The organism is Bacillus sp. AFS040349, assembly GCF_002577655.1.
In the GTDB taxonomy this organism is placed as follows: Bacteria; Bacillota; Bacilli; order Bacillales; family Bacillaceae; genus Metabacillus.
In genome coordinates this window covers 57,672-173,014 of record NZ_NUMC01000007.1, presented here as the reverse complement: position 1 = coordinate 173,014, position 115,343 = coordinate 57,672, and the positions used below count along the sequence as shown (strand labels likewise).

The window sequence follows — 115,343 nt, the reverse complement described above, 5'->3', positions numbered from 1 at the left end:
AGAAAAATTTTATTTTAGGGATTTTTTCGTTAAAACTGCCTTACTAATATAACCATAACATATATTTGTTATATTAGTGTATAATTCATCTAAATTAATTGGCTTTTTAAAGTAAATGTATGTTTAAGAACTAAATAGTTTTACAATTTGCATGGCTAGATAAGCTATTCCTGCCCCTATTAAAGGACCTACAGCCACACCATTGAATAACGAAACTGCTAGAATTGTGCCAAATACCAGAGCTGTTGTAATATGAGGATCTTCAGCTAGCAACGTTAGCCCGTTTTTGGCAATTAAAGCGACAGCTATCCCCGCTCCTAAAGCAATCCAAGCATAAGAAGATTTTAAAGCGTCAATTAGTTGCTTAAATCCAATTTCTCCTGTTGCTATTGGCACTAAGACAGCAATTGTAATAACCGTAACTCCCCAGTTAATTCCCTTTGCCCCAATAGTTGGCAATAACTTTGATTCTAATCCAACCAATTTAATGACTAGCAAGCATCCAACAGCTATTAACAATGATTGATTTTTCGCTAAAAATCCAACTCCTAATAAGATTAATAAAAAGAGTACTGGTTGACTAAACACTGAGTAAAACCTCCAAATAGTAATAATATGGTTAAACCATGACAAAACATCGAAACTCAAAAGATTAATTCAAATAGTATAAACAAGCTTAATATGTAATAAACATGCTATATAGCCTTATTTAAAGATTTGAAAAGCCCATAGGAATTGAAAAATGGGGAGGAATTCATTAAGTGAATATGAATTATTTATATAGCATGTTAAGACTTTTACTTATTATCGCTGTTACATTTTTAGGAATATCAATATGTTATTATCTATCTACTTTGACTTATCCATTTTTAATTGCAATCTTAATTGCTATGATTATTAATCCTCTTGTAAATGGGTTGGAACGGATTCTCAGGATTCCGAGAGGATTTTCAGTGATTATCTCAATTATTTTACTGATTTGTTTAATAGCAGGTATTCTCATTCTTTTAGTAGCAGAAATTGTAACAGGAACCACCTATTTAGCAAGAGTTCTCCCTGGACATTTAGAGTTATTAGCTGTTTACATCGAAACATTCTTTGTTACAAAAATCATGCCACTATATAACCAATTAACATACCTTTTTAACAGTCTTGAATCAAATCAGCAACAATCCATTATCTCAAACATTCAAAATATCGGTGAATCAGTTGCATCCAGTGTTGGAAATTTCATCAAAGGCTTTTTAGAAAATATTCCAGTCATCATTAGTTGGCTCCCAAATGCCGCAACTGTCATCATCTTCTCTTTACTTGCAACTTTTTTCATTAGTAAAGATTGGTATAAATTTAAATCTGCTGTTTCAGGTTTACTACCACAGAGAGCAAAATCAAGTGGCAGGACAATTACTGATGAGCTAAAGAAAGCATTGATAGGTTTTATTCGTGCACAAGCAACCTTAATTTCCATTACCACCGCCATTGTTTTAATAGGACTTTTGATTTTACGGGTTGATTACGCGATCACAATCGCTTTATTAATTGGTTTAGTTGATATTCTCCCATATTTAGGTACGGGCTTAGTGTTCATTCCATGGATTATTTACTTATCGTTCAGTGGAGGAATACCGCTTGCTATCGGACTAGGAGTATTATACCTTATCGTCTTAATACAGCGTCAAATAATGGAACCAAAAGTACTTTCCTCCAATATCGGACTAGATCCACTCGCTACCCTCGTTTCACTTTTTATAGGTTATAAACTAATTGGCTTTTTAGGGCTGATTGCTGGGCCAGTTGCATTAGTCATATTAAAAACATTTAAAAGCGCGGGTTTATATGAGGACCTATGGAAATTCATCATAGGGAATAATAGATAATAGTAAAACAAACGGGGCTGATACTAAGATCAGCCCCGCAATTTCTTTGGTCAACTTCTACCTAATGATCGTTATCCGATTTTTATCAATCATTTTTCGAATAGTTGCTAATAAAATCGGTTTAAACTTATTTCTGCTAAATGGAAATAACAATAAAAACCCAACTGTATCTGTTATAAAGCCAGGAGTTAATAACAAAACTCCACCAATCAAGATACAAAGCCCGTCAATAATGGCCATTCCAGGAATTTGTCCAAATTGCATGTCTTGCTGAGCTTTTCTTAACGTTTCCAATCCTTGTTTCTTAGCAAGCCAAGCTCCTACAACACCCGTTAAAATAATAAGTAATACAGTTGGAATTGGACCAATTGCATTGCCTGATAGTATTAAAATTCCGATTTCTAGAGCAGGTATAACAATAATAAGAAACATTAATAATCGCATGTATTCACCTCTTAAACTCTACTAATAAAACGATAAGCCTCTATACCTCTCTATTCTATTCTAAAAATGCAAAAAAAAGAAGGGAATACCCCTTCTCTTAATGATAATTATAGTACACTTGCATGTCCTTGGTAAATAACTCCTCGAACAGCGTCTACTGTAATATCTTGACCATCTTTTAACAATGTTGTTGCGTTTTCTACACCTACAATAACAGGAATTCCAAGACTTAACCCCACAACAGCAGCATGACTTGTTAAGCCACCTTCTTCTGTTACAAGAGCAGATGCTTTCTCAAGAGCATCCATCATATCACGGTCAGTTCCTTGTGCAACAAGAATAGCACCTTGTGTCATTTTTTCTTGTGCATCCTTTGCAGTGCTTGCCACTACAACCTTACCAAAAGCTGATTTACGACCGATGCCTTGTCCTTTTGCAATAACATCTCCAATAACGTGAACTTTCATAAGGTTTGTTGTGCCTGCTTCACCAACAGGTACACCCGCTGTAATCACAATAAGATCACCATGTGTCACAAGTCCGCTATTAATTGCCTCTAATACAGAACGATCTAACATTTCATCCGTTGTTGTGGAATGATTTCCACTTCTTGGGTAAACACCCCATACTAATGCTAACTTGCGAGAATATGAATCAGAAACTGTTACAGCAATGATCGGCGCTTTAGGACGATATTTTGAAATCATTCTTGCAGTGTGTCCACTTTCAGTAGGAGTAACAATTGCTGATACACCTAAATTTAAAGCTGTATAAGCTGTAGATTGGCCAATAGCATCTGTGATTGTTGTGCCAACCTGTGCACTGCGTTTCGATAAAATTTGCTTATAATCTAAAGCTTCCTCTGCTCTTGAAGCAATATTGTGCATTGTTTTAACCGCTTCCACTGGATAAGTACCGGCCGCAGTCTCACCAGAAAGCATAATCGCATCCGTACCGTCAAAAATAGCATTGGCTACGTCACTTGCTTCCGCTCTAGTCGGTCTTGGATTACGTTGCATACTATCAAGCATTTGAGTAGCTGTGATAACAGGCTTTCCTAGAGCATTACATTTACGAATTAATTCTTTTTGAACTAATGGAACTTCCTCTGCAGGAATCTCAACACCTAAATCTCCACGAGCAACCATTAAACCGTCTGACACTTCAAGAATCTCATCGATGTTATCTACACCTTCTTGATTCTCAATTTTAGGGATAATTTGAATATGGCCTGCATTATGCTCTTCAAGCAGCTCGCGAATTTCAAGTACGTCTGAAGCACGACGAACGAATGAAGCAGCTATAAAGTCAACATCCTGTTCAATACCAAAAACAATATCTTTAGCATCTTTTTCTGTAATACCTGGAAGCTTCACACTAACACCTGGTACGTTAACACCTTTTTTATTTTTTAATGTACCAGTATTTTTAATTAATGTTTTGATCTCACCTTTTGTTTGATCAAGGCCGATTACTTCCAACTCAATGAGACCATCATCTAGTAAAATTGTTGATCCAATATGTACATCATCAATAAGTCCTTCATATGTAACAGAGAACTTTTCTGTTGTACCAACTACTTCTGTCATTGACACAATAATTTCTTTTCCTGCCTCAAGCTCAATAGCACCATTTTCCATTGTGTTTGTGCGGATTTCAGGGCCTTTCGTATCTAGAAGAATAGCTACAGTTTTGTTTAGATTGGCAGAAGCCTCTCTAATATTTTTAATTCTTGCACCATGCTCATCAAAATCACCGTGTGAAAAATTCAAGCGGGCTACATTCATTCCAGCCTGCATTAATTCTGATAATTTATCAATTGATTCACTTGCAGGACCAATTGTACATACAATTTTCGTTTTGCGCATTTCGTTTCCTCCTACCATTTAGAAGGGTAAAGGTTTCACTTATCCCCTATTAGATTCGTTTCTTCCTTTACCCATTTTTAGTATGGTTTTATTGTTTTATTTTTAGCTTTGTAAAATAATATGGTAACGATACCAACTAGTATTTATATAGATAATTCTTTAGATAATCGGTACATATTATCATCAATCGTATGTGGTTGATCTAGTATTTCAAGAATATCATGGTGAACAAGTTCATTTTTTTGAATACCAACACAACGTCCACCTTTTCCTTCTAACAATAATTCAACAGCATACGCACCTAGTCTGCTTGCTAATACACGATCAAATGCAGTTGGGGAACCTCCACGCTGAACATGACCTAGTACAGAAACACGAGTCTCAAATGAAGTAGCTTCTTCAATTTGCTTAGCAAATTCAACTCCACTACCTACACCTTCTGCAACTACAATAATACTATGTTTCTTCCCTCTCTCATGACCACGTTTTAAGCGGGCAACAACATTGTCCATGTCATAGTCAGCTTCCGGTATTAAGATTGTTTCAGCTCCTCCAGCCAAACCAGACCAAAGGGCAATATCACCAGCATGTCTTCCCATTACTTCAATAACATATGTACGTTCGTGTGATGTAGCTGTATCACGAATTTTATCAATTGCATCTATAACTGTATTAAGTGCTGTATCAAATCCAATAGTAAAATCAGTACCAGGAATGTCATTATCAATCGTTCCAGGAACACCTACACATGGAAAACCATGTTCAGTTAGTTTTTTCGCTCCCATGTAAGAACCGTCTCCGCCAATAACAACTAGGCCTTCAATCCCATGTTTCTTTAATTGTTCAATTCCTTTTTTCTGGCCTTCTATTGTTTTAAATTCAGGACATCTAGCAGAATATAATTTCGTTCCTCCGCGGTGAATAATATCTCCTACAGAGCCAAGTTCTAATTTTTCTATTCTTCCTTCAATTAAACCTGTATATCCATGGTAGATTCCATAAACCTCTACATCATGATAGATCGCTTTACGTACAACTGCTCTAACAGCAGCATTCATACCAGGGGAATCTCCACCACTGGTTAAGACGCCAATTTTTTTCAAAACTTTCACCCCACTATAGATAAGTAGCAATACTAAATTACTTCCAAAATAACATGATTATAATGTCAATACAACAAAGAGTCAACTTTTGTCGAATAACCTTTTTATGAGCCTTTTTCATTATACAATAAATTATCTGCTGTGTTTAATGAATTATGTAATTTTGCAAAATTATTGTCCTACTTTGCCAAAAAGTATAATCTGTAAATAAAATAGAATGAATTGTCTTTTCTTTCACATCCGCAAAAGAAAACGTGGACCAGTCGGCCACACGTTTTTCTATTTTACCCCAAGTAGATCGTTTGCAAACGATACTTGACCTATTCTTTTATATTTTTCATAACGATGCTGAATTAATTCTTCCCCTGTCATAGTTGAGAGAGTTTTTAAAGAGCTTGCGATTACCTCAGTAATATTGATTGCTTGCTGAGCTACATCTTTATGTGCTCCACCTTTTACTTCTGGAATAATTTCATCAACTACACCAAGTTCCTTTAAATCTGGGGCAGTTATTTTCATCGTTTCTGCAGCTTTCTTTGCTAATCCTGAGTCTTTCCAAAGTAATGCTGCTGCACCTTCAGGAGAAATAACAGAGTAGGTAGAGTTCTCCAGCATATGAATATAATTTCCTACACCTAATGCTAGTGCTCCACCACTTCCACCTTCTCCAATAACGATACAAATAACTGGTACAGATAAACCAGCCATCTCGAACAAGTTTTTAGCAATTGCTTCACTTTGTCCTCTTTCTTCAGCCGCTTTTCCTGGATAAGCTCCTTTTGTATCTATAAAACATATTATCGGACGATTGAATTTATCAGCTTGTTTCATCAACCGTAATGCTTTACGATAGCCTTCAGGATGTGGCATACCAAAATTTCTTCGTATATTTTCTTTTGTATCTTTACCACGCTGGTGACCAATTACAGTTACTGGTACATCTCTGAACTTAGCTATACCACTAACAATGGCATCATCATCACCATAATATCGGTCACCATGACATTCAAAGAAATTAGTAAAAATTTGTTCAATATAATCTAGAGTTGTAGGGCGACTAGGATGCCTTGCTATTTGAACTCGATCCCAAGGCTTTATATTTGTATAGATTTCATTTTCAAGCTTTTCTAATCTTGCTTCTAATTTTTCAATTTCAGATGATAAATCAACATCAGATTGAGCAGTAAACTCTTTCAGTTCTTTAATTTTCGCTCTAAGCTCGGTAACTGGCTTTTCAAACTCCATCTCACCTACCATGTTATTTCACCTCCTGTTTGATGGATATCAAGTATGTTCCCAAGAGTTTCCTTTAATTCTTGGCGATTAATAACATTGTCTAATTGCCCGTGCTTCAATAAAAATTCAGCTGTCTGGAAGTCTTCAGGAAGCTCTTCTCTAATCGTTTGCTCAATAATTCTTCTACCAGCAAACCCAATTAAAGCACCTGGCTCAGCAAAATTATAGTCACCTAGTGATGCAAAGCTTGCCGAAACTCCTCCAGTTGTTGGATGTGTCATAACAGAAATGATCAACCCACCATTATCACTAAAAAGCTTAAGGGCAGAACTTGTTTTAGCCATTTGCATAAGACTTAAAACGCCCTCTTGCATCCTAGCTCCACCAGAAGCAGTAAAAATAATAATCGGTAATCCTTTTTCATTCGCATTTTCTATTGCTCGGGTAATTTTTTCTCCTACAACAGAACCCATACTTCCCATTCTAAAACTAGCATCCATGATAGCCACAGCTGTCCTAAAGCCGTTTATCAGACCTTCTCCTGTTACTACAGCTTCATTTTGCTTTGTTTTAAGACGATCTTTTTCTAGTTTTTCCTCATAATCAGGGAAGTTTAGAGGATTTTCAGATATCATATTTTGATCATATTCAAGGAAGCTATTTTCATCAAATAAGCTCTCGATTCGCTCTCTAGCATTCATTTGATGATGATATCCACAATTCATACAAACTTTTAAATTTTTATTAAGTTCTTTCGTATACATGATTTTTTTACAATTCGGGCATTTTATGACAATCCCTTCCGGAACATCTTGCTTAGCTTGCTCAGAAGGAATTGAGGCATATTTCTTTTTCTTTGGTTTTGGCTTAGTAAATAAATCTTTTAACAAAACGGTACCTCCCCTTTTTCTAAGGCACTGTATAATTGGCCGAAAATTTCCTATTAGCTCAATTTATAGCCAAAAATAACAACGTGCTTAAACATAGCCTTTATTAAAGCTGCTTCTATTTAAATCAGATAATGATTACATAATCTAGTATTCACTTTCAGAAACTGTTTTCTAGAAAATTGTCAGTTATATTAACTGTAACGATTGCTGGACAAACATGTTGTAGAAAGTTGTCAATATCTATTCGACATTTTCTTTAAGGGATACCGCTTCATATTGAATAAACACTTCTAAATGATCCTTTTTTATTAAAGCATCAAGCAACATTTCTAAATGTTTTTTTGGAAAACTATGCGATTGATCACCCTTATATACAAAGTTGACATATTCATTTAAAACATTCCAAATTCGATATAAGAGAAAATTATTTGCTAATTTAACAAGTTCAGTCATTAATTCAAATCTTGTTATCTCTGTTTCCTGAACTATACTAGATAATTCTACTAATTGTTCATTTATGTCACTTTGTAAGATTAACTGCAGGGCATTCTTTTCTAATAGCTCGTTCATTTTAATGACATCCTTTATTGCTTTTGTATCATCAAGAATAAAGGTTCCCAACAGTTCAATTAAATTATGCTCTCTAAAATCCTTTAAAAAAGTTCCTTCGCCTCTTCTTGTTTCAATCATTCCTAATAATTCAAGAGCTCTTAATGCTTCACGAACAGAAGATCTTCCAACTTTTAAATTCTCAGCCAGCTCTCTTTCTGAAGGAATTTTATCTCCATAAGAAAGCTGTTTGTCTGCAATGATTGTGCGAATATGGCGAAGGATTTCAATATAAACTTTTGAATGCGGAGTTGTCAAAGAAGAATCACTCACTTTAATCAATGATGGCTAATTGCCTCGTTTTCTCAGCAACTTCCTCCGGATCGACTTTAATTCTTGCCACACCGGTTTCCATTGCTGCCTTAGCTACTGCTGAAGCAACAGCTGGTGCCACTCTTGGATCAAATGGTGCCGGAATCACATAATCTGGACTTAAATCCTTTTCAGATACAAGTGCTGCAATTGCCTCAACCGCCGCAATTTTCATTTTCTCATTAATGTGTGTAGCACGTACATCTAACGCACCTCTAAAAATTCCTGGGAAAGCCAATACATTGTTTACTTGGTTTGGAAAATCAGATCGACCTGTTCCAATAACCTTCGCACCAGCTTCTTTGGCCTCATTCGGCATAATTTCTGGAACAGGATTAGCCATAGCAAAAATAATTGGATTCTCATTCATTGATTGAACCATTTCTTTAGACAAGGCCCCTTCAACCGAAACTCCAATAAATACATCGGCACCTTTAATAACATCGGCTAAACTACCTTCTAGCTGATCTCTATTTGTGTATTTAGCTACTTCCGATTTCACGTTGTTCATACCGTGTGAACGATTTTCAAAGATCGCACCTTTCGTGTCACACATAATAATATCTCTTACACCATAGCTATATAAAAGCTTAATGATTGCAATACCAGCTGCTCCTGCACCGTTAGCTACAACCCGGATATTAGACATACTTTTTCCGACTAATTTAAGAGCATTAACAAGCCCTGCTACTGTTACAATCGCAGTACCATGTTGGTCATCGTGAAAAATAGGGATATTCGTTTCCTTTTTTAAACGTTCTTCAATAACAAAACAATTAGGAGCAGCTATGTCTTCTAAGTTTACTCCACCAAACGTTGGTTCAAGCAACTTAACTGTATTAACGATTTCATCAATATCTGTCGTGTTTAAGCAAATTGGAAATGCATCCACTCCAGCAAAACTTTTGAAAAGAACAGCTTTTCCTTCCATAACCGGTAATGCTGCTTCAGGACCAATATTCCCTAACCCGAGCACAGCCGTACCATCAGAAACTACTGCAACCATATTACCTTTCATCGTATAATCATAGACTTTGCTTTTATCATCATAAATGTCTTTACAAGGTTCAGCTACACCAGGTGAATAAGCAAGGCTTAAATCATAAGCATTTTTCACTGGAATCTTTGACTTTGATTCTAATTTCCCTTTGTTAACACGATGAATATGTAAGGCTTCTTCTCTTAATGACATCATGAACACTCCCCATGTAAAGTACTAGAACAAGTACCCTATTGTAAGAATCTAATTGTTTGGTTACCAGTTCAGCTGTATCTATTATTATTCTGCCTATCACTCTTTAAAAAAAGTGGTCAGACCACTTTAAATCATTATTAAATGATAACATAATTCATTTGATTGTAAAGCATCGTTTAGCATAAACATACTCATTTACGAAAATAGCCTTACAATTAAAGGCTACTCCTGTTTTAGCACAACATTATTTTGCCCAAGTAAATTAATTAAATCTGTTAAACACTCTTCTGTAGCTGAAACTGAGAACTCTTCAGGTAATTGAATGGTCCTCTTATCATGCTCATAATAGAGGTAGACAGGGATACTCCCATGAAAACGACTTAGTATCTCCTTTACATCTAGAAGCTTTTGTTGATCTGAGAACTGCTTCTCAATTTTCACAAATAGCTTTCCATGTTTTGAAACGGCTGGTAAGTGATCCAGTTCTTTTATTTGCTGAACAATAAACTGAATTTTATCCTGTCTTCTTTCAACTTTTCCCTCCAGATAGAAAATCATTCCGTCCTTCACCTTTTCACCAAACTTTGAATAAGTTTGTGGGAAAATAACCGCGTCAATATCTCCTGTTTCATCTCCAAGTAGTAAAAAAGCCATAACCTCACCTTTTTTAGTACGTATTGTTCGTACATTTGCTACCAAAGCCCCAATTGAAACCTTTCGATCTACATTTGAGGATAGATCATCAATAGTAACAGCACGGACTGCATGAAGGTTTGAACGGTACATTTCAACAGGATGAATCGAAAAGTATAAACCTAGAGATTCTTTTTCAAATCTAAGTTTTTCTTCAATTTTAAATGGCTCTACTTCAATATACTTTGGCTTTAGATTAAACTCTTCTTCCAAAAAGAGATCAAATTGACTTTCATCTGATGGAGTCATTAGCTCTGCATGCTCAATGGCAACATCCAGGCTTGCAAGCAAAGTTGCACGATCAATAGTAAACTCATCCATTGCACCAGCAAAAATAAGTTGCTCCATTGTTTTTCTAGTCACAATTTTCATTGACACCCTTATACAAAAATCAAATAAGTCAGTAAAAGGTCTTTTCTTTCTTGCATGAAAAATTTCCTTAATAGCCGCTACACCTACATTTTTAATAGATGTTAAATTATAGCGAATACTAGCACCTTCTACTAAAAATGCAAACTCACTTTTGTTTACAGAGGGTGGCAGCACTGCAAAACCTTTACGTTTCGCCTCTCGAACATATTGAGCAACTTTATCTTCATTTCCACTTACACTTGTTAATAAAGCTGTTAAAAAATGGAGAGGGTAATTTGCTTTTAAAAAGGCTAATTGGTAAGCAATCATACTATAGGCAACTGCATGACTACGGTTAAATCCATAGTTGGCAAACTTTACAATTAAATCATAAATTGAGTTTGCCACTTGTTGACTATAACCGTTTCTCATACAGCCCGAGACAAAATGTTCCCTCTGTTGATCTAGTATTTCTTTCTTTTTTTTCCCGACGGCTCTTCTTAATAAGTCTGCTTCCCCTAGAGTAAATCCTGCAATAGTAGAAGCCAATTCCATTATTTGCTCCTGATAGACAATAACACCATAGGTATTCTGTAAAATCGGTTCCAGTGAGGGATGTAAATATGTTGTGCTTTTTCTTTTATGTTTTCTGTCAATATAAAGTGGTATATTTTCCATCGGACCAGGTCTGTATAACGCATTTACAGCAACAATATCCTCAAGATTGCTAGGTTTAAGACGCTTTAAAACACTTCTCATCCCCTCGGATTCAAGCTGAAAAACTCCTGTTGTATCTCCCTGGGATAAAAGATCAAACGTTTTTTCGTCTTGATAGGATATGTTCGTCAAATCAACTCGTTTTCCTTCAACACGTTGTATAGATTTCATAATATTCTCGATTAAAGAAAGATTTCTTAAGCCTAAAAAATCCATTTTTAAAAGCCCGAGATCTTCTAAGTAATCCATAGAGTACTGTGTTAAGTACACATCCTGTTGCCCTTGCTGAATTGGGACAATATTTGTTAAAGGTTGATCACTTAAAACAACACCTGCTGCATGTGTAGAAGTATGCCTTGGGAGGCCTTCTAGTTTTAAAGCTGTTTCATAGATTTTTTTATTCAGCTCATTTTCAGTAATTAATTTCTGTAGTGCCTGAGATTCTTTAAATGCTTCTTGAAGGGTGATTCCAGGTCGAGATGGGATCAGCTTCGATAAGACATCTGTTTCCTTAGGCGAAGCTCCCATTACTCTCCCCACATCACGAATAGCTGCTTTTGCTGCTAACGTACCAAAGGTAATAATTTGAGCAACGTGTAACTTCCCATATTTGTTTGCTACATAAGCTATTACTTCATCACGTCTTGTATCTGGAAAGTCAATATCAATATCCGGCATAGTAATACGCTCTGGATTTAAAAACCTTTCAAAAAGTAGCCTATGTTTAATTGGATCTACATCCGTAATTCGTAGCACATATGAAACAAGAGAGCCGGCAGCAGAACCTCGTCCTGGACCTGTTAATATACCATGATCATGAGCGTACTTCATAAAGTCCCATACAATTAAAAAATAATCACTAAAATTCATTCTTTTTATAATATCTAACTCATAGCTTAGTCTTTGTAAATAGATAGAGTCAGGGTTTTCAAATCTTGTATTTAATCCTTTGTAACAAAGCTCCTCAAGATATTCATCAGCATGTTGGTTTTTGGGAGTAGGGTATTTTGGTAGATGCGTAACGCCCAGATTAAGATTCACTTTACACCGAGCAGCTATCTTTAATGTATTTTCTAATACATCAGGGGACTCCTCGAATAAAGATACCATTTCAGCTGGAGTCTTTAAGTAATTTTCATGTGTACCTTTTAGGTCAACATGAAAATCAGAAAGCTTTTCACCACGTTTTAATGCGATTAGACATTGCTGAGCAAGGTAATCTTCCTTTTCGATATAGCAAACATTATTCGTTGCCACCATAGGAATATTCACTTCATGACTAATATTCAGTAAATGTTTATGTAGAGACTCATCTTCTAAGGATACTCTCTGAGTTCCTAAGTAAATTGAGTTTTCACCAAATAGAGTTTGATATTTTTTTAATAAGACAATTGCTTGCTCAAACTGTTCTTTTTCAAAGCTTTCCATGAACATCTGTCCTGGAATAATGGCTATTAATCCAGAATGATAGCTTTTTAACCATCGGTCCGGAAGCCCTTCAGGTGATTTTGTTTGAAGAGCACTGCTTATTTTTAATAAATTCTGATACCCCTCGTTATTTTCAGCTAGTAGTACAGCTGTCATGTCAGTCTCATGTTGTTCATCTATGATTGTGACTGTCATACCTAAAATAGGCTTTATTCCATTTTCTTGACAAAGCTTATAAAAAGCTACAGCCCCATACATCACATGAAAATCAGTCAATGCTATAGCATTGAATTTATATTCTTTTGCCTTATTAACTAATTTATCTAATCTTGCTGCACTTGAGAGCAAGCTGTATGCACTTTTCACTTGAAGGTGAACAAACGGCATATATTCCCCTCCTTTCTACATTTGTTTTAAATTTTTATTCAAGGATCATTTATATATCCTTCATTATATTCCCGCGGTTATATAGTTACAAATAAGAGCGTTCACTGTTAGAGAATTTAGACCATTCCTACAACAATATTTTCTTTCATACTTAAAATAGGTCGTCCATATATATAGAGTAGGGGGTTGATAGTCATGGACAAAGAAGCCTTTATGCCGGCTTTTATTCATAGTTACTTTATAGCACTAGGAGTACTTTTAGGTGGCACGCTAATCGGTGCCATTGGTGCTTTTTTAGCAGGAGAACCACCATTAACCAAAATGTTTGAATTTGCTAATAGGCTAAAAATTTGGGCTCTTGTTGCAGCAATAGGTGGTACGTTTGATGCTTTTTACAGCTTTGAGCGTGGAATTTTTCAAGGTGAAACACGAGATATTGTTAAACAAGTATTGTTAATTGTATCAGCTATGGGTGGAGCTCAAACAGGTTGGTTACTTATCACTTGGTTAACACAGGAGCATCTTTCATGAGAATCCCGCCGCACTATCAGCAACCTTCATGGCAACGTTTTTTTGCAGGTGCAGCAATAGGGGCAGTTATTAGTTGGGGTGTTTTCCTTTTTATTTTTGGAGTTATTCAAGAAGAACATAGTACAATTATAAATAAACAAAAGCAAACAATTCAAGATTTAGAGAATGACAAGAAAATCTATCAAGAAGAGTATACAAAATTAAACAAAAAAGCTCAAGAAAAGCTGACTGTTCAAGAGATTAAGATTAAATTAACTAACGGTGATCGCTACCTTTTTAAGGATTTTAGGATAACGAATATTGAAAACAGTGTAAAGGAAGATTTAAAAGACGTAATGGCCAAGGATATTGAGAGTATCGTTTCTAATCATCTATTAATAGAACGAATTATTGAAAATAAACCATTAAAGTTTGATGGAAAAGAATACAAACTTGAAATGACAAAATTCATGTTAACCACCACACTATACATTGAAGTTAAAATATCCTTTGTAGACTAACAATACTCCTAAGGAATTTGAAATATTTGAGATTTTCATTAAAAATTAATCGCAAAACCTTCCCTTTTCCGATAAAATAGAAATAGGAAAAACAAGGAAAATACATTCACTTAAAAACAAGCTGGTTTGCTCTCTAACAAACTGGCTTTAACTTCCCCTTCCACTCTTCACAGAACATTTATTCCAACAATTATGACAATTGATTCCTTGTTTAACCAACTCACTTTATAACGATTTATCGGTTGTACCACTACTTAACGGAGGGATGGATATGTATATTTTAAGTTCAAAACAAGTTGTCCAGGAAAAGATTAACCATATCAAAAAAGGGTTCTCAGCATATGTAGAAACAGCTGAGCTTGCAAACATTATCAAAAAAGAATGTCAGATTCTACAATTGGATGTGTATGAGGATGCTACAGAGCTAGGTTATTGGTTTATTCCGACCAAAGAAAAGTAACCGCTATCATTATTTCTTCAATGTAAAACTCCATTATTAAAGTGGCGTTTTCAAAGAGCCTCATCACATGTTCTATTCAAACCACTAGAAACGTAATCCATAACTTTATTGTAAGCAAACTAACCTCTACACTATCATCCTTCTGGATCGTAAATTTTAAGGTAAGGAACTATGTCATCTTATGACTACAGACTAGGGTTAGAAAAGGGTTCGGCAGTTATTACCGAACCCTTTCTTATTTCTTAAGATCATTCATCCTGACATAGCACTTCTAGATCATGTAAAACCTGTTTCGCTTCTTCCCAGCTATATACAGAAGCTCCAGATGCGAGTGGATGTCCGCCACCATTATATTTTTTAGCTAATTTATTTATCACAAGTTTTTTTGCTCTAAGTCTAACACGAATCTGATTTTCTTCTTCCACAAAGAACACCCATGCTTTCACACCTTCAATATTACCTAAAATTCCAACAAGCTGAGAAGCTTCTGAAGGGGTCACATCAAATTTCTTTAATATATCTTTTGTTATACTCATTGATGCAGAACCTGACGATGTTAACGTAAAGTTTTGAAGAACATATCCACTAAGTTTAGCGACGTTTCTCTTTGTTTTGTAAAGTTCGTCGTAAATTGGTGTAGGGTTAATTCCTTTTGAGATTAATGCACTAGCATACTGAAAAGTTTTCTCCGTTGTACTCGGGAATAGAAACCTTCCTGTATCACCCACAATCCCAGTATAAAGAAGTTCTGCCGCTTTTTCAGATAATTTAAAGCCGTGATCTTTACCTTCTAAGTACAGTTCATAAATCATTTCACTTGTAGCACTTGCTTCAGTTTCCACCCACAAAAGATCTCCGTATTGATCCTCATTTGGATGGTGATCGATTTTAATCAATTTTTTACCTGTTTTATAACGTTGATCACTGATGCGGGCTTGGTTTGCTGTATCACATACAATAACAAGTGCTTCTTGGTATATCTCGTCTGAAATATGATCCATTTTATATAGAAACTCAAGCGATTGCTCAGATTCTCCTACAACATAGATTTTCTTATTTGGGTATGTAGCTTTTATCATTTCAGCCAAACCGCATTGAGAGCCATAGGCATCCGGATCTGGACGAACATGGCGATGAATGATAATTGTGTCATTTTGGCTAATTTCATCAAGTATTTGTTGTTTCATTTTGGTCTCCTTTTCTCTCTATATAGTTTATTAAATCATAAATACAAATTTTAAAAAAGAATGAATCTTCAGGATTTTCATTTCATCGTATTTAGTTAAAGACATGTTAAACTAAACATGCTATCTTTTATTATAGGTTGTTTAAGAAGATATTTCTTCTTTTTTACCTTACTAGATGCAAGAGTAGAAAAAATACTCATCTCAGTAGTGGAGGTTTTTATATGCCAGTTTTAGTTGTACTTATTATTTTTTCACTAGCTTTCTATTTGTACTATAGGGTCAAAGCATACCGATCAAATAAGCAAGCGGAGAAAAGTTGGATATCTGCGAAAGCTAGCATTGCATTAGGTCTGTTTGTTGCATTTTTTGGGCTTAATCAATTATTTATGTTTCGCTCAACCTTATCATTTGTTGTGGGAATTATTTTTCTGTTAATCGGTTTTGGCAGTGCTTGGGCAGGATACCGAGCTTACAAGCATTATCTTCCATATGTTCTAAAAGAAATAAAAGAGCAACAGTAACGAATCTCTCGAAAAAAATAGGGTTAACTGTTTTATAAAAACAGCTAACCCTATTTTTTCCTTGTTTTATCTCTCAATCAATTGAACCATCATCATCGCTTTTCCTACGACTATACCGTCGCTATATGCTTCTATATCAATTTTTCCAAACTTACGACCAACCTCTAATATTTTCGGGTGAATTTCAAGCACTGATTCCATTTGAACAGGTTTAATAAAGTATATTGTGATATTTTCAACAACAATGTCACCTTTTTTCTGTGCTCTTAGATAACGATTAACGGACTCTGTAACAAGTGTCGTAAAAACCCCATAAGAAATGGTGCCAAGGTGATTTGTCATTTGCGGAGTTACTTCACATCGAAAAATACTACTGCGTTTTGATTCATCATCAATAGTTATAAATTGATTTGTCACGATGTCATCAAGTTTTTCACCAATTTGTGGTTGACGTTGGATCATTTGAAGAGCTTTGAGAACATCTTGACGACTAATAATCCCTTGCAATCTATTCTGCTGGTCTACTACCGGCAAAATTTCGATCCCTTCCCAAACCATCATTTGTGCTGCTGATGCGACAGAAGTTTTACCAATTACTGTAATCGGACTTTTAGTCATTATTTTTTCGATTATGGTTGAATGGTCGTTCCCCATAATATCTTTAGAGGTAACAATTCCTTGCACTTTTAAGTTCTGATCTATCACTGGAAACCGACCATGCCCGGTTTCATAGTTATGTTGATACCAAGTTGCCACCGTATCAGACGTTGATAAACAGATTGTTTTATCAATCGGTGTAAGAATATCCTCCACCTGTACGATTTCTTTCTTAATTAACTGATCATAAATTGCTCGATTGATCATGGCACCAACCGTAAAAGTATCATAGCTTGTTGAAATAATTGGCAGCTCCAGCTCATCAGCTAATTTTTTCACGCTATCTTCTGTATCAAAACCACCTGTTATCAATACTGCTGCACCAGCTTCAAGCGCATATTGATGGGCAGTTGTACGATTCCCGACTATAAGTAAGTTCCCTGCACCTGTATATCGCATCATGGCATCAAGTTTCATCGCACCAATGACAAATTTATTTAATGTTTTATGTAAACCTGCCCGTCCACCTAAAACTTGCCCTTCAACAATATTAACAACCTCAGCATATGTTAATTTCTCAAAGTTCTCTTTCTTCTTTGTTTCAATTCTAATCGTTCCAACACGTTCTATCGTACTAACATATCCTTTGTTCTCTGCTTCTTTAATTGCACGATATGCTGTTCCTTCGCTAACATTTATATCCTTCGCAATTTGTCTGACAGAAATTTTTTCACCAACTGGCAGTGAAGTTATATACTGCAAAATTTGCTCGTGCTTTGTAGCCAAGCCGCATCACCCTTTTTATATTAGTGCATTTATCTAATAAGACCGCACAAATACGGTTTAAAAAACAAACTAATCCACTTTTATTATAAGGGTGAAGAAGGCTTATATCAACGCAGTGTTTGTCTTTGTCTCTTTTTCTGAATTTGCTTATATGATTTTAACTGCTTTGCTTGAACCTGTTGCTTTGGTCGGTACAAATAATGAGCAAAGTTTCCACCAATAACAAAAATCGCTAAGCACAACCAGCTCATAGCAAATACAGTTTGCGTTTGATTGCCCGAAAGTGAGATATGTTGAAGTCCAAAATAGAGCATCATTAATGCTATTAATGCGTACATTAGGTTTTTCATCTTGATTCATCCTTTCTATAAAAGCTTTGTTTCATTTTATGCATGTACACATAAAAAAAGAAGCAATGAATGAGATTCTTTGCTTCTTCTGATAGCATACTATCATTTTGCGCTATTTTTACTATTTTATTTCTAACACAGTAACCCCAATAAATTGTCCGTTTCATTACGCTCCAGACAATCGCTTTCCGCGGGGAGGAAGCTGAGCCTCCTCGGCTTTGCCTGCGGGGTCTCAGCCTTTCCTCTACCTCCCGCAGGAGTCATTTTCTTCCTCTTCATTCCACTAAGTTTATAAAAACAGGTTTAAAAGCAACACGTATAAACTTGGCTTGTGGTTTTCAACTCTAAACATTCTGTAAATCTTTTTTCCACATTATATGAACTATCCTATTAAAGCTCGTATTTTTCTCCCACTTTTAATGGCAGGCCAATGCCTTCTGGTAAGGATTGAGCGAATTTTTCTGGATCCTGCTTAATTGCTGGAAAAGTATCATAATGGATAGGAACGACTTTCTTTGCGTTTAGCCAAAGAGCTGCATCCTTTGCGTCTTCAGGACCCATTGTTAGATTATCTCCGATTGGTAAAAATGCAAGGTCTATTGAATTTCGTTCTCCAATCATTTTCATATCAGTAAAGAGTGCAGTATCACCTGCATGATAGATTGTTTTGCCTTCAGATGTTAATAAAATACCTGATGGCATACCAGTATAAATAATGGTACCATCCGGCTCTTGATAGCTTGACCCGTGAAAAGCCTGTGTTAGTTTTACTCTGCCAAAATCAAAATCATATGCTCCCCCAATATTCATTGGGTGAATATCAATTCCATTTTTCCCTATGTAAACCGCCAGCTCGTATGGGGCGATAACTAAAGCATTATTTTTCTTGGCAATTTCTATTGTGTCCCCAACATGATCATTATGACCGTGTGTAAGAATAATAACATCTGCTTCAACTGAATCAGCTGTCAAATCTGTTAATTCATTGCCAGTAATAAATGGATCTATAATGATTTTTTTATTGTGTGCTGCTACTTGTACAACTGCATGGCCGTGATATGAAACTTCCATTTTATTCAACTCCTTATATGTTAAATGGTTAAATGAATAAGATAGTCCACTAAAACTTTACCCATTTTTATTTCTAGCTAAACGTTTACATGAAAAACCTAGCTTTCACTAAGTTTTTCATGTGGTGTTATACTCGTGAATCCATTAATGAAGTAGCATCCTTAAAAAATAGTCCATGTGCCTCGGCAACTGCTTTATACGTTACAAATCCCTTCAACGTATTCAATCCTTTCAACAGCGCAGAATCTTCTAAACAAGCTTTTTGGTAACCTTTGGTTGCAATTATATTTGCATAGGGTACAGTGACATTTGTTAATGCCAATGTGGATGTTCTTGGAACTGCCCCTGGCATATTAGCTACAGCATAATGTAGAACACCATGTTTTTCATATGTTGGATTGTCATGGGTCGTTAACCTGTCAATTGTCTCAAAAATGCCGCCTTGATCAATGGCAATATCAACAATCACAGAGCCCTTACCCATTGCCTTTACATCCTCAGCAAAAACAAGATTTGGTGCTTTTGCCCCAGGAATTAACACAGCCCCAATAACTAGGTCTGCTCGTTGAACTGATTCTGATATTGTGAGGGGGCTAGACATGATTGTTGATACGTCTTTTCCAAATAAATCATCAAGCTGCCTTAGCCGGTCCGAGTTTGTATCAAGTATCGTAACCTCTGCCCCTAATCCACATGCAATTTTGGCGGCATTTGTACCAGCTACACCACCGCCTATAATTGTCACACGTCCTCTTTGTGTACCGGGGACTCCAGCTAGCAAAATTCCTTTACCACCTTTTGGCTTTTCTAATAGTTGAGCACCGATTTGCGAGGCCATTCTGCCGGCAACTTCACTCATTGGTGTTAATAGAGGAAGTGACCCATTTGAAAGCTGTACAGTTTCGTATGCAATCGATGTTACCTTTTGATTAATCAAAGCTTTTGTAAGCTCTGGTTCAGCCGCAAGATGTAAATAAGTAAATAAAATCAGATCATCACGAAAATAGGAAAATTCCTCTTTTAACGGCTCTTTCACTTTCATTACCATGTCCATTGACCAAGCCTCAGCAGCTGTTTTCACAATCGTTGCACCAGCATCTTTGTATTGCTCATCTGTAAAGCCGGATCCTAACCCTGCATTCGTTTCAATACAAACTTCATGTCCAGATTTTATTAACTGATTTGCTCCGGCTGGCGTCATCGCTACACGGTTTTCATTATTTTTCAATTCAGCTGGAATGCCGATTTTCATAAGTATTCACCCTTTAATTTGCGTTCTTATCAGTATGACCATATTTCATCATATGATGACGCAATAAGACAGGTTAGTGAATTTTTTATAAGAACAGATATTTTCTTGTTTTCAGACATGAAACCGGTGTATTACGTTTGCTCCACCAGTAACTTCAATAATGGAGCCTGTGATCATGTCCGAATTTTCATCACATATAAAAGCAACAGTTCTTGCAATATCTTCTCCTGTACCGGAACGGCCAATTGGTGTTTTCGATTCAACATCACTCATTATTCTAGACTGCTCAATCGTTGCTTCTTTCATTTCTCCGACAATGTTTCCTGGGCAGATCATATTAGCGGTGATCCCATGTTCTGCTTCTTCAATGCTTATTGATTTCGTTAGTGATACAAGACCTACCTTTGCAGCACTGAAAGCAGAGCGATGAAGCCAACCCGGAGAGGATTCGGCTCCTTGAAAACCATATGTAATAATTCTTCCATATCTTTGCTGCCTCATGATCGGAATAATCTTTTTGAACAAATGAAAGACTGAACTTAAATTTCCTTCTATCATTTGATACCATTCTTCGTCTGTATAATCAGCAAGCTTCTTTCTTTCAAATATGTGTGGACCAGCATTATTTATCAAACAATCTATTCTACCGAACCGTTCAATCGTTAAATCAATCATGTTTGTGAGATCTTCTTTTTTCGTAACATCACCTTGAACAAAAAGAATACGATCTGATAGATGTGAATAGGTATTTTTGAGGTTTTCTACTGCTTCTATGTCTTTTCGATAATTAATTGTTACTGAATACCCGCGTTGTAAAAACTCTTCAGTGACCTTTTTTCCTAACCCTTTAGATCCTGCAGTAATAAGGGCATGTCTCACGATATCTTCCTCCCCATTTAACTTGTCCTTAAAAGGATATCAATCATTAATACGCTTTATCTAAAGGAATATTCCTTTGTAAAACTGTTTATTTTTTATAATTGGAATGGATTACTTCGATATTATCACAATAACTGATAGATCTATCCATTACTACTTCTATTGTGCTGATAAATGAGAGATTTTACAATTATCTTGTTTTGAAAAGGATTTGAGGAAAATTAGTAGGGTTTTTGAGGATTAAAAAAGCTGACTCATCTTAAGCCAGCATGACATACTTTTAATCTTTTCTTATTGCTCGAAAATGTTCTTGTAAAAAGTTTGGATCATATTGCTGTTCGACAACCCCACTTGAATAAGAATCAGTTAATTGTTGCATTGTTTCTTGTTCGCCAAGGTGGTCGTAGTAATACGTTTGTCTCGTAACTCTTCTTTCTTTCACAGTTTTCAGCTCCTTATTTTCAAATGCTCGCGATTAGTTTATCTGAAAATAAGGAGCTTATACTGTTAATTACTGTTTTTTATTTTTTAGGAAATTGTTTTAGCTTAACGTTTTCTTTGCCTTTTCCAGTGCTTGTTTGACCATTTCAAAGCCAGTCCCACCAGCGCTCATACGTTTTCTTACTGCTTCGTAAGGATTGATCATTTCATATAAGTCTTCTTCAAATAAAGAGGAGGCTTTTTTATATTCTTCAAAAGGCAGATCCTTTAAATAAATTCCTGATTGAATGCATTGATAAACCAAAGTCCCAACAACTTCATGTGCGTCTCTAAATGGCATACCTTTTGTTGATAAATAATCTGCAAGTTCAGTAGCATTAGAGAAATCTTCTGATGTTGCTTTTTCCATCTTCTCTTTGTTTACTTTCAATGTATCAATCATACCGATAAAGATTTGAAGACTTCCTTCAATCGTTTTTACGGTATCAAACATTCCTTCTTTATCTTCTTGAAGGTCTTTGTTATAAGCAAGTGGAAGTCCTTTTAAAATAGTTAAAAGTGACATTAAGTTTCCATACACTCGACCTGTTTTCCCTCTAATTAGCTCAGCCATATCAGGATTTTTCTTTTGTGGCATAATACTGCTTCCTGTTGCGTAAGTGTCATCAAGTTCAATAAATTGAAATTCTTGCGAACACCAGAAAATAATTTCTTCACAGAAGCGTGATAAATGCATCATTAGCAATGAACTGTTGCTAAGAAATTCAATAATAAAGTCGCGGTCGCTTACCCCATCCAAGCTATTTTCATAGATGCCATCGAAATTCAGCTTTTCAGCAGTATATGCACGGTCAATCGGAAAGGTAGTTCCAGCAAGTGCAGCACTGCCAAGCGGCGAAATATTTATTCTTTTTAGTGATTCAGTAAATCTCTGTTTATCACGGTCAAGCATCCAAAAATAGGCCATTAAATGATGGGCAAATGAGATTGGTTGTGCACGTTGAAGATGAGTGTACCCAGGTAAAATTGTTTCAACATGTTCCTCAGCTTTGCCAATTAGCGATTGTTGCAAGCCCTCAATTAATTCAACAACCATTGCAACATGTTTACGCAAATAAAGATGCATGTCAGTGGCTACTTGATCGTTACGGCTTCTTCCTGTATGTAATTTCCCTCCAACAGGACCAATCTCATCAATTAATAGTTTTTCGATATTTAGATGAATATCTTCATAGTTTACAGAAAAAGTTAGTTCATTCTTTTTCGCTTTTTCTAACAGTGAAGTTAAACCTTTTGTGATTTGGTTTGCTTCGTCTTGAGTAATAATTCCGCACTTACCAAGCATTTCAACATGTGCGAGACTACCTGTGATGTCTTCCTCAACTAATTCCTGATCAAAATGGATGGATGCGCCGAACTCATCCACCCATTGTTCAGGGGTTTTTTGGAAGCGACCACCCCAAAGTTTTTTCATACTTCCACCTTCTTGTTGTTTTTCACCATGCTGTTTACTTTTGTTGGAAGTCCAAATAATTCGATAAAGCCAATTGCTGCATTGTGATCAAATGCATCATCTTTCGTATATGTTGCAAGTTTCTCATCATATAGAGAGTACTCAGATTTTCTTCCTTCAACAATCGCATGACCCTTGAATAATTTCACTCTTACAGTACCTGTTACATATGTTTGTGTTTCTTTTAAGAAAGCGTGTAAAGCAGATTTTAATGGTGAGAACCATAAGCCGTTATAAATAAGTTCTGCAAGCTTTTGTTCAATCACTGGTTTGAAATGAGCAACCTCTTTCACTAATGTTAAATCTTCTAACTCTTTATGAGCCTTAATTAGTGTCATTGCACCAGGACATTCGTAAACTTCACGAGATTTAATACCAACAAGACGATTTTCTACATGATCGATACGACCTACACCATGCTTACCAGCAATTTGATTTAATTCAAGAATTAATTCATGTAATGGATAAGCTTTATCATTAATCTTCACTGGTACACCTTGCTCAAATTGAATTTCGATCATTTCCGGTTGATCTGGTGTTTTTTCAATTGGTGTTGTTAAATCATATGCACCTTCAGGAGGAGCAGCCCATGGGTCTTCTAAAATACCGCACTCGTTACTTCTTCCCCAAAGATTTTGGTCAATTGAATATGGGCTATCTAAATTAATAGGAATCGGAATACCATGTTTAGACGCATATTCGATCTCCTCTTCACGAGACCATCCCCACTCCCTTACTGGAGCAAGAACTTCAAGATCAGGATTTAATGCTTTAATTGAAACTTCAAAACGTACTTGGTCATTTCCTTTTCCAGTACAGCCGTGTGCAATTGCAACCGCGTTTTCCTTTTCTGCAATTTCAACTAACTTCTTAGCAATTAATGGACGAGATAAAGCAGAAACTAACGGATATTTTCCTTCATAAAGTGTATGTGCTTGTAAAGCAACTAGCGCAAAATCTTTTGCGAATTCTTCTTTAGCGTCAATCATATATGATTCAACAGCACCTACTTGAAGAGCTTTTTGTTGTACAAATGCTGTATCTTTTCCTTCACCTACATCAAGGCAAACCGCAACAACAGCGTAACCTTGTTCTTGTAACCATTTAACTGCAACAGAGGTATCTAATCCTCCGGAATATGCTAAAACAACCTTTTTCATCTAATTGTTCCTCCTCAGTTGTATAAAAATTAATATATGTTTATAAAAATACATTTATTGTATAGATAACACTTTACCAACTGTTTCCCTGTTTCGTCAATAGAAAAATGTATATTTTCTTAATTCTTTGTATAAAAATAAATTTTTCTGTATTGCTCAAGTTAATATATACGGTTCATTTAAAAATGTTACGTACTTATAGATGATTTGATTCCACTATTGTAAAATAAGGAAAGATCATGAATGGAAGAAGGAGAAAAATTGAGCGAACACTTTACCTATGATCCTAGACTTAAAATAATGATTCCAACCCTGGATAAACCATGGACAACATATAGTATGCAAACTCAAAACCTCATATTAACAGAGTGGGAAAAAATCCGTGGTCATATTCCTGACAAAATTATAGAGGTAGAAAAAGAAATAAATAGGAAGCAGGAGCTACTTAACCATGAGGAAGATTTTGATACATCTTGTGAATTAAACGGGGAAATTGCGGAGCTTGCTTCTATCATAAATGATTTGTGGATATGGTTTAGAGCAACCCAACATGTGTCACCAGTTAAAACGCATAGCTAAAACAAAAGAAGGCTAATTCTAGCCTTCTTTAACTATTTCATATTAAGTCCTTCTTAACCTCTCTAACTACATGACCTAGTTCAGGAAGGATCAACTTCTCCATTGCCAGCTTAACAGCACCAGATGAACCTGGCATAGAAAAGATCGCAGTATTCATTGCTACTCCAGCTACAGCTCTACTTAAAATGGCGGCAGAGCCAATATCATCCCGGTAGCTAAGCATACGAAAGATCTCACCGAAGCCTGGTATTTCTTTTTCAATTAACGATTCAACTGCTTCAATCGTCACATCTCTTTTCGCTATCCCAGTACCCCCATTTGTTAAGACAACATCAATCTCTCTTGTTTCACACCCTTTTAAAACAGAACTGCGAATCAATGTTTTTTCATCACGGACGATTTCATAATCAACTATGATGTGGCCATTCTCCTCTAATAATTTCTTTATTAACTGACCACTTTTGTCAGTTCCTTTATCTCTTGTGTCACTAATTGTTACAACCTTGCACCTTATATGATCAGGAGCGTGTAACTTATGTTCTTCAGTACTCATGATACCCTCCTGCTACTGACTAGTTTTTTCAGAAATAAGTCTATATTGATAATAATTATTTGCAAATTCCGTTATCTGCCGTGTAAATTGATAATTTCCAGCAGCACCAATCATCATACTAACAAGTGGAATCCCTGCGACCAATTTTCTCTTAAATAAAGATAAGACAGAAAGCTTCGCAATTTGAGCAAGAATATACTTTATGCTATTTTGGTCAGCCATATCCTCGTTACCTTCATAAAAATAATTCATCCCATTATCCGATTGGAGTTCTTTCTTTAATTTAATCCATTGTTCGTATTGTAAATGTTTTGGCATTAAAGCGGCATGATACACTTTTAACGAAGTCATCATTTCATATGGATTATTTATCTCATAACCATAACACATAGAAATCATTTGAATGGCTCTTAGATTCATAACTGCCTGCAATGGAATATCAGCACTTGTGAGAAGCATTCCTCCTGTACCAGTGATACCTCCTTGAAAAAAGGAATAAAGCCGGTGTTTAGAACTCTGTAAATCAGCTAAGTAATGAAGCTGATCGATCGAAAGGAAATGTAAATCACTGATCTGCTGAATACGATTGTTCAATGCTCTTGCAGACAACAGTATTTGACTTTTCGCATCTTTCTGTATAAATGAATTTTGAATAACAGAGTGCAGGTTAAAAAGACTCGTATCCACTTTTTCATAAAACACCTTCTGCATTCGCTCAGGTATGTCATCAAGTTTCCGAGTAAGCCACCTGTCAAACGTTCTTTGAAAATCTGTACGACCATCATTTTGAAGGTCAATTTCCCATGTTTTAATTTCCTCTAATATAGCTTTCTCACGACTCAATTCATTCATCCTCATGATCTCCTTACTCTAAGCAAAGTAGGTATTATTTGGTGAACTTGTTATTTTTATCATAACATAAAAGCCCAGAATCAGAATAATAACAAAGGAACTGATTTTGTAAAGATCGTTGCATTTAAAAATTGTGAAAAGACATCAAATTTGAAGTTTTTGTTACATCTATTTTCTTTCGACAAGAAAAGCATGTAACGAAATATAACAATCCTATAGAATGATGTTGTACTCTAACATATGATTAACACAATCAAAATAAAGAAGGAGTGTTGAAGATGAAACATTTCGTGTTTACGATTGATTCAGATGAAATTATTATCAAAGCCAATGGAATGATTGATGCGGTCTCAAAGGTAAAACAATTGATCATAGACAGTGGAAATGATAAAAAAGAATTGAAGTTTGTAGGTGTTAAGTATTAATGATTTTATATAATTCCTGTAAAAATAATTCTAAACAATACCCCGGTATGCTGGTTAAATAAAACACTTTAACCCAGCATACCATTTTTAATCTTCATAGAAAAAGACAACCATTTAAGGTTGCCTTTAAGAAACATGATTATTTTGCCATTCTTACTACATCTCTTGCTATCATTACTTCTTCATTTGTAGGAATTACTAATACTTTTACTGGTGAATGTGGATAGCTAAGGTATGCCTCTTCTCCACGAACCTTATTAAGTGCAGGATCCCAATAAATCCCCATAAATTCAAGACCTTTTAATACACGTGCACGAATTTCTGTACTATTTTCACCAATACCGGCTGTGAAAATAATTGCATCAACACCTGACATTCTTGCAGCATAAGAACCAATATATTTATGAATACGACTAGCAAACACTTCTAATGCTGTTTCTGCTCTCTCGTTGCCTTCTTTAGCAGCTGATTCGATATCACGTAAATCACTTGAAAGACCAGAAATCCCTAAAATACCGCTTTTCTTATTTAAGATATCCAGCACTTCATCAGCTGTCTTTTCTGTTTTCTCCATAATAAATGGTATTAAAGCCGGATCAATATTCCCTGAACGTGTACCCATTGCTACACCTGCTAGTGGTGTGAAGCCCATAGATGTATCAATAGAGCGACCGCCTTCAATTGCAGCAATACTTGCTCCATTACCTAAGTGACATGAAATTAATCGTAAATGCTCTACAGGTCTTCCTAAGATTTCTGCTGCACGCTCTGATACATACTTATGGGAAGTTCCATGGAAACCATATTTACGAATTCCATATTTTTCGTAATATTCATAAGGCAGGCTATATAAGAAAGATTGTTCTGGCATGGTTTGGTGAAATGCTGTGTCAAATACTGCAACAGCCTCAACATTTGGAAGAACTTCTTTGAAAGCCTTGATTCCTACAACATTGGCTGGATTGTGAAGTGGTGCCAAATCAGAAAGCTCTTCAATCTTAGCAAGTGTTTCATCTGTAATTAAAACAGAGTCATTAAATACTTCTCCACCATGTACAACACGATGTCCAATTCCATCTATTTCATCTAAAGATTGAATAATCCCTAAACCTGTAAGCTTAGATAATAAAATTTTAACAGCTACAGCATGGTCTGGAATATCTGATACTTCTGTTTGTTTTTCATCATTTACAGTAATGCTGAAAACCGAATCGTTAATCCCAATTCTTTCAACTAATCCTTTTGTTAATACTTTCTCACTTGGCATATCAAAAAGTTGAAATTTTAGAGATGAACTACCTGCATTGATTGCAATAATTTTTGCCATTTAGTAACTCTCCTTTTTTGTTTATACAAGCTGCCGTTAACAAAAACTCTTTATATGTAAAACGATCAGCAAGACATCTTTCATTTAATCGTTAGTCTATATTGAAAAAATCATTTCACAGAGATTCATCATAATCTTTACTTTCTTATTCTCTACAAAATGCTACCGATTATTATCTGCCTTTTCCATTTAAACACTGACATTTCGACATTTCAAGAACTTGATAAAATTGCAATCGGTTACACCTAAAATTCGTATAATTCAAATAATTCAACTTATGGATTAGGTGCAGTAGATAATGAATTTACACTTGTTTTTATAAAAAATCTCTTATCAAATTGTACTGAATCATAAAACAAAAAAGAGACTCTTTTTGAGCCTCTTTCTTGTTTTTCATTACTTGTTTTCACTAAACCATTTATCAATTTGCTTCATAATGGAGTTCATTGCCTCTTTATTTGAAAATTTCGGAAGCTCAGCTAGTATTGCTTGTTTTGGCTGGGTAGCTTTTTCTCCTTTTTTCTGAAGAATTAAAATACTTTTTCCGTGTCTTTCATCTTTAAAGAGTGATAATGGTAATTTAATAAATCCTTGTATAATTGCGGCTTTCCGTAGATACTCATTTAACTTTGGTGCTTCTTTTGTTTCAAATAAAGAATTAGGAACAACAAAAAATAAATATCCATCTTCCTTAATATGCTTGATACTCTGTTCCATAAAAAGGTGATGTGAATAAGAATGACCTTCATCAGCTTTTAATTCATATTTTGCTGCTTCCAGATCATTAGGATAATACCCCACTGGAAGATCGCAAACAACAAGATCAACTGGATCTATAAACAATCGCTCTAAGCTATCTTGATTAAAAAATTGAACAGGATGCTCCTGAAGATTTGCGCTTATATAAGCTAATCTTATAAGCAAATCATCAACTTCAACCCCGTGACTATCCACTTCTTCGATCGTTAAATAATTTAGGATTGTTGTAAGTAAATTCCCCGTTCCTACTGCCGGATCTAGAATTGATAGTTTGTTTTGTTTTCCCACAAATTTACTAACAAGATATCCCAAGAACAAGCCAATTGTATCTGGTGTCATTTGATGATTAGGGTGTGCACCATCTTTTAATCCTTTTAAGATTGCTAATTGAAAAGCTTTTCGCAACTCTTCTCTATCATACGAACCTAACGTTACAGATTCATATTTTCTTTTTAAGCTTTTAGAAGTTATCTCACTTAAATCCTCTTGTAAGATAGATTGTTGGAATAAGTTTTCTCCTGTTTCAGCTAACGCCTCTATGTATGTAATATTACACTCCTGAGCGAGTAAATCTGCTGTTTCATTTATTACTGCAAACAAATTTTCAATCTTTGATATTGTTTTCATACATTTACTCCTCCTAGCACTTTACCTCTTTCCATTCTAGACATTGTTTTTCGTTTAGTCAAAGTAATCGTACTAGAATCAGTAAATAGAAAATGAAATAAAAATAGAAAAAGGACCGACATATTGTCAGTCCCACATGATTAAACTTATTGTGCCGCTTTAGCTGCTTCAATTGCCGCTTCATAATTTGGATGATTCGTTGCTTCACTAACATATTCCACATATGTTACTTTATCATTTGAATCTACAACAAATACTGATCTTGCTAATAAACGTAATTCCTTAATTAATACACCATAAGCTTCACCAAAAGAAGCATCACGGTGATCAGATAATGTTTTTACATTTTCAAGACCATTCGATGCACACCATCTTTTTTGTGCAAATGGTAAATCCATGCTAACTGTTAACACTTCAACATTTTCAAGCTTTGATGCATCTTCGTTAAAACGGCGGGTTTGTGCATCACAAACTCCTGTATCAATAGAAGGAACTACTGAAATAATACGTACTTTCCCTTTTGAATCAGCTAGTGAAACTGGTGATAAATCATTTGCTAGTACAGTAAAATCTGGTGCTTGATCACCAACATTAACTTCATTTCCTAGTAATGTAACTGGGTTATTTTTGAACGTAATAGATGCCATATCGAACTCCTCCTTTTAATTATGTACAGAGTAAATATAGCCTAGCTTTCCAAAATTATCAATTATTATGTTTTTAAAGTTCAGTTAACTTTACCTTCCGAAAAAATAACTGCCTAATAGTAGGCAGTTAAATGTCTAGATCTTGTTTTTGATTTTGACTTGATTGATTGTTATTAATATCTTCTAAAGGATCTGTCTTTTGGTCATTACTCTTATCCTTTTTAAATATACCTTGAATTTTTTCAACCGCTTGAGGTGCAGCCTCCAAAATTTTCTCGTATAAGTGGGTGCTCTCGTCTAAATGAAGCATCTTCACTCCATTTGAAGAAACGATTAAGAATGCGATAGGAGTGATTGAAACTCCACCACCACTTCCGCCGCCAAATGGAAGTTTTGGTGTTTTTTGACCTTGACCATCACCTTCTTCTTTGCTAGCTGAATTAAATTCACTACCTCCAGCTGCAAAACCAAAGCCAACCTTTGAAACAGTTAAAATTACACTTCCATCGGGTGTTTCAACAGGATCTCCTACAATGGTATTTACATCAATCATTTGTTTTAAATTTTCCATTGCAGTCTTCATTAACCCTTGAATTGGATGATCACTCATTATGTAGCCTCCTTTAGAAATTTTAACCGGTCATGCTCATCTCATCGAGAAGGGGTCATAGCCATCTTAGTTCATGCTAATTTGCAAAAAATGAAAATGGTTTGGTCTTAAGTTTAGGGCGACCACCTTTCCAATATTTGATAAGCTGAATACCTGCCAACATAGCTTGCCCGATTCGAAATTGAATCATACATTGTAATTTTGTTCTTGAACAATAAACATTAAATTCAGGTGTAATTGAAATAATAGGTGTTGTATGCAACTGCATATATTGACTAACGATGCCAACCACTCCACCTTTTATCGACCATACTAATCCTGTCAGCATTCCTGTATGGGCAGCATCTCCAATTCCGATTTGTGAATGCCACTCAAATTCTTTCACTTTTACTTTCTTTAAAAACCGTCGTACTATTTTATGTAATCCCACTACATGCTGCAGAATTTCTTTTACATCATGTATCGCTTTTACTTCCTCTTCAGGTGTAATCTTTTCTTTTCCCTTTTTCACCTTTTTGTTTGAATTCTCATCACCAAGCTTCTGTTCTTGCTTAACAATTACATTAGCTTCATCATCAACCTTTATTAAGGGAATGGATATCGTATAACGAATTATGCCAAGCCATGCCCGAAACTTTATTTTTATATGATCATCATCTCCGACGTGAAGTAAATCAATGATAACTGTTAGTCTTGTCAGCAAAATAAGAGAAAAAAGGAATAATAATATCAATATAATGACTATGATCCAAACCATTATGTCACACCCTTTCATTTTGCATTATCACCTCTTAAAAATTAAAATAAACCTGCTATTTTATATAACAGGTTAAAAAATAAGCTTGGTGTTAAACAACTATAAGAGAGATGAAGACTAAAACTGTTAGGATTACGAAGAGAGATGGTCTTCATAAGGGCGATAAAGAACAAAATTGCTGGGAATTCGAAGACTCTTTTCACCTCAAGCCAAAATAAAAAGCCTGTTGATTAAACAACAGACTCTTCTTTGATTGATTTTGAAAATACTTTTTCATGAATAACTAGGGTGTCAGCAAAAATATCATGTAAAGCTTGTTTTTTTGGAGTAAATGCTGCAATCACATAACCAACCCAAATCATTTTTGAAATATACCTTCCAATTAACTCTCTGAATAAGATTGTACCCCAATTTAAATTTTCTTCTCCCTTAGTAGAAACTACTTTTAATCCAAAAACCATTTTTCCTAAGGTTTGCTTCAACAGTTTTGTCATGATCACAAAATATGCAAAAAATGTAATGGCAGTAATAATTGAAACAACTGAAAAGATATATGAATCATTTGTATCTATGCCTATTAACTGTAACAGGGGGTAAACAACGATACGATTAATACTACCAATAACAATCAGGTCTATTAAATATGCCCAAAAACGAATCCAGAAGCCTGCTAGTAGATTTGTATAGTCTACAACTGTTTCTTTTTCTACAGGTTGATCCTTTTCATGATGATCTAACCCCTCATATGTAGCGTCCACATACAGCCCTCCTTATTCAGAATATAAATACATTAGCCTTGGTGAGTTTGTATTTGATAGAAGCTGATAAAGATTTGACAGTTCAATGTCTTCCTTAAATACTTTGCCAGCAGTCATTGTTAGAAAGCTTTCAAAACCTAAAGCTGTACCGTATTGAATCACTTGCGCATCCTCTATTTTCAAATCCTTTTTCATTGCTTTAACTGTATCGTCAAAATAACCTAATTCATCAATTAAGTTAATTTCCTTCGCTTGTCTTCCATCATAAACTCGACCATCTGCAACCTTTCGTACCTGATCTTCTGACAATGGTCTTCCTTCTGTGATAACATCTACAAATCCCGCATAAGCATTATCGACCATTGATTGTAGAATGTTTCTTTCATCCTCTGTCATTTCACGGGTTGGTGAAAAAATATCTTTGTATGGTCCGCTCTTAATCGTTTCAAACTTCACTCCATACTTTTCAGCCAATCCTCCATAGTTAATAGACTGCATAATTACACCTAAAGAACCAGTTAACGTATCGGGTGCAGCAAAGATTTTATCTCCTGCTGTAGAAATGTAATATCCTCCTGATGCTGCTTGTGTTCCCATCGATACATACAATGGTTTTTTGCTAGCTTCTTTTAACTCAAGAAGTTTTTTATGTATTTCTGCACTTTCCACAACTCCGCCACCAGGAGAATTTACCCTTAAAATGACTCCTTTTATCGTGTTATCCTCACCCGCAGCCTCTATCATATCTAAAAACGTTTGATGTTGATATCCCGCTGTACTAAAGAACGAGGTAACATCTTCGCCTGTGTCTTGGATCACTCCATTTACATTTAACACAAGAATTTTACTAAATTCTGAACCCTCATCAATGACTTCCTCGGAAAACTCTGAACCAGTAGAGAATGCTTCTGTGAACATCTCACTTTGATTTAGGAACATCATTGTTGAGCTGATAATAATGGAGAATACAAATAAAACAGCTGCAATTGCTAAAGCTCCCCAGCGCTTACCATTCATTGTTCTTACCTCCTCTATTTTTTTGCAGTATATTATGATTTATCTAGCATGTTGAAACATTTTCTTTTGTAAAAGTGGTAAACTAAACAACATAAAGTATTGTACCATCTTCAAGGAAAAATGTGGAGATTTACATATCTAAGGAGGAATCATTGTGACAGATCGTCGTAATATTTACTTTTTCTACAAAAAAGAGGAACATACACTTGAAAAAATTAACACATTAATTGAAGCTGCTAAAAATAGTGATTTTATAGTTGTAAATGATTATAAAAAGGCAAACATCATTGTCAGTATCGGAGGAGATGGTGCTTTCCTTCAAGCTGCACGAAAAACAAATTTCAGATCAGATTGTTTGTATGTTGGCATCGGCGTTGATGATACATTAAGTCTATACTGTGATTTTCATTTAGATGATATCGAGAAAATGATAGAAGCAATAAATGAATCACAAATTGAAGTTAGACGATATCCTGTTTTAGAAGTGAAAATTGATGATTCAACAACGTTTAAATGCTTAAACGAATGTTCCATTCGTTCAGGCATCATTAAAACATTTGTTATTGATGTTTTTATTGATAATCTCCATTTTGAAACATTCCGAGGAGATGGCATGTTGATTTCTACACCAACGGGAAGCACTGGGTATACCAAGTCTGTAAACGGAGCAGTCGTTGATCCTATGCTACCATGTATACAAGTGAGTGAATTAGCTTCATTAAACAATAACCTTTACCGTACTCTAGGCTCTTCCTTTATTCTTAGCGATAAAAGAAAATTAAAGCTTAAGGTTGTACAAGATGGTAACGACTATCCTGTTATTGGTATGGATAATGAAGCATTAAGTATTCGCCATGTCCAGGAATTAGAGTTCGGTTTAAGTGAACAACCAATTAAAACGGTTAAACTTAAAGATAATTCTTTTTGGGAAAAAGTGCAGAGAACCTTTTTATAATACAGTTAATAAACCGGGGAAGAATACCTTCCTCGGTTATGTTATTTGCAACGCATTCTTCTTATAAACAACTTCATTATCTACTACTGTCATCATGACATTGGTACTTAAGAGTTTATCAGGTTCAATTGTAAAAATATCTTGATCCAAAATTGTAAAATCTGCCGTATATCCTTTTTTAATCATGCCTCTATCGCGTTCATGATGAATAGCGTATGCACTGCCTTTTGTAAAAAGCTCAACAGCTTCGTACATAGATAATTTTTCTTCTGGCAGATAACTTTTTCCTGTTTCCTCATAATCGCTTGTTCTTGTCACAGCAGCATGAATTCCTAATAAGGGATCAACCGGTTCAATTGGTGCATCTGATCCTCCCGCACAGTGAATTCCTTCATTTAAAAGTGTTTTCCAAGCATAGCAGGATTCTAAATGCTCTTCCCCAATTCGGTCAATAACCCATGGGAAATCACTAGTTACAAAACGAGGCTGAATATCTAAAATAATGGGCAAATTCTTAGCTTTTTCAATTAAATCTTTTCTTAGAATTTGAGCATGAATAAGACGATCATGTTGTCCCTTCAGAGGTGGATTGTTTTTAATAATTTCAATTGTCCATTGAAATGCTAGGTCACCAATTACATGAACTGCAACTTCCATCTTATATTGTCTCGCCTTTTGGACCAATCCCTCTAACTCTTTCTTTGTGTGAATAGCAACCCCTGATGTTTCTGGTTCATCTTTATATGGAAAACTAAGTAGCGCTGTTCTTCCACCAAGTGCACCATCAGCAAAGATTTTCATAGCACCAAATTCACCAAACTCTCCAATCTCTCTCTTTTTCTGTTGAAATTCATCAACGATAAGATGATGAACAAGTAAATGACTTCGAAATTTTAAGCCATTGTTTAATACTCTTTGAAAAGCTTCTAACGTATTTTCCAAACTTCCATAATAAGAGAGATCTTCGGTATGAGCTCCTACCAGCCCTTTTTGATAGCAATCTTTAATAGATGTTTGAAGAGCAAACTCTAGTTCTTCTACTGTCGTGGACGGAGCGATATTAAGCACAAGCTCCTGTGCTTGATCTAACAAATATCCAGTTGGGTTACGCTCCTGATCTCTGACAATAACCCCACCTGCTGGATCCTCTAATTCTTTCGAAATATTTGCAAGTTCCAATGCTTTTGAATTGGCTATAATAGCATGCCGACATATACGTCTTAACATAACAGGATGATCTGGCGATACCTCATCTAAGTCTGAGCGATGAAGTATTCTTTGATCCTCCAATTGATTTTCGTTCCAACCCTCTCCAATAATCCAACTTCCCTTTTTTACTTCAGCTGCTCTTTTTTTTATACTTTGAATAATCTCACTGGAGTTAGTTGTTTTTGAAAAATCCAATCTTAGCAGCTTTTCTCCATGAGCAATTAAATGAAGATGGCTATCAACCAGCCCTGGAATCAATGTATGACCTTGTAGGTTCTGTTTCTCTATAATTTCATCAGAGTACTGAGTAGTAAGTGTTTCATAGCTACCTACGTCTACGATTCGTCCATTTTTTGTAAAAACAGCATCAACTTTACCTTTTTCCTGTTCTAACGTGTAGATGTTTCCACCAAACCATAACGTTCCCATATTATTCCTCCACCTAAAAGAGTCATTTACTGAATGGTACCACATTTCAACTTCCATAAAAAATAACCAGGAAGTAATTCCATCCTGGTTATTTTTGGACAATAGTATAGAAAAGTGTAAAACTTTCACCATTGAGACTTAGCAATAAGCCATGTTTTTTTATACTATGCCTGTTTAAGCTTTAATTCACGTTCTCTTAATACTACGCGTCGAATTTTTCCTGAAGTTGTTTTTGGTAAATCTTCAATAAATTCGATTTCTCTAGGATACTTATAAGGAGCTGTTAAATCTTTCACGTGCTGCTGAAGGGTCGATATAATCTCTGGTTCATTGGCTAATGAAGGATTTCTTAACACAACAAATGCTTTTACAACATTTCCTCTTACCTCGTCAGGACTTGCAACAACAGCACATTCTTTCACATATGGATGTTTCACGAGAGCGTCTTCTACCTCGAAAGGTCCAATGGTATATCCTGAACTAATAATAATATCATCACTTCTACCTTCGAACCAGAAATATCCATCTTCATCCATTCGGGCACGGTCACCAGTTACATAATAATCACCTCTGAACTGCATAGCTGTTCGTTCAAAATCCTTATAATATTCTTTAAATAAAGCTGGTGTGTCTCGGTGAACCGCAATGTCTCCGACTTCCCCTACAGCACAAACTTCACTTTCATCATTAATAATCTTCACATCATTACCTGGTGTTGGTTTCCCCATTGAACCAGGCTTAATTTCCATTCCTTTTAGGACACCAACAAGTAAAGTGTTCTCTGTTTGTCCATAACCATCGCGTACTTTAACATTAAAATATTTTTGGAATGTTTCAATAACCTCTCTATTTAAAGGCTCTCCAGCAGATACAGCACTATGTAAGTTTGTAAGTGAATATTGATCTAGTTTTTCAACCTTTGCCATTAAACGATATTCAGTTGGTGTACAGCATAAAACATTTACACTGTAATCGTCTAAAAGCTGTAAGTATTTTTCTGGATCAAACTTCCCGTGGTAGATCAATCCTGTTGCCCCGGAACCTAATACAGATAAAAACGGACTCCAAACCCACTTTTGCCAACCAGGACCTGCAGTTGCCCAAACAACGTCATTTTCATCAATGCTTAGCCAGTTTTTTGCGGCTGTTCTTAAATGAGCAAAAGCCCACCCATGTGTATGGACAACCCCTTTAGGGTTACCTGTTGTACCAGAAGTGTAAGATATAAAAGCCATACTATCTGACTTTGTTTGGACTGGTTCCATTGAGGTACTTTGCGAACATATCAATTCTTCTAACGAAGTCCAATCTTGTTTATTTCCCTCTACAACAAATTTTTTTAGGGTATGATATTCCTTTATCTCTTTAAATTCATCCGTATAAAGCCCATAGCTTATAACGGCCTTTACATCTCCATGTGTAATTCGGTATTGTAAATCTTTTGTTTTCAGCATTTCGGAGCTAGGAATAACAACTAACCCAGCCTTTAACGCTCCCAGATATACAGCATAGGCATCTATCACTCTAGGAATCACTACTAAAACTGTTTGTCCAGGCTTTAACCCCTGCTCTATTAAAGCGTTTCCAATCTGATTTACTCGATTTATTAATGAAAGGTAGGTAATTTCCTCTTTCTCACCTTGTTCGTTTTCCCATTTTAATGCAACTTTTGTGGAGTCTCCAGCATATTTCTCTATTTCTTCAACTAGATTATAAATTGGTGGTGCAAGAAGTTCTTCTCTTACCATATTTTCCCCTCCTTCATTTATACTTCATATTATACCTAATCGTCCAAAGTTTTTAAATGTTAATGAAACTTCATTATGACAGAATAAATGCGGAAATCCGACATGAAAAACTAGAAAAAAATGAAAAACAGACCCCAATAAGGCCTGTTAGAAATTTATCTTAGCTTTGCTCATTTGCTTGTTTAGCATTTTTGGGTTCATTTCTTCTTTTTCTTTGCTGTTTTCGGCTTTTTTGAAGTTTTTGTCGTTGTTCTCTTTCACCATCATATTCTTCTGCTATTTCTTCTCGATCATCTCTAGTCAAATGGAACACCCCTTTTTTCACATTGAAAAGAGTGGGGTTTCCCCCACCCTTCGTAGCCATTATTTATTTAATTATTGTTGGTAAGAACCGCTCATTTGTTGTTGAGCAAAAGAAACTAAACGTTTAGTGATTTCACCACCAACTGAACCGTTAGCGCGTGAAGTTGTTTCTGGTCCTAAGTTAACACCAAATTCAGAAGCGATTTCATACTTCATTTGATCGATAGCTTGTGCAGCACCAGGTACAACTAGTTGGTTTGAGCTATTAGATCCACTGTTTTGTGCCATGTGTATCACCTCCTTGTGAGTATAGAATGTGTAAATACACATGGCTTCATTCATTATTTCAGTTGGTAATTCTTCACAAATAAGTGAAGTTTACAACACTAAAACTATAGTCTAAATTTTAAAATAAAGATTCAAAATCAGCTTCTTTCTCTTTTGCAATAGTTAATACTTCTATGTTAGAAACGGCTTCATCTACAAGTTCATCAAAATCAACGAAGCTTTCAAATCTAGATACTTTTTCTACCTTAGGTCTTGTTTTAGGATTTGCTGGAGTGAAAATTGTACAACAATCCTCATATGGACGGATAGAGATATCATGTGTTCCAATTTCTTTTGCAATTGAAATGATTTCTGTCTTATCCATTGTAATCAATGGTCTTAAAATAGGTGTATTTGTTACATCGTTGATCGCAACCATGCTTTCCAATGTTTGACTAGCCACTTGTCCAAGACTTTCTCCAGTAATTAACGCCAAGCCCTGTTGTTTTTCGCGAAGCTTGTCAGCTATTTTTAGCATCATTCTTCTTGTTGACGTCATTGTATAATTTTCTGGTACCTGCTCTTGAATTTTTTCTTGAATCTTTGTAAACGGCACAATATGTAAAGTAATTTTCCCCCCAAAGGAAGTTAGCTCTCTTGTTAAATCAATTACTTTTTGTTTAGCACGGTCACTCGTGTATGGGGGACTGAAGAAGTGAATAACCTCAAGCTCAACCCCTCTTTTTAATGAAAGAAAACCAGCAACTGGACTATCTATACCTCCTGATAGCAAAAGGACCGCTTTTCCACCAGATCCAACTGGTAACCCCCCTGCTCCTTTATAGTCAAAACATGTTATATAGGTTGCTTCAGATCGTACTTCAACGCGAACATTAATCATTGGATTTTTAACATCAACGGTTAAGTCATTTGTATTAACTAAAATATGACTTCCTACTTGATAATTTAACTCATTAGTATCAAGAGGAAATTGCTTATCTGCCCGCTTAGCCGTTACTTTAAAAGTATCATTAGGCTGGTATAGACTTTCGATCGCTTTTAATGCCATTTCCTTAATATGTGATATCTCACTTTTACATTTAATTGCTAAACTAAATGATTGAATTCCGAATATAAGTTTAAGCTTTTCAACTATTTCCTCGTGTTTTTCTCCATTTAAATGCAGATAGAGTCGATCTCTTGTTGCTTCATATGTTAAGTTTGGAAAATCCATTAAAACTTCTCTAATATTTCTTTTTAATCGATCAACAAACTTTCTTCGATTTCTCCCTTTAGTAGATATTTCCCCAAAACGAATTAATATGTGATCAAATTCCATATATCCTACCTCATTACCTTGGTTAATTTTTCCTTACCTTTTAATAGCACTTTAATAAACGGTTCGATGATTTCTTCATTATCATCTAACGATAAACTGACTCTTATTGCAGATTTGGCAATACTGTCATGTTTTCCCATTACTAAAAGAGCCTTGCTCATCTTTTTATCTCTTGAAGAACATGCAGATGTAGTTGAAACATAAATATTGTTTTCTCCAAGAAAATGAATGAGTACTTCAGCTTTTAAGCCTGGTACTGAGAAATTTAGTATATGTGGTGCAGAATGATTTCGTGGAGTATTTATCTCAACACCATCTATTTTTGATAATTCAAGCATAAGTTTATCTCGTGTAATTTTTACTTGTTTTAGTTGTTTTCCTGCTTTTTCTGTTGACAGCCTTAGAGCCTTTGCCAAAGCTACATTTCCAGCAAGACTTTCCGTTCCAGATCTAACATTGAGTTCTTGTGCACCACCAGAAAAAAGTGGAGCAAGTTCTACACCTTTGCGTACAAATAAAACACCTGTTCCATTCAAGCTATGAAATTTATGTCCTGAGATTGTACATAAATCAATTTTAGCTTTATTAAAATCAAGTGGGACCTTTGTTATTCCTTGAACATGATCAACATGAAAAAGCGCATTTGAATATTCTTTTATCATATGACCAATTTCTTCAATTGGCTGAATGGTGCCAATTTCATTATGAACATGCATAATAGAAACCAAAATGGTATCTTTTCTTAACGCCTTCTTAACATCTTCGGAAGAAACTCTACCATTCTGATCAACAGGAAGGTATGTCACGTTAAAGTTATGTACCTCCTCTAGTTGTTTAAATGATTCCAACACTGACGGATGCTCGATAGCAGATGTTATAAGATGTTTTCCTTTATGATTAGTAGAAAAAGCTGCTCCTTTTATAGCAAGATTGTTTCCTTCTGTACCACCCGAAGTAAAAATTATCTCTTCCGGTAAAACTCCTAGCAGTCCGGCAACCTGTTGTCTGGATTGACTTAACAATCTTTCTGCTTCACTACCAAGCTTATGAATGGAAGAAGGATTTGCAAAGTAATCTTTGGCAACTTTCATATAAGTTGCCAAAACTTCATCATATGGTTTTGTTGTGGCACTGTTGTCTAAATACAACATTTTGCTTCCTCCAAATTGCTATGTTTATATGTTAATTTTATAAATGAGTTGAATTCATAATAAATGATTCAAGCAATTAGTTTTATCAATGTGTAATCATAACATATTGAGACTGCAAAGAAAAACAATTCAACAATTACGTAATCGTTCGCATTTCCTAAATAAAAAAATGATAGGAAGAACTAAGTTCCACTATTTCGAAACTTGGTTCCTCTTATCATTTTACTTATAGGATATTGTTTTATCTTGTTCATCTATTAGTTCCCGAATTTTTTCGAAGGAACCAGGTTCTACTTGCTCTAGTGCTGCAGCTGCAACGTTTAAAGCCTCATTGTAATCATTATGTCTAAACAATTCTTCAGCCTGCTTAAATTTTGTCGCAAGTTGCTGATTACGGCTTCGATATCTGTTTCCATACTGGATGATTTGCTCTACTAGGTATACCTCTTCAATGAGATCGTCCCCAGTTTCTTTTAAAGACTTAACTGATTGAATAGCCTCTGATAGTAACTCATTAACAATCACCATATTAAGTGGGATTTCATCCAATTTCGTTGTTACCTTTAGAACGTCCCGTTTAGCCTTTTCTATTAATTCAAGAAACTCAACAGGCAGACCAGGTACATTACTTTGTTGTACCGATCTTGTTGTATCAAGAAGCAGTCTTTTTAATTGATTTAAGCTATCTCTTGCTTGAAGCTCATCACTTCTAAGAGTTTGAAGCATTTCACGGTATTGATTATGTTCTTCTAATAACTGCTTTATTTGTTTATCAATGTCTTCAAGATCTTCTTTTACGATGGAATGAGCCACTTGGTCATTTAATAAGTTCTGTTGAATATGTGCAAATTTCTTCTCAACCTGTAATATCTGCTTTTCAATTAGCTTTTGTTTATCTAATTCAGTCGTTGAAAGTTGATAACTCTGTTTAACAAGCTCTGTTTCTTCAACAGTAGCTTCTTTTTGTTCTGATAGTTCAACTAATTGATCATGTATTTGATCTTTCACTTTTTTAACAAACTGATTAGCCTCAACTTCTTTTTCTAATAAATCATATAAGTTATCAATAGATTCCTGAATGAATTGCAAGCCATCCTGTACATCATCAAGATCAGCTTCTTCTAGTTTCTTTTTGAACTTTTCTAGCTGATTGTTTATCTTCTCAATTTCTAAATCTAATTGAATATGCTCTAAATAGTAGCCTGATGCTACCATTTCCTTGTATCCTTCTTTTAGTTCATTTACTAAGTTTGGAATTGTCACTGAGCATTCCGTCAATAATTTAGGAAGTTCATTCATTTTTTCTTGTAGAACATCAAGGTCCATTTTTAGCTTAACTAACACTTCTCTAGCTACTAAATAATTTCCCTGTTCAGTTTCAGTATCAAATTGTTTAAGTGAATCTGTTATTTCAGTTAAGGCGTCATCTAATTTACGATGTGCTTTACCAAACTGATGACTATGAGCTAATAAGGTCTTTTTAACTCGTTTATACTGGTCTTTTACTTCTTCACCTTCAACTGTATTTTTCTCTTCACTCGTAACAAGCTCATTAATTTCTTCAATAATCTTATCGATATTTTCATTTACAGTTAAAAGGACAGTGTCAATATGTTGTAAAACACCTTGTGACTTTTTAAATCGATATTTATCAGCGAAATCCTCGGCATCAAAAAGTAACTCTTCTACTTCAGGAAGTTGAGTTGTAATAATCTCATCCCACTCAGCTCTCCATTGTTCAAACAATTCTTCTGCTTGTCCAACCATTTTCAACTCTTTTACTTTCGATAACTCATCGATAATTGAGCGATTCATAATTTCAATCTTACGTGCCTCTAGACGATCAACCTCTTTATATATTTTTCTTCTAAACATGTATCCCGCACCAAATACAATACATATCAGAAGGACAATTCCAATTAAAACTTCCATAGTTGGCCCCCTCGTACTACACAAAATCCTCATGACAGGGAAGAGTTCCCGGATGATGTACATCTTTCAACATCATGCTGATAAGCGTTATTAAGTATCTATTTATTTTTTCGTATGTTGAATATGTTTATTGTTGTTAATTAGTATTGTTCTCTTTAGAGTCTCCTTTTTTAACATACAATTAACAAGCTATTAAAAATCCTTAAAAAATCATATATATTCTAAGACTTTGTTAATGTTAATTCAATGTATTTATGATACCATGTAAACGACATTTTTTGACCACAAATTTTAAATTTTTTACATTATTTGTCCAGTTATGATGAAAGGGCATCTATATCTTTAATAAACAGGCTGAAACGTGTAACTTGATGACAAGATAAATTTTATGGTTACAGCAAAAGGGGGAGAAAATATGCCGCTAAAGAAGGATGGACATGTTCACACACCATTTTGTCCACATGGATCAACTGATGAACTGGAGTTATATATTAAACAGGCTATAAAAGAGGGGTTTAACTGCCTGACATTTACTGAACACGCTCCACTTCCAAAAGGCTTTAAAGATCCAACACCACAAGAAGATAGTGCCATGAAACTAGAAGAACTTGGCGATTATTTTGAAAGTATCCTTTTATTAAAAGAAAGATATCAAACTTCAATTACCATTAATGTTGGTTTGGAAATTGACTATATAAGAGATTATGAAAAAGAAACTACTAATTTTTTAAATGAGTATGGAAAATACTTAGATGATAGTATTTTATCTGTTCACTTTTTAAAGATAAAAGACCAATATTATTGTATGGATTTTGATGATAAAACCTTTAATGAAATGATTTTCGAAACAGGTTCATTAAAAGTACTACATGAAACCTATTACAATGAAGTTCTTCACTCAATTAATAGTGATTTAGGAAACTATAAACCAAAAAGAATTGGGCACATAACGCTTGCAAACAAATTTCAAAAACTTTTCCCTGTTACCTTCTCAAATGAAAAGTGGATACTTGATATTTTAACTTCGATTAAAGAAAAAAACCTGGAAATAGATTATAATGTAGCAGGGTTAAGAAAAGAATATTGTGGTGAAGTCTATCCTAATGATGAAATTGCAAAAATGGCAATAAAACAAGAAATCCCTCTCATCTATGGGTCAGATGCCCACAGTGCTAGGGATGTTGGAAAGAACTATAAATATTTTGAGCAGTTATCGAATAGCAAGTAGATTACGATCTTGTGAGAACTTGTCTACTAACAACGAATTTAGCCATAATTTCAACTCTTTATAATACTGATGCACAAAGTATGCTTCGTGAGGTTGAATATGAAGGACTTCACTCATGTATTGAGGCTGTAAATACGGCATATGCAATAGACTTCTAAGTTGGATGATTAAATGCGGGATAAATCCCTTTCGAAAATGTCCTTCCTCGATCCCTTGTTCTAATAGTGACTTAATGTAATATTTTTCTTTGGTTAAATAGGTTGTCATCACCTCACGATTTAAAACAGAGTCTACTGTCACTTCACGATACACTAATCGAGAAAGTTGACGGTTTTCATGCTGATAATGCAATAAATCTAAAATCATTTTACTAAGCACATCATGGGTGTTTCCATATTGTATATGTGAGTAATTTTCTTCAATGATTTTAAGATAACCTTCATAATAATGTGATACAAGATATTCAAGAAGTCCACCTTTTCCTTTAAAATAATATGAAATGTGGGCAACATTCACATTGGCTCTATTGGCTATCTCTCTTACAGAGGTACCAGTAAATCCCTTAGAGTTAAATAAGTAAATGGCAGCATCAAGTATCTTTTGTTTTGTATCACGGGAGTTTGTTTGAGTCATAGTCATTACACCTCCTATTCATATATAATATCTTCAATCATTCAGTATCAAACTCCTTTATGATTCGCTCGACAAAGTTCTTCATCATAAGGGAAATTTATCAAAAGGTAGGTAATTTAGATGTTTCATGTCGAAAAATACAATGGTAAAAAGTCAGAACAATATTCATTGGTCATAAATCAATTAAAAGCTTTACTAGAGGGGGAAGAAGATCGCATTGCTAATTTAGCAAACGCTTCGGCTCTATTAAATCAATTTTTAGATAACATCAATTGGGTTGGATTTTATTTAATGAAAGAAGGTCAACTTGTATTAGGACCTTTCCAAGGATTACCTGCATGCGTTCGAATTCCTGTAGGAAAAGGTGTTTGTGGTACAGCTGCAGCTAATAAAAAAACAGAGCGAATTGCAGATGTTCATCAGTTCCCGGGACACATTGCATGTGATGCAGCGTCTAATTCAGAGATTGTTGTTCCTCTGATCGTTGACGGTGAAGTGATTGGCGTGTTGGATATTGACAGCCCGATAAAAGATCGATTCAATGAAGAAGATCAAGTGTTTTTAGAAAACTTTGTAGATGTTTTGGTTCAATATATGTAAAAAAGGTGAGCTACTTAGCTCACCTTTTTTAATGAATATCATCCTCAACGACCACTTGATTTTTCCCTAGGTTTTTAGCAACATATAACGCCTTATCAGCGCGGCTGAATAACTGATTATAATTACGTTCATTTTCAGCAATCCAATAGGATACTCCACAAGATATTGTCACTGAGGGATTTGTATTTTCCGCAACCTTTTTTACAATTCTTTCGGCAATGGCGGTTCCTGCTTCAAGGTCAACTTGTGGCAGATAAACAGCTAATTCCTCGCCACCCCATCTTGCTCCAATATCATGTTCTCTACTATTACTTTTAATAATATTGGCAACCTGAACCAAAACTTCGTCTCCAACTTGATGACCGAATGTATCATTAACTCCCTTAAAATTGTCGATGTCAATTAATAAAAATGTTCCTTGACGATCAGCTTTCATTGAGTTCTCTATACAAGTGTTCATGTAATTACGTGAGTATAATTGTGTTAATTGGTCAGTTTTAACTAACGTTTCTAACTCTTCTCGTAATAAGGAATTAGATAGGGCCAATGTAGAATGATGAATTAACGATTGAAGAAGTTTAAACATATCAAATGAAAAATGATAAGAATTTTTGTGAAGGACAATTGCACAGCCTCGAAGAGTATCACTCTGTACCATTGGTACAGCCATAACTGATGCAAAGGAGCCATCTGGCAGGTATGTTGTGATATCACCTAAAAACAGCCCTTCTAGATTCTTCTCAAGTTTTCCTTTTATATAATCGATATAAACATGCACTTCATTCGTATTAAAAAATTCAGTACTACCTGGAAAAATTTGAAATTCATTTTGATGATTTTGATAGAAAAAGCCCACCTCATCAGCTTCAAAAGATTCCATGATTCTTGATGTCATATATGTCATCGTATCTGCCAATCGTAAATTTTTATTTAAACGATGGGACGTTTCATTTATAAGCTGTAAATCCTTAATTAATCTCTTTGATTGATCGTATAATTGGGCATTTTCCATCGCAGTACCAGCTGCATTTGCAAGCATAATGATAAAGTTTTTATCTTGATCAGCCAGGTTTATCCCGTGATTAACGACCACTTGCAATACACCATATACCCCTTGCTTGCCTTTTAATGGAGTATATAAAATCGTTTGATTTATCTTTTCATCAAATGAAAACTGTATTTTTCCTGTTACAAAGGCTTCCATAGCTATTTCATTTCCATCTTGATGATCAAATCCGAGATCTTTAATTGGTAAATTCAAGTTATTTTCATTATCGTGTGATAAAAACAAATAGAAAATAAACTCAGTATACATTTCTTGTAATGTTGTAATTAATTCTACTAAAACATCATCTTTATTCATAAAAGCATGAAATTGCTCTGTTAAATGAAATAATCTTTCATACTTCTGCTCATTTTCGGTAACCTGTATTAATTCCATACAATGGGCATAGAAGGATGTACATGTTTTTGCTAATTCATTCATAACTGCTGGTGAGTACTCATTTTCAAAGCCCTTTAATTGAAGGATCCCCTTTAGTCTATCTTTTCGAAAAATTGGGAGTAGAACTTGATCACCATAGTAATAGGCTTCACCATCTTTGAGAATGAACGTATTAAATGGGGTATCATCAACTGGTGAAGACTGTGTGTAAAACTCATCACTACTATTATAGAAATAAAAAACAGCATGACGAATTGAAAGCTCACTTTTAACAGTTTCAGAAAGCTTTTCCACAATATTAGATAATGAACGTTTATTATGATGTTTGCTAATAAAATCAAAAAAGGCGCATTTAGTAGCAGTTATCACGAATTGTTCTCCCATAAAATCACCCACACTAAAAGTTACAAATTTAAACTAAGTCAAATTACTCATACATTATATCATAAATCAATTCTATAGATAGTAGAGTAAATATTTTTATTTCCAATTGAAATGAAATGAAATGAACTTAGTTTATACTTTAGTAATGATTATTTCAAAAAATTATATATTTATGTAAAGGTCCTTGACTTTATACATAGAAAAACATATAATGTTCGTTGTGTATAAAATATGCAGCCTATTGATGGTGCAATGGTGAATTCATTTTATTCCCCTTTTTATATTAAGGAGGTGTATCGAGTAACTCTATGCTGCTGGAGCGAGGATACATGAAAATAAAATGTGCATGATTGTTAGTCAGTCTGGTTTTTATTTTATGCAAAATAAAAACATAAAGGAGGAGTTAGCATGGCTCGTTATACAGGCTCAAGCTGGAAACTCTCTCGTCGTTTAGGTATTTCATTAAGTGGTACAGGTAAAGAATTAGAAAAGCGTCCATATGCTCCAGGACAACACGGTCCAGGACAACGCAAAAAAATCTCTGAGTACGGTTTACAATTACAAGAGAAGCAAAAGCTTCGTCACATGTATGGTGTAAATGAGCGCCAATTCCGTAACTTATTTGATAAAGCTGGTAAAATGGCTGGTAAACATGGTGAGAACTTCATGATTCTTCTTGATTCTCGTCTTGATAACGTAGTATACCGTTTAGGTTTAGCTCGTACTCGCCGTCAAGCTCGTCAATTAGTTAACCACGGTCATATCATGGTTGATGGCGGACGTGTTGATATCCCATCATACCAATTAAAACCTGGTCAAACGATCACTTTACGTGAAAAATCTCGCAACCTTGACATCGTTAAGGAAGCAATCGAAGTAAGCAACTTCGTACCTGACTACCTAACTTTCGACGCAGATAAATTAGAAGGTACTTTCACTCGCTTACCTGAGCGTTCTGAATTACCTGCTGAAATTAACGAAGCTCTTATCGTTGAGTTCTACTCTCGTTAATAGTTTTGAAAAAACCTATACCAATTGGTATAGGTTTTTTATATTGATCAAATAAACATTTGAAAGAAAAAAGAGAACAAATCCTTAGATTCATTCTCTTCTCGCTTTACCTGGTATAACGAATAAGGAAGTATTTCTTTTTCCCTCTGCGAATAACAGTAAACTTCCCGTCAATTTTATCTTCATCTGAAATAACTTTCGTTAAATCTTGAACACGTTCACCATTGATATAGATTGCACCATTCGATAGATCTTCACGAGCTTGGCGCTTCGATGGAGAAATTTTCGCTTCTATAAGCAAATCAATTAATCCTATTTCCTCTGAAGAAATTTCTGTTGATGGAACATCTTTAAAACCTTCTAAGATCTCTTGACTTGTTAATTCTTTGATTTCACCACTAAATAAAGCCTGTGAAATCTTGATTGCTTGTTTTAAAGAATCTTCACCATGCACCATTTTTGTCACTTCTTCGGCAAGAGCCTTTTGAGCCGCACGTTTTTCTGGTGCATTTGCCACCTCATTTTCAAGATCTTCAATCTCTTGTTGAGTAAGAAATGTGAAGTACTTAATGTATTTAATAACATCTCGATCATCCGTATTAATCCAGAATTGGTAAAACTCGTAAGGTGATGTTTTTTCGGCATCCAACCAAATTGCTCCACCTTCTGTTTTACCGAATTTCGTTCCATCTGCCTTAGTAACTAAAGGAATCGTTAATCCAAAAGCCTTTGAGTCTTCCTCTGACTTACGGATTAATTCTAAGCCTGCTGTAATATTTCCCCACTGATCACTACCTCCGATTTGTAGTTTACAGTTATTATTTTGGTATAACTTTAAAAAGTCGTAAGATTGTAAAATCATGTAACTAAATTCTGTGAATGAAATACCAGACTCAATACGAGTTTGTACTGAATCTTTTGCAAGCATATAGTTGATCCCGAAGTTTTTCCCCACATCACGTAGGAATGAAATAACATCTAAGCTGCCAATCCAATCAAAGTTATTAACGATTACAGCTGGATTTTTATCTAACTCAAAGTCCAAAAATCTTGAAAGCTGCCCTTTAATTCGGTCAGACCAGTTCTGAACAATATCAGAAGTGTTTAAGGTACGCTCAGCCTTTTTACCACTAGGATCACCGATAAGTCCAGTAGCTCCTCCAACTAGCGCTATTGGATGATGTCCATGTAATTGAAAACGACGAAGAGTTAAGACTGGCAGTAAATGACCAATATGAAGGCTATCTGCTGTTGGGTCAAATCCTGAATATAGGCTAATCTCTCCTTCTTCCAAAGCTTTTGCCAAGCCCTCTTCATCTGTTACTTGATTAACTAACCCTCTAAATTGTAAGTCCTTTAATAAATCACTCATCTTTGGTCCTCCTTTATATTTTATTGTAAGGTAAACAGCAAAAAGCCCCTTCATCACTGAAGGGGCGAAAAAATCGCGGTACCACCCTACTTAGGATTTATTTTCATAATCCTCACTCGGCTAAATAACGGTAAAAACCGTCTTTTCCTACTTAGGTTTACTAATCCCTGTTCAAAAAAGAAGCTCATGGACGTAATTCATGGAGAATCTTTGTACTGATTTACACCAACCATCAGCTCTCTATAACAGTGAGACACCCATTACTGAATCCAATCTTTGCTATTCCATATACTAATTACAAGCAATTTTAACCATAAAGGAAATAGAATGTCAACTGGTTAAATAACCATCATCTCCTTTCATGACAAAAGCATACAAATTTTTTATCTTATTATGTTATAATAAATAAGATTTGGGGGGGAATGCATATATGAGCAAAAAGGATGATAAACAAAGGCGTTTCTCACCTTTTAACAAAGATATTGCCAAAGGTCTCCGGATATCATATAACGTCATTGGAAATCTACTTTTATTATTTCTTATTATAGGACTTATTGGTATATGCTTTGCAGGAGGTGTAGGTGCCGGGTATTTTGCTTCGCTTGTAAAAGACGAGCCCATTCGTTCATACGAAAACATGAGAAATGATATATACAACTATGAAGAAACTTCTCTCATTTATTTCGATGAAAACGTCTACTTAGGTAAATTAAATGCCGACATCGAGCGAGAGGAAGTAAAGCTGGAGAATGTTTCAAAACATGTTATAAATGCTGTTGTTGCAACAGAGGACGAACTTTTCTATGAACATCATGGTGTTGTTCCAAAAGCGATCATGCGCGCGCTTTTTCAGGAGTTTACAAATGCATCTGTACAAACAGGTGGAAGTACACTCACACAACAATTGATTAAAAATCAAATATTAACAAATGAAGTATCTTTTGACAGAAAAGCAAAAGAAATTCTGTTAGCTTTACGACTAGAAAAATTCTTTGAGAAAGATGAAATCATTGAAGCTTATTTAAATGTAGCAGATTTTGGTCGTAATTCAAACGGAAAAAATATTGCGGGTGTTCAAGCAGCTGCCAAAGGAATATTTGGTGTTGAAGCAAAAGATTTAAGTATTCCACAAGCTGCATTTATTGCTGGATTACCACAAAGTCCATTCGGATATACACCATTTTCAAATGATGGCGGGGCAGTAAAGAACAGTCTTGAGCCTGGTATTAATCGAATGAAAACTGTACTAAGCCGCATGTATACTGGTGGCTTTATTACAAAAGAAGAATATGAAGAGGCACTTACGTATGACATCCGCGCTAACTTAACACCAAAGAAACCATCTTCTATTGAACGCTACCCATATTTAACATATGAGGTTGAAGACCGTGCAAATGACATCATTATGGTCAAACTTGCAGAAAAAGATGGATATACAGAAGAAGAAATTAAAAAAGATGATGATTTACAGGCACAATATCGTTCTTTAGCAGATAAGGACCTTAGACAAAAAGGATATCGAATTCACACAACAATCAATAAAGAGATTTACGATAAAATGCAAGAAGTGGTTGATGAATATGGGTATTACGGCAGTGATAAGCCTGAAAAAGTAAAAGATCCGGATACTGGAGAAACCATTACTGTGCAAGAACCTGTTGAGGTTGGTGGTGTTTTAATTGAAAATACTACTGGAAAAATCATTAGTTTTGTTGGTGGGCGTGACTTTAATCGAGAAAATCTAAATCATGCAACTGATGCCCTGCGTCCAAATGGTTCAACGATGAAGCCATTGCTCGTTTATGCTCCTTCTATGGAGCTCGGAAAATCTCAACCTGGGACAGTTATTGCCGATGTTCCAATGACTGGTTCATGGAAACCAAAGAACTACGGTGGAGGCTATCATGGCTTAACTAGTGCTAGAACAGCATTAAAATACTCTTACAACGTTCCAGCTGCTAAAACCTACATGGAGATTATGAATCAAAATCCAGTTTCTTACTTGGAAAAGATGGGCTTTAGTACGCTAACTGAAGAAGATTACGGAATTGCTTCACTTAGTCTTGGAGCTATGACAAAGGGTGTAACCGTTGAGGAAAATGTTAATGCCTATGGAACCTTTGCTAATCAAGGTAAATTTGTTGATGCTTATTTAATCGAAAAAATTGAAGCAAGTAATGGTGACATTATTTTTCAACATGAAAAAGTGGAAAACGAAGTATTTTCAGCTCAAACTGCCTATCTTACTCTTGATATGATGCGTGATGTTATTAGAAGCGGTACAGCTGCTTCACTAAATAGTTATCTTTCATTCAGTGCGGATTGGGCAGGAAAAACAGGAACCGGTCAAGATTATAGAGATGCATGGTTTGTTGCCACAAATCCAAATGTATCGTTTGGAACTTGGATTGGTTATGATACACCAAAACCACTGGAGCAAAATTATAAAGGAATGTCATATAGCAAAAGAAACATTCTATTATGGGCAAAACTGATGAATGTTGCTTATGAAGTAAATCCAGAACTAGTTGCACCGAAAAATCGATTTGAAATGCCAGGGGGAATTGTTAGACGTTCTTACTGTGCTCTAACCGGTAAGCTACCTTCTGCTTTATGTCGAGATGCTGGTCTTGTTACAACAGATCTTTTCAATGCAAAGTACGTTCCAACTACAGTTGACGACAGCTTAACGAGAGGTAAATATGTGTTTGTTAAAGACCGGGCTTATAAAGTTCCTTCAACAGCTCCTTCTGAGTTCGTTCAAGAAGGTGTTATGTTAAAGAAAGAAATTCTTGATAAACACAATATTAGTAATGTTAGTGATCTCAAACGACTGTTACCTAACACTGTGAAATGGGGTAATTTAGTTGTAACTGAAGGAAAAGAAATTACCGATAATGGTGCATCCCCTAGCCAAGTAAGTGGGGTATCAGCAAATGGAACGAGAATTAGTTGGAGAGCAAATGGAGACAACGACATCCTTGGATACCGTGTCTACGCCGCAGCTAATTTTTCAACGAACTTTAAAAAGGTTGCAAGTGTTCCAGCGTCAAATTCATTATCTGTAACCGTTGGTAGCAATCCTGCTGCTTATTATGTAGTGGCAGTTGACGTAGCTGGCAATGAATCAGTGCCTTCAAGCATAGTAAAAATTGGGGAATATGCTGAGGAAAAACCAAAGGTAGAACCCCCTCCTAAGCCAGAGGAACCAAATGAAGAAACACAACCTGCTGAACAAACAGAAGGAGAGCCAGAAACTCCCTCTCCTTCTGAACCAGCAACAGAATAAAAAAGAGCTGTTCAAATTTGAACAGCTCTTTTTTATTAATCTTCCATTGTTGATAAATCACCTGTAGGTAAATCTAGCTCCCAAGCCTTTAACACACGACGCATAATTTTTCCGCTTCGTGTTTTAGGAAGTTTATCACGGAAATCTATTTCACGTGGAGCAGCATGTGCTGCTAACCCTTTTTTCACAAACGTGCGGATTTCTTCCTTTAATTCATCAGTAGGCTCATATCCTTCACGAAGTGCGACGAATGCTTTAATAATTTCTCCTCTAACAGGATCAGGTTTACCAATAACACCTGCTTCAGCAATTGCAGGATGCTCAACCAGCTTACTTTCAACCTCAAACGGTCCTACACGTTCACCTGAAGTCATAATAACATCATCTATACGGCCTTGGAACCAGAAGTATCCATCTTCATCCATATAAGCAGAGTCCCCAGAAACGTACCAGTCACCAGGCATAAAATAAGATTCAAATTTCTCCTGATTATTCCAAATTGTATGCATCATTGAAGGCCAGCCTTTTTTAATAGCTAAGTTCCCCATTCGATAAGGTGGTAATTCATTACCTTGATCATCAACAATTGCAGCTTCTACACCAGGAATTGGTTTACCCATAGAACCAGGCTTTATTTCCATACATGGATAATTGCAAATTAGTTGTGCCCCAGTTTCTGTCATCCACCATGTATCATGTATACGGTTGTTGAATACCTTTACACCCCAACGAACTACTTCAGGGTTTAATGGTTCACCTACACTTAAAACATGTCTCAATGTGCTTGTGTTAAATTGTTTAACAAGTTCATCTCCAGCTCCCATCAACATTCTAAAAGCTGTTGGTGCACTATACCAAACAGTAACTCCATAATCCTCAATCGTTTGATACCATGACTCTGGTTTAAATCTTCCACCAACAATAACATTAGTGGCCCCGGATAACCATGGTCCGAAGATTCCGTAAACTGTTCCAGTTACCCAGCCTGGATCTGCTGTGCACCAGTATACATCATCCTCTTTTAAATCTAATACCCATTGCGCCGTTTGGTAATGCTGCACCATCGCCCCATGGACGTGCAGAACACCTTTTGGTTTACCAGTTGAACCAGACGTATAGTGAAGCAGTAACCCATCTGTTTTTTCCATCCATTCAATTTCTAATTCCTTACTTGCTGTTTTCATCTCAGTTAGTAAATCTATATGAGAGTCGTCTACTGTTTCCCCAACAACAACAACATGCTTTAAGGACGGTAGTTCATTTACAGGAACTCTATCAAGTAACTCAGGAGTTGTAACAATTACTTTTGCATCACTATCTTCTAATCGGTCTCTTACAGCACCTTCCATAAAAGCTTCGAATAAAGGACCAACAATAGCCCCAAGCTTAATTGCACCTAAAATGACAGAATATAATTCAGGGGTTCTTGGCATAAACACAAAAAGGCGGTCACCTTTTACAACATCAGCTTTATCCTTTAAGACGTTCGCAGCTTTATTTGAAAGCTCTTTTAATTCTTTAAATGTATATTTCTCATCTCGTTCAGGGTCGCGATAATAAAGAGCTACTTTATTTTTTCGGAACGTTTCTACATGCTTATCGATTGCTTCATATGCAGCATTAACACGGCCTGTTTCAGACCAGGTAAAATTCTTTTCAACTTCTGACCAATCAAATGAGTTATACGTTGTATCATAGTCTGTTAAATTATAATTCCCCTTCGTTACTGGCAACGCTTCCAATTTCATCTTAACTCCCCCTTATGTAGAATACATATCTATTATATTACAATACTTCATTTTTCACAATTTTTGAAATTTATATAATTTATTATCTTGTAAACGCTTAAATTTTTAACTTAATCTAGTATAATAGATAGTAGACATATGAAATCAAACTGACAAACTATAATAAATTGTAAAAATTAGCCACCTTCAACTTGAATATAACGTATATTGAAAATACTTTGCAAGGCTTTTTTCTTTCCTGTTCAATATGATACGATTTTTTCTAAGACAAAATCCAAAATGGTTTGTTATGTTTTATTTACCTATAAGATGTGAAAAAGACACAAATAATCTGAAATACACGTACTAGTCTATAATCAAGTTTGGATTTGGGAAGATTATGCCTTTGAATACCTATTTTAAGAACAATAGTGGAATGAAGCGGAAGACACTTGACTCCTGCGGGAGGTAGAGGAAAGGCTGAGACCCCGCAGGCGAAGCCGAGGAGGCTCAGCTTCCTCCCCGCGGAAAGCAAGTGTCTGGAGCGCAATGGAACGAACCAATTTTTACAACTACTGTTTTAAAAATTAACAAGGTATGCCAAATAATAGACTTTTATTAAAATCACTTTTTGAAAATTTAATTTCACATTGTTTTTTCTAAAAATCTGTGAATCAACTGAAGAACAATTCTATTACAATTAAGGGCGGTGACCTAATGAATCATCCTAAGACATATAATGCAAAAGAATTAAAAACACCGATCGGCAGTATTTTTATTGAAGGGCCAATTCCACCTGATAAGCTTGCAGGCTACGAATTTCACGAAGGATTAGTAGCCTTTCGTCAGCCTAAACAACAACAAAAAGCATTGGTGGAAATCGCAGGATTACCTGAAGGAAGAATTATTATAGCTAGACACCGTGAAGTTATCATTGGATATGTTACATACCTTTACCCTGACCCACTCGAAAGATGGTCTGAAGGAAATATGGAGGAATTAATAGAATTAGGGGCAATTGAAGTTGCTCCTGAATTCCGCGGTTATTCAGTAGGAAAAAATCTCCTAAGAGTTTCTATGATGGATGATGCAATGGAAGATTATATTATCATTACAACAGAGTACTATTGGCATTGGGACTTAAAAGGATCTGGATTAAATGTGTGGGAATATCGAAAAGTAATGGAAAAAATGATGAATGCTGGTGGTTTAGAATGGTACGCTACAGATGAACCTGAAATAAGTTCCCACCCAGCAAATTGCCTTATGGCTAGAATAGGAAAAAGAATCCATTCTGAATCTGTTCAAAAGTTTGATCAGCTGCGGTTTAAAAACCGTTTCATGTATTGATTCATATAGATAAACAGATCGTCGCTAACCTAAACCCTGGGAGGGAAAAACAATGATTGTTAGACAAATCATGAAGCAAGACATCATTACCTTACGTTCTGATGATCCTATAAGTCTCGCACTAGCATCAATGAAAAAAAATAAAATACGTCATATTCCAATTGTTAACGAATCTAATCAATTAGTTGGGATTGTGACGGAAAGAGATGTTAAAGATGCCAGTCCATCTATTTTCCAGCTGGAGCTAAAAGAGGATTTTTTAAACAAACCTATTAAAAAAATTATGTCCACGGATCTTATTACCGGACATCCACTAGACTTTGTTGAAGAAGTTGCAGCCATTTTAATTGATAACAGAATTGGTTGTTTACCAATTCTTCAGGATCATCAGCTTGTTGGGCTAATTACCGAGTCGGATTTATTACATACATTTGTAAAACTAACGGGTGCTGACCAGCCTGCATCACATATTGAAATAAAAGTTCCGAATAAAGCTGGAATGTTAGCTGAGGTTGCTTCCATTTTACTAAAAAGAAAAGCAAATATTGCAAGTGCTCTTATCTATCCTGATACGGACGAAAAATTTAAAATACTTGTTTTTCGTATTCAAACAATAAATGTCACAATGATCATAAATGACTTAAAAGCTGAAGGATATCAAGTATTATCACCTGATATGTCGGAGAATGCTAGATGACAAAGAAAGATACTGTATTTGTCTACTCCCCCCTATTTCAGCAATATAAGTTTCATAATGATCATCCTTTTAATCAATTACGAGTTGAACTAACTTATGATCTACTAAAAGAGATAAAGGCACTTGATGAAGCAGACCTCGTTACACCTAGAATGGCTACAATAGATGAATTAGCACTTATTCATGATCGAAAATATATTAAAGCTGTAGAATTAGCTGGACATGGAAAATTACAGAATGAGGAAGCACTAAACTATGGGATCGGCACAGAAGATACTCCAATCTTTCCTAACATGCACGAAGCAAGTTCATTACTTGTAGGAGGAACATTGACTGCTGTTGATTATGTAATGGAAGGGAAAGCAACACATGCAGCAAATTTTGGTGGAGGTCTACATCATGGTTTTAGAGGAAAAGCATCCGGATTTTGCATTTATAATGATAGCTCTGTAGCGATTAAATATATGCAGGAGAAATATGGTGTAAAAGTTTTATATATTGATACCGATGCTCATCATGGCGATGGAGTTCAGTGGACTTTTTATGATGATCCAAATGTATGTACACTTTCTATCCATGAAACGGGCAGATACCTATTCCCTGGAACAGGAAATGTAACAGAACGTGGAGCAGGTAAAGGATATGGCTACTCCTTTAACATTCCTCTAGATGCCTTCACTGAGGATGAGTCGTGGCTTCATGCCTACCGCACCTCTTTAGAGGAGGTTGCCGCTTTTTTTAAACCAGATGTTATACTAACACAGAACGGCGCTGATGCACATTATCATGATCCTTTAACACACTTGTCTGCGACAATGGACATTTATCACGAAATTCCTAAAATTGCTCATGAAATTGCCCACAAATATTGCGATGGCCGATGGATTGCAGTTGGTGGTGGAGGCTATGATATTTGGAGAGTTGTTCCTAGAGCATGGAGCTTAATATGGCTTGAAATGAATCAAAAAAACATACCGGATACCATCCCTAAATCATGGATTGATAAATGGCAAAAAAAATCTCCAGTTAAATTACCAGAGCGTTGGTACGATCATGAAGATCTTTATAAGCCGATCCCTAGAAAAGCAGAAATTGAAGAAAAAAATGCTTTAACAGTTGAAAAAGCACTTTTACCAATTCGACCTAATAAATAATTTTATGATTTTGATTAAAATAGAAAAACACTAAACTCTTCCATTATATAACAAAACGAGCAAATCAAAAGGTTTGCTCGTTCTTTGTTTATTCCATTATTTAGTTGATTGTCTATACTCAATTCGATGTGGCAGCTCTACAATATGATTTTCTACTTCTTCTTTATTCATATATTTTGTTAATAAACGCATAGCAACTGCTCCGATGTCATAAGTCGGTTGAACAACAGTTGTTAACTGTGGTCGTACCATTGTTGCAAGTCTTGTGTTATCAAAACCAACTATTTCAAAATCTTCAGGAATTGAATATTGACGATCTTGTGCACCATGAATAACTCCCAAGGCCATTTCATCTGTACCAACGAAAATCGCTGTTGGTTTTTCCTGTAATTCATCAATCTTATCAAAAGCTTCAATTCCAGAATCGTACGTATAATCACCTTCGACAACTAATTCTTCATCAAAAGGAAGTCCTGCCTCTTCTAAGGCACGTTTATATCCAACTGATTTTTTCAAACGGTTAACAGGCTCTTCTGCTGGTCCTTCAACATATGCGATTCTTTTATGTCCCTTCTCAATTAACATAGAAATAACATCATATGCTGCCTGCTCGTAATTGATATTAACAGAAGGTGTTGTTCCGGTTAAATCAACAGATGCTGCCAATACAATTGGTACTGGAGAACGTTTAAATTGTTCAACTAACTCTTCTGTTACATTTCCACTCATGAACACAATTCCGTCCACTTGTTTCCCTAACATTGTATTTAACAGATGTAATTCCTTATCTTTATTTTGATCAGAGTTACTTAAAATAATATTGTACTTGTACATCGTAGCGATATCTTCAATTCCACGGGCTAATTCTGAATAGAAAATACTTGAGATATCTGGGATAATGACTCCTACAGTTGTGGTTTTCTTACTAGCCAATCCTCTAGCAACTGCATTTGGGCGGTACCCTAATCGCTCAATAGCATCTAAAACTTTTTTTCTTGTTGTTGGTTTAACATTGGGATTTCCGTTTACTACACGAGAAACAGTTGCCATTGAAACATTCGCTTCACGAGCAACATCATATATTGTAACACTTGACATTATCAACACTCCTTCAAATACATACGAAATATATATTTACTATTTTCATTACGTTCATTATGATACTTTGCTATGTAATAAGCTGTAACCTCTTGTCGTATATAAGTACTTTATCCCGTTCTATGTACCTTATCATACGATACTCTGAAAACGTCTGCAATCTATTTCATCGCTTTTTTACGTTGTTGTCACATATTTGTTCGTTTTTTCACATATATACGAATTTAAAAACAAGAATACTGTCATTTTCATATTCTTCTATTTACATTTTTACCTGTAAATTAAATTTTTATGAATAAAAATAGAAATAAAGAGAGGCTGACATAAGTAGAAACTTTTAACTACATTAAGTAGCTTTAACAAGTTCCTGCTTTTAGTCAGCCTCTTCAATAGATTGTTTCTTATGCGTTTACTTTTACCAAAGGTTTTAGTTCAGACATAAAATTGCTGAATTGATCAAAATCCATTTGCTGCGCGGAATCTGATAAAGCAACAGCAGGATCTGGATGAACTTCTGCCATTACACCATCAGCTCCAATAGCCAATGCTGCTTTCGCTGTTGGAACAAGTAAATCTCTTCTTCCAGTTGAATGAGTTACATCAACAAAGACTGGTAAATGAGTTTCTTGTTTTAAAATTGGTACAGCAGAAATATCCAATGTATTTCTAGTAGCACGCTCGTAAGTACGAATACCACGCTCACATAAAATGATTTGGTCATTTCCTTGAGAGATAATATATTCTGCAGCATTAACAAACTCGTCAATTGTTGCTGCTAAGCCACGCTTTAAGAGTACTGGTTTTCGAACAGCTCCAGCTGCTTTTAACAATTCAAAGTTTTGCATGTTACGTGCACCAATTTGAATGATATCAACATAGTCTAGCGCCGTTTCAATATCAGCCGGGTTAACAATTTCACTAATAATAGCTAAGCCATATTCATCTCCAACTTTTCTTAAAATCTTTAAACCTTCAAGACCAAGACCTTGGAAGTCATATGGACTAGTACGTGGTTTAAACGCACCACCGCGAAGAATTTTAATCCCTTGTTTCACAGCCTGTTCTGCAACAGATGCTACCTGATCATAGCTTTCCACAGCACATGGACCGATAATAAACGATTGACTGCCATCACCAATTCTTACACCGTTTACTTCTACAATTGTGTCCTCAGGTTTTTTCTTACGTGACACAAGTAAAGCTTTACTATGATCATCTTCCTGAAGCTCTAAACTAGCTTTAAAGATTTCTTTAAAAATATGTTGTAAGGTAGAGTTTTCGAATGGTCCATCGTTATATTCTTTAATACTATTCAACATTTTGCGCTCGCGAACAGGATCATAACGATGTACACCTTGTGCATCTTTCGCTTTCCCGATCTCCTGCACAACTCTTCCTCGCTCATTAATTAACTTTAAAATCTGTAAATTAATCTCATCTGCTCTCTCTCTTAATGCTTCTAATTCCGCATTACTCATCTCTCTCATCCTTTCGCAATCAATTTTTGAAAATAATAACCACGCTAATGAATGAAGTATTGCAACATAAGGTTTTCTTTATCATTCCATTAAAGTGTGGTACATTTTCTATAATTAGTTGTAATTATAAACGATAAAATAGTGATTGTCATTAAAAACTTTAACATTTAAACGCTTTTAAGCTTTTAAGCGGTAAAGTGTATAGCCATACGTACTTTATAAAGACCTGTTAACCTTGGTTTTATAATGAATACATGCAAAATTAGAGGAAAGATCATATTCAGAGGTTTATTTAAAAAAACTCTGTTTAAAGAAGGTGTAACGATCATGACAAACAAAGATTTAACATTTGCTCTTGATATTGGAACAAGATCTGTTGTTGGTTTAATTTTAAAAGAAGAAAACGGCTTCTATCATATCATGGACACTGTTATCAAAGAACATGATAAAAGATCCATGCTTGATGGTCAAATACATGATGTATTATCTGTAGCCAATGTCATTACTTCTGTTAAAGAAGAGCTTGAACACGTTTATGGTCCTCTTCATAAAGTATGCGTAGCCGCTGCCGGTCGTGCATTAAAAACAGAAAGAGCAACCATTTCAATAGAGATTAGCGGAAAGCCTATGATTCAAAAAGAAGATATTCTTCATTTAGAATTAATGGCTGTTCAAATTGCGCAAAAACAGCTTGCTGAAAAACATGAAAACGAACGTTCACATCATTATGATTGTGTTGGTTATTCAGTTCTTCATTACAAATTAGATGGTGAGGAAATAGGTAGTTTAATAGATCAACAAGGTGAAGAAGCAAGTGTTGACATTATCGCTACTTTTTTGCCAAAGATTGTTGTCGAATCTTTATTAGCTGCCTTGAATCGTGCAAATCTCGAAATGGAAGCATTAACATTAGAGCCAATTGCAGCTATCAATGTGTTAATTCCCTCTTCCATGAGACGATTAAATGTGGCACTTGTTGACATCGGAGCAGGTACATCAGATATTGCGATTACAGATATGGGCACAATCATTTCTTATGGCATGGTTCCTATCGCTGGGGATGAAATAACAGAAGCTGTTTCGGATGAATTTTTACTGGACTTCCCTAAAGCTGAGGAAGCAAAAAGAGAATTACTTACCGAAGCAACTATTACCATAACTGATATTCTAGGTTTTGAAGCAGAATTACCAAAAGAAGATGTTATAACGAAAATTTCACCAGCGATTGATCGGTTAACAAAAGCAATTAAAGATGAAATTTTACGACTAAATAATAATCATTCACCAAAGGCCGTCATGCTAGTTGGCGGGGGAAGTCAAACTCCAGAATTAGCTAGAAGACTTGCAGCACTTCTAGAATTGGCTGAAAATCGTGTTGCCATTAGAGGAATTGATGCTATTTCTCAACTTGAACTTGCCGAACATATTAACAAAGGACCTGAACTTGTTACTCCTATTGGTATTGCTGTTTCATCTAAGCAAAACCCTATACAGTATATTAGTGTAAAAGTGAATGAACGCTCCGTTAGACTTTTTCATATGAAAGCTTTAACCGTAGCAGATAGCTTATTAGCTTCGGGAATTCAGCTTAATAAACTATATGGAAAGCCCGGTATGGCTTTATTTGTAAATGTTAATGGGCAGGCGATTACCATTCCGGGCGAACATGGAACAGCACCATTAATTAGAAAAAACGGAGAAAACTGCTCACTAGAAGATCCTATTAATCACGGAGACATTATTACGGTTGAAAATGGAATAGATGGAAAAGCTCCAGTTGTTTCAATTGGCTCTATACTTGATGAGATTCCTTCTAAAACAATCAGTATAAATGGTGAATCCTATACTCTTCATGCAAGTATTTTATTAAATGACAAAGAAGTATCAAAGGAAGCTATTTTATCAGACCGTGACAGAGTAACATGTATCATCCCTTCATCCATAGAGACTTTTGTTAAAAGTATTGGGCATGGAAAAGAACTTGATAAGTTAAGAACGTTTTCTGTAAAAATAGACAATAAGATCCATACCATTCAGGTATTTTCAGGAAAGATCATTAAAAACGGCTTAATCGCTTTTAAAGATTCCGTTCTCGAAGATGGGGATATCATCACCATGCAACAAACGAAGATCCCCACACTTCAGGAGTTTGTCCAAGAAGCTGATTTAACACAAAACCAAACCCTGCCTATTATCTATAATGGAAAATCTATCAACCTTGAAAAGCCTGTTACCGAATTTTTTCGCAAGGATGTAAAGTTAACTAATACAGACCTCATCTATAATGGTGATGAGCTTACAACTAAAAAGAGAGTAATTGAACCTTTTATTTTTCAAGACCTGTTTGCTGTTGTAGATCTAAAAATTCCTAGTACGGCAAACAGTCAATTTACACTTTTAAGAAATAATCAAGAAGTTAACTTTCAGGAGCCCCTTACACCTGGGGATGAACTTACAATTAAATGGATGGATTAAAACCAAAAGCGCAAGTGCCTCGTTCAGGCCCGAAAAGCATAAGACGATTTAGAATAGAAGGCGTTTTTTGCCTTATATTCTAAATTGGCTTATGACCTCGAGGGTCTAGGCACTGGAGCTGGATGTCGAAGCGTTATCAAAAATTAGTGCAGTTTACAATTTTCCTAAACCGGAACAAAAAAGTGTCTGACTCAATTAAGAGTTAGACACTTTTTCTATTACCCATTAATTTCTTTTTTTAATGCATCATTTGTTATTTTCCAGTGAGAAGCATTCCACACAATTTCTTTTCCTTTAAATAACAATGCTTGTGGTGACTCATGCTTAATGGCAAATTGCTCAGCAATGTAGTTAGATAATGGACGAGAATCCTGAACATGCAAATGATAACAAGGATACTCGTTATATTGCCCTGCAAACTCTTGATATTCTTCAAAAGCTGCCTGACTGATTGGACATGTTAGGCTGTTTTTAACAAATAGAAATTCTTCATGTTTTTGAAATAATTCTTCAAATTGGTCTACTGTTTCAATTAATTGATTGCTCACGTCATTTCACCCTTCTACAGCTAATGAGAAGCAGCTTCAGACTGCTTTTAGTTATTAACTATTTGTTTTTACTTCCTCTTCTGATTGACTAGAGTCTTCCTGAGATGGTTGTTTAGTTTCTTGTGTGTTTTCATTAGGTTCCTCTACAGAAGCTTCTTCTTTTTGTCCATCTGATCCTTCTGTAAGCTCCTCTAAAGCATTTGTTATTTCTTTTTCTACAAATTCTGCCTGATCTTCTGACTCAGTTGTTTTTGTAATGGAACGAACTTTATCCATTATTTGTGAGGATTGTTCTGTAACAACCTGTGATAATGAAGATGTTTTTTCTTTTGCCAATGATGCTAACCCTGAGCTTTTTTCTAAGGCATCATTTGTCAATTTTCCAGTTCGATTCTTCATCACGCTTGCTTGCTCACTTAAGTTATCACGTATTTCTTTCCCTGACTTAGGTGCTAAAAATAACGCAGTTGCTGCACCTACAAGTCCTCCTACAAGTGAACCGATAATAAAGTCTTTACCATTGTTTTTTTTAGCCATTTCGTTCGACCTCCTCTATTGGATATATTACTTATTAACCATTAATTTGTTGCTTGTTTTCCGATTTCTGTTTCCATTTTGCCCATATTTCCATTGCAGCATTACTCCATTGAACCACTTGATTAATTTTATCTTGATTTTGTTCAAGATTTGTTGAGGCAGTTGTCGTCACTCTTTTCACTGTCGTATTAAGCTGCTGAATGGTGTCTCCTACATCTTTAACCGACTCAACTACTGTGTTCAGCCTATCTGACTTATGCTGAATATCTTCTGCAAGAGCATTTGTTTTATGTAATAATTGCGTTGTTTCAGTTGTTATACCTTCCATTTGCTTTTCAAGACCTGATAAAGTTCCCGCAACATTTGTTAAAGTTGACTGTAATGCCCTCAATGTTTTGGACACATAAATAACTAAAATAGTAAATGCAATGGCAATTAAAGCAACACTTAAATATAAAATAAGAATCATATGTCACACCTCCTAAACCTCTTCTTTTTCATTACCCATCCACTACTATTATAAACATAAATCTTACATAAAAGCTAAAATCTCCTTATGATTAGACATCTCTCTTAATAATTTTGTAACTGTTATCATTCATGACCATTGTTTTACTAAGATGGGGTAAAATAGAGATGCATCTCATTAAAAGGAGGATTTCAATTGAAAGATCCACGTATTGAAACATTAGCAAAAAACCTAATAAATTATTCAATTAAATTACAAAAGGGTGAAAAAGTACTGATTGAAAATTTCGGACTTCAACGCGAACTCGTTGTTGCCCTTGTAAAAGAAGCTTATGCTGCAGGGGGTTATCCTTTTGTATCTCTTAAAGATCACCAAGTAGATCGCGCTCTAATGATAGGAGGACAAGAGGAACAATATAACATGATTGCTCAATTTGAAGCACAGGTTATGAGTCAGATGGATGCCTATATCGGTCTTCGTTCCGGGGATAATATTAATGAGCTTGCAGATGTTCCTGATGATAAGATGAAATTACAAGGAAAAACAGTTGGACAAAAAGTACATAGAGAAATCAGGGTACCAAAAACAAGATGGGTCGTTTTACGCTATCCAACATCATCCATGGCTCAATTAGCAAAAATGAGTACGGAACAATTTGAAGATTTTTATTTTAATGTTTGTAATTTAGATTATAGTAAGATGGACAAAGCGATGGATGCATTAGTTGAAATTATGAACAAAACAGATAAAGTACGATTAACAGGTTTGGATACTGACTTAAGCTTTTCAATTAGTGATATTCCTTCTATTAAATGCTCAGGTCAAATGAACATTCCTGATGGAGAGGTATATACCGCTCCCGTCCGTGATTCAGTAAATGGGAAAATTACATATAACACACCTTCTCCTTATAATGGGTTTACCTATGAAAATGTACAATTAACGTTTAAAGACGGAAAAATTATTGAAGCAACAGCAAATGATACAGAAAGAATTAATAAGATTTTTGATACAGATGAAGGAGCTCGCTTCATCGGAGAGTTTGCAATTGGTGTGAATCCTTTTATTCAACATCCAATGCAGGATATTTTATTTGATGAGAAAATTGATGGCAGCTTTCACTTTACACCTGGGCAAGCGTATGAAGATGCCTATAATGGAAACAACTCCAACATCCATTGGGATATGGTGATGATTCAACGTCCTGAGTACGGCGGAGGAGAAATTTATTTTGATGATGTATTAATTCGTAAAGATGGTCGGTTTGTGATCCCTGAATTAGAAGCATTAAATCCTGAGAATTTAAAATAATCATTTATATGAAAACAGCTGACTTTCGATAAGAAAGTCAGCTGTTTTTTATTTTGTTTAAACTAAAACATTTTCATATGCTTCTTGATATTTCTGAATATCACCGGCACCCATAAATACTAATACAGCCGAATCATGAGCCTTAAGAACTGATGTTTCATCTTCTCTAATTAACTGAGAATGATCGATTTTCTCTAGTAAGTTGTCGATCGTAAGCTTTCCAACATTTTCCCGTGCAGATCCAAATATGTCACATAGGTAAACATAATCTGCTCTTTGTAAGCTTTCTGCAAACTCTTCTAAAAACGATTGTGTTCTTGTAAATGTATGTGGTTGAAACACAGCAACAACATCTCTGTCAGGATATTTTTGTCTAGCAGCATCAATTGTTGCATTAATTTCTGTTGGGTGATGAGCATAGTCATCAATTAATATTTGATTGCCAATTTTTTTCTCGTTAAAACGTCTTTTAACACCTTGAAATGTTTGCAATCTTTCTTGAATAATCTCAACGTCAATTCCTTCATAATGACAAAGAGCAATAACTGATAATGCATTTAGTACACTATGGTCTCCATATGAAGTGATCTTGAACGAAGCATAAAATGTATTGCGTACAAATACATCAAATGAAGTACCATCAGTTGACTTTACAACATTTCTGGCTTGAAAGTCATTGTCTTCACCGAATCCATAATAAACAACAGGAACTTTTGCTTGAATTTGTTGAAGCTGTTCATCATCACCACAGGCGATGATCCCTTTCTTAACTTGAAGTGCCATCTCTTGAAACGCGCTAAAAACATCCTCAATACTTGAAAAATAGTCAGGATGATCAAAATCAATATTGGTCATAATCGCATAATCAGGTTCGTAAGATAAGAAATGCCTACGATATTCACATGCTTCAAAAATAAAATATTTACTATCCGGTACCCCACTACCAGTACCGTCACCGATTAAGTATGACGTTGGTTCTGCACCCTGAATCACATGAGAAAGTAATCCTGTTGTGGATGTTTTTCCGTGTACACCAGTTATCCCTACACTTATATACTTTTGGAGAAACTCCCCTAAAAAGCGATGATAACGAATAACAGGTAAACCTAAAGAATTAGCTTCTACAATTTCTTCATGTGTATCGGGATACGCATTTCCTGCAATGATTGTTAAGCCTTCTTTAATATTATCTTTTGAAAAAGGTAATATCTTAATATTACGTGCTTCTAAGGCCTTTTCTGTAAACACTTTTTTCTCAATATCAGAGCCCTGAACTTCGTAATTCATATCATGTAAAATCTGTGCAAGGGCACTCATTCCAGTCCCTTTAATTCCAACAAAATGATAAACAGTCATAATAAGAACCTCCAACAAACGTCTATCTGATTGACAGTATATGACGCTTATCTTGATTTGCAACCCATGTATATAAAACGATTAAGAATCGCTTCTAATTTCTTGTGTTTTTTAATATGTAATCAGCTTACGAAAATATATTATATCATTTGCCATTCATTATGACCATGAAAAATAAAGTTTACAACTTTATCCACCTTTTATTTCACTGATTGACTAGTCCAACTATATTTTATGGAATATTTCTTTAAAAATGTACGCCAGCTTTCGTTACTTTTTTTAAATTCCGTTAATAACAAATCAATTAAGGTATGATCCTGTTGAATAAACATATCGCTTACACATAATTGTCCATCTAGTAAAGGTATTGATCTAAGAAACAAAATGCTTGAAGGCTCGACCTCTTCAACCTTTCTATCCGTTTTAATCACACACTCTTCACCAGTAAGTAATTTCTTAGCATGTATATTCTCCCCAACCGTTTTTATTACTTTAAACGGTTCAAGTACACTCGCCATAAAAAGGGCATGGACAACAGAATCTAGTGGGTGCTTTTGTCCATTTTCGTTTTTAATATAGCTTTGATAAATAGTCATGCCACTAATTGTTACATAATCGTAAGTAAACCAATCATTAAAAAGCTTTTCTTGTAAAGAAGAAAAAACAACACCTTTTTCTAAAGAAATTTGTTCAGAAAAGATATGCTTTGCCTTTACTTTTTCTCTAATATTAACTTGACGTTCTACATACGTATGCGCAGCAGATGTATGTTGAGAAACAAAGCTGACTAATTGGTTTTCTTTTTCCTCACGAAGATTATGAAGATAAACAATATTATCCATACTACAACCCTACTTCAAGTTATGTAAAATTACTTTTTTCCTTCACTGAAACACCTTTAACATAACCTACTTTGATAAACGTATAATAGCATATCTTGAATGATGTTTTAAAGGTAACCAATTAAGACTGGTTACCTTTATTTATCTTATTACACATTACTTTCATGAATAGAATCAAGCTCTTCTTCCGAAATTAAAACATCTCTAGGTTTGCTGCCACGATTTTCAGAGATAATTCCTTGGTCTTCCATCATGTCAATTAGGCGTGCTGCTCGATTATAGCCAATTCTAAATCTTCTTTGTAAGCTTGATGTCGAAGCTCCACCTTGATTAACAACAAATTCACATGCTTCTACAAATAATTCATCTTCCTCAGATTGAATGGTTGCTTTTTTCACCAATTCCTCTTGATGAAACAAATATTCCGGTTTTGATTGAAGCTTCACATGCTTTACGACTCTTTCAATCTCTTCATCTGATACAAAAGTACCTTGAAGACGAACTGCTTTTGATGACCCATTTTCCAAAAAGAGCATATCACCCTTACCAAGAAGTTTTTCTGCACCGCTCACGTCAATAATTGTTCTTGAATCAACTTGAGATGAAACAGAAAAGGCTATCCTAGTTGGAATATTAGCTTTGATCAAACCAGTGATTACATCAACAGATGGGCGTTGGGTCGCAACGATTAAGTGAATTCCACACGCCCTAGCTTTTTGTGCAATACGGCAAATGGCTTCCTCTACATCATTAGGAGCAACCATCATTAAGTCAGCAAGCTCATCAATAACAATAACAAGATATGGGAGATGTTCTCCCTGATTATGTTCCTTAACAAGCTGATTATATCTCGTAATCTCTCTTGTGCCGGAGTGAGCAAATAATTCGTAACGTCTTTCCATCTCCTCAACAGCCCATTTCAATGCAGCAGTTGCAGCCTTCACATCCGTTATTACAGGACTGACAAGGTGTGGAATATCATTATAAGGTGCTAATTCAACCATTTTTGGATCAATTAACATTAATTTCACTTCATGTGGTGAGGCTTTATATAATAAACTCACCAAAATTGTGTTTATACAAACACTTTTACCTGATCCTGTTGCTCCAGCTATAAGACCATGAGGCATTTTTTTCAAATCAGTAACTGCTGGCTGACCAGCAATATCTAAACCTAGTACTGCGGTCATAGGGGAAGGATTATTACGAAATTCTGAACTTCTTAAAATCTCGCGTAAATAAACCATTTTACCTACCTTATTCGGCACCTCAATTCCAATCGTATTTTTCCCTGGAATTGGAGCCTCAATCCTAATATCCTTAGCAGCTAAACTTAATTTAATATCATCACTTAAGTTTGTAATTTTGTTAACTTTCACTCCCGGTTCGGGATGAACTTCAAATCTTGTTACAGAAGGCCCTTGGGTTACATTTACTACACTTGCTCTCACATTAAAATTCTTTAATGTAAGGTTTAGAAGGTCTTTTTGTGACTCAAGCCATGTATGGTCTTCTGTTAATTCTTTTTCTGGTATATTTAAAAATCCAAGCGATGGAAATTGATAACTCCCTACCTGTGCTTGTTCTTGTGTTTGTTCTTGTGTTTGTTCTTGTGTTTGTTCTTGTGTTTGTTCTTGAACTTGCACTGTTTTTTCACGAATTTTTTGCTTATCTCTTCCAAGCATCATGACGTTAAATGGTAATGTTTTTCGATTATTGCTTTCTTGTTTAGGCGTTTCTGGTTGGTGTAAGATTGGTTCTTCTTGTTCTTTTATTGATTCTTCAAATGACTCATTTTCAAATCCTGAAACCTTTGTTTCCTTAAAAAATGTCTCGCTTTGATCTTCATTTAGATAAAATTCAGTTTGTTCTTCTTCTTCATATTGATCATTATATGATGGTTTCATTTCAACACTTTCTTGTTCAATTTGTTCAATTTCTAGAGCTTGATCAAATTCAACAGGTGGTTGTTTCTTATTAAACTCAGTTTTAACAATGGAAAGTGCTTCATCTACAAGATCATCATCTTCCTTATCATCAATCACCGTATCAGCATTTGTTTCATATACCATTTCTTCGATCTCATGATCTTCAAGAGAGTATGTAACTGTAGTCTCCTCTTCTTGTTGAAATTCGTCAGAACGGTCATATTGTTCAATAGTTGTTGCTTGCTGGTCATTTTCTTCCTGTATTTTTAAAGCAGCAGGAGTATCTGCCATTTCATAATTAGACTGTATTGGAACCTCTGTTTCCATCTTGTAAGTAACAGATTCCTCCATGTAACTGCTATCCGCTAAACTTTGTGGTTGTTTTTGTTTCGTATGCTGTGTTTCTCTACTTTGCATCCTCTCTTCTTTTGATTGAAAACCATAAATCGGAGATGGGATGGAAGTAGGGTAAAATGGTTGTTTCTTTTTTATTGGTTTTTCCTCTACATTTTCCTCGATGGATCTTTTCTTCACAGATTTATGATTCGGCAAGACAGGTCTTACTTCGCTCTTTGTTTGAAGTTTTTCATGACTTGAACGCCTTGGCCGCATATCTCTTGATGTTTGTTTTTCATCAGGTATCATTGGAAAACGGAAATTCCCTTTAGGATATTGATAAGAAACTCTTGCTTCTGCCTTATGATGATTTTGTGTTTCATTCTCACTCTTTGAAACACTCCCTATGTTTCTTTGAGCTTCTTGCTCATGTTCTCTCGTCTCACTGTTTTCACTTACTTTTTCGTCATCTCCTAAAAAATAAGAAAATAGTTTTTTCATCCAACTCATTTTTAATCACTCTTTCAATATATTCAGCAAAAATAATCACATACATTTACTTTCACCCTAACTAGGTGAGAGATTATGAATATTTGTATTTACAAATCTGATAAGCTTGCTTGTAAAAACATATATTCTATTGTATCAATAAATGTCTATTTTTGTAGATAAAAGTATAGTCTCTTTTGAAAAGTTATTAGTTTATATTGGACGGTGATTTTCATTTGGCATCTGCTTCAAATACAAACACAAAAGAAAAGAGGTAGACCGAATATAATAATCTTATATCACGGCTGCCTCTTTTTCTTTGACAATATAGCTAATATATATGTTCGAAATAAATTTTTACTTTAAAGGGGTAAAAAAAGGAAATGATTTTTTTGGCTACAAAACTTAAAGCAACCGTAAAACTACCGATTGCTTTAAGAATGCTCCCTTATTTATGAGGTTTATTTTTACCTAGTATAAAAATAGGTTCAAGCTCATTGTTTTCATATAAAAAGGATAGGGCAGTAATAGGAACTGTGCCACTTGCAAAAAAGCTCATCGTTAATTGTGCTAAAATATCATAGCCGGTATCGTTCCGAACATCTACTATAATTAGCACATCTTGATGTGGAACAGCTACAGCCATTTTCCCTTCTATTTTCTCTGCAAAAGATTGTAATAAACTTTCATTCAGAGTTCTACTTGCATCATAACCATCATTTGCATTTAGAAAATAAAAAACATTACCAGCAACTATATCTTCTTTTACGCTCATCTTTAAAGATCTTAAGTTAAAAGCAGCTACTTCTTTAATCTGATCTTTCGTCCAATTTTCTCTTTTCATCATCTTTTCATCTATTAAGCGGTATGTACTTCCAAGATCAAGCGCATAGTAAATACGTGTTTCAGCTGTATGTTCACTATAACATAAAGCTATACCTTCATTGCTCTCTGTTGGAAAAGACGTGGATCGAATGACTGGAAATATATTTTTTTCCTTTCCAGACAAATCCTGCTGTTCGTTCATCACTGTTAATGCTTCCTTAACATAATAAACAACCTCATCTATCGCTTTCTGCTTCGAGGTTTCATATTTTGCAATTATACCTGGAAGAGATAAGGTTACACCTTTTTTGCTAAGAGAATCCTCCACTCTTAACGTATCTTTCTCACGATCAAAATCAAATTGCCATTGTGGATTTGAAAGTTTTCCCTTTAGGGTTTCAATTAATTTTCTTGATGTCATTTTCATATTTCTTCCTCCTTCCCTTATAAGAAGTTCCACAAATAAACCAAATACATGTTAAACAGTTATTGTATTGATAAATTCTTGAATTTGTTCTTTAGATTTTCTTTCTTTATTTACATAACGGCCAACTTCTTTTCCTTTATGAAAGGCAACAAAGCTCGGAATACCAAATATGTCCAGTTCAACACAAAGGTCAATAAATTGATCTCGATCTACATAATAAAATGTAAATGTACTGTTTTCTTCTTCTAGCTCTGGAAGAACTGGCTCAATCACACAGCAGTCGGGACACCAGTCTGCTGAGAACATGAAAATGACCTTTTCATGTTCTATAATTTGTTTATATTCATCTACTGATATTAATTTTTGCATTATAATCCTCCTAAAAAATGGTTTGTTATCATAAGTTGTTCATCTTAACTTAGTCGGCATTTGAGAATTCCTCACACCTTTTGTAGATAGCATATTATCTTAAACAAAAAGCGTAGTTCTAGTGTATATGATTGTTGTATATGTTTCCACTTTCCCATCTTGCACGTAATAGAAAACCTATTTATTGAACAGAATTAGCAATCATCATCATAGCTTCAGCGTCTTCTACTACATCGTTCCCCTTAGCTTCAGTAGTTACCTTTGTGCCTCCTACGCCAACTGTTACTTCATATTTATTTTCTTCAATTTTAACGACAAATAAGTAACCAAAGCGATCCTTTTGTTCATACGTTTTTGAAATAAATGGATCCTGATACTGCTCTGTTAGAGTTTCATAGGAAACTTTACTACTTTTTGGCTCTTTCAAATTAACAAAAAGGATATAACTTTTATCTCCATTTTCAAGTAATACATTATAATCATTTTTTTCTTTTATCTTAAAATCATTTGGCAAGTAAAATGAAAATTGTTCTGTTTCTTCATTAACTTCCAACTCCTCATTATCAAATGCCTGTTTTGTGTGATCAATAGAATCATTCCTAAGACTCTCTTCAGATTGGGTGCAACCTGAAAGTAGGAATAAAATTATGACCAGCATGAAACAGCTATATTTCCTCATATAAATCCCCCTTTTTATGAATCCTACAGAAATTAGCAGCTATTTATTTAGACCTTAAAATTTGCTTTTACATAGAGTCTCTTACATCATAACCTCTTCTTTTTTATATTAGCAAGACAAAGTGAATAAGCTGAAATCTTTGGTTTTGGATAAAATATGGTAAAATAGGTGTAAACTCTATTTGGAGGGATATGATGGAATTTATTGTCTACTTGGCAGGAGAAATACATACAGATTGGCGCGAGCAATTAAAAAAGGAAACAGCAAAACGTAATTTACCTTTTAAATTTGTAGGACCAATGGAACGACATGATTTATCCGATGATATTGGTGAAAAAATTATTGGAGAACAACCTGGACCTGTTTACAAAGATGAAGCTGCATCAAGTATTAATAATTTGCGAACATCTTTGTTAATGAATAAAGCTGACCTTGTTATCGCACTATTTGGAGAAAAATACAAGCAGTGGAATACCGCAATGGACGCAAGTACAGCTATTACATTAAACAAACCTCTTATTTTAATAAGACCTGAACAGCTTCATCATCCATTAAAAGAGTTGTCTAATAAAGCAAATGTAACTGTTGAAAACATTCAACAAGCACTTGATGTCCTATCGTATGTAGTTGAAGCATAAGTTAAAAGACTAGGGTACACTGCCCTAGTCTTTTCATTTAGGTTTCATCGTATCTATTTGCTGACTTTTTGCTCTTGAAAGAATTTCTACTCTAGCTTTAAGTTGTTTTTTTGTAAATTCCATAAGCTCTGAGTTGCTTTTTTTGTCATGCTCACCTTCACCCATTATCATTCCTTCAGCATTTAGAGCTAAAGAAAGTGGTGCTAATTGTTCAAGCTTTTTTAATACTCTGTCTAGTAAATGAGGGTGTTCATTAATTAACCTTTGTAATAAAAACGTTCCATAAGCAATATGCCTTGATTCATCTATTTTTAAATGCTCAATTCCTTTTAATAACCCGGGCATTTTCCGCATTTTATTCAGACCATCTGCAAACACTTTATAACCTGTTTCTGCTAGGACTCCCTCAGAAAACATGTTATACACAGTGGCAGCATCTGCTAAACTCTCAGGTGACCTGTCTTTCCAGAGCTTCTCCATAGTTTCTGGAAGTATCTCATAAAAGAATTTACGATAGGTTTTTGAATGGAAATGTGTTAAATCCCCCTTTTCCCCAAGCTCATCCAAAACCTTCCGGAAGAATTCTGTATGTTTCGCTTCATCAAAAAGGAATGTTGTTAAAAACATTTCCTCCTCTAATCTACCTTCCTCAGCAACTACTTTTAATAGTGGTAATAAATCATGTGTAACAGCTTCTTCTCCACCTTGAAACTGTGCAAGAAGTCTTACAATCCATTCTCGATGCTTTTCACTTAGATTCTTCCAATCTTCTTTATCCTGTGAAAAGTCAATTTCATTAGGATTCCATGTCCCATATTTTTTTGCCTTTTGATACAGCTGATAGGGAAAGGAATCTGTCATTAGTCCTTTTGAGCTCGTCGTAATAAGCTTTTTTCTCAATTTAATCTCCCCCCTTTATAAACACCATAAAATAGCTTAAAAAATAATTGGAAATTTATCTTTTTCATATATAGCATCAAATATTTTATATAAACCTATAAATTCTTCAAAAGTAATTCCATCTTTTAGTTCAAAATGTGTTAAAAAAGCATCTAATGTTTCAACATCCATATCATGAAATTGGCTTGATAAGATTAATTGATCGTAAATATTTCTAACTTTACTATATTGATTATTTTCGTCCAATAAACTCTTAAATTGGTTTTCTTCCATCTTAAAATCCCCTCCCTAATTAGAATGAACAAACTTAGTTTATTCACACTAACATAGGTTTGTAACGGTTATTACACTAGTTGCTAGAAACTTGGACTAGATTAATTAACTATTTTAAAAACAGGCAAAGGCTCGTTCATTAATTTTTGCACAAATAATAGAATGCGCTCCTATACTATAGTAATAAATTTTTTGATTTTACTTAGATAGGAGGAGCTATAACATGAGTAAGAACGAAACACCTGAATTATTTCCTTTGCTAAAACAACTTGGTTTTACTCTGGAACATAAACTCAATAAATATATTCAAGATAAATTAGATCATAAAGAAGTAGCAGTTGCAGCCAATTCAGCCGGTAAAGTTTTAGCACATTTAATGGAAGCTGTTCATGAATATGTAGAGCAATTATCCGCACAATTAAACTTCCCTACTAAGAAAGATGTAGGTCGTTTAGGTAAGTTAATTGTTCAGTCGGAAGATAAACTCGATGATTTGGAAGATGAAATACACGAGGTGTTAGATATGTTAAAAGATATAAAAAAGACACTTTTGAAAAACCTAACAGAACATCGCTTTGAAGGACTAGATGAAAAGCTCAGAAATGAACTGGCGGATTTAATAAAAAATCCTACTAGCCATATTAAAGAAGAAATTGTTAAACCGTTAGAGGAACTAGAAGATAAACTTAAGAAACGTGTGATTAAATGCAGTAAAGAACTATTAAAGAAGAAAAAAATGTGTTTATCCTCTTCTCATTCACTGAAAGATGAACTTCATAAAGAACTAATGAAACCACCTGGTCAAGTTGATTTTCAAGAAGTAAATCAGAAACTACTACAGCTTCTTAAAGAAAAAAGAAAGAGAAAGAAAAAAAATGGATAAAAAACAACCATCCACTCCGACTTATGATCTTGATCAGGAAATAAAAAGATGGAAAACTTTCTTTGGGGTATGGAGTAGTCCTGAGCCTAAAGTTGGGGCTACACCTAGAGAAACTGTTTGGAAAAAGAATAAAGCAACATTATGGTACTATGCGCCTGCTGAAAAAAAATATAAGGTACCTTTATTTCTTGTTTATTCATTAGTTAATCAGCCGTTTATTTTAGACATGGCACCTGGTAACAGTGCCATTGAAAATTTCACACGAAAAGGTTTTGAAGTGTATTTATTAGATTTTGGTATCCCAGGATATGAAGACAAAGACATTACTGCGAGTGACTATGTTGTTGATTATATTCAAAAAGGTGTTCGACGAGCATTAAGACATTCAGGTGCTGAAGAAGTTACAATCATTGGCTATTGCTTAGGTGGTACTCTTGCAACCATGTATGCCACAATTGCCGACGAACCAATTCGCAACTTGATTTTAAATGTATCGCCAATCGATTTTGAAACAGTTCCTTTTTTTGAGGAACTAGCTAATGCAAGTAAAGAAGGTAAACTTGATGTGAGTGAGCTGCTTGATACAACCGGTCTTATTTCCGGAAATTCTATGAAAGCAGCCATGAGAATGGTGACAAACCCCATCTATTTTAGTCCTTACTTATCATTACTGAATAAAGCATATGATGATGAATATGTAAAAAAGTGGAAGAGGCTAAAAAAATGGACAGATGGACATATCCCATTTACAGGTGCAGCTATGAGGGAGTTAATGCAGGAATTAGGAAAAGAAAACAAATTGATTAATGGCGGATTAATGATTCATGGCAAAGAGGCAAACTTAGCTAATATTACTGCTAATCTGCTTGTTATATCAACTGATTTTGACAGACTTGTATTAAAAGAGCAAAATATCCGTGTCATTGACTTTGTTTCAAGTAAAGATAAAACCTTTAAATTAGAAAATGGAGGCCATACCACTCGGGCAAATGATAAAGATTTACCACCTTTCTTAGCCAACTGGCTTCCTCAACGTTCTGACCCTATTTAAATTCTAAACCCTTCAGTAAAGAGATAACTGAAGGGTTTTCTTACTTCTTATTTATGTTTCTGTTGATATAAATATTGACCGATAAGAAGACTTGAAAGTTCTTGGAACATTTTTGTGCGATCTACAAGTCCATTTGTAAAGACTCCAATTGCCCCTTCATTTTGGCGAACATTGTTTTTCTTTACATAATCGTCCATTACATCCCCTAATTCACGTCCACTAAAAACAAGATCACCTATTTCATCAGGAATCATTATTCTAGCCCCACCTGCAATAATTGGTTGTGACTTAGGTGCAGCAAGTGCTCCCCAATTACATAAAAAATAACCAAAATCTGTTTTTACCAGGCCACCTTCTAAACCTACCCCAAGATCTGAGTCTGAACCTTCAGCCTCGAGAGCATTTTTCGCTCGGTTCATAGCACCTGTTAACGTTTCGTGATCAGTTATAGGCTGTGCAGAAACATTTGATGTAACATTTGTTGATATAAATTCTGCATCTACATGTTTAGCAAAGGCATCTTTTACTGCATTTACTTTTGTCGGATTTTTTGTTCCAATTGCTATTCTCACGGTATGCCTCTCCCTTATTCTCTTAGGAATTCTCTTTTATTGTTGTAACCGTTGTTGCATCACATTGTTTAACTAACCGTTTGAGAAGCTCTTTTGCTGCTGCATAATCATCAACATGAAGAATAGATCCAGAAGTATGGATATAGCGGGAGCTTACTCCAATTACAGTCGAAGGAACACCTTGATTTGATACATGTACTCGACCTGCATCTGTTCCTCCCTGTGAAACAAAATATTGATAAGGAATCTTATTTGTTTCTGCTGTATCGAGAACAAACTCCCTCATCCCACGATGTGTAACCATCGATCTGTCGTAAATTCGTAGAACTGCTCCCTTGCCAATATGACCAAACTCTTTTTTATCTCCACTCATATCATTTGCCGGACCAGCATCTAATGCGAAAAACAAATCTGGTTTAATCATATTTGCGGCTGTTTGCGCACCTCTTAATCCAACCTCTTCCTGTACTGTGGCACCTGAATATAATGTATTTGGCAGCTTATCATCTTTTAACTCTTTTAATAATTCAATTGCAAGTCCACATCCATAGCGATTATCCCAAGCTTTGGCTAAAATTTTCTTAGGGTTTGCCATAGGTGTAAATGGACAAATAGGGACAATTTGTTGTCCTGGTTTGATTCCAATTTTCTTTGCATCATCACGATTATCTGCCCCAATGTCAATAAGCATGTTCTTCATGTCCATTGGTTTTGCGCGCTGACTTTCACTCAACAAATGAGGTGGTATCGAGCCTATAACCCCAATAACAGGTCCATTGTCTGTAATAATCTGTACTCTTTGCGCAAGAAGTACCTGACTCCACCATCCACCTAACGGCTGAAAACGCAGCATCCCATTATCTGTTATAGCAGTAACCATAAATCCTACTTCATCCATATGTCCAGCTACCATAATCGTTGGATCGTTTTCCTCGCCTTTTCGAACCCCAAAGATTCCACCTAATTTATCCTGAACAATTTCATCTGATATTGGCTCTAATTGACTTTTCATAAATGCACGTACTTGATGCTCATTCCCTGGTGCACCTGGCAGCTCTGTTAATGTTTTAAACAACTCTAATGTTTCTTGATTCATGTTTTCCCTCTTTTCATCTTTTTTAAATTTTTTTTATGTACTCTAGATCTTTTTTATATAACACAATTCCTTATATTAGCCTTGATTATTATGTAATGACTTCTTTGATCAATAGCCCGTCATACCTAAAACATACTATTACCTTATCTAATCGTTCTTAACATGCCTTAAAGGTTTCTGTATACTAATGATAGAGTCGAAACTTTAGATACCCAAACACAGTGTTAAAGACATATAAAAAAGGGGTGTATGAAACGTGAAAAGCAAATATTTTTTACTTGGCTTAGGCTTAGGTATTGCCGGGACGTATTTAGTAAAAGACCAATTAAAATCAAGCAAAATTTCATCTGAAAAAGCACTTGAAATCGTGAAAAAAGCCTTTAAGGAAAAAGGATCCATTGATGGGTCTTGGATTTATACAGTTCCAGAAAACTTCTCAACTGACCATTTGTCTTATGAAGTTTATAAAGCAGGTGTGTCTCGAACTGTACAGGATCAATTAGAGCAGTATGAGGCTTTTGTTGACACAAACAGCGGAACAATTGTTCATGTTGAAAAAATTAACTAAGCAGTATCGCTTAAAGTCGGGCATTTCATTTGAAATGCCCTTATCCTCTTAACTTGTTCTAACTCGATCTAGTTTACCGATTATTTCACCCTGTTCATTCCACTTTATGCTCCGGTAAAATGCATCATGATAAAAGGTAAACCAGGCATTTTTATTTCCAGCAAAATCCAACCATGTTTGTTTCTTTTCTATTGAAGTCATAGGGTAGTCATCATATGCAAGAACCCAAAGAGGGTTTTTATGAGCATGTGTTGGCATTAAGTCAGCCATATGAACGATTGTTTCTCCCCCGTCTTGAATAACAATAATACTATGACCATCACTATGTCCACCAGTGTGGTACATAGTAATTCCTTCTTCAATTAATAAAGATGATTGAAACGTTTCAACCTGTTCTTGAATTGGCTCCCAATTTTCTTGCCAATAAGTATTTTTTGATCGTATATTTGGATTTCTCATTTCTTCCCACTCAGTAGTTGAAGTAATAATCTTCGCTTTAGGAAATACCGATGTTAATTGCCCATTTTCCCATTTCGTGAGACCGCAAGCATGATCAAAATGCATATGAGTCATTAATACATAGTCTATATCATTTGTTGTTAGGCCCAATTGTTCTAGGCTCTCTTCAACAGAAGATTCTTCTTGAATACCATAATTCCGAAGCTGCTTTTCACTAAACTTTCCTGCACCTATTCCAGATTCAATTAAAATATGTAACCCATCTTTTTGAATCAAGATTGGATCTGTTCGAAGTTCAATTTGATTTTTTTCATTAACAGGATATTTTTTAGACCATAACGGCTTTGGAACTACCCCAAACATTGCCCCACCATCAAGAAAAGTTACTCCACCCTTTAACCATGTCATCTTCGTTTGACCAATTTGAAATGTTTCCATTAACATCCCCTCCCCATCTATTATTTTACCATAGAGATAATCGTTAGGAAAAAGATGTGAGATCCTCTAATCAATAGCATAAAACGCAAAAAAGGAAATGGCCATTATCACCATTTCCTCAAAACACAACTTATTCATTCATATACTTAGCTTCTACACGATAAATACGTTGACCTTTTTCAGAAAATTTCTCTTCATATTCGGTCATAACATTTCCTTCAAAATCACTTTTATGAAGATCAAGACTAATATATTTTAAGCGAAGTCCATATTCTGAAAAACTAATAAGAGAATACTCAAATAATCCCTGGTTGTCTGTTTTGAAATGGATTTCTCCACCTTTTACAAGCACGCTCTCATACATTTGTAAAAAACTCTTATAAGTAAGACGTCGCTTTGCATGACGTACTTTTGGCCATGGATCAGAAAAATTCAGGTAGACACGATCTATTTCTCCTTGATCAAAATACTCTGTTAAATTTTTTGCATTCACGTTAAGCAACTTAAAATTTGAAAGTTGCTTATCAACTGCTTTTTGAATTGCAGCCACAATAACACTATCAAATAGCTCTATGCCAATATAATTAATGTTAGGGTTTTGTTGAGACATTCCTGCTAGAAATTGCCCTTTCCCTGTTCCTACTTCTATATGAATTGGGTTTTGATTACCGAACACTTCATGCCATTTCCCTTTATAATTTTCAGGGTTTGAAATAGCATAGTCAGAATGCTCAGCGATAAATTCACCAGCCCAAGGTTTATTACGTAAACGCATGAAGACACCTCTATCGTTATTATATCGTTCTAAAACATAACATGAAAAAAGCTTGTTCGCAAGGCTTATCTAAATACACCTATTTTAGGAATTGTGTAACTTACACTTCTTTCATTTCAATAAAAAGACTGACCTTTATCAAGTCAGTACCTAAGTGAAAAAATTGATTTTCTTATAATAAGACTTACTTGTATAATTTTACTTAATAAACACAAATTAAAGGTATATGGCTTATTTAAAAGGAGTGTTAATTTTGCCAATTCAATACCAAGATCAGGTAAACTTATTAAAAGATATTTTATCAGATCATCAAAGTGAATGCTGTGGAACTGTAGCAGAGTGTGAACAGCTGGAAAGAGTCATAAAATCTCTTATGGTTCATTCAAATACGAATCAACATGCAAAGGAACTGCTTGAAGATATATATAACTATAGCCAAACGGGCAAATATTCAGCATCATTAGATCAACATATAGAATCACATCAAAATCAATTATCACAATGGATTAATGATATTGATACTTATTCTTAACGTTTTTTTATTTTATCAAGTATGACACTTATGTGCTCAACCCAGTTTTGCTTTTCTTTTTCGTTTTCTTTTGCATGGTACCATAAAAAAGAGGTTAAAGCTTGCAATAGCACATACCAATAAATTCTAGTTGTTAAATGCTCGTCCAGCTCCAAACCGTATGATAAAAGCCATTCTGTCCAATCAGCTTCATCGATATACCAGTAAAGTAAAATGCCTATATCAATAGCAGGATCAGCAATCATAGCTCCATCCCAATCAACTAAATATAATTGATTATCCTCAGATAGAAGCCAGTTATTATGGTTCACATCACAATGGCAGACAACTTGGTCATGACATTGAACATTTGGCAATTGTTTGACTAAGAGCTCTATAGCTTCAGTAATTTCAGGAATATCGAATCCTTCAAAAGCAACTGCTTGCCAAATATCTTCAATTATGGAGTTTGGAGTGAGCGGTTGCTTTCCTAATCTTCTCAGCATATCTAAAAGCTCTTTTGAACGATGAATTTTATGCAGCAATTCAGCAACATTTTGCCCATTCATGTCCTTCGGCTTTAACTCGCGGCCAATTAGGCGGTGTTGTGCTGTAATCACATCACCGTTTTCCATCCGCTTTGTCCACACTAACTTTGGAACGATGCCTTCTGCAGAGAGTACGGCTAAAAATGGAGAACTGTTTCGCTTTAAAAAAAGCTCCTGCCCTTCTTTTGTTGCAAAATATGCATCTCCTGTTGCTCCTCCAGCAGGTGTAATTTTCCACTCGCTACCTAATACTTGTTCCAACCAGTTCACCTTCAATTTCAACCCAACATTTCGTATAAAAATTTATGAAAAAGTTATTTTTCTTTAGGTTCTTACAATAGTATAAAATAATCGCTAATATAAAAAGGATAGCTATTAGTGATTATAGACTCTTTGCACTATAGCCATCCTATTAAATTTTAGCCTCTTAGACTAAGACTAGTCAAGCAAAACTAAAAATCCTAGTTTTTACAAAAAACATATGTTCCAATTTCTCTTATCTCTATTTTATTATCTACATCTATAGGTTGATCGAGTAGGATACTAGAAGGACTAACAATCTGTTTCCATCCCTTATTTCCAGGTAGTTTAAATTGATACGATTTATTACATTGAGGATGGTGGATCACAACTATTCTTTCCCATGGACCATAGGCTCCTACATTCTCCATTTCATAAGAAAGAAGGTGAGGATCATCATTAAAATAGACATGTTTGTTTATCAATTCTTGAGATGATAATCGAAACCCTCCATGGAGCTTTCTAAGCTTGATCAACCCTTTAATATACTCAACATTTTCTTTTTGTTGTGATCTTTCATCCCAATTTAGATGGTTGATTTCGTCAGGAGAGTTATAACTATTTTCTACACCGTTTTTTGTTCGGAAAAATTCTTGACCACCATGTAGAAAGGGGATGCCTTGAGATAATAGAACAATGCTTGTTGCTAACCGATGTCTTGCCTTTCTTATTTCTTCACTTTCAGCATCTGCAAAAGTTAAAAAGCGATCCCACATCGTATGATTATCATGTGACTCAACATAATTAATTGATTGATGAGGTTCATGAAACATAGTAGGTGACCCAGTTATAAGTGCTTTCATCTGCTCGAGAGTATCAAGGTTTTCATATACAAACCCGCGATCATGAACACTGAATGTACTCCCTTTAATCACATCCCTAAACTGGTCATTAAAAAAGCTTATCGTTGGCAGCTTATGGGCATTTGGAATGATTGCTTTTTCTACATAAGGTAATGGAGTAAGCAAATCCCATCCTTCTCCTAATAAAATAGCATCTTCTTTTATCTCTAGAACTTCCTTCTGAACCTCATTCATTGTCTTAACATCAAGAATGCCCATTAAATCAAAGCGGAATCCATCTATATCAAACTCATTCATCCAATACTTTACACAATCTGCAATAAACTTTTTGACCATCAAACGTTCCGAGGCAAGATCATTTCCTACACCTGTTCCATTAGAAGGCATTCCATTTTCATCATGCCTGAAATAGTAACCCGGTAATAACTTTTCAAATGAAGAATTTTCTTTGGAATAAACATGATTAAAAACTACATCAATAATAACTCTTAAATTTTGTTTGTGGAGAGATTGGATAAGTGTTTTGAGTTCTATTATTCGCTTATATGGGTTTTCAGGTGCTGCAGAATAACTCCCTTCTGGAGCGAAGTAATGAAGAGGGTTATAGCCCCAGTTATATGCTTCGAATGGTTTTTGTTCATCAACTTCCTCAAAATCATTTACAGGCAACAATTCAATGTGTGTAACACCTAATTCTTTCAAATAGGATATGCCTGTAGAATCGCCTTGACTATTTTTTGTATTTAACTCCGTCCACGCGTCATATTGCCCTTTATTTTTCATCCCGCTATTTTCATGAATAGAAAAATCTCGAACATGAACCTCATAGATGATGGTATCCGTTTTCTGGTTAAGAGCAGGCGGAATAATAATTGGTACATTTGTTAAGCTTTGATCAATAATAATACCGTATTCTCCATTAATTGAGACCGCTCTTGCGTATGGATCAACTGCCTCATTCCACACAAGATTTATACAAGCTAGAAACGTATAATAATATCCTTCAAAATCACCATCAAGTGTAATCGACCATGTACCTTTTTCACATCGAATCATATGGAAATTATCAACTTGTGTTCCATCGCTTTGATAAATTCGAAGTTTTACAATGGTTGCTGTAGGAGCCCAGACTTTCCACTCCGTTTTTTCCTTAGTATAATTTGCCCCTAAGTCATTGCCATCATAATAAAATTTCTTATCGAATTCATCCGACCGAATGACAGCTCCTATTTGTAAATCTGTTTCTAAACCATCTTCATCACTAATGATATAGGTTTTCCCAAATGATAGTGGGTTCGATAAACTACAGACATATTTTATTTGTTTTCCAATATCAATTTTTTCTACTATTGATAGAGCCTCGTGATTTTGATCAATCTTTATAAAAAAAGTTTTATTTTCGCTATCAAATTCCTTAGGCATAATAACTGCAATTTCATTCATTTTATCTAAAAAGGCTTGGAATCTCCTATTAATACTCAGCATGATGAGCACCCCCATATGAGAGTTTTTGTTGTTAATTTAGAAAAATTTTTAACTAATGGTAGAATTCTCAAAGTTAACACTATAACATCTATAAGATACATGCCTTATGTGATTCGCTAATCTTGATGATCACCGGGCTTTCTCCTATTACATCTCCATCAGCATGAACAAGTCGAATAGAATCAGTCTTAACTGTGATCTCCTTGCAAGAGAGTTCCTCAATAAACTCATTTTTTGTTTTGTTTCTTACCTTAGTCAATAATAATAAAGGTAGTAATTTAAGCCTTTTAGCTTCTTTTATGATTAAAACATGTAAATTTCCATCTCTAGTAGTAGAACGATTAGAAACGATGATGAACCATACTGAATCAAACTCCAAGGGTTGCTCTTGATCTATTTCAAGAGATATTGAAAATAATTCATAATTCCATAATACCTTTAATAGCCCGACAATAAACCTGACATGCCCTAAAATGGGCAAATCTGACTTTATCTTTACCACCATTTTTTCTTGACTCAGTATGCTGGCGTCTAGACCTATACCTACACGATTGAAGAAATAATTCTTCCCACTCTTTCCTTCAACACGATATTCCCCTAAATAATATCCTTTTAAAGGTGCGTTCCAGCGTTGAAATAAATGTTTTATAGCTTTTTTGGGATCAGAGGATAAAGAGAAATTGGTCAATGATTTATTTCTACTTCCTGTATAAATAAAGCCCATCTGTATTTTATCAAATGAACTTAAACCGTTTACAATTTCGTTAATTGTGCCTTCTCCACCTATCCCAATAACAGTTTTTAGACGGTAGTCTTGGATTGTGGCAATTTGTCTGGCAAGAGCCTCCGCATGTCCAGGATATTCTGTATAGAAAGAACGAAAAGATACTTTTCTTTTTTCAAGTTCTTTCTTAACTTTTTTCCATATTTTACTTCCTCTACCATAACCAGATTCCCGGTGAATAATCAAAAATAATACACTCATATTGAAGCTCCATCTTGTTCATAGTTTATGTATTTGTCAGTTTTGTGTTCATGTCCCATTTATTAGGTTTTCATTTTAAATCATGCGCTTTTTTGGAAATAAAATAAAGGACAAAATATCCTCTTGTCCTTCATTTTATATACATTTAAAATTGGGTATTAGTTACTTTTATGTTGTTTCATTCCATTCGCTTCGGTTAAATGAGTTGGTTAAACAGTGGGATAAGAGAACTTGTGCTGCTTTTAACTGAGTGTGCTTTAAAGGCGCTGATGAGGTTCTTAGCCTTTGAAACCATTCTTCATAATTTCTCTTATCTAAAATCGTAATATCATGTGGAGCAAAGGGATAGTCAACATAACCGTTGCGACTTATAATTAATTTTTTAACTGAAATATCAATATCTTGTGAACGAATTAATTTTTGTACAACCGTACCCGTTCGATTTAAACTAAGTACAGGATTTAATAACTTGCGTTCAGCTTCCCCTCTTCGTGCTGTCCAAAATTTCTCCTTTGACCCGATAAAAACAGTTTCAGGTAATTGTTCTACAACTGTTAAACAATAAATTTCCGTTGTTCCAATTAAGATAATATCCAATTCTACTGGTGCATTTTTCAATTTAAAAACAGGACGATAAAGTAGTAAATAATGATCGGGAAGACGTTTCACAAAATAAGGCAATAACTGATCTCGATAAATAGCATGATCAATAGAGGATTTCTCACGAATTGTTGAACTTGCCCATCGAATTTGAAAACGAAAAATATAATCTAAAAATAAATGCTTTAAGTCCTCATGTGTCTTTGGAATGGTCGTAAATTGAAACTGTAATTCATCATCATCTAAAGCCGAATCATTTACTAAAGGTTTAATCATTTGTTGCTCTTGTTCTACCTTTGAAAACCTTTTTTTAAATTTCTTTATAAAAGTAGATTTCTCATCTTCTTCTTCACGCTGGTTATCAAGCGTTTCACTTACCTTCATAACTGTATGGAACATGTTATTCTCCCAGGCCTGAAATACCTTTTCCCATTGCTGTTTCTTTAACCGTATGAATTGACTTGGGTAACGATAAGCATCTAATTCATAGCGGGATATATAATCAAAAAGCTTAATGATTTGCGCCAAACGCTGAACAACTCCTATTTTGCTGTTTTAAAAACTTAGTTACTACAAAGGCAGTATGCCACTAGTCGTAAACTGATGGTCCCCTGGTGTTGTAGCCTCTTTCATTAAATTTTCTTTATAAAAATAAGGATAAAAGTATTGGACAAAGAATGCTAGTAAATATTGCACTTAGCGTCATTGAAATTGAGCTTATGGCTCCTTCAACAGTTCCCATCTCTAATGCTCTTGCCGTTCCAATCCCATGTGAAGCAGTCCCAAAGCCTATTCCCCTTGAGATTGGTTGTTTTATTTTAAACAAATTCATCAAGTAAGGTCCAAACATTGCTCCGGAAATTCCAGCAATCATTACATAAACAGCTGCAAGAGTCGGCGTTCCTCCCACCATCTCACTTATGTCCATAGCTATTGGGGTCGTAACAGATTTAGGTGCTAACGAACGCAATAGTTTTTCGTCTACATTAGTTAGCAGACTCATGATAATACCACTACATACACCAATTAGCGCACCAATGAAAACACTAGTAAAAATACTTAATATGTTACGCTTTAAAATCTCCCGGTGATCAAAAAGTGGAATTGCAAAAGCAACAACCGCAGGACCCAAAAGATGCTCAATCCATTGACCACCAATCATATATGAGCTATAAGATATTTTAGCTATAAGAAGAATAATGACAATAATCAGGCTGGACGTAAAGATTGGTACTAAAATCGGGTGCGAAAATTTCGTGTAGAGTCTCCTCATAAGACTATAAATAAGTAAAGTTATCAAAATAAAAAATAACCCTATTAAAAATGTCATAAAGATAGCTCCTTTTCTTTATGAACTTTCTTCCCTTTTGCCAAAAGAACATCACTTATATAAGCTGAAGCCACCATAACGATCATCGTACTGCTAAATGCAATGAATAAGGTAATAATGCCAAATCCTTTAAATATATTAAGATAATCAATAATTCCCACAGTTGCAGGAATAAATAATATCGGCAAATTTTTCAAAAGAAATGATCCCCCGGAAGAAAACCAATTCCTTTTAATCAATTTAAAATGGAAAGCAAGAAATAATAAAACCATTCCAATCAAGCTTCCTGGAATGGGAAGTTTAATAAGTGCCCGTATTCCTTCACCTATACTATAAATTCCATATAGACAAGTAATTTGAAGAATCAGCTTAACGTATTTCATTCTCTTACACTCTCCAAAGTTTGCAAAAGAAATGTTTCAACCACCTCATACTTTGGAATTTTATTCAGATTTGTTTGATACAGATGAATTTTCTCCACTTTAAAATGAGATGAACTTCCTTCAAAAGCATGATCCAGTTGTGACCATTTTCTAAAAGGCTCTTCTGACTTCCATTTTCTAGCTAACGTAATGTGTGGACGAAAAGGCTTTTTATCAAGTTGAAACCCCACTTCTTGACATCTGTCAAACACTTGTTTTTGGAACTGCTGTAGATTCGTTGATTCTTTTAAACCTGCCCAAAAAATTCTTGGAAAATCAGGCTTACCAAAAACGTCGATTCCTTTTAAAAACAATTCAAATTGTGGAACAAATTGAACAGTCTGTTTGATTTTTTCGACTAATAACTCTAATTTCTCATCTTCCCCTACATCACCTAAAAAAGCTAATGTAATATGATAATCATTTGGATGGACCCATGATTGAAAGGGCAATTTATTTTTATAGGTTGTAATCCAATTTTGAATAAGCTGTTGATGATGTTCTTCAATAGGTACAGCAATAAAATAATGTTTTTTCATAGCAGCCCCCAATGTTATTCAAGATAATTTTATTTTATCCCACATATCCAAGCTTTAAAAGGTCGATTCATATACAATGCGTTCAGCAGTTGCTATACTGTTAACTGTCTATATTATAAAATAAGTGATTTAGTAAAAATACTACGTAACAAGGTTTTCACATAACAACCTTATATAAAAGAAAAAGGACGTGGCAACATGAAAATTGCAAATAACGTATCAGAGCTTATCGGAAATACACCTCTAGTTAAGTTAAATCGTTTAAACCCAGAAAATGGTGCATCGATATATTTAAAGCTTGAATTCTTTAACCCAAGTGGAAGTGTAAAAGACCGAGCAGCTTTCAACATGATCGTTGAGGCAGAAAAGCAAGGCTTATTAAAGCCAAATTCAACGATTATTGAGCCAACTAGTGGGAATACCGGAATTGGAATTGCAATGAACGCGGCTGCAAGAGGCTATAAAGCGATCCTTGTTATGCCTGACACGATGACAAAAGAACGTATTAACTTGCTTAAAGCTTACGGAGCAGAAGTAGTTCTAACTCCGGGACACGAAAGAATGCCAGGATCAATAAAGAAAGCTGAGGAGCTAGCTAAACAAATTCCTGATTCATTTATTCCGATGCAATTCGATAATCATGCAAACCCTGATGCTCATAGACATACAACTGCAAGGGAGATTATCGAGGCACTTGATGAAATCGGCAAACCACTCTCAGCATTTGTTGCGACAGCTGGAACTGGCGGTACCATTACAGGTACAGGTGAAGCCTTAAAAGAGCATTATAAAAATGTAACAGTCCATGTTGTTGAGCCTGCCGGTTCTCCTGTCCTTTCAGGTGGTAAACCTGGAAACCATAAGCTAGTTGGGACAAGCCCTGGATTTATACCACCTATTTTAAATCAAGATGTATATGATGAGATTTTTAAAATTGAAGACGAACAAGCGTATGACATTACAAGAAGATTAGCACGTGAGGAAGGACTGTTAGTTGGTCCTTCTTCAGGAGCTGCATGCTATGCCGCAATTGAAGTTGCAAAACGTCTAACACCTGATGATGTTGTTGTTTGTATCACTTGTGATACAGGTGAAAGATACTTATCAAGTGATGTTTTCTCATTTTAAAAAGGGAAAAGAAATTTCCCTTCCCCGTGCTGTCGAGATGCCTCGACAGCTTTTTTCTTTATTCTCACAAACAAGCTTTATTTTGCTAATTCATATATTGCTTGTGCATAAATGGCTGTTGCTTTCAGCAAATCTTCAATGTCAATATATTCATCCTTTTGGTGAGCAACATCTGGTCTACCTGGAAATAAAGGTCCAAAAGCAACACCAGCTTCTAATGATCTTGCATAAGTTCCTCCACCAATCGCTATAAGCTCAGCATTTTCTCCAGTTTGTTCTTCATACACTTTTTTCAACGTTTGAATAAGGGGATGATTTTCCTCCACATAGTGTGGTTTCGAGTCATCAAATGATACTAATGAAAAGCCTTCTACATTGTTTATTTCAGTTTTTATTGTTTCAGCATTTCCTGAAACAGGATAACGTATATTTACTCCAATTTTGCCTAGCTGGTCTTTAGTGTATTTCATCACACCAAGATTAACTGTTAGTTCCCCGCTAACTTCATCAGAAAATGCTATGTTGAGCTTATGACCGCGCGTGTCATTTAAGAAATAATGAACAATCGCTTGTATATAATTTTCGCCTTTTTGATCAAGATTCAGATTATGTAGAAATTCAGCTAACAAAATGCCCGCATTCGTACCATTGTTAGGCTCCATTGCATGTGCTGAGACACCTTCAACAGTTAAACTTATCGTTTGCTCTTGAATTGTAGCCTGTCCGCTTATATTTTTGTCATGAATAAATGATTCAAATTGTTTCATGATTTCATTCTTATTATGAGATGATAAAACAGCTTTAGCAAAGTCTGGAACCATATTATATCTTCTTCCAGACTCAAAGGAATGAAGAACAATATCTGATGGTAAATCAGTGAAAGATCCATTTTGTTCGATCGTTAAATCAATAATTCCTTTTTCAGCAAAAATAATCGGAAAATCCGCATCAGGGGCAAAGCCTAACTCTGGCATCTTCTCATGCTTAAAGTAATGATCAACACAGCGCCATTCACTTTCCTCATCTGTTCCGATAATCATGCGAACATTTTTACTTAACGGTAATTGCAAATCTTTCACAATTTTCATCGCATAAAATGCTGCAATTGTTGGACCCTTATCATCCATCGCACCTCTTGCAAAAATTTTCCCATCACGAATCTCTGCACCATAAGGTTCACTTGTCCAGCCATCACCTTCTGGAACAACATCAACATGGCATAATATTCCTACAACCTCTTCTCCATTTCCTTTTAATTCAATATGACCTGCATAGCCATCAACATTTTTAGTAGTAAAGCCAGCTTCTGCTCCTAAATGTAAGAGATGAGAAAATGCCTGATGAATTCCTTCTCCAAACGGAGCATCACTTGTTATTGAGTCTTCATCCAATACACTTTTAATCTGTAAAAATTCCTGTGTATCTTTTATAAGACTCTCTCTTCTTTTCTCAACTTCTTCGTTCCAATTCATGTATGATCCTCCTTCTATATTATTCATTATTCTATTATCATACTAACACGTGCCTTTATGAAAAAGTATGTTGAGTGTTAAAAAGCAAATCTGTTTGTTAGTTTTTATCTTTTTGTCACAAAATATAAATGGATTGTTAGGAACAATGTGAAGAAAACTATTGCAATATAAATTAAAAACGAATATTATTATAAATGTTTTGAAAAAACGTTCGTAAAAAATCGGAGGTACATATGTTTAAGTTATCAGAAAACAGAACAAATGCCCGAACCGAAATTTTAGCTGGAATCACAACGTTTTTAACTATGGTATATATCGTTGTCGTGAATCCAATTATTTTGGCAGATGCAGGAGTTCCATTCGACCAAGTCTTTACAGCAACAATCATTGCGACAATAATAGGTACACTTTGGATGGCCCTATCAGCAAATTATCCAATTGCAATTGCACCGGGGATGGGATTAAATGCATACTTTGCCTATTCCGTTGTTGGAGCAAATGAAAATATTTCATATACAACAGCCTTCTCTGCTGTTTTTATTGCCGGAATACTTTTTGTCATCCTTTCGCTAACTCCGTTTCGAAAGAAATTAATTGAAGCAATACCGAGCAATTTAAAGCATGGAATCACAGCTGGTATTGGTCTTTTCATTGCGTTTATCGGTCTTCGTTTAACTGGAATTGTCACAGCAGATCCAAACAATTTAGTGGCATTAGGTGATCTTCACTCTCCATCTGTTGTGTTAGCATTAATTGGCTTGGCTATAACATTAATATTAATGAGCCTAAATGTTCATGGTGCGCTATTCGTTGGTATGGTTATCACCGGGTTTATTGCCTTTTTCACAGGTCAATTATCATTTGATCAAGGATTTATGTCATTCCCAAGCTTGCCTGAAGGATTGATTATTACAAATCCATTTTCAGCTTTAACAGATGTCATATCACATGGCTTATATGCCGTTGTATTTTCTTTCTTACTTGTAACCATTTTTGATACAACAGGAACAATGATTGGTGTGGCCCAACAGGCAGGGCTTATGAAGGGCAATGAATTACCGAGAGCTCGTACGGCGCTTCTAGCAGATTCAGCTGCTACAACAATTGGTGCAATGTTTGGAACAAGTCCAACTAGTGCTTACATTGAATCTTCTGCAGGTGTTGCAGCAGGGGGAAGAACAGGCTTAACAACGTTAACTGTTTCAGCCCTATTCGGTCTTACGTTATTTTTCAGTCCTTTAATTGGAGCAGTTTCAGGGATCTCAGCAATTACTGCACCAGCATTAATTATTGTCGGGAGCTTAATGATGGGGGCTATTGCAGAAATCAATTGGAAAGAGCTTGACGAAGCGTTCCCGGCCTTTTTAGTTGTTTTAAGCATGCCACTAACATCAAGTATTGCTACTGGAATTGCACTTGGCTTCATTTCATATCCATTAATGAAAATTGCAAAAGGGAAATGGAAAGAAGTTCACATTTTTGTTTATATTTTTGCCGTTCTCTTTTTCATTCAACTAGCCTTTATTGGAGGGCACTAAAAAAAGCGAAATGAATCCTATTGATTCATTTCGCTTTTTTATTAGAAAATTATAGTTATTGTCTCGTTAAAATAATTGGACCGTCTTTTGTTATCGCAATTGTGTGTTCATATTGTGCTGATAAACTTCCGTCTATTGTTCTTGCTGTCCATTTGTTATCGTCCATTTTCGACTCCCATGCCCCGATATTCACCATCGGTTCAATGGTGATAACCATACCTTCTTTAAGGCGTTGACCTTTATTAGGCTCACCATAATGAAGGACTGTTGGTGGTTCATGAATGGTTCTTCCAATTCCATGACCTGTAAAATCTCTAACAACTGAATACCCTTCACCTTCAACATAAGATTGAATAGCGTGACCAATATCTCCTAGTCTGTTTCCAATAACAGACTGTTCAATTGCCTTGTTTAAGGCTTCCTCCGTAACATGTAATAGATTAGCCGCTTGTGGTGAAACATCTCCTACAGCATACGACCAGGCTGAGTCAGCAAGTGCGCCATTCAAATTTACAACCATATCAATTGTGACGATATCACCATTTTGTAATGGGGTGTTTCTCGGGAAACCATGGCAAATTTCATCATTTATTGATGCACATGTTGCAAATTCATAGCCTTTGTAACCTTTTTGTTCAGGGGTTGCACCATGTTGTTTTAGATACTGTTCTACAAATGCATCAATTTCAAGTGTTGTGATCCCTGGCTTGATTCTTTTCGCAATTTCTTTATGACAATTTGCCAGCAATTGACCTGCTTTATGCATGAGTTCAATTTCTCGTTTACTTTTTAAAATAATCACCTTAATACCTCCGATTAGTCCGTTGCCTACGTATGTATAATATGTAATAGCTATTTGTATGCTGCTTGCTTAAAAAAATGTAAGCTTTTTCTATATATAGCCTAGCACGAATTAAGAAAAAGTTCTAACTGATTGAGCTCTTTTAAAGCAAGATAGTAAACACTGTTGACAAACTAGCTACTAAGATTACGATGCAAACACCTGGGTAAACAAATCGGTTTTCACATTTTTTCTGGGCTATAAACATATAATCCTTTTCTCCATAGTCAACTGACAGATATGGGTTCTGTTTAACGATTTCTTTAAACATCAGTACAATCCATTCTCTAAAGAAAAAGTAAAAGACGATTGTTACTAACCATTTTATCCATATAGGTGTAGTGAATATGATAAATGATATAACAGATATAACCTGAAAATATTGTAGTAGATTCCCTTTATCACGAAGAAATGATTTCATAAACAGCTCTGTTACCCCATTTTCAGGTGATCTTTTCTGAAAAATTCTTGCGGAATTCCTCCATAATATCCAAGACCTTTTCTTTTGCTTTTTTACTTGTGGCATTGTGAATTCTGGATTCACAGTAAACATAAACTTTATATATTTCACTTTATTTTTTTGTTCTTTTTCAACATCATCATAGAATGTTTTTATTTGAGATTGATATTCCTTCACTTGCCATAATGATAAGCAGAAAAAAATGAGAGCAATACCTATAATTAACGGATTAATAGGTTTAAAGGTAATAGCAAAACACAAAATCAAAATGAAAAAGGTAACAACTAATTCAATGATCAACTTCTTCCAGAATCCAAACTTGTAGACAGCTTGTTTGTAGGTTGTAAGAAATAAATTTAAACTAAGAAAGAATACCGATGTAACAAGTAACTGATAAAAAGTTAGATCATCGTAATGATTTAATAACGGATATAACCACACAAAAAGGAGTAACCACTTAAGAAGTAGTAAGATCCAAGAATAAATGACCCCGATATACCTTATTTCCGTCATAATCTCTGAAAATTGTAATAATGTAAGCTGATCGGCTTCTTCCATAAACGTTCGAATGGTACCTTGCCAGCACAACAAAAAACAAAAAAGAAAAAGAACTTCATATGGCACTCCCTCAAGCCAATCAGGCAACGAGTTCCACCAGGAGTAATAGGTTATACCTAAAAAAGCCAAGAATGGGATAAGAAGATAAACAATGATCGTCCAATCAAAAACAGTACGAATAATTTTAAATTGATAAAGCCAATCTTGTATCAAGCGCCTCCACCAAATTGTGCTTCCTCTCATTTTTCTTTACCTGCCTTCCTCAACTTTATTGAAGCAGTCAAGTAAAGAAGCACCAGGTAGGTCTGTACTTACCTGAATTTCCTCAAGTGTTCCTTGAGCGACCATTGTACCCCCTGATACTAGTAAAAACCGATCACATATTTTTTCAGCCGTGTCTAAAACGTGAGTTGACATTAAGATAGCCGCACCGCGATTTTTTTCTTCTTCCATGACAGTTAAAAACATTTTAGTAGCACTCGGATCAAGACCTATAAAAGGCTCATCAACAATATAATAATCAGGTTGTAAGACAAGAGCTTGTATGATCATTACTTTTTGCTGCATTCCTTTGGAAAAGGTGGATGGCATCTCATGTTTCACTTTTTCCATTTTAAAAGCATTTAAGTAGAGATTAGCTCTTTCTATTAAAATCCTATCACAGATTCCATTAACTGCAGCTAGGAGGTCCAAATGCTCCCACAATGTTAAATGATCATAGAATATAGGTTTTTCAGGTATATATGCATATTTGCTTAATGGTTGCTTGTATATCGCTCCTTTCACATATTCCATTACACCCAATAAAGTCTTTATTGTTGTACTTTTACCTGCACCATTTGGACCGATTAAACCAATCCATTCTCCTTTATGTAAATGAAAATCAATTCCCTGAATAACAGGATGTTTTTCTTCATAGCCTGCTTCTTCAATTTTCACTGCTAAAATACTCATCTTTGATCCTCCTTGTTCATTTAATACGCTCGGTAGATGGAAAAAGATTCAAAAAACTAAAAAAAAAACCATTTTATTGTCATACTATTCAGAACGATAGGCATATAGATTTATTGTGTTAAGTACGCGCGTGCTTGTTTATCTTAAAATAAAAATGTTAATATTGTGTAAATTGAAACTTTTCTATGGATTATTACTGTCGAAATCGTGTAAAATATTGTTGTAACGTTTTACCGCATAAAACTAAATATGTATGAAGTGACATCTGAAAGAGCAGTCATCGAAAGGTTGTAGTAGGCATAGCCAGTGCGATCAAACGATAAGGAGTGGTTTTTTGAAACCTTCAACAAACCGTATGCTAACCAGAATCAAATCAGTCTACATGTTTATTAATGAGCGGGGAACTGTGACGACACAGCAACTCGTTGACGAATTTGGTATTACACCGAGAACCATACAACGTGATTTAAATGTGTTAGCATATAACGATTTGGTTCACAGCCCAACAAGAGGTAAATGGGCCACTACAAAGAAGAAAGTTAAGATGTCTTCGTAAGATCAAAAATAAACATTCCTATATACATAAAATAAGGAACCTTATGATCAAGGTTCCTCCTTTTTGCCTAAATGTTTTTATAATTCTATAGGTTTAGCATTTCTTAATGCCTCTATTTCTTCATCTGTTAGATCGCGATATTCCCCTATTTTTAATTCATCCTCATCTAAAACAATTGGTCCCATCGATATTCTTTTTAAATATGTTACTTTTTTCCCAACAGATTCAAACATACGTTTCACTTGATGGAATTTACCTTCTGTTATGGTAATATGAATGGTCGATTGATTCCCCGCTGTTAGAATTTCAAGTATAGCAGGCTTTGTTAAATAACCATCATCCAATGTTACACCATTCTTAAATGCCTCGATGTCCTCTTCAGTTACTTCACCTAATATGACTGCATAATATGTTTTTGGAACATGTTTTTTTGGTGAGAGCAGTTGATGTGAAAGTTGTCCATCGTTCGTCAAAAGCAATAGCCCTTCCGTATCTTTATCAAGACGACCAACTGGAAACGGTTGATAAACAGCGTCTTCCATTTCCAATAAATCAATGACTGTTTCTTGATACTCATCTTCTGTTGCGGATAAATATCCTGCCGGCTTATTCATTAGTAAGTAAACGAATTCTTTGTATTCAACTTTTTCTTCATTTACTGTAATGTGTTGATGATCAGGATCCACATGTGTTTTTGGATCCTTTATTGGTTCTCCTTCAACCTTTACAGCTCCTGTTTTAAGTAATTGTTTTACTTCTTTTCGGCTTCCAAAGCCTATATTTGCTAATAATTTATCAATTCTCATATTATGTAAGACCTCCTGATGATCCAAGATTTTTTGATTAAGTCTATTTGTTGATATCTTGGCGTTTTTTTACATTTAACCTAAGAACAGGTTCGTTCCATTGCGCTCCAGACACTTGCTTTCCGCGGGGAGGAAGCTGAGCCTCCTCGGCTTTGCCTGCGGGGTCTCAGCCTTTCCTCTAGCTCCCGCAGGAGTCAATTGTCTTCCGCTTCATTCCACTATCGTTTTGATAGTTTAAATCAAAGAATTTAACAGAAACAACCTTTAGTAAAAAAACTCGGAGGATCCGAGTTCTTTGTTATCTTTAACTTATTTAGTATAAACCAACCTATTCAACTGATCGTTTTTTACTTGGTAAAAAACGGTTTAAACGGTTTCCTAATAATTTTTCTAACAAATGAGATCGATATGTTAAGTAGGCATATGTTGCTCCACCTACTACGACGGCGATGCCAACAACAATAACAGCATTCATACGACTATCTGCATAATTAATAAAAATACTTAGTATAGAAAATACGACGGAAACAACAAGTCCCATGAAGATACATAAAATTGTAATTAATAATGATCTCTTTATTAATAGCCTAAAGGAATAACCTGCATGACGTTTAATCATTGCAAATCCATAGATTAACGATACAATGTAGCCTGCTGCCGTTGCGATAATTGAGCCTACTCCTTCATATAGCTCAATTAACGTAACGTTTAGAGAAAGCTTCACAATTAAACCTATGACTAAGCTAATCACCGCTAGCTTTTGTTTATTAATACCTTGTAAGATTGCTGCATTCACTGTAAAAAGAGAGAAAAGCAATGCTACAGGGGCATACCACATTAAAATATGCTTCCCAATTTCTTCTGATGTTCCCGCGTAGAACACATTATAGGCTGGTCCGGCTAAAACAGAAAGACCAATCACAGCAGGTAAAACAAGCAACATAATCACCTGTAAAGTTTGATCAATCTGTTTATGTAGTAAGCCCCGATTATTATTTGAGAAAGATTCTGTAATAGTTGGAATCAGTGTTAACCCAAATGCTGTAGCTAATGATACCGGAATCATCACTAACTTCGGCACATAAAGAAGTAACACAGAAAACATATCCATTGTATATGACTGTTCCGTTCCAGTACTTAACATCGCACGGTTAAAAGTCAACGTATCGATGTAATTATAAATAGGAATTGCCAATCCAACAAAAACAAATGGACCAGCATAACGAAATACTTCCTTAAACATTCTGCCGAGTGGCATTGGTTCGGCTTCAATTGGATTGTCCTGCATAGCTAAGAGTGTACCCTTTCGTTTCACCCAATAGATAAACAAAACAACTAACCCGCCTACTGCTCCAACAAACGCAGCAAATGTAGCATAGCCAACTGCCAAAACAAGTCCACCATTTAATACATTCATCACGATGTAAGTGGAAACTAACAAAAAGACAATTCTGACAAGCTGTTCAACAACCTGCGAAACTGCTGTAGGTCCCATAGATTGGTGCCCCTGAAAGAAGCCCCTTATTAAGCTCATTAGTGGAACAATAATAAGCGCAATGCTCACCATTCTGATGACGAGAGTTGCATCTTCAACGGTTACTCCATTAAGCTCTCTTTCAGCAAGTGCAGCAATTGCAAACCATGGTGCCAGCATATATAAGATAGCAAAAGCAAGTAAGCCAGTTATGAGCATAACAAGTATGCCTGCCTTAAACATCCTTCGGCTCGTTTGATAATCCCCTAAAGCATTATATTTTGAAACAAATTTAGATACTGCTGCTGGAAACCCTGCTGTTGCAACACTTAAAAAAATTGTATATTGTGCATAACCTGCATGAAACAATCCTCCACCAGTTGTTCCCACCATCGCAGCAAAAGGAATTAAATAAATCATTCCTAAAATTCTTGATATGTATGTACCTAATGTTAATACGAACGTTCCTCGTAGCAAATTATTAGACATTTTTCTTACTCACCATTCTTCTCTATGAAGATTCAACTTTTCTATTTTACCATAAACCCGCATATATACCATAAGCATTGTGATTCATCATTATTTTTCATCACTTTTTTTACTTTTTAGGTTCTTCAGATATAATATGATAGCAGACATGTGAAAAAGGTGTGGATTAGATGAAATATGATGTAGTTGTGATTGGTGGAGGTCCATCAGGATTAATGGCTTCCATTGCTGCAGGAGAAAAGGGAGCTCGTGTGCTTCTTTTAGATAAAGGAAATAAACTAGGAAGAAAGCTTGCCATTTCAGGTGGTGGTCGCTGTAATGTAACAAATAGATTGCCAATCGATGAGATTATTAAACATATACCCGGAAATGGCCGTTTTTTATATAGTGCTTTCTCAGAATTCAGCAATGAGGATATTATCCGTTTTTTTGAAAATCTAGGTATTCAATTAAAAGAAGAAGATCATGGTCGAATGTTTCCCATTACGGACAAAGCGCAATCTGTCGTTGATGCACTAATTAGCGAATTAAAGCGTTTAAACGTGGAAATACGTACAAATGAACCTGTAAAAGATGTGATATACGATGAGGAAAAGGTAACAAGCATTGTACTAGTTAACGGTGAAACAATTATAACAAAGGCAGTTGTACTAGCTGTTGGTGGAAAAAGCGTACCACATACTGGGAGTACAGGTGATGGATATGCCTGGGCTGAAAATGCCGGGCATACGATTACCGAATTGTTTCCAACTGAAGTGCCCATTACATCAAATGAACCATTTATTCAGGAAAAAGCTCTACAAGGACTCTCTTTACGTGATGTGGCACTCAGTGTTCTTAATCCAAAAGGAAAAACAATTATTACCCATAAAATGGATATGATTTTCACTCACTTCGGAATATCAGGTCCAGCTGTTTTAAGATGTAGTCAATATGTGGTCAAGGCTATGAAAAAGTTCAAAACAAATGCGATTACTGTTAGTATTGATGCCCTGCCTGATCAAAAAGAGGAACAGCTTTTTCAATCAATTGTTAAAGATTTAAAACAGGATTCAAAAAAAGCAATAAAAAATGTGTTAAAAGGATTGCTACCTGAACGGTATTTACTCTTTTTGTTAGAAAAAAATCAAATTGATTCGTTAGTTACGTATGATAATCTATCAAATGAAAAATTGCGCTCTTTTGTAAAAGATTGCAAGCAATTTCAATTTCAGGTCCATGGTACACTATCAATTGAGAAAGCCTTTGTAACCGGAGGTGGTGTATCAGTAAAAGAAATTCACCCGAAGGAAATGTCATCCAAACTAAAAGCGGGGTTATATTTCTGTGGTGAGATACTAGATATACACGGTTATACAGGTGGCTATAATATTACATCAGCTTTAGTAACCGGCCGACTTGCCGGAACAAATGCTGCTATTTACTCTAAAGAATAAAATCACTTCTCCATTCTAGTAATAAATTTAGACAAGCTGTCATACAAATTATTAAAATGGAAATTAGGAAGTGATCATGATGTTAAAAGTGGCGCTTTTTGATGAAGAACACGAAAAAGATTTAGAAGAAGAAATCAATGGATTTCTAGCAAATCTCGGAGAAAATCAGGTTAGAGATATAAAATTCAGCGTATCAGTATCCATAGACGAGGATGGAGAACAAATCTATTGTTACTCAGCTCTTGTTATTTACCGGGAAAAGTAAAATGCTTGGAGACATATATGCTCCAAGCATTTTTTATACCAAGATAAACACCCGATTAGGTGATTTTTAAATTTTCTTCAAAAATCGTCAGTGAAAATAAGCGGATAAATTCCTCTTAATGAGGAAATAGCACAAAAAATCGATTAAATAGACGGAAAGGTTCCGCCTATTTAATCAAAAAAGTTGAAAATGGACCATTTTACTTTGCTTAACCGGAAAATCTCCGCTTATATCCCCTAATCAAGTTCCATTCTTCATTTTAACCGGAACAATTCCGCTTATTTAAACTAGTGGGTTACTCAATTAAGACAAGCAGTTTTTTATTTTAAGCTAGTTGACTCTTCGGCTTTGTTTCACCTTTATAATCAAGCATTCCACCAGTCATGTTAACAACATTGTAGCCTTTGTCTTGTAAATAAGCACAAACATTTCCACTTCTTCCACCTGAGCGACAAATGTAAATCGTTTCTTTCTCTTTATCAAGTGCATCTAAATGCTCCGGAATATCATTCATACGAATATGCTTAGCTTGTGGAATCATGCCTGCTTCTACTTCTTCGTCTTCACGAACATCTATTAGCTCAAGCTTTTCCCCATTTTCTAATCTTTTTTGTACCTCTTCAGGAGAAATTTCTTTAAATTCAGACATTATGTACACCCTTTCAGTTTTAATAGTTGCATTATATCAAAGTAGTTTGTGAGGTGCTAGTTTGCTGAATTTCTTTATTTGACGCTTTTAGAGATATATTTGATATTTTGCTTAATTTATTAGTCAATTTATATGATTTATTTGCTAATTTTGACCAAATATTAGTTTTTCGACAATCCACGACATGCACAAACAAACAAACAAGCCCGACTCACAATGAGCCGGACTTGCCAATTCCAAAACACGTACTAGTTCGCTACAATATTCACAAGCTTACCAGGTACGGCAATTACTTTACGTATTGTTTTTCCTTCTACATGTTCTTTCACACGGTCATCGTCCAGCGCAATTTGTTCTAACTGATCTTTTGTAACATCTTTTGCTACTAAAAGCTTTGCACGGACTTTTCCGTTTACCTGAACAACGATTTCCACTTCATTTTCTACAAGTTTCGCTTCATCAAATGATGGCCATGCTTCATAAGAAATCGTGCTGCTGTGGCCTAATTTGCTCCATAGCTCTTCAGCTAAATGAGGCGCGATTGGCGATAGAAGTTTCACAACACCTTCCACATACTCTTTTGGAAGCACTGTTTGTTTGTATGCTTCATTAATGAAGACCATAAGCTGTGAAATAGCTGTATTAAAGCGTAGTCCTTCCAAATCTTCTGATACTTTTTTCACCGTTTGATGATAAACGCGTTCAAGTGCATCGCTTGTTTCATCAACAACCTTTGGACTTAACTCACCATTATCTTCAATGAATAAACGCCATACGCGATCTAAGAAACGTCTTGCTCCATCAAGACCTGTTGTTGACCAGGCAATTGATGCTTCTAATGGTCCCATAAACATTTCATAAAGACGAAGTGTGTCCGCACCATGTGATGAAACAATCTCATCCGGATTCACAACATTCCCTTTAGATTTACTCATTTTTTCATTGTTTTCACCAAGAATCATTCCTTGGTTAAATAGCTTTTGGAATGGCTCTTTCGTTGGAACAACACCGATATCATATAAAAACTTATGCCAAAAGCGTGCGTACAATAAGTGAAGAACTGCGTGCTCTGCTCCACCGATATAAATATCAACAGGTAACCATTGCTTTAACTTTGCATCATCTGCAAGAGCTTCGCTGTTTTTTGGATCGATGTAACGTAGGTAATACCAGCAGCTTCCAGCCCATTGCGGCATTGTATTTGTTTCACGACGACCCTTTTTACCTGTTACAGGATCAACAATATTTACAAATTCATCTATAATTGCAAGTGGTGATTCCCCTGTTCCAGATGGTCTAATTTCTGTTGTTTTTGGTAATACAAGTGGAAGTTCTTCTTCCGGAACAGCAGACATTGTACCATCTTCCCAATGAATAATTGGAATTGGCTCACCCCAATAACGTTGACGGCTGAATAACCAGTCACGAAGACGGTAGGTTACTTTCTTTTCACCTTTTTTGTTTTCTTCAAGCCATGCGATCGCTTTTTCAATTGCTTCTTGTTTACCAAGTCCGTTTAAGAAATCAGAGTTAACGTGTTCACCGTCACCAGTGTACGCTTCCTTCGTCACGTCTCCACCACTCACAACTTCTTTAATCGGAAGATCAAACTTTACAGCAAATTCATAGTCGCGCTCATCATGTGCAGGAACTGCCATAATCGCACCAGTACCGTAAGTTACAAGTACATAATCTGCAATCCAAATTGGCATTTTTTCACCGTTTACAGGGTTAATAGCATAAGCACCTGTAAATACGCCTGTTTTATCTTTTGAAAGCTCTGTACGCTCTAAATCACTCTTATGTTTTACTTCGTCAATATAAGCCTCAACTGCTTGTTTTTGATCCTCAGTTGTAATTTTTTCAATAAAAGAATGCTCTGGAGCTAAAACAGCGTATGTTGCACCAAATAATGTATCAGGACGAGTAGTGAAAACAGTAAATGTTTCATCATGTCCCTCAATATCAAATGTTACATGAGCACCTTCAGAACGGCCGATCCAGTTACGCTGCATATCTTTAATGCTTTCTGGCCAGTCAACGTCTTCTAAGTCTTCAAGAAGACGGTCAGCATATGCTGTAATTTTCAGCATCCATTGCTTCATTGGACGTCGCTCAACTGGATGACCTCCACGCTCACTTTTCCCATCAATAACTTCTTCATTTGCTAAAACGGTACCTAACGCAGGGCACCAGTTTACAGGTACTTCATCTACATAAGCCAAACCTTTTTTATAAAGCTGCAAAAAGATCCATTGAGTCCATTTGTAATATTCAGGATCTGTTGTATTTACTTCGCGATCCCAATCATAGGAAAACCCTAGTGCTTGAATTTGTCTTCTGAAATTATCAATGTTTTGCTTTGTAAATTCAGCAGGGTCATTTCCTGTATCAAGCGCGTACTGTTCAGCAGGTAAACCAAATGCATCCCATCCCATTGGATGAAGAACATTATACCCTTGCATACGTTTCATACGAGATAAAATGTCTGTTGCTGTATATCCTTCAGGATGTCCTACATGGAGGCCCGCTCCTGATGGATATGGGAACATGTCCAATGCATAGAACTTCGGTTTTTCTGTATCTTCTGTTGTTTTAAATGTTTTATTATGTAACCAATAATCTTGCCATTTCTTTTCAATCTCTTGATGATTGAAGCTCATCTGTTTTCCTCCTTAAAGCTTGCTCTTAATTTATATTATAACCTGTTGAACGGGTCAAAGCTTTCTAAAGTCCATAAAAACGAAAAAACCCCGCATCCCAAACAGGGACGAGAGGCTTAATTCCCGTGGTACCACCCAACTTTGGCATAGTGTGAATATGCCCACTTTGACATCCGTAACGTGGATAGACGACAAATATTACTTGATATATTTCTCTTTCACATTTGTAACTCAAAGGCGAGTTCATTAGTAAAAACTGGTTGACTCTCACCATCCGTCAACTCTCTGAGCACATTTTTACTAATTACTATTCCTTTTCTCCGTTCATTTCGTATATAGATTTAAGATTATTTTATATAAATTTGTCGTGATATGCAAGTATAGGCATCATTTACGATTTTTCTTTCAACATAAAGAGACTTGCGAACATTCTCGCAAGTCCCATTTCTACTATTGAACTGTATATCCACCATCTATTACGACCGCCTGACCTGTTACTCCACCAGCCTTTTTACTAGCTAAGAAAATCGTATAGTCTGCAACTTCTTTTACAGAGAGCAGCCTTTTTTGCGGAATAAGCGGATACAAAATTTCTTCTAATACATTTTCTAGAGGTACATTTCTTGTATCAGCAAGATCTTGAAGTTGATTTCGCACAAGGGGAGTATCTACGTATCCAGGGCAGATTGCATTAACGGTAATTCCATGTGGTGCTCCTTCCAACGCGGCCACTTTAGTTAACCCAATTACTCCATGCTTCGCGCTATTATAAGCAGCCTTTCCGGCAAACCCTATTAATCCATTTATAGATGACATATTTAAAATTCTTCCAAACTTTTGTTCTTTCATAATCGGAAAAACATATTTTGTAGCAACAAAAGGGGCTACAAGCATAACTTTTGTTAGCAGCTCGAATTTTTCAGTTGGAAAATCCTCAATATGGGCAACATGCTGCAACCCCGCATTATTTATAAGCGTATCAATTCTTCCATAATGCTCCTTCGTTTTTTTTATAACATCAACAATGTCTTGTTCATTTGTCACATCACATTTAATTCCAATCACATCATAGCCTTGATTTTGCAATTCTTTTGTACTCATTAAAACCTGCTCTTCATTCAAGTCTGTTAATACAACCTTTGCTCCTTCTAACGCAAAAGCTCTAGCCAGTTCAAAGCCTATGCCTTGTGCTGCTCCTGTTAGTAGTACTACTTGAGCCTGAACCAAAATAACCAACCTCCGTTTCTATATACCTAATCCAAATGAAAATAATATAATTGCTAAAACAACGCCTAGTAGCGGAACAATGACAGTGAGTGCACCTACAGGATTGTATGCATCCTGATGAGACTCTCCACAAATTGCACGAACAGTTGTCACAACATATCCGTTATGTGGGAGAGAATCTAATGCACCAGATGATATAGACACAACCCTGTGTAAAGCCTCCGGATTCACACCCATATCCATATAGTGTGGTGCTAGTAATGGTAAGGCAATGGCCTGACCTCCAGAGGCTGAGCCTGTCATACCAGCAATCACACTGACCGCAATAGCTCCACCAATTAACGGGCTTCCTGGAATACTAGTCATGGCATTTACAGCTACTTCAAATGCTGGTACCGCCTTTGCAACACCACCAAACCCTACTACAGCCGCTGTGTTCCCAAGGGCTAATAATGCTCCAAGTGTTCCTTCTGATACAGCATTCCAAAACGATTTAAAATACTTACGGTTTAATAGATAAGTAGCAATAACTCCACCTAGTAAGGCAATAATTAATGCTGATTGCTGCAAGGAATCGTGGAAAATAAAAGAAATAACTAACACAACAAATAACGGAATTACTCCAAACAACGGATTTGGTAAAGATTTGTTTTCATTTACAGGATCATTGTCTCTTCCAACAAATTTCTCACCACGTGCTACTGCTTTTGAAATCATTCTTCTTAGCCACCAATAACCAAATACCATCATAAACACAGCAACAATTAAACTAACTTCCCACCCTGCATACGGAGAAGTACCTAAATATTCAATCGGAATCCAGTTTTGTATTTCCGGTGAACCCGCTGATGTCATTGTAAAGGTAACAGATCCAAAAGCGAGCACCGCTGGAATAAAGCGGCGTGGCAGATCTGCTTCTCTAAATAAACTAACCGCCATTGGATAAACAGAAAATGCGACAACGAATAAACTAACACCACCGTATGTTAACACCGCACATGCAATAACAATGGCAAGTACAGCTCTTTTCATCCCAATTTTACTTACAATCCATTTTGAGACACTATCTGCTGCCCCACTATCTTCCATTACTTTTCCAAAAATGGCCCCTAGTAAAAACATGAGATACCAAGAAGCAATAAACCCAGAAAAACCAGTCATATAATTCCCTACCAGATTTGCCTCTCCTTCTCCCACTAATTGTGGAAAAAGTGGTAAACCACTAAATACAGCAACAAATAAAGCACATAATGGACCTGCTACTAATAAGTTCATACCCCTCATTGTTAAAAAAATTAAAAGTGCTAAACCACCAATTAATCCAATCATACTTAACATCTGTCTTCCCCCTTTGCTTGACTATAAGTCTTAAGAATGGTAACCGCTTTCATTTCTAAGCAATCCTTTTTAGAACACTCCCTTATTCACCAGGTACCTTTTCTTTAAAAAACCAATATACATTCTGCATTTTATACCTCCTTTCAACTTCACAATTATAAAAGCAAGAAGTATGCCAACAAGTATAAACTGAGTAAATAATTACATAACAATGAATATCAGCTATGTTATAACTCTTTTTCTACTATACTTATTCCGGATTTCTGGAATACCTTGAAAAATCATAGCTAGTCCACATCATCCTAAAGGTTATTTTCAAGCATTAAAAGAGCAGTCCATCATTCTGGACTGCATTCCGGATATCTGGACTTATTGAAGGCCAAATTTTTGAATTTTTTCGTACATGCTAGACTTACTGATTCCTAACGCTTTAGCAGCTCCTTTTTTATCTCCTTTGTATTTCTGAATCATATTTAGTAGAATTTCTTTTTCTGCATCATTTAGCATTTCTTTTAAAGTTAATGCTGATTCTGATTTCGAATGATAAATTGTTGATTGTTTTATATAATCAGGAATAGAGTCTAATGTAATTAGATCAGATTTGGCTAAGTGAATAGCAGCTTCAATAACATTTTCTAGCTCACGAATATTTCCTTGCCAATGATAGTGGTAAAACGTATCCATCACATCTTCATGAATCATTGAAATTCTCTTTCCTGTTCGAATTGAAACCTTTTTGATAAATTGGCGAACTAAAACCTCTAAATCTTCCTTACGTTCTCTTAGGGAAGGAATAAACAAAGGAATCACACTTATTCTGTAATAAAGATCACTTCGAAAATCATTTGCTTTCATCAATTCTTCCAACGGTCTATTTGTTGCAGTAATAACTCGAACATCCAAAGGTATTGTTTTGGTGGATCCTACAGGTTCGACTTCTTTTTCCTGAAGAACACGAAGCAGCTTTACCTGCATTTGTAAGCTCATATCACCGATTTCATCTAAAAAAATGGTTCCACCATTAGCTTGTTGAAATTTCCCCTTTTTTCCACCCTTTTTAGCTCCAGTAAAAGCACCATCTTCATACCCGAATAATTCCGATTCAAGAAGATGCTCCGGGATCGCACCACAGTTAACCTTTACAAACGGCTTATCACTTCTATGACTTAAAAGATGGATGCTATGAGCAAATAATTCTTTTCCCGTCCCACTTTCTCCCCTAATGAGAACTGAGCTATCAGTTGCTGCAATTGATTTGACCTTTTCCTTTAACCCGGACATAATGGCTGATTTTGAATGAATGTCGTTTAATGTGTATTTTGCTCCTGTATCATCTTGCTGCTCGATAAACGATTGAATAGATGACAAATGGTGACGAACATGTGAGTTCATTTCACTCCATTCCTTCGTATCTCTAAACATAACGGTACCAAACGCTCCAACAACCTTACCGTCAGCAATAATCGGAATGCGGTTTGCAATCATATAATTACCACGAATATATTGAAGATCAGCAATTTCCTCTTCACCGTTTTTGACAACAATATGCATTCTTGTATTTTCTATTACTTCTGTAACATGCTTCCCAATAACCTCTTCCTTTGTTACTTCACAAAAACGACAATAATTGTCATTCATATAGATAATATTGCCATCAGCATCGACTATAACAATCCAAACGTAAGCGTTTTCTATAACAGTTTCAATTATTTCCTTTGCGTAAGGAAAACGTTGATTGATCATGACATATTACCTTCCCCTGTTAATCATTTTTTCTCTTATCGTATCACAAGTTAGCTGTGTAAGTTTCAAAAAAAAGAAAAGGTCTTAGACCCCGTAAACATCGGGTTCCTGAGACCTTTTCTTTTCAATAACAGCATTAAGCTTTTTATCATAAATCAACGTAGTAAAGATACCAACTGCTAATAAAGTAATAATAATTATAAATAAGAGGTTCATATTGTAATAGTCTGCAATTACACCTCCAAGTATAGGGCCAATCATTCTACCACCTGTTGCTGTACTATTAACAAATCCTTGATAAAAGCCTTGTCTACCTTCAGGAGCTAAATCATTTGCAATTGTAGGAACTGCTGGCCAAACAAGCATTTCTCCTATTGTTAAAATAACCATAGCAACAAGAAATCCTGTAAATTGCTCTGCAAACGAAGCAATCACAAAAGAAAACATAAACACAACAAATCCAATGATCATTTGTCTTTTTAATGTTTTAGCAAAGCGTTTCACAAACATGGAAATAAGTGGCTGACCTAACACAATCATCGCACCGTTAATTGTCCATAAAAGACTGTATTGGCTTATAGGAATATTTAGTGTTTGTGTGTAAGAAGAGATTGTTGAAGGCCATTGAACATAACCAACCCAGCATAGTAAATAACCCGTACACAAAATAATCAAAGCCGTAAACTTATGACGACTTTTTATAGCTGTTTTTTCATTTAAAATCGAAGTTTGCTTCGCGTTTGCTCCATCAATATTTCGATACCCGAAGAATGCGACAAAGAAAAAAACAGCATACAAAGCTGCATTTGCTACAAATATATAATTAAATGAGATGCTAGCAACAATTCCTCCTAACGAAGCTCCTGCTGCAACACCAACATTTTGTGCTACATAAATAGAGTTAAAGGCTTTTCTACCACCTTCTGGCCAAACAGTCCCGGCTAGAGCATATGTAGCAGGAAAAACAATACCTGAACCAAATCCAATAAAGATTAGCAAGTACATATAAACAGGCCAGCTATGATTAAACATCAAAATCACAATTGAAACCAAAGTGATGACGATACCTATTAAAATAGATTTATATCCCCCAATCTTGTCAAACAAGACACCACCAACAAGATTTCCTATTACACCTGCAGCGGCATTAAGCATCAGGACAATCCCAGCTAAAGTTAAAGACTTGCCTAGATGTTCATGGATATAGATCGTGTTTAACGGCCATAAAAATGACGCTCCGGTAACATTAATCATCATACCAATTACAAGTAACCATAAAGAACGTGGCATACCTCAACCTCCTTCACGTGCATGATCATAGTGAATTTCCCCTCAACTATGTAACGTTCCTCAGAGAATTTTAGCCCCTTTTCTTATGATTTGCAATGAAGAAATCACCTATCTTATAATGTTGTAATAATGAGAAAATATAGACTTTTACCATTACTCTATTAGCCTATACATTAAAACATCGTCCACATAATTCCCGTCTATGTAAAACTCTTTTATTAATCTGCCTTGCTCAATAAAGCCGCATTTTTTATAAAAGATTAACGCCCCTTTATTAGTAGACAAAACACGTAGTGACAGTTTCGTGTTTCCTCTTTCTTTCGCGAGCTCTATTGCTTTGTCCAACAGCTTCCTGCCAATTCCCATTCCTTGGTACATTTTGTCTACAGCTATATCAATTTCCATAACGTGTTGATTGGTTTTTAAAGGAGTAGAAGCGTGATACCCTAAATACCCTGCAACGTCTCCATTTACAATTGCAACAATTTGACTGCCTTCAGGATTTCTTTCTCTAAATTCGTTAACAGAGTTCCATACAATATCAGCAGGTGTTGTTGCAGCATCCCATACACGATGATCTAACTCTATTAACTTTTCAAAATCTTGTTCTTCTGAAAAACGAATGGTGATCTCCATACTTTTCCCCCATAGTTGTAATGTTTACCTTAGAATATCAACTATTTAAGGTAAGAGAAATAGTTTTTGAAAAATTCTCCATTTATATTCCGATTCACTGTGCAGAGCATACGAAAAAACTGCCAGCATAAAGCCAGCAGTTCGAACGAGCTTATAGTTCCCTTCTTAAAGCGGCTAGCACATTGATATTTGTTGCTTTAACAGCTGGGCGCAGCCCGGAAATCATAGCTACTCCAATACTAATGGCTACTGATATCACAACTAGACTTATCGGAATATATGAAAATGTAAAGTCTATTTCACTAGTACCTCCACCTGTAGCAGATTGTAAAATAATTGGCAAAAGCTTGTTAGCAGCAAAGCTAATACCGTAGGAAATGAGTACACCAATGGTTGCCCCAATGATTCCTATATACGCACTTTCCATTAAAAACAATCTTCTAATAATTCCTGGTTGTGCACCTAACGCTTTCATAATTCCTATTTCTTGAGTTCTTTCCGTTACAGCCATTGTCATCGTATTAAAGATCCCAATTGATGCTATAATAACTGCGATTGTTCCAACAAATATTAATCCAGCCTTAAAAAAGGTAAAAAATAAGTTTATACTATCTAATTCTTCCGTTATTGAATAAACCATATAATCTTTATCTTTAAGGTCAGTGGTCACCTGTTCTACTGCCTCCAAGTTAGATGCATAGACAAAAACCTCACTATAGGGAATTTCACTCACCTGACTTCCTTCTTCTAAAGGCATTGCAAAGGAAAGAATCTCCTCTCGAAGTACGTCATTTATATAGATGCTTTGATCCTGCATCCAGTCCCGAGCAGGTGCTTCTCCCACTCCTGCAATTTTAAAAGTAAATGACTTTTTCTCTTCTTTTCCTTCTTCTGTTTCTTTCGTAATAGTCATCGTAATTTCTTTACCTACAAGATTTCCTTGGTATCCTGTTGGCTCTTTAACAGTCTCATTTGGTGAAGATTCCATCTTCTTCTGATATTCAATTTTTTCATTTTCTGTTAATAGAGCTTTGGCAAAATGATATCCAACAATGATTTCATTATCCGCTTGTGGTACTTTTCCTTTTTCCAATGATAAATTAGCCTTTAACTCTTCTTGCATATTTGTTATTGTTGGCCAAACTTCTCCTTTTCTGTCCTCGAGTGAAACCTCCACCGGAAGGTCAATCGAGTTACGGCGGACAACCGCTGTTACATTTTCGGTTTCACTAAGTTCTTTTAGATGCTCCTTATTAATTTGTTGATATCCTTCCTTCTCCGTTTGTTTTCCTGAAACAGAAACTTCTGTAATAATTTGTTGCGATTGTATTTCTTCCGTCATGCTCTTTTGAACACCGAACCCAATTGAAGCCAAAACAATTAAAAAGGCACATGCCATTGTGGTTGCTAAAATGGTCATAAAAACCCTAAGCCGATTTTTCTTCATATTTTTCAACATAAGTTTTAATTGATCATTAAACTTCAACGAAAGCACCACCTTTTGACAGCACTCCATCTTGTAAATGAAATTGATGATTGCTTATTTTCGCTACTTCATCATCGTGTGTAATAATACAAAATGTAATTCCTTTTTCTAAGTTTAAGCTTCTTATTAAATCTAATATTTCTAATTCAGTTTCTGTATCGAGACTTCCAGTTGGTTCATCAGCAAGAATAATACTTGGCTTTGTAATTAATGCTCGTGCAATACTTACGCGTTGTTGTTGTCCCCCCGATAATTCATTTGGATAGTGACTCGCGTGTTCATGTAAACCTACATTTTGTAATAAATCCATGACTTGTTTTTTTCGCTCAGGGGAAGGTACCCCTTTTAAGGTAAGAGGAAGCTCCACATTCTCAAATGTCGTTAAACTTGGAATGAGCTGAAAGCTTTGAAAAATAAAACCAAAGTGACTCAATCGAAACTTTGCCCATTCTTTTTCATTAAAGTTTGTTACATTGTTTTCATGGATGATCAATTCGCCCTCAGTAGGCGATATATAACCTGAGATTAAATTCAGCAAAGTGGATTTTCCAGAACCACTTCGACCAACAATTGTCGCGATCTCACCTTGCTTTATGTTAAATGTTACATTTTTCAAAACTGGAATTTCTTTTTCTGTTCCTTTTTTTCCCACTCTAAAGGAATGACTCAAGTTCTTAACCTCAATCATATACCTTCTCCTCCATTACATTTATTTTTGTTTTTTATAAATAGCAAAATAACTAATGATAAATCCAATACCTGCACCGATTGCAGCTCCAATAATGTAACCGACCATATCTTCTTGGGATGAAGACATATACCCCAATGTACTGAATCCTAAGATTCCTAGAACGATAACGATGACTTGGGCAGGTCTTTCCATCCATCTCCACACAAAGAATGAGCCGTTTCGTTCAAATGGATGTTTTTGAAAAGCATAATAACCAATACTAAAAAATAGTAAACTAATAATAAAAGGTAAAAGTAAACTTTTAACAGGAAAATGACCATACGTAAAAAACAAATAAGAAATAGGTGATAGATTGTAAACAGCAGATTCAAATGAGCGATCAATGTTAACTTCAGGGTAAAATAATATTCCAATTTGAATAAGTGATAATCCAAATACAAGAATCGGAAATACACTCACTGTAAATGCTACTAATCCTTGAGCCAATGGGTTACCGGTAAACGCTCCCGCAGAAAATGTAACACTATACAGTAGCAACAATGCACCCAATAAATACAAATAAAACTCTGTAAAATAAAGAACTGGAATATCTATAAACAGGATTAGTATAGCCGTTATTGTAAATGAAATGACCCAACTTAGAATAATACTTACGGCACCTACACTCCATTTCGTTAGGTAAATACTTCCCCTTGAAAAAGGCAGCGTCAGAGTAAATTCCATATTTCCATTACTTCTCTCCACACCAATTTGCACAATGGCTAGTGTTATAACAAACACACATAATAAAAATGCTGAACCAAAATGTTGTAGATCAATCTCTTTTAAATCTTCGGGAAGATTCTTTATATTTATTAAATTTAAATATTCCAGCCATATTTGTGCTGGCAGAAGAAACGAAATAAAGAGGACCATGATTAATAATTGAACCCAATGTTTCTTTATTTCATGTTTTAATAAATCAGGAGCTACCATCTTCGCTTCCCTCCAAACTTTGCAATAAAGATTTCTTCCAAACTTACTGGAAGCTCATTCCAAATTTTAGGTTCATGTGAGCGTAACCACTCATGACTTTCCCGATCCTCCTGTTTCATAACAACTGTATAAAAAACACCGGTGGACTCTAAGATTGGAATGCCCCTCTTTCTCATCTCTAACGTTAAATCTTGATTGAAAGCCAATTGTAATTTCACATAATTCTCCTTTAAATCATCTACATTCAGTACATCTGTGAGCTGATTATCTTCTAAAAAGGCAATGCGATTACAAATTCGTTCTATGTCTTCGAGTCTGTGTGATGTTATTAAGATAGTCGTATTTCTATGAGCAACTTCATCAATCATTAATTGCAAAAGATCGTGCCTTGTTACGGCATCAATTCCATCTGTTGGTTCGTCAAGTAAAATAACAGCAGGACGGATCGCAAATGCAAGAATAAGACCCAATTGTTTTTTTAACCCTGTGGAAAGTTCACGATATTTTTTTGTTTCTGGTACTCCGTAGCGATTCATTAGTTCATTTGCATACGTTACATCAAAGTCCGGATAGAGTGTACGGAGTGTTCTAACAAGTTGTTTATAGCTATACCGATCATAGGCAGGATTTTGAACTGGCATATATATCACTTTTCTTTTTACAAGAGGATGATCAAAAATGGACACATTTTCAAACAGCACTTCACCCTTTTCTGGTTGAATAATTTGTTGTATGCACCGTAATAAGGTTGTTTTTCCAGAACCATTTCTTCCTAATAAGCCAAAAATTTCGCCTGATTCAAGAGTAAGGTCAATCTCTTTAAGAACCTCAACTCCATCAAGTGTTTTTGTCAGTTTTTTTATTTGTAGCATGGGAATCCCCCCCTACTTCCTTCCTGATTTCATCAATCCACTCATGAATATAGTTAAAGTCAATACCAGCATAAAACGCATCAATAATTAGCGGCTTTAATTGGTCCTTAATCATTTCCATCTTCCTTTCATCTAGTGATTCTCCCGTATTTTCTGACACAAAGGTTCCACGCCCACGTAATGTCTCAATTATCCCTTGTCTTTCAAGCTCCTTATAAGCCTTACTAACAGTGTTTGGGTTTGCAACAATCATGGTGGATAATTCTCGAACAGATGGAAGCTTGTCACCAGACTTTAATACCCCTTTAAAACATAGCTCCTTCATCTGCTGAATAATTTGCTCATAAATGGGAGTTGAACTTCTCGGATCTATTTGGATCATCGTTTCTCCCTACTTTCTTATCATTTTATATTGATCTATGTGTATTACATCATGTAGTACACTTTGTACATTACGCCAACTCTTTAAAATTGTCAATAAAATACAGATATTTTTTCCGAAAATAAAAAAAGGACCAGTTGGCCCTTTTATCATTCGTCTTCTACTCTCTGCTTAGATTTAATTGGCTGACCCTTTTTTGCATTTTTAGCTTTTGTTTCTTTAATTGGATCATAATCCTGACCAAGCTCTAGATCATTGCTGTTAACACCGTTTTTTGTTTTCTGCTCAGGGTTATTTTGCTTTGATCGTTTTTTCATCGCTCAGCATCCCCTTTAAGAATCATCTTATTTTGAAGTTCTTGAAGTTGTAATCTCATACGATAAAGCTGATCTTGTTGCTGATCATTTGCACTTAATGAAAGATGATTAATTTCGTTAACAGAATCCTCTAGTCCTTGAAGTGCTTTTGTATATTCTGTTTCATTATAATGCTCTTGTTGTGCTCCAGTTTTATATTGTTCACGAGCATATTCAATTGCGTCCGTACAGCGTTGTAAATATTCATTAACAGATTGTCTTGTTGCCATGTCCATCTCCTCCAAACGATATGAAGTCAATTGAAGCTTCATCAGTTATATTGTTTACAACGGATGAAAAAACTTGTGTTCAAATATATGGAAAGCCATCAAGTAATCTGTCTTTCCTGAAGCTTAAATGGTAAAATGATTAGATGGAAATTTGACATACTATTAAAGGAGGTTTCTATTTTGAAGCAATCCTCTTCATTTGCCTATTCTACGGATAATAAACGTTATCATACATGGAATTATCATTTACGTCAGCACTTTGGACATAAGGTTTTTAAGGTTGCTTTAGATGGAGGTTTTGATTGTCCTAATCGAGATGGTACTGTTGCACATGGTGGTTGCACCTTTTGTAGTGCTGCAGGGTCTGGTGATTTTGCAGGTAATCGTGCAGATCATCTTATTACGCAATTTCATGAAATCAAAGATAAAATGCATACAAAATGGAAGAACGGAAAGTATATGGCTTATTTTCAAGCCTATACAAATACACATGCTCCGGTAGAAGTGTTAAGAGAAAAGTTTGAATCTGTTCTCGCTCAAGAAGATGTGGTAGGTCTTTCTATTGCAACACGACCAGATTGTTTACCTGATGATGTGGTTGAATACTTGGCAGAATTAAATCAGCGTACGTATCTTTGGGTTGAGCTTGGTTTGCAAACTGTTCACGAACGAACAGCCCTTCTCATTAATCGTGCCCATGATTTTCAATGCTATGTTGATGGCGTGAAAAAATTACGTAAACACGGAATTAGAGTGTGTTCTCATATTATTAACGGATTACCACTAGAAAATAATGAAATGATGATGGAAACCGCAAAAGCAGTTGCAAACCTTGATGTGCAAGGAATTAAAATCCACCTTTTACACTTATTAAAAGGAACACCTATGGTTAAACAATACGAAAAAGGAAAGCTTGAGTTTTTAGGTTTAGAAGAATATGTGAATCTTGTTTGTGATCAATTGGAATTACTTCCACCCGAGATGATTGTTCATC

General features: G+C 35.3%; 110 protein-coding genes and 2 other annotated features (1 of these 112 only partly in view). Of the genes, 28 read left to right on the top strand and 82 right to left on the bottom strand.

Annotation, left to right across the window (positions count from 1 at the left end; genetic code table 11):
• Positions 1-123: 123 nt before the first annotated feature.
• The gene (locus COD11_RS01765; RefSeq protein ID WP_098795033.1) at positions 124-588 is read right to left on the bottom strand and encodes a DUF441 domain-containing protein; all 465 of its coding nucleotides are present in this window, start codon (positions 586-588) and stop codon (positions 124-126) included.
• A 173-nt stretch (positions 589-761) separates the two neighbouring features.
• Here COD11_RS01765 and ytvI point away from each other — a divergent pair, with 173 nt between their 5' ends.
• A complete protein-coding gene (gene ytvI / locus COD11_RS01760; RefSeq protein ID WP_098795032.1) occupies positions 762-1,877 on the top strand; it encodes a sporulation integral membrane protein YtvI in 1,116 nt (371 codons plus the stop codon).
• 57 nt (positions 1,878-1,934) lie between these two features.
• Here ytvI and COD11_RS01755 read toward each other — a convergent pair whose 3' ends face one another.
• The 8 genes from COD11_RS01755 to dnaE form a co-directional block, all read right to left on the bottom strand.
• Complete coding sequence (locus COD11_RS01755) at positions 1,935-2,321, bottom strand: FxsA family protein (RefSeq protein ID WP_098795031.1); 387 nt, start codon at positions 2,319-2,321, stop codon at positions 1,935-1,937.
• A gap of 107 nt (positions 2,322-2,428) precedes the next feature.
• On the bottom strand, positions 2,429-4,189 hold the full coding sequence (gene pyk / locus COD11_RS01750; protein WP_098795030.1) for a pyruvate kinase: 1,761 nt from the start codon (positions 4,187-4,189) through the stop codon (positions 2,429-2,431).
• A gap of 143 nt (positions 4,190-4,332) precedes the next feature.
• Positions 4,333-5,292: a 6-phosphofructokinase gene (gene pfkA / locus COD11_RS01745; protein ID WP_098795029.1), complete on the bottom strand. Its 960-nt coding sequence runs from the start codon at positions 5,290-5,292 to the stop codon at positions 4,333-4,335.
• Between the two features lie 279 nt (positions 5,293-5,571).
• Positions 5,572-6,549: an acetyl-CoA carboxylase carboxyl transferase subunit alpha gene (accA, locus tag COD11_RS01740; RefSeq protein WP_098795028.1), complete on the bottom strand. Its 978-nt coding sequence runs from the start codon at positions 6,547-6,549 to the stop codon at positions 5,572-5,574.
• Complete coding sequence (gene accD / locus COD11_RS01735) at positions 6,543-7,418, bottom strand: acetyl-CoA carboxylase, carboxyltransferase subunit beta (protein ID WP_098795027.1); 876 nt, start codon at positions 7,416-7,418, stop codon at positions 6,543-6,545. The genes accA and accD overlap by 7 nt, the downstream gene beginning before the upstream one ends.
• A gap of 240 nt (positions 7,419-7,658) precedes the next feature.
• Positions 7,659-8,285: a FadR/GntR family transcriptional regulator gene (locus tag COD11_RS01730; protein WP_176550943.1), complete on the bottom strand. Its 627-nt coding sequence runs from the start codon at positions 8,283-8,285 to the stop codon at positions 7,659-7,661.
• Between the two features lie 16 nt (positions 8,286-8,301).
• On the bottom strand, positions 8,302-9,531 hold the full coding sequence (gene ystJ / locus COD11_RS01725) for an NADP-dependent malic enzyme (protein WP_098795025.1): 1,230 nt from the start codon (positions 9,529-9,531) through the stop codon (positions 8,302-8,304).
• 225 nt (positions 9,532-9,756) lie between these two features.
• The gene (gene dnaE / locus COD11_RS01720) at positions 9,757-13,110 is read right to left on the bottom strand and encodes a DNA polymerase III subunit alpha (protein WP_098795024.1); all 3,354 of its coding nucleotides are present in this window, start codon (positions 13,108-13,110) and stop codon (positions 9,757-9,759) included.
• Between the two features lie 195 nt (positions 13,111-13,305).
• Between dnaE and ytrH the strand changes: the two genes are divergently transcribed.
• The 3 genes from ytrH to COD11_RS01705 all read left to right on the top strand — a co-directional run bounded on the left by ytrH (position 13,306) and on the right by COD11_RS01705 (position 14,601).
• Entirely contained in the window at positions 13,306-13,641 is a 336-nt protein-coding gene (gene ytrH, locus COD11_RS01715; RefSeq protein WP_026560822.1) for a sporulation membrane protein YtrH, read from the top strand.
• On the top strand, positions 13,638-14,141 hold the full coding sequence (ytrI, locus tag COD11_RS01710; RefSeq protein WP_098795023.1) for a sporulation membrane protein YtrI: 504 nt from the start codon (positions 13,638-13,640) through the stop codon (positions 14,139-14,141). The genes ytrH and ytrI overlap by 4 nt, the downstream gene beginning before the upstream one ends.
• Positions 14,142-14,412: 271 nt before the next feature.
• On the top strand, positions 14,413-14,601 hold the full coding sequence (locus COD11_RS01705) for a YtzJ family protein (protein ID WP_098795022.1): 189 nt from the start codon (positions 14,413-14,415) through the stop codon (positions 14,599-14,601).
• 248 nt (positions 14,602-14,849) lie between these two features.
• Here the strand turns inward: COD11_RS01705 and COD11_RS01700 are convergent, their stop codons facing one another.
• Entirely contained in the window at positions 14,850-15,788 is a 939-nt protein-coding gene (locus tag COD11_RS01700; protein WP_098795021.1) for a DHH family phosphoesterase, read from the bottom strand.
• A gap of 221 nt (positions 15,789-16,009) precedes the next feature.
• Between COD11_RS01700 and COD11_RS01695 the strand changes: the two genes are divergently transcribed.
• Positions 16,010-16,309, top strand: coding sequence for a YtpI family protein (locus COD11_RS01695; RefSeq protein ID WP_098795020.1), 300 nt, complete (start codon positions 16,010-16,012; stop codon positions 16,307-16,309).
• Positions 16,310-16,375: 66 nt separating this feature from the next.
• Here COD11_RS01695 and COD11_RS01690 read toward each other — a convergent pair whose 3' ends face one another.
• From COD11_RS01690 to COD11_RS01660, 8 genes are all read right to left on the bottom strand, one after another.
• Entirely contained in the window at positions 16,376-17,692 is a 1,317-nt protein-coding gene (locus COD11_RS01690) for a CBS domain-containing protein (RefSeq protein ID WP_098795019.1), read from the bottom strand.
• A 107-nt stretch (positions 17,693-17,799) separates the two neighbouring features.
• Complete coding sequence (locus COD11_RS01685; RefSeq protein WP_098795018.1) at positions 17,800-18,042, bottom strand: hypothetical protein; 243 nt, start codon at positions 18,040-18,042, stop codon at positions 17,800-17,802.
• Positions 18,043-18,432: 390 nt separating this feature from the next.
• A complete protein-coding gene (locus tag COD11_RS01680; protein ID WP_098795017.1) occupies positions 18,433-19,113 on the bottom strand; it encodes a metal-dependent hydrolase in 681 nt (226 codons plus the stop codon).
• Positions 19,114-19,240: 127 nt separating this feature from the next.
• A complete protein-coding gene (ald, locus tag COD11_RS01675; RefSeq protein WP_098795016.1) occupies positions 19,241-20,365 on the bottom strand; it encodes an alanine dehydrogenase in 1,125 nt (374 codons plus the stop codon).
• Positions 20,366-20,476: 111 nt separating this feature from the next.
• Entirely contained in the window at positions 20,477-21,244 is a 768-nt protein-coding gene (locus COD11_RS01670) for an SDR family oxidoreductase (RefSeq protein WP_098795015.1), read from the bottom strand.
• Positions 21,245-21,524: 280 nt separating this feature from the next.
• Complete coding sequence (locus COD11_RS26630) at positions 21,525-21,686, bottom strand: hypothetical protein (RefSeq protein ID WP_162987434.1); 162 nt, start codon at positions 21,684-21,686, stop codon at positions 21,525-21,527.
• Positions 21,687-21,785: 99 nt separating this feature from the next.
• Positions 21,786-23,159: an argininosuccinate lyase gene (argH, locus tag COD11_RS01665; protein ID WP_098795014.1), complete on the bottom strand. Its 1,374-nt coding sequence runs from the start codon at positions 23,157-23,159 to the stop codon at positions 21,786-21,788.
• A complete protein-coding gene (locus COD11_RS01660) occupies positions 23,156-24,358 on the bottom strand; it encodes an argininosuccinate synthase (protein ID WP_098795013.1) in 1,203 nt (400 codons plus the stop codon). Before COD11_RS01660 ends, argH begins: the two co-directional genes overlap by 4 nt.
• 243 nt (positions 24,359-24,601) lie before the next feature.
• On the opposite strand from COD11_RS01660, the gene COD11_RS01655 reads away from it, so the two are divergent.
• Complete coding sequence (locus COD11_RS01655) at positions 24,602-24,937, top strand: hypothetical protein (protein WP_231308013.1); 336 nt, start codon at positions 24,602-24,604, stop codon at positions 24,935-24,937.
• A 37-nt stretch (positions 24,938-24,974) separates the two neighbouring features.
• On the opposite strand, the gene COD11_RS01650 is transcribed toward COD11_RS01655, so the two are convergent.
• Positions 24,975-25,490: a MogA/MoaB family molybdenum cofactor biosynthesis protein gene (locus COD11_RS01650; protein WP_098795012.1), complete on the bottom strand. Its 516-nt coding sequence runs from the start codon at positions 25,488-25,490 to the stop codon at positions 24,975-24,977.
• Positions 25,491-25,502: 12 nt separating this feature from the next.
• Entirely contained in the window at positions 25,503-26,342 is an 840-nt protein-coding gene (locus COD11_RS01645) for an EcsC family protein (RefSeq protein ID WP_176550942.1), read from the bottom strand.
• A 278-nt stretch (positions 26,343-26,620) separates the two neighbouring features.
• On the opposite strand from COD11_RS01645, the gene COD11_RS26625 reads away from it, so the two are divergent.
• The gene (locus COD11_RS26625; protein WP_176550941.1) at positions 26,621-26,767 is read left to right on the top strand and encodes a hypothetical protein; all 147 of its coding nucleotides are present in this window, start codon (positions 26,621-26,623) and stop codon (positions 26,765-26,767) included.
• A gap of 139 nt (positions 26,768-26,906) precedes the next feature.
• On the opposite strand, the gene COD11_RS01640 is transcribed toward COD11_RS26625, so the two are convergent.
• The 7 genes from COD11_RS01640 to sppA form a co-directional block, all read right to left on the bottom strand.
• Positions 26,907-28,094 carry an acetate kinase gene (locus COD11_RS01640; protein ID WP_098795010.1) on the bottom strand — a complete coding sequence of 396 codons (1,188 nt, stop codon included), beginning with the start codon at positions 28,092-28,094 and terminating at the stop codon, positions 26,907-26,909.
• A gap of 396 nt (positions 28,095-28,490) precedes the next feature.
• Positions 28,491-29,480 carry a class I SAM-dependent methyltransferase gene (locus tag COD11_RS01635; RefSeq protein ID WP_098795009.1) on the bottom strand — a complete coding sequence of 330 codons (990 nt, stop codon included), beginning with the start codon at positions 29,478-29,480 and terminating at the stop codon, positions 28,491-28,493.
• Positions 29,481-29,626: 146 nt separating this feature from the next.
• Positions 29,627-30,127, bottom strand: coding sequence for a thiol peroxidase (tpx, locus tag COD11_RS01630; RefSeq protein ID WP_098795008.1), 501 nt, complete (start codon positions 30,125-30,127; stop codon positions 29,627-29,629).
• Between the two features lie 127 nt (positions 30,128-30,254).
• Positions 30,255-30,737 carry a GerW family sporulation protein gene (gene ytfJ / locus COD11_RS01625; protein ID WP_098795007.1) on the bottom strand — a complete coding sequence of 161 codons (483 nt, stop codon included), beginning with the start codon at positions 30,735-30,737 and terminating at the stop codon, positions 30,255-30,257.
• A 76-nt stretch (positions 30,738-30,813) separates the two neighbouring features.
• Complete coding sequence (locus COD11_RS01620; protein WP_098795006.1) at positions 30,814-31,494, bottom strand: DUF2953 domain-containing protein; 681 nt, start codon at positions 31,492-31,494, stop codon at positions 30,814-30,816.
• A 230-nt stretch (positions 31,495-31,724) separates the two neighbouring features.
• Positions 31,725-32,252 carry an RDD family protein gene (locus tag COD11_RS01615; protein WP_098795005.1) on the bottom strand — a complete coding sequence of 176 codons (528 nt, stop codon included), beginning with the start codon at positions 32,250-32,252 and terminating at the stop codon, positions 31,725-31,727.
• A gap of 12 nt (positions 32,253-32,264) precedes the next feature.
• A complete protein-coding gene (sppA, locus tag COD11_RS01610) occupies positions 32,265-33,269 on the bottom strand; it encodes a signal peptide peptidase SppA (RefSeq protein WP_098795004.1) in 1,005 nt (334 codons plus the stop codon).
• Between the two features lie 154 nt (positions 33,270-33,423).
• Here sppA and COD11_RS01605 point away from each other — a divergent pair, with 154 nt between their 5' ends.
• Positions 33,424-34,224, top strand: a complete 801-nt coding sequence (locus tag COD11_RS01605) for an NAD kinase (protein ID WP_098795003.1) — start codon at positions 33,424-33,426, stop codon at positions 34,222-34,224.
• A 36-nt stretch (positions 34,225-34,260) separates the two neighbouring features.
• On the opposite strand, the gene COD11_RS01600 is transcribed toward COD11_RS01605, so the two are convergent.
• The 7 genes from COD11_RS01600 to ezrA form a co-directional block, all read right to left on the bottom strand.
• Entirely contained in the window at positions 34,261-35,862 is a 1,602-nt protein-coding gene (locus COD11_RS01600; RefSeq protein WP_098795002.1) for an amidohydrolase, read from the bottom strand.
• 164 nt (positions 35,863-36,026) lie between these two features.
• Positions 36,027-37,610, bottom strand: a complete 1,584-nt coding sequence (gene mbcS / locus COD11_RS01595; protein ID WP_098795001.1) for an acyl-CoA synthetase MbcS — start codon at positions 37,608-37,610, stop codon at positions 36,027-36,029.
• Between the two features lie 160 nt (positions 37,611-37,770).
• Positions 37,771-37,914, bottom strand: a complete 144-nt coding sequence (locus tag COD11_RS26620) for a hypothetical protein (RefSeq protein ID WP_162987437.1) — start codon at positions 37,912-37,914, stop codon at positions 37,771-37,773.
• A 71-nt stretch (positions 37,915-37,985) separates the two neighbouring features.
• Complete coding sequence (locus COD11_RS01590; protein ID WP_098795000.1) at positions 37,986-38,201, bottom strand: alpha/beta-type small acid-soluble spore protein; 216 nt, start codon at positions 38,199-38,201, stop codon at positions 37,986-37,988.
• A gap of 118 nt (positions 38,202-38,319) precedes the next feature.
• Positions 38,320-39,519, bottom strand: coding sequence for a tRNA uracil 4-sulfurtransferase ThiI (gene thiI / locus COD11_RS01585; RefSeq protein ID WP_098794999.1), 1,200 nt, complete (start codon positions 39,517-39,519; stop codon positions 38,320-38,322).
• Positions 39,520-39,524: 5 nt separating this feature from the next.
• A complete protein-coding gene (locus COD11_RS01580) occupies positions 39,525-40,670 on the bottom strand; it encodes a cysteine desulfurase family protein (protein ID WP_098794998.1) in 1,146 nt (381 codons plus the stop codon).
• A gap of 222 nt (positions 40,671-40,892) precedes the next feature.
• On the bottom strand, positions 40,893-42,602 hold the full coding sequence (ezrA, locus tag COD11_RS01575) for a septation ring formation regulator EzrA (RefSeq protein WP_176550940.1): 1,710 nt from the start codon (positions 42,600-42,602) through the stop codon (positions 40,893-40,895).
• 415 nt (positions 42,603-43,017) lie between these two features.
• Here ezrA and hisJ point away from each other — a divergent pair, with 415 nt between their 5' ends.
• Positions 43,018-43,830 (top strand): histidinol-phosphatase HisJ, encoded by an 813-nt coding sequence (gene hisJ, locus COD11_RS01570; RefSeq protein WP_098794996.1) that lies wholly within the window; start codon positions 43,018-43,020, stop codon positions 43,828-43,830.
• On the opposite strand, the gene refZ is transcribed toward hisJ, so the two are convergent.
• The gene (refZ, locus tag COD11_RS01565; protein ID WP_098794995.1) at positions 43,813-44,463 is read right to left on the bottom strand and encodes a forespore capture DNA-binding protein RefZ; all 651 of its coding nucleotides are present in this window, start codon (positions 44,461-44,463) and stop codon (positions 43,813-43,815) included. The genes hisJ and refZ overlap by 18 nt on opposite strands.
• A gap of 120 nt (positions 44,464-44,583) precedes the next feature.
• On the opposite strand from refZ, the gene COD11_RS01560 reads away from it, so the two are divergent.
• Positions 44,584-45,063 (top strand): GAF domain-containing protein, encoded by a 480-nt coding sequence (locus COD11_RS01560; protein WP_098794994.1) that lies wholly within the window; start codon positions 44,584-44,586, stop codon positions 45,061-45,063.
• Positions 45,064-45,091: 28 nt separating this feature from the next.
• Here COD11_RS01560 and COD11_RS01555 read toward each other — a convergent pair whose 3' ends face one another.
• Positions 45,092-46,891, bottom strand: coding sequence for a sensor domain-containing diguanylate cyclase (locus COD11_RS01555; RefSeq protein ID WP_255301515.1), 1,800 nt, complete (start codon positions 46,889-46,891; stop codon positions 45,092-45,094).
• 408 nt (positions 46,892-47,299) lie between these two features.
• Here COD11_RS01555 and rpsD point away from each other — a divergent pair, with 408 nt between their 5' ends.
• Positions 47,300-47,902, top strand: coding sequence for a 30S ribosomal protein S4 (gene rpsD, locus COD11_RS01550; RefSeq protein ID WP_098794993.1), 603 nt, complete (start codon positions 47,300-47,302; stop codon positions 47,900-47,902).
• 106 nt (positions 47,903-48,008) lie between these two features.
• Here the strand turns inward: rpsD and tyrS are convergent, their stop codons facing one another.
• Positions 48,009-49,274, bottom strand: coding sequence for a tyrosine--tRNA ligase (gene tyrS / locus COD11_RS01545; RefSeq protein WP_098794992.1), 1,266 nt, complete (start codon positions 49,272-49,274; stop codon positions 48,009-48,011).
• A gap of 57 nt (positions 49,275-49,331) precedes the next feature.
• Positions 49,332-49,560: a binding site (T-box leader), on the bottom strand.
• A gap of 144 nt (positions 49,561-49,704) precedes the next feature.
• Between tyrS and COD11_RS01540 the strand changes: the two genes are divergently transcribed.
• On the top strand, positions 49,705-52,563 hold the full coding sequence (locus COD11_RS01540; protein WP_098794991.1) for a transglycosylase domain-containing protein: 2,859 nt from the start codon (positions 49,705-49,707) through the stop codon (positions 52,561-52,563).
• 35 nt (positions 52,564-52,598) lie between these two features.
• Here COD11_RS01540 and acsA read toward each other — a convergent pair whose 3' ends face one another.
• Entirely contained in the window at positions 52,599-54,311 is a 1,713-nt protein-coding gene (acsA, locus tag COD11_RS01535) for an acetate--CoA ligase (protein ID WP_098794990.1), read from the bottom strand.
• Between the two features lie 696 nt (positions 54,312-55,007).
• Here acsA and COD11_RS01530 point away from each other — a divergent pair.
• Genes COD11_RS01530 through COD11_RS01520 form a run of 3 tightly spaced genes read left to right on the top strand, consistent with a single transcriptional unit; the run spans position 55,008 to position 57,491 of the window.
• Complete coding sequence (locus COD11_RS01530; RefSeq protein WP_098794989.1) at positions 55,008-55,640, top strand: GNAT family N-acetyltransferase; 633 nt, start codon at positions 55,008-55,010, stop codon at positions 55,638-55,640.
• Positions 55,641-55,692: 52 nt separating this feature from the next.
• Entirely contained in the window at positions 55,693-56,337 is a 645-nt protein-coding gene (locus COD11_RS01525) for an acetoin utilization AcuB family protein (RefSeq protein ID WP_098794988.1), read from the top strand.
• The gene (locus COD11_RS01520; RefSeq protein ID WP_098794987.1) at positions 56,334-57,491 is read left to right on the top strand and encodes an acetoin utilization protein AcuC; all 1,158 of its coding nucleotides are present in this window, start codon (positions 56,334-56,336) and stop codon (positions 57,489-57,491) included. Before COD11_RS01525 ends, COD11_RS01520 begins: the two co-directional genes overlap by 4 nt.
• A gap of 96 nt (positions 57,492-57,587) precedes the next feature.
• Here the strand turns inward: COD11_RS01520 and ccpA are convergent, their stop codons facing one another.
• On the bottom strand, positions 57,588-58,589 hold the full coding sequence (ccpA, locus tag COD11_RS01515) for a catabolite control protein A (protein ID WP_098794986.1): 1,002 nt from the start codon (positions 58,587-58,589) through the stop codon (positions 57,588-57,590).
• A gap of 401 nt (positions 58,590-58,990) precedes the next feature.
• Complete coding sequence (locus tag COD11_RS01510; RefSeq protein WP_098794985.1) at positions 58,991-60,067, bottom strand: bifunctional 3-deoxy-7-phosphoheptulonate synthase/chorismate mutase; 1,077 nt, start codon at positions 60,065-60,067, stop codon at positions 58,991-58,993.
• 327 nt (positions 60,068-60,394) lie between these two features.
• On the opposite strand from COD11_RS01510, the gene COD11_RS01505 reads away from it, so the two are divergent.
• Positions 60,395-62,542 (top strand): cell division protein FtsA, encoded by a 2,148-nt coding sequence (locus COD11_RS01505; RefSeq protein WP_098794984.1) that lies wholly within the window; start codon positions 60,395-60,397, stop codon positions 62,540-62,542.
• Between the two features lie 218 nt (positions 62,543-62,760).
• On the opposite strand, the gene ytxJ is transcribed toward COD11_RS01505, so the two are convergent.
• Genes ytxJ through COD11_RS01490 form a run of 3 tightly spaced genes read right to left on the bottom strand, consistent with a single transcriptional unit; the run spans position 62,761 to position 64,096 of the window.
• A complete protein-coding gene (ytxJ, locus tag COD11_RS01500; protein ID WP_098794983.1) occupies positions 62,761-63,090 on the bottom strand; it encodes a bacillithiol system redox-active protein YtxJ in 330 nt (109 codons plus the stop codon).
• 54 nt (positions 63,091-63,144) lie between these two features.
• Positions 63,145-63,627: a YtxH domain-containing protein gene (locus COD11_RS01495; protein WP_098794982.1), complete on the bottom strand. Its 483-nt coding sequence runs from the start codon at positions 63,625-63,627 to the stop codon at positions 63,145-63,147.
• Positions 63,628-63,661: 34 nt separating this feature from the next.
• On the bottom strand, positions 63,662-64,096 hold the full coding sequence (locus tag COD11_RS01490) for a DUF948 domain-containing protein (RefSeq protein ID WP_098794981.1): 435 nt from the start codon (positions 64,094-64,096) through the stop codon (positions 63,662-63,664).
• A gap of 195 nt (positions 64,097-64,291) precedes the next feature.
• Here COD11_RS01490 and COD11_RS01485 point away from each other — a divergent pair, with 195 nt between their 5' ends.
• Positions 64,292-65,407 (top strand): aminopeptidase, encoded by a 1,116-nt coding sequence (locus COD11_RS01485; protein WP_098794980.1) that lies wholly within the window; start codon positions 64,292-64,294, stop codon positions 65,405-65,407.
• Positions 65,408-65,464: 57 nt separating this feature from the next.
• On the opposite strand, the gene murC is transcribed toward COD11_RS01485, so the two are convergent.
• The 6 genes from murC to COD11_RS01455 form a co-directional block, all read right to left on the bottom strand.
• The gene (gene murC, locus COD11_RS01480) at positions 65,465-66,763 is read right to left on the bottom strand and encodes a UDP-N-acetylmuramate--L-alanine ligase (protein WP_098794979.1); all 1,299 of its coding nucleotides are present in this window, start codon (positions 66,761-66,763) and stop codon (positions 65,465-65,467) included.
• A gap of 200 nt (positions 66,764-66,963) precedes the next feature.
• Positions 66,964-67,605 (bottom strand): hypothetical protein, encoded by a 642-nt coding sequence (locus tag COD11_RS01475; RefSeq protein ID WP_098794978.1) that lies wholly within the window; start codon positions 67,603-67,605, stop codon positions 66,964-66,966.
• Between the two features lie 149 nt (positions 67,606-67,754).
• A complete protein-coding gene (locus COD11_RS01470) occupies positions 67,755-70,379 on the bottom strand; it encodes a DNA translocase FtsK (RefSeq protein WP_098794977.1) in 2,625 nt (874 codons plus the stop codon).
• 427 nt (positions 70,380-70,806) lie between these two features.
• The gene (locus COD11_RS01465) at positions 70,807-71,610 is read right to left on the bottom strand and encodes a DUF1444 domain-containing protein (protein WP_255301514.1); all 804 of its coding nucleotides are present in this window, start codon (positions 71,608-71,610) and stop codon (positions 70,807-70,809) included.
• A 51-nt stretch (positions 71,611-71,661) separates the two neighbouring features.
• Positions 71,662-71,979, bottom strand: a complete 318-nt coding sequence (locus COD11_RS01460) for a thioredoxin family protein (RefSeq protein WP_098794976.1) — start codon at positions 71,977-71,979, stop codon at positions 71,662-71,664.
• A 181-nt stretch (positions 71,980-72,160) separates the two neighbouring features.
• The gene (locus COD11_RS01455; RefSeq protein ID WP_098794975.1) at positions 72,161-72,658 is read right to left on the bottom strand and encodes a hypothetical protein; all 498 of its coding nucleotides are present in this window, start codon (positions 72,656-72,658) and stop codon (positions 72,161-72,163) included.
• Between the two features lie 194 nt (positions 72,659-72,852).
• On the opposite strand from COD11_RS01455, the gene COD11_RS01450 reads away from it, so the two are divergent.
• Entirely contained in the window at positions 72,853-73,296 is a 444-nt protein-coding gene (locus tag COD11_RS01450) for a YtoQ family protein (RefSeq protein WP_098794974.1), read from the top strand.
• 33 nt (positions 73,297-73,329) lie between these two features.
• On the opposite strand, the gene COD11_RS01445 is transcribed toward COD11_RS01450, so the two are convergent.
• Positions 73,330-74,196 carry a R2-like ligand-binding oxidase gene (locus COD11_RS01445; RefSeq protein WP_098794973.1) on the bottom strand — a complete coding sequence of 289 codons (867 nt, stop codon included), beginning with the start codon at positions 74,194-74,196 and terminating at the stop codon, positions 73,330-73,332.
• A gap of 36 nt (positions 74,197-74,232) precedes the next feature.
• Positions 74,233-74,469: a hypothetical protein gene (locus COD11_RS01440; RefSeq protein WP_098794972.1), complete on the bottom strand. Its 237-nt coding sequence runs from the start codon at positions 74,467-74,469 to the stop codon at positions 74,233-74,235.
• Between the two features lie 223 nt (positions 74,470-74,692).
• Between COD11_RS01440 and COD11_RS01435 the strand changes: the two genes are divergently transcribed.
• Together COD11_RS01435 and COD11_RS01430 are read left to right on the top strand one after the other, a co-directional pair.
• Positions 74,693-75,352, top strand: coding sequence for a hypothetical protein (locus COD11_RS01435; protein WP_098794971.1), 660 nt, complete (start codon positions 74,693-74,695; stop codon positions 75,350-75,352).
• Positions 75,345-76,403 (top strand): alpha/beta fold hydrolase, encoded by a 1,059-nt coding sequence (locus COD11_RS01430; protein WP_098794970.1) that lies wholly within the window; start codon positions 75,345-75,347, stop codon positions 76,401-76,403. Before COD11_RS01435 ends, COD11_RS01430 begins: the two co-directional genes overlap by 8 nt.
• 47 nt (positions 76,404-76,450) lie before the next feature.
• Here the strand turns inward: COD11_RS01430 and COD11_RS01425 are convergent, their stop codons facing one another.
• Both COD11_RS01425 and COD11_RS01420 read right to left on the bottom strand, forming a co-directional pair.
• The gene (locus COD11_RS01425; RefSeq protein ID WP_098794969.1) at positions 76,451-76,975 is read right to left on the bottom strand and encodes a DUF84 family protein; all 525 of its coding nucleotides are present in this window, start codon (positions 76,973-76,975) and stop codon (positions 76,451-76,453) included.
• 22 nt (positions 76,976-76,997) lie between these two features.
• Positions 76,998-78,071: a M42 family metallopeptidase gene (locus COD11_RS01420; RefSeq protein ID WP_098794968.1), complete on the bottom strand. Its 1,074-nt coding sequence runs from the start codon at positions 78,069-78,071 to the stop codon at positions 76,998-77,000.
• Positions 78,072-78,327: 256 nt separating this feature from the next.
• On the opposite strand from COD11_RS01420, the gene COD11_RS01415 reads away from it, so the two are divergent.
• Positions 78,328-78,639: a PepSY domain-containing protein gene (locus tag COD11_RS01415; RefSeq protein ID WP_098794967.1), complete on the top strand. Its 312-nt coding sequence runs from the start codon at positions 78,328-78,330 to the stop codon at positions 78,637-78,639.
• Positions 78,640-78,687: 48 nt separating this feature from the next.
• Here the strand turns inward: COD11_RS01415 and COD11_RS01410 are convergent, their stop codons facing one another.
• Positions 78,688-79,536, bottom strand: coding sequence for a YtnP family quorum-quenching lactonase (locus COD11_RS01410; protein ID WP_098794966.1), 849 nt, complete (start codon positions 79,534-79,536; stop codon positions 78,688-78,690).
• A gap of 130 nt (positions 79,537-79,666) precedes the next feature.
• On the bottom strand, positions 79,667-80,311 hold the full coding sequence (trmB, locus tag COD11_RS01405; protein ID WP_098794965.1) for a tRNA (guanosine(46)-N7)-methyltransferase TrmB: 645 nt from the start codon (positions 80,309-80,311) through the stop codon (positions 79,667-79,669).
• Positions 80,312-80,564: 253 nt separating this feature from the next.
• Between trmB and COD11_RS01400 the strand changes: the two genes are divergently transcribed.
• Positions 80,565-80,843: a YtzH-like family protein gene (locus COD11_RS01400; RefSeq protein ID WP_098794964.1), complete on the top strand. Its 279-nt coding sequence runs from the start codon at positions 80,565-80,567 to the stop codon at positions 80,841-80,843.
• Here the strand turns inward: COD11_RS01400 and COD11_RS01395 are convergent.
• From COD11_RS01395 to thpR, 7 genes are all read right to left on the bottom strand, one after another.
• Positions 80,840-81,652, bottom strand: a complete 813-nt coding sequence (locus COD11_RS01395; protein WP_098794963.1) for a phosphotransferase family protein — start codon at positions 81,650-81,652, stop codon at positions 80,840-80,842. The two genes, COD11_RS01400 and COD11_RS01395, sit on opposite strands and share 4 nt — an antisense overlap.
• A gap of 179 nt (positions 81,653-81,831) precedes the next feature.
• Complete coding sequence (pulA, locus tag COD11_RS01390) at positions 81,832-83,958, bottom strand: type I pullulanase (RefSeq protein ID WP_176550939.1); 2,127 nt, start codon at positions 83,956-83,958, stop codon at positions 81,832-81,834.
• Positions 83,959-84,046: 88 nt separating this feature from the next.
• Positions 84,047-84,943 carry a diacylglycerol/lipid kinase family protein gene (locus COD11_RS01385; protein WP_098794961.1) on the bottom strand — a complete coding sequence of 299 codons (897 nt, stop codon included), beginning with the start codon at positions 84,941-84,943 and terminating at the stop codon, positions 84,047-84,049.
• A 168-nt stretch (positions 84,944-85,111) separates the two neighbouring features.
• Positions 85,112-86,071: a nuclease-related domain-containing protein gene (locus COD11_RS01380; protein ID WP_098794960.1), complete on the bottom strand. Its 960-nt coding sequence runs from the start codon at positions 86,069-86,071 to the stop codon at positions 85,112-85,114.
• Between the two features lie 115 nt (positions 86,072-86,186).
• Complete coding sequence (locus tag COD11_RS01375; RefSeq protein WP_098794959.1) at positions 86,187-86,873, bottom strand: LrgB family protein; 687 nt, start codon at positions 86,871-86,873, stop codon at positions 86,187-86,189.
• Positions 86,870-87,256 (bottom strand): CidA/LrgA family protein, encoded by a 387-nt coding sequence (locus tag COD11_RS01370; protein WP_098794958.1) that lies wholly within the window; start codon positions 87,254-87,256, stop codon positions 86,870-86,872. Before COD11_RS01370 ends, COD11_RS01375 begins: the two co-directional genes overlap by 4 nt.
• Positions 87,253-87,834, bottom strand: coding sequence for an RNA 2',3'-cyclic phosphodiesterase (gene thpR, locus COD11_RS01365; protein WP_098794957.1), 582 nt, complete (start codon positions 87,832-87,834; stop codon positions 87,253-87,255). The genes COD11_RS01370 and thpR overlap by 4 nt, the downstream gene beginning before the upstream one ends.
• A gap of 198 nt (positions 87,835-88,032) precedes the next feature.
• On the opposite strand from thpR, the gene cysK reads away from it, so the two are divergent.
• On the top strand, positions 88,033-88,962 hold the full coding sequence (gene cysK, locus COD11_RS01360; protein ID WP_098794956.1) for a cysteine synthase A: 930 nt from the start codon (positions 88,033-88,035) through the stop codon (positions 88,960-88,962).
• A 77-nt stretch (positions 88,963-89,039) separates the two neighbouring features.
• On the opposite strand, the gene pepV is transcribed toward cysK, so the two are convergent.
• Positions 89,040-90,434 carry a dipeptidase PepV gene (gene pepV, locus COD11_RS01355; RefSeq protein WP_098794955.1) on the bottom strand — a complete coding sequence of 465 codons (1,395 nt, stop codon included), beginning with the start codon at positions 90,432-90,434 and terminating at the stop codon, positions 89,040-89,042.
• 233 nt (positions 90,435-90,667) lie between these two features.
• Between pepV and COD11_RS01350 the strand changes: the two genes are divergently transcribed.
• Entirely contained in the window at positions 90,668-91,972 is a 1,305-nt protein-coding gene (locus tag COD11_RS01350; protein ID WP_098794954.1) for an NCS2 family permease, read from the top strand.
• A gap of 55 nt (positions 91,973-92,027) precedes the next feature.
• On the opposite strand, the gene map is transcribed toward COD11_RS01350, so the two are convergent.
• The 3 genes from map to COD11_RS01335 form a co-directional block, all read right to left on the bottom strand.
• On the bottom strand, positions 92,028-92,774 hold the full coding sequence (map, locus tag COD11_RS01345; RefSeq protein ID WP_098794953.1) for a type I methionyl aminopeptidase: 747 nt from the start codon (positions 92,772-92,774) through the stop codon (positions 92,028-92,030).
• A gap of 142 nt (positions 92,775-92,916) precedes the next feature.
• The gene (locus COD11_RS01340) at positions 92,917-94,074 is read right to left on the bottom strand and encodes an ABC transporter permease (RefSeq protein ID WP_098794952.1); all 1,158 of its coding nucleotides are present in this window, start codon (positions 94,072-94,074) and stop codon (positions 92,917-92,919) included.
• Between the two features lie 6 nt (positions 94,075-94,080).
• On the bottom strand, positions 94,081-94,785 hold the full coding sequence (locus tag COD11_RS01335) for an ABC transporter ATP-binding protein (RefSeq protein WP_098794951.1): 705 nt from the start codon (positions 94,783-94,785) through the stop codon (positions 94,081-94,083).
• Between the two features lie 334 nt (positions 94,786-95,119).
• Here COD11_RS01335 and COD11_RS01330 point away from each other — a divergent pair, with 334 nt between their 5' ends.
• Positions 95,120-95,341: a DeoR family transcriptional regulator gene (locus COD11_RS01330; protein WP_046590011.1), complete on the top strand. Its 222-nt coding sequence runs from the start codon at positions 95,120-95,122 to the stop codon at positions 95,339-95,341.
• A 77-nt stretch (positions 95,342-95,418) separates the two neighbouring features.
• Here COD11_RS01330 and COD11_RS01325 read toward each other — a convergent pair whose 3' ends face one another.
• Positions 95,419-96,147: a pseudouridine synthase gene (locus COD11_RS01325; protein WP_098794950.1), complete on the bottom strand. Its 729-nt coding sequence runs from the start codon at positions 96,145-96,147 to the stop codon at positions 95,419-95,421.
• Positions 96,148-96,475: 328 nt separating this feature from the next.
• Positions 96,476-98,110: a putative polysaccharide biosynthesis protein gene (locus COD11_RS01320; RefSeq protein WP_098794949.1), complete on the bottom strand. Its 1,635-nt coding sequence runs from the start codon at positions 98,108-98,110 to the stop codon at positions 96,476-96,478.
• A 170-nt stretch (positions 98,111-98,280) separates the two neighbouring features.
• Between COD11_RS01320 and COD11_RS01315 the strand changes: the two genes are divergently transcribed.
• Both COD11_RS01315 and COD11_RS01310 read left to right on the top strand, forming a co-directional pair.
• On the top strand, positions 98,281-99,546 hold the full coding sequence (locus tag COD11_RS01315; RefSeq protein ID WP_098794948.1) for a BaiN/RdsA family NAD(P)/FAD-dependent oxidoreductase: 1,266 nt from the start codon (positions 98,281-98,283) through the stop codon (positions 99,544-99,546).
• Positions 99,547-99,625: 79 nt separating this feature from the next.
• Positions 99,626-99,811, top strand: a complete 186-nt coding sequence (locus tag COD11_RS01310) for a sporulation protein Cse60 (RefSeq protein WP_098794947.1) — start codon at positions 99,626-99,628, stop codon at positions 99,809-99,811.
• 325 nt (positions 99,812-100,136) lie between these two features.
• Here COD11_RS01310 and COD11_RS01305 read toward each other — a convergent pair whose 3' ends face one another.
• The 14 genes from COD11_RS01305 to COD11_RS01240 all read right to left on the bottom strand — a co-directional run bounded on the left by COD11_RS01305 (position 100,137) and on the right by COD11_RS01240 (position 114,349).
• Positions 100,137-100,460 carry a rhodanese-like domain-containing protein gene (locus tag COD11_RS01305; RefSeq protein ID WP_098794946.1) on the bottom strand — a complete coding sequence of 108 codons (324 nt, stop codon included), beginning with the start codon at positions 100,458-100,460 and terminating at the stop codon, positions 100,137-100,139.
• Between the two features lie 248 nt (positions 100,461-100,708).
• The gene (gene leuS / locus COD11_RS01300; protein WP_098794945.1) at positions 100,709-103,123 is read right to left on the bottom strand and encodes a leucine--tRNA ligase; all 2,415 of its coding nucleotides are present in this window, start codon (positions 103,121-103,123) and stop codon (positions 100,709-100,711) included.
• Between the two features lie 100 nt (positions 103,124-103,223).
• Positions 103,224-103,453, bottom strand: a binding site (T-box leader).
• A 120-nt stretch (positions 103,454-103,573) separates the two neighbouring features.
• A complete protein-coding gene (locus COD11_RS01295) occupies positions 103,574-104,350 on the bottom strand; it encodes a 3-hydroxybutyrate dehydrogenase (protein WP_098794944.1) in 777 nt (258 codons plus the stop codon).
• Positions 104,351-104,368: 18 nt separating this feature from the next.
• A complete protein-coding gene (locus tag COD11_RS01290; protein WP_098794943.1) occupies positions 104,369-105,688 on the bottom strand; it encodes a GntP family permease in 1,320 nt (439 codons plus the stop codon).
• Between the two features lie 369 nt (positions 105,689-106,057).
• Positions 106,058-107,431 carry a sigma-54 interaction domain-containing protein gene (locus COD11_RS01285; RefSeq protein ID WP_098794942.1) on the bottom strand — a complete coding sequence of 458 codons (1,374 nt, stop codon included), beginning with the start codon at positions 107,429-107,431 and terminating at the stop codon, positions 106,058-106,060.
• A gap of 84 nt (positions 107,432-107,515) precedes the next feature.
• Entirely contained in the window at positions 107,516-108,721 is a 1,206-nt protein-coding gene (locus COD11_RS01280) for an MDR family MFS transporter (protein ID WP_098794941.1), read from the bottom strand.
• A 153-nt stretch (positions 108,722-108,874) separates the two neighbouring features.
• Positions 108,875-109,357, bottom strand: a complete 483-nt coding sequence (locus COD11_RS01275) for a GNAT family N-acetyltransferase (protein WP_098794940.1) — start codon at positions 109,355-109,357, stop codon at positions 108,875-108,877.
• Between the two features lie 151 nt (positions 109,358-109,508).
• A complete protein-coding gene (locus tag COD11_RS01270) occupies positions 109,509-110,843 on the bottom strand; it encodes an ABC transporter permease (RefSeq protein WP_098794939.1) in 1,335 nt (444 codons plus the stop codon).
• Positions 110,833-111,531, bottom strand: coding sequence for an ABC transporter ATP-binding protein (locus tag COD11_RS01265; protein WP_098794938.1), 699 nt, complete (start codon positions 111,529-111,531; stop codon positions 110,833-110,835). Before COD11_RS01265 ends, COD11_RS01270 begins: the two co-directional genes overlap by 11 nt.
• 21 nt (positions 111,532-111,552) lie before the next feature.
• Positions 111,553-112,509 (bottom strand): ABC-2 transporter permease, encoded by a 957-nt coding sequence (locus COD11_RS01260; RefSeq protein WP_098794937.1) that lies wholly within the window; start codon positions 112,507-112,509, stop codon positions 111,553-111,555.
• A complete protein-coding gene (locus tag COD11_RS01255) occupies positions 112,503-113,381 on the bottom strand; it encodes an ABC transporter ATP-binding protein (protein ID WP_098794936.1) in 879 nt (292 codons plus the stop codon). Before COD11_RS01255 ends, COD11_RS01260 begins: the two co-directional genes overlap by 7 nt.
• Complete coding sequence (locus tag COD11_RS01250; RefSeq protein ID WP_098794935.1) at positions 113,347-113,763, bottom strand: GntR family transcriptional regulator; 417 nt, start codon at positions 113,761-113,763, stop codon at positions 113,347-113,349. The genes COD11_RS01255 and COD11_RS01250 overlap by 35 nt, the downstream gene beginning before the upstream one ends.
• Positions 113,764-113,912: 149 nt before the next feature.
• Positions 113,913-114,080, bottom strand: a complete 168-nt coding sequence (locus COD11_RS01245) for a glycogen biosynthesis protein GlgD (RefSeq protein WP_098794934.1) — start codon at positions 114,078-114,080, stop codon at positions 113,913-113,915.
• On the bottom strand, positions 114,077-114,349 hold the full coding sequence (locus COD11_RS01240; protein WP_098794933.1) for a YtzC family protein: 273 nt from the start codon (positions 114,347-114,349) through the stop codon (positions 114,077-114,079). The genes COD11_RS01245 and COD11_RS01240 overlap by 4 nt, the downstream gene beginning before the upstream one ends.
• A gap of 180 nt (positions 114,350-114,529) precedes the next feature.
• On the opposite strand from COD11_RS01240, the gene mnmL reads away from it, so the two are divergent.
• Positions 114,530-115,343: the 5' portion of a tRNA modification radical SAM protein MnmL/YtqA gene (mnmL, locus tag COD11_RS01235; protein ID WP_098794932.1), read on the top strand. 149 nt of this gene lie beyond the right edge of the window; the window shows 814 of its 963 coding nt (coding positions 1-814); it begins with the start codon at positions 114,530-114,532; its stop codon lies off the right edge, out of view.

Bases quoted from the DNA above. Each gene is read 5' to 3' on its own strand.
- COD11_RS01555 (WP_255301515.1), bottom strand. From the start codon at position 46,891: ATGGGAGAACAATTCGTGATAACTGCTACTAAATGCGCCTTTTTTGAT.
- COD11_RS01335 (WP_098794951.1), bottom strand. From the start codon at position 94,785: ATGAGTATTTTAGCAGTGAAAATTGAAGAAGCAGGCTATGAAGAAAAA.
- COD11_RS01525 (WP_098794988.1), top strand. From the start codon at position 55,693: ATGATTGTTAGACAAATCATGAAGCAAGACATCATTACCTTACGTTCT.
- COD11_RS01430 (WP_098794970.1), top strand. From the start codon at position 75,345: ATGGATAAAAAACAACCATCCACTCCGACTTATGATCTTGATCAGGAA.
- COD11_RS01685 (WP_098795018.1), bottom strand. From the start codon at position 18,042: ATGAAAAACCTAATGTACGCATTAATAGCATTAATGATGCTCTATTTT.
- COD11_RS01505 (WP_098794984.1), top strand. From the start codon at position 60,395: ATGACAAACAAAGATTTAACATTTGCTCTTGATATTGGAACAAGATCT.
- COD11_RS01250 (WP_098794935.1), bottom strand. From the start codon at position 113,763: ATGATCCAAATAGATCCGAGAAGTTCAACTCCCATTTATGAGCAAATT.
- COD11_RS01245 (WP_098794934.1), bottom strand. From the start codon at position 114,080: ATGAAAAAACGATCAAAGCAAAATAACCCTGAGCAGAAAACAAAAAAC.
- ald (WP_098795016.1), bottom strand. From the start codon at position 20,365: ATGAAAATCGGCATTCCAGCTGAATTGAAAAATAATGAAAACCGTGTA.
- ccpA (WP_098794986.1), bottom strand. From the start codon at position 58,589: ATGTCAAGTGTTACAATATATGATGTTGCTCGTGAAGCGAATGTTTCA.
- ytfJ (WP_098795007.1), bottom strand. From the start codon at position 30,737: ATGAGTGATCATCCAATTCAAGGGTTAATGAAGACTGCAATGGAAAAT.
- accA (WP_098795028.1), bottom strand. From the start codon at position 6,549: ATGGTAGGTGAGATGGAGTTTGAAAAGCCAGTTACCGAGCTTAGAGCG.
- COD11_RS01560 (WP_098794994.1), top strand. From the start codon at position 44,584: ATGTTTCATGTCGAAAAATACAATGGTAAAAAGTCAGAACAATATTCA.
- COD11_RS01465 (WP_255301514.1), bottom strand. From the start codon at position 71,610: ATGAAAATGACATCAAGAAAATTAATTGAAACCCTAAAGGGAAAACTT.
- COD11_RS01475 (WP_098794978.1), bottom strand. From the start codon at position 67,605: ATGGATAATATTGTTTATCTTCATAATCTTCGTGAGGAAAAAGAAAAC.
- COD11_RS01435 (WP_098794971.1), top strand. From the start codon at position 74,693: ATGAGTAAGAACGAAACACCTGAATTATTTCCTTTGCTAAAACAACTT.
- COD11_RS01350 (WP_098794954.1), top strand. From the start codon at position 90,668: ATGTTTAAGTTATCAGAAAACAGAACAAATGCCCGAACCGAAATTTTA.
- tyrS (WP_098794992.1), bottom strand. From the start codon at position 49,274: ATGAGTGATTTATTAAAGGACTTACAATTTAGAGGGTTAGTTAATCAA.
- tpx (WP_098795008.1), bottom strand. From the start codon at position 30,127: ATGGCATCTATTACGTTCAAAAATAACCCAGTTACATTACTAGGAAAT.
- COD11_RS01450 (WP_098794974.1), top strand. From the start codon at position 72,853: ATGGAATTTATTGTCTACTTGGCAGGAGAAATACATACAGATTGGCGC.
- COD11_RS01495 (WP_098794982.1), bottom strand. From the start codon at position 63,627: ATGGCTAAAAAAAACAATGGTAAAGACTTTATTATCGGTTCACTTGTA.
- refZ (WP_098794995.1), bottom strand. From the start codon at position 44,463: ATGACTCAAACAAACTCCCGTGATACAAAACAAAAGATACTTGATGCT.
- COD11_RS01600 (WP_098795002.1), bottom strand. From the start codon at position 35,862: ATGGGAACGTTATGGTTTGGTGGAAACATCTACACGTTAGAACAGGAA.
- acsA (WP_098794990.1), bottom strand. From the start codon at position 54,311: ATGAAATTGGAAGCGTTGCCAGTAACGAAGGGGAATTATAATTTAACA.
- COD11_RS01305 (WP_098794946.1), bottom strand. From the start codon at position 100,460: ATGTCTGAATTTAAAGAAATTTCTCCTGAAGAGGTACAAAAAAGATTA.
- COD11_RS01655 (WP_231308013.1), top strand. From the start codon at position 24,602: ATGGAAGAAGGAGAAAAATTGAGCGAACACTTTACCTATGATCCTAGA.
- pulA (WP_176550939.1), bottom strand. From the start codon at position 83,958: ATGCTGAGTATTAATAGGAGATTCCAAGCCTTTTTAGATAAAATGAAT.
- COD11_RS01640 (WP_098795010.1), bottom strand. From the start codon at position 28,094: ATGGCAAAAATTATTGCAATCAATGCAGGTAGTTCATCTCTAAAATTT.
- thpR (WP_098794957.1), bottom strand. From the start codon at position 87,834: ATGAAAAAACATTATTTTATTGCTGTACCTATTGAAGAACATCATCAA.
- COD11_RS01700 (WP_098795021.1), bottom strand. From the start codon at position 15,788: ATGAAACAACAAATACTTGATGAAATTAGCCAAAATGACACAATTATC.
- COD11_RS01530 (WP_098794989.1), top strand. From the start codon at position 55,008: ATGAATCATCCTAAGACATATAATGCAAAAGAATTAAAAACACCGATC.
- COD11_RS01275 (WP_098794940.1), bottom strand. From the start codon at position 109,357: ATGGAGATCACCATTCGTTTTTCAGAAGAACAAGATTTTGAAAAGTTA.
- COD11_RS01290 (WP_098794943.1), bottom strand. From the start codon at position 105,688: ATGTTAAGTATGATTGGATTAATTGGTGGTTTAGCACTTTTAATTTTT.
- COD11_RS01470 (WP_098794977.1), bottom strand. From the start codon at position 70,379: ATGAGTTGGATGAAAAAACTATTTTCTTATTTTTTAGGAGATGACGAA.
- leuS (WP_098794945.1), bottom strand. From the start codon at position 103,123: ATGAGCTTCAATCATCAAGAGATTGAAAAGAAATGGCAAGATTATTGG.
- sppA (WP_098795004.1), bottom strand. From the start codon at position 33,269: ATGAATGGTAAGCGCTGGGGAGCTTTAGCAATTGCAGCTGTTTTATTT.
- COD11_RS01660 (WP_098795013.1), bottom strand. From the start codon at position 24,358: ATGAAAAAGGTTGTTTTAGCATATTCCGGAGGATTAGATACCTCTGTT.
- COD11_RS01410 (WP_098794966.1), bottom strand. From the start codon at position 79,536: ATGGAAACATTTCAAATTGGTCAAACGAAGATGACATGGTTAAAGGGT.
- COD11_RS01440 (WP_098794972.1), bottom strand. From the start codon at position 74,469: ATGGAAGAAAACCAATTTAAGAGTTTATTGGACGAAAATAATCAATAT.
- rpsD (WP_098794993.1), top strand. From the start codon at position 47,300: ATGGCTCGTTATACAGGCTCAAGCTGGAAACTCTCTCGTCGTTTAGGT.
- COD11_RS01320 (WP_098794949.1), bottom strand. From the start codon at position 98,110: ATGTCTAATAATTTGCTACGAGGAACGTTCGTATTAACATTAGGTACA.
- mbcS (WP_098795001.1), bottom strand. From the start codon at position 37,610: ATGGTAAGAGAAGAACTTCTTGCACCACCAATTTATAATCTAGTTGAA.
- COD11_RS01645 (WP_176550942.1), bottom strand. From the start codon at position 26,342: ATGAATGAATTGAGTCGTGAGAAAGCTATATTAGAGGAAATTAAAACA.
- COD11_RS01255 (WP_098794936.1), bottom strand. From the start codon at position 113,381: ATGCTACAAATAAAAAAACTGACAAAAACACTTGATGGAGTTGAGGTT.
- pyk (WP_098795030.1), bottom strand. From the start codon at position 4,189: ATGCGCAAAACGAAAATTGTATGTACAATTGGTCCTGCAAGTGAATCA.
- ystJ (WP_098795025.1), bottom strand. From the start codon at position 9,531: ATGTCATTAAGAGAAGAAGCCTTACATATTCATCGTGTTAACAAAGGG.
- COD11_RS01340 (WP_098794952.1), bottom strand. From the start codon at position 94,074: ATGAGAGGAAGCACAATTTGGTGGAGGCGCTTGATACAAGATTGGCTT.
- dnaE (WP_098795024.1), bottom strand. From the start codon at position 13,110: ATGCCGTTTGTTCACCTTCAAGTGAAAAGTGCATACAGCTTGCTCTCA.
- trmB (WP_098794965.1), bottom strand. From the start codon at position 80,311: ATGCGTTTACGTAATAAACCTTGGGCTGGTGAATTTATCGCTGAGCAT.
- COD11_RS26625 (WP_176550941.1), top strand. From the start codon at position 26,621: ATGAAACATTTCGTGTTTACGATTGATTCAGATGAAATTATTATCAAA.
- COD11_RS01260 (WP_098794937.1), bottom strand. From the start codon at position 112,509: ATGGTAGCTCCTGATTTATTAAAACATGAAATAAAGAAACATTGGGTT.
- hisJ (WP_098794996.1), top strand. From the start codon at position 43,018: ATGCCGCTAAAGAAGGATGGACATGTTCACACACCATTTTGTCCACAT.
- COD11_RS01285 (WP_098794942.1), bottom strand. From the start codon at position 107,431: ATGATCAATCAACGTTTTCCTTACGCAAAGGAAATAATTGAAACTGTT.
- COD11_RS01540 (WP_098794991.1), top strand. From the start codon at position 49,705: ATGAGCAAAAAGGATGATAAACAAAGGCGTTTCTCACCTTTTAACAAA.
- COD11_RS01580 (WP_098794998.1), bottom strand. From the start codon at position 40,670: ATGTTGTATTTAGACAACAGTGCCACAACAAAACCATATGATGAAGTT.
- COD11_RS01455 (WP_098794975.1), bottom strand. From the start codon at position 72,658: ATGAGGAAATATAGCTGTTTCATGCTGGTCATAATTTTATTCCTACTT.
- COD11_RS01385 (WP_098794961.1), bottom strand. From the start codon at position 84,943: ATGAGTGTATTATTTTTGATTATTCACCGGGAATCTGGTTATGGTAGA.
- thiI (WP_098794999.1), bottom strand. From the start codon at position 39,519: ATGGAATTTGATCACATATTAATTCGTTTTGGGGAAATATCTACTAAA.
- ytrI (WP_098795023.1), top strand. From the start codon at position 13,638: ATGAGAATCCCGCCGCACTATCAGCAACCTTCATGGCAACGTTTTTTT.
- COD11_RS01240 (WP_098794933.1), bottom strand. From the start codon at position 114,349: ATGGCAACAAGACAATCTGTTAATGAATATTTACAACGCTGTACGGAC.
- COD11_RS01280 (WP_098794941.1), bottom strand. From the start codon at position 108,721: ATGCCACGTTCTTTATGGTTACTTGTAATTGGTATGATGATTAATGTT.
- murC (WP_098794979.1), bottom strand. From the start codon at position 66,763: ATGACTGTTTATCATTTTGTTGGAATTAAAGGGACTGGAATGAGTGCC.
- ezrA (WP_176550940.1), bottom strand. From the start codon at position 42,602: ATGGAAGTTTTAATTGGAATTGTCCTTCTGATATGTATTGTATTTGGT.
- COD11_RS01520 (WP_098794987.1), top strand. From the start codon at position 56,334: ATGACAAAGAAAGATACTGTATTTGTCTACTCCCCCCTATTTCAGCAA.
- COD11_RS01490 (WP_098794981.1), bottom strand. From the start codon at position 64,096: ATGATTCTTATTTTATATTTAAGTGTTGCTTTAATTGCCATTGCATTT.
- COD11_RS01510 (WP_098794985.1), bottom strand. From the start codon at position 60,067: ATGAGTAATGCGGAATTAGAAGCATTAAGAGAGAGAGCAGATGAGATT.
- COD11_RS01705 (WP_098795022.1), top strand. From the start codon at position 14,413: ATGTATATTTTAAGTTCAAAACAAGTTGTCCAGGAAAAGATTAACCAT.
- COD11_RS01680 (WP_098795017.1), bottom strand. From the start codon at position 19,113: ATGGAAGTTTCATATCACGGCCATGCAGTTGTACAAGTAGCAGCACAC.
- COD11_RS01695 (WP_098795020.1), top strand. From the start codon at position 16,010: ATGCCAGTTTTAGTTGTACTTATTATTTTTTCACTAGCTTTCTATTTG.
- COD11_RS01590 (WP_098795000.1), bottom strand. From the start codon at position 38,201: ATGGCACAAAACAGTGGATCTAATAGCTCAAACCAACTAGTTGTACCT.
- COD11_RS01420 (WP_098794968.1), bottom strand. From the start codon at position 78,071: ATGAATCAAGAAACATTAGAGTTGTTTAAAACATTAACAGAGCTGCCA.
- COD11_RS01620 (WP_098795006.1), bottom strand. From the start codon at position 31,494: ATGGTTTGGATCATAGTCATTATATTGATATTATTATTCCTTTTTTCT.
- cysK (WP_098794956.1), top strand. From the start codon at position 88,033: ATGAAAATTGCAAATAACGTATCAGAGCTTATCGGAAATACACCTCTA.
- COD11_RS01310 (WP_098794947.1), top strand. From the start codon at position 99,626: ATGTTAAAAGTGGCGCTTTTTGATGAAGAACACGAAAAAGATTTAGAA.
- ytrH (WP_026560822.1), top strand. From the start codon at position 13,306: ATGGACAAAGAAGCCTTTATGCCGGCTTTTATTCATAGTTACTTTATA.
- pepV (WP_098794955.1), bottom strand. From the start codon at position 90,434: ATGAATTGGAACGAAGAAGTTGAGAAAAGAAGAGAGAGTCTTATAAAA.
- COD11_RS01755 (WP_098795031.1), bottom strand. From the start codon at position 2,321: ATGCGATTATTAATGTTTCTTATTATTGTTATACCTGCTCTAGAAATC.
- COD11_RS01315 (WP_098794948.1), top strand. From the start codon at position 98,281: ATGAAATATGATGTAGTTGTGATTGGTGGAGGTCCATCAGGATTAATG.
- argH (WP_098795014.1), bottom strand. From the start codon at position 23,159: ATGAAAAAACTTTGGGGTGGTCGCTTCCAAAAAACCCCTGAACAATGG.
- COD11_RS01265 (WP_098794938.1), bottom strand. From the start codon at position 111,531: ATGATTGAGGTTAAGAACTTGAGTCATTCCTTTAGAGTGGGAAAAAAA.
- COD11_RS01635 (WP_098795009.1), bottom strand. From the start codon at position 29,480: ATGAAAACAATATCAAAGATTGAAAATTTGTTTGCAGTAATAAATGAA.
- COD11_RS01375 (WP_098794959.1), bottom strand. From the start codon at position 86,873: ATGACATTTTTAATAGGGTTATTTTTTATTTTGATAACTTTACTTATT.
- COD11_RS01460 (WP_098794976.1), bottom strand. From the start codon at position 71,979: ATGCAAAAATTAATATCAGTAGATGAATATAAACAAATTATAGAACAT.
- COD11_RS01650 (WP_098795012.1), bottom strand. From the start codon at position 25,490: ATGAGTACTGAAGAACATAAGTTACACGCTCCTGATCATATAAGGTGC.
- COD11_RS01370 (WP_098794958.1), bottom strand. From the start codon at position 87,256: ATGAAATACGTTAAGCTGATTCTTCAAATTACTTGTCTATATGGAATT.
- COD11_RS01325 (WP_098794950.1), bottom strand. From the start codon at position 96,147: ATGAGAATTGATAAATTATTAGCAAATATAGGCTTTGGAAGCCGAAAA.